This is a genomic window from Kushneria sp. AK178, assembly GCF_053903105.1.
On record NZ_CP096381.1, the window covers coordinates 1,779,113 to 1,891,566 of the forward strand.

General features: G+C 60.6%; 116 protein-coding genes, 2 tRNA genes and 1 riboswitch (2 of these 119 running past the window's edge). Of the genes, 52 read left to right on the plus strand and 66 right to left on the minus strand.

Annotated features, from left to right (window positions below):
- Both M1D97_RS07970 and eutC read left to right on the plus strand, forming a co-directional pair.
- Positions 1-22, plus strand: partial view of an ethanolamine ammonia-lyase subunit EutB gene (locus M1D97_RS07970; protein ID WP_456267215.1) — the 3' end only. It extends 1,367 nt beyond the left edge of the window; only the last 22 of its 1,389 coding nucleotides appear in the window; its start codon lies beyond the left edge, outside the window; it ends in the stop codon at positions 20-22.
- Positions 23-38: 16 nt separating this feature from the next.
- Positions 39-890 (plus strand): ethanolamine ammonia-lyase subunit EutC, encoded by an 852-nt coding sequence (gene eutC, locus M1D97_RS07975; protein WP_456267216.1) that lies wholly within the window; start codon positions 39-41, stop codon positions 888-890.
- Here the strand turns inward: eutC and M1D97_RS07980 are convergent.
- The 7 genes from M1D97_RS07980 to M1D97_RS08010 are packed head-to-tail and all read right to left on the minus strand — an operon-like array spanning position 859 to position 11,811.
- Entirely contained in the window at positions 859-2,385 is a 1,527-nt protein-coding gene (locus M1D97_RS07980; protein ID WP_456267217.1) for a cobyric acid synthase, read from the minus strand. The two genes, eutC and M1D97_RS07980, sit on opposite strands and share 32 nt — an antisense overlap.
- Positions 2,382-6,263 (minus strand): cobaltochelatase subunit CobN, encoded by a 3,882-nt coding sequence (cobN, locus tag M1D97_RS07985; RefSeq protein ID WP_456267218.1) that lies wholly within the window; start codon positions 6,261-6,263, stop codon positions 2,382-2,384. The genes M1D97_RS07980 and cobN overlap by 4 nt, the downstream gene beginning before the upstream one ends.
- A 37-nt stretch (positions 6,264-6,300) precedes the next feature.
- Positions 6,301-7,359, minus strand: coding sequence for a cobalamin biosynthesis protein CobW (gene cobW / locus M1D97_RS07990; RefSeq protein WP_456270193.1), 1,059 nt, complete (start codon positions 7,357-7,359; stop codon positions 6,301-6,303).
- Complete coding sequence (locus M1D97_RS07995; protein WP_456267219.1) at positions 7,265-7,885, minus strand: cobalamin biosynthesis protein; 621 nt, start codon at positions 7,883-7,885, stop codon at positions 7,265-7,267. The genes cobW and M1D97_RS07995 overlap by 95 nt, the downstream gene beginning before the upstream one ends.
- A complete protein-coding gene (locus tag M1D97_RS08000) occupies positions 7,857-9,206 on the minus strand; it encodes a cobyrinate a,c-diamide synthase (protein ID WP_456267220.1) in 1,350 nt (449 codons plus the stop codon). The genes M1D97_RS07995 and M1D97_RS08000 overlap by 29 nt, the downstream gene beginning before the upstream one ends.
- Entirely contained in the window at positions 9,206-9,838 is a 633-nt protein-coding gene (cobO, locus tag M1D97_RS08005) for a cob(I)yrinic acid a,c-diamide adenosyltransferase (RefSeq protein WP_456267221.1), read from the minus strand. Before cobO ends, M1D97_RS08000 begins: the two co-directional genes overlap by 1 nt.
- Positions 9,835-11,811 (minus strand): AAA family ATPase, encoded by a 1,977-nt coding sequence (locus tag M1D97_RS08010; protein WP_456267222.1) that lies wholly within the window; start codon positions 11,809-11,811, stop codon positions 9,835-9,837. Before M1D97_RS08010 ends, cobO begins: the two co-directional genes overlap by 4 nt.
- Before the next feature lie 194 nt (positions 11,812-12,005).
- A riboswitch (cobalamin riboswitch) is annotated at positions 12,006-12,216 on the minus strand.
- A 131-nt stretch (positions 12,217-12,347) separates the two neighbouring features.
- Here M1D97_RS08010 and cobT point away from each other — a divergent pair.
- From cobT to M1D97_RS08085, 15 genes are all read left to right on the plus strand, one after another.
- On the plus strand, positions 12,348-13,379 hold the full coding sequence (gene cobT, locus M1D97_RS08015; protein ID WP_456267223.1) for a nicotinate-nucleotide--dimethylbenzimidazole phosphoribosyltransferase: 1,032 nt from the start codon (positions 12,348-12,350) through the stop codon (positions 13,377-13,379).
- On the plus strand, positions 13,376-14,158 hold the full coding sequence (cobS, locus tag M1D97_RS08020) for an adenosylcobinamide-GDP ribazoletransferase (protein ID WP_456267224.1): 783 nt from the start codon (positions 13,376-13,378) through the stop codon (positions 14,156-14,158). Before cobT ends, cobS begins: the two co-directional genes overlap by 4 nt.
- Positions 14,151-14,672, plus strand: a complete 522-nt coding sequence (gene cobU / locus M1D97_RS08025) for a bifunctional adenosylcobinamide kinase/adenosylcobinamide-phosphate guanylyltransferase (protein ID WP_456267225.1) — start codon at positions 14,151-14,153, stop codon at positions 14,670-14,672. The genes cobS and cobU overlap by 8 nt, the downstream gene beginning before the upstream one ends.
- Positions 14,669-15,322 carry a histidine phosphatase family protein gene (locus M1D97_RS08030; protein ID WP_456267226.1) on the plus strand — a complete coding sequence of 218 codons (654 nt, stop codon included), beginning with the start codon at positions 14,669-14,671 and terminating at the stop codon, positions 15,320-15,322. Before cobU ends, M1D97_RS08030 begins: the two co-directional genes overlap by 4 nt.
- Before the next feature lie 51 nt (positions 15,323-15,373).
- A complete protein-coding gene (gene cbiB / locus M1D97_RS08035) occupies positions 15,374-16,315 on the plus strand; it encodes an adenosylcobinamide-phosphate synthase CbiB (RefSeq protein ID WP_456267227.1) in 942 nt (313 codons plus the stop codon).
- Entirely contained in the window at positions 16,312-17,418 is a 1,107-nt protein-coding gene (locus M1D97_RS08040) for an aminotransferase class I/II-fold pyridoxal phosphate-dependent enzyme (protein WP_456267228.1), read from the plus strand. Before cbiB ends, M1D97_RS08040 begins: the two co-directional genes overlap by 4 nt.
- On the plus strand, positions 17,415-18,059 hold the full coding sequence (bluB, locus tag M1D97_RS08045; protein ID WP_456267229.1) for a 5,6-dimethylbenzimidazole synthase: 645 nt from the start codon (positions 17,415-17,417) through the stop codon (positions 18,057-18,059). Before M1D97_RS08040 ends, bluB begins: the two co-directional genes overlap by 4 nt.
- A 251-nt stretch (positions 18,060-18,310) precedes the next feature.
- A complete protein-coding gene (locus M1D97_RS08050) occupies positions 18,311-18,835 on the plus strand; it encodes a hypothetical protein (protein WP_456267230.1) in 525 nt (174 codons plus the stop codon).
- 51 nt (positions 18,836-18,886) lie between these two features.
- Positions 18,887-19,042 carry a YqaE/Pmp3 family membrane protein gene (locus M1D97_RS08055; RefSeq protein ID WP_456267231.1) on the plus strand — a complete coding sequence of 52 codons (156 nt, stop codon included), beginning with the start codon at positions 18,887-18,889 and terminating at the stop codon, positions 19,040-19,042.
- Between the two features lie 73 nt (positions 19,043-19,115).
- Positions 19,116-19,778, plus strand: a complete 663-nt coding sequence (locus M1D97_RS08060) for a metallophosphoesterase (protein ID WP_456267232.1) — start codon at positions 19,116-19,118, stop codon at positions 19,776-19,778.
- 80 nt (positions 19,779-19,858) lie between these two features.
- A tRNA-Pro gene (locus M1D97_RS08065) sits at positions 19,859-19,935 on the plus strand.
- A 154-nt stretch (positions 19,936-20,089) separates the two neighbouring features.
- On the plus strand, positions 20,090-20,227 hold the full coding sequence (locus tag M1D97_RS08070; protein WP_456267233.1) for a hypothetical protein: 138 nt from the start codon (positions 20,090-20,092) through the stop codon (positions 20,225-20,227).
- Between the two features lie 188 nt (positions 20,228-20,415).
- Positions 20,416-20,730, plus strand: coding sequence for a hypothetical protein (locus M1D97_RS08075; protein WP_456267234.1), 315 nt, complete (start codon positions 20,416-20,418; stop codon positions 20,728-20,730).
- Positions 20,731-21,210: 480 nt separating this feature from the next.
- Complete coding sequence (locus M1D97_RS08080; protein ID WP_456267235.1) at positions 21,211-22,050, plus strand: alpha/beta fold hydrolase; 840 nt, start codon at positions 21,211-21,213, stop codon at positions 22,048-22,050.
- Between the two features lie 305 nt (positions 22,051-22,355).
- Positions 22,356-23,138 carry an amidohydrolase gene (locus tag M1D97_RS08085; protein WP_456267236.1) on the plus strand — a complete coding sequence of 261 codons (783 nt, stop codon included), beginning with the start codon at positions 22,356-22,358 and terminating at the stop codon, positions 23,136-23,138.
- A 98-nt stretch (positions 23,139-23,236) separates the two neighbouring features.
- Here M1D97_RS08085 and M1D97_RS08090 read toward each other — a convergent pair whose 3' ends face one another.
- From M1D97_RS08090 to gloB, 5 genes are read right to left on the minus strand one after another with little or no spacing between them, the layout of a single operon-like run.
- Positions 23,237-24,835, minus strand: coding sequence for an ABC transporter ATP-binding protein (locus M1D97_RS08090; RefSeq protein ID WP_456267237.1), 1,599 nt, complete (start codon positions 24,833-24,835; stop codon positions 23,237-23,239).
- Positions 24,832-25,860: an ABC transporter permease gene (locus M1D97_RS08095; protein WP_456270194.1), complete on the minus strand. Its 1,029-nt coding sequence runs from the start codon at positions 25,858-25,860 to the stop codon at positions 24,832-24,834. Before M1D97_RS08095 ends, M1D97_RS08090 begins: the two co-directional genes overlap by 4 nt.
- 50 nt (positions 25,861-25,910) lie before the next feature.
- A complete protein-coding gene (locus M1D97_RS08100; RefSeq protein WP_456267238.1) occupies positions 25,911-26,981 on the minus strand; it encodes a microcin C ABC transporter permease YejB in 1,071 nt (356 codons plus the stop codon).
- A 5-nt stretch (positions 26,982-26,986) separates the two neighbouring features.
- The gene (locus M1D97_RS08105; RefSeq protein ID WP_456267239.1) at positions 26,987-28,825 is read right to left on the minus strand and encodes an extracellular solute-binding protein; all 1,839 of its coding nucleotides are present in this window, start codon (positions 28,823-28,825) and stop codon (positions 26,987-26,989) included.
- 24 nt (positions 28,826-28,849) lie between these two features.
- On the minus strand, positions 28,850-29,617 hold the full coding sequence (gene gloB, locus M1D97_RS08110; RefSeq protein ID WP_456267240.1) for a hydroxyacylglutathione hydrolase: 768 nt from the start codon (positions 29,615-29,617) through the stop codon (positions 28,850-28,852).
- 130 nt (positions 29,618-29,747) lie between these two features.
- Between gloB and M1D97_RS08115 the strand changes: the two genes are divergently transcribed.
- The 4 genes from M1D97_RS08115 to nudC are packed head-to-tail and all read left to right on the plus strand — an operon-like array spanning position 29,748 to position 32,631.
- Positions 29,748-30,611: a methyltransferase domain-containing protein gene (locus M1D97_RS08115; RefSeq protein WP_456267241.1), complete on the plus strand. Its 864-nt coding sequence runs from the start codon at positions 29,748-29,750 to the stop codon at positions 30,609-30,611.
- Positions 30,612-30,645: 34 nt separating this feature from the next.
- Entirely contained in the window at positions 30,646-31,113 is a 468-nt protein-coding gene (gene rnhA, locus M1D97_RS08120) for a ribonuclease HI (RefSeq protein WP_456267242.1), read from the plus strand.
- Positions 31,110-31,853 carry a DNA polymerase III subunit epsilon gene (gene dnaQ, locus M1D97_RS08125; RefSeq protein ID WP_456267243.1) on the plus strand — a complete coding sequence of 248 codons (744 nt, stop codon included), beginning with the start codon at positions 31,110-31,112 and terminating at the stop codon, positions 31,851-31,853. The genes rnhA and dnaQ overlap by 4 nt, the downstream gene beginning before the upstream one ends.
- 1 nt (position 31,854) lies before the next feature.
- A complete protein-coding gene (gene nudC, locus M1D97_RS08130; protein ID WP_456267244.1) occupies positions 31,855-32,631 on the plus strand; it encodes an NAD(+) diphosphatase in 777 nt (258 codons plus the stop codon).
- Between the two features lie 28 nt (positions 32,632-32,659).
- On the opposite strand, the gene M1D97_RS08135 is transcribed toward nudC, so the two are convergent.
- The gene (locus M1D97_RS08135) at positions 32,660-32,986 is read right to left on the minus strand and encodes an SCP2 sterol-binding domain-containing protein (RefSeq protein WP_456267245.1); all 327 of its coding nucleotides are present in this window, start codon (positions 32,984-32,986) and stop codon (positions 32,660-32,662) included.
- 134 nt (positions 32,987-33,120) lie between these two features.
- On the opposite strand from M1D97_RS08135, the gene sohB reads away from it, so the two are divergent.
- Positions 33,121-34,170 carry a protease SohB gene (gene sohB, locus M1D97_RS08140; RefSeq protein WP_456267246.1) on the plus strand — a complete coding sequence of 350 codons (1,050 nt, stop codon included), beginning with the start codon at positions 33,121-33,123 and terminating at the stop codon, positions 34,168-34,170.
- A 70-nt stretch (positions 34,171-34,240) separates the two neighbouring features.
- Here the strand turns inward: sohB and M1D97_RS08145 are convergent, their stop codons facing one another.
- Positions 34,241-34,513, minus strand: a complete 273-nt coding sequence (locus M1D97_RS08145) for an ArsR/SmtB family transcription factor (RefSeq protein WP_456270195.1) — start codon at positions 34,511-34,513, stop codon at positions 34,241-34,243.
- Between the two features lie 251 nt (positions 34,514-34,764).
- On the opposite strand from M1D97_RS08145, the gene M1D97_RS08150 reads away from it, so the two are divergent.
- Complete coding sequence (locus tag M1D97_RS08150) at positions 34,765-35,445, plus strand: 7-cyano-7-deazaguanine/7-aminomethyl-7-deazaguanine transporter (protein ID WP_456267247.1); 681 nt, start codon at positions 34,765-34,767, stop codon at positions 35,443-35,445.
- Between the two features lie 62 nt (positions 35,446-35,507).
- A complete protein-coding gene (locus M1D97_RS08155; protein WP_456267248.1) occupies positions 35,508-36,296 on the plus strand; it encodes an alpha/beta fold hydrolase in 789 nt (262 codons plus the stop codon).
- A 38-nt stretch (positions 36,297-36,334) separates the two neighbouring features.
- On the opposite strand, the gene M1D97_RS08160 is transcribed toward M1D97_RS08155, so the two are convergent.
- From M1D97_RS08160 to M1D97_RS08180, 5 genes are all read right to left on the minus strand, one after another.
- On the minus strand, positions 36,335-37,753 hold the full coding sequence (locus tag M1D97_RS08160) for an exonuclease domain-containing protein (protein WP_456267249.1): 1,419 nt from the start codon (positions 37,751-37,753) through the stop codon (positions 36,335-36,337).
- 138 nt (positions 37,754-37,891) lie between these two features.
- Complete coding sequence (gene mntR / locus M1D97_RS08165) at positions 37,892-38,344, minus strand: manganese-binding transcriptional regulator MntR (protein ID WP_456267250.1); 453 nt, start codon at positions 38,342-38,344, stop codon at positions 37,892-37,894.
- Between the two features lie 205 nt (positions 38,345-38,549).
- Entirely contained in the window at positions 38,550-39,563 is a 1,014-nt protein-coding gene (locus M1D97_RS08170) for an ABC transporter substrate-binding protein (protein WP_456267251.1), read from the minus strand.
- On the minus strand, positions 39,560-40,351 hold the full coding sequence (locus tag M1D97_RS08175) for an ABC transporter permease (RefSeq protein ID WP_456267252.1): 792 nt from the start codon (positions 40,349-40,351) through the stop codon (positions 39,560-39,562). Before M1D97_RS08175 ends, M1D97_RS08170 begins: the two co-directional genes overlap by 4 nt.
- The gene (locus tag M1D97_RS08180) at positions 40,348-41,112 is read right to left on the minus strand and encodes an ABC transporter ATP-binding protein (protein ID WP_456267253.1); all 765 of its coding nucleotides are present in this window, start codon (positions 41,110-41,112) and stop codon (positions 40,348-40,350) included. The genes M1D97_RS08175 and M1D97_RS08180 overlap by 4 nt, the downstream gene beginning before the upstream one ends.
- 326 nt (positions 41,113-41,438) lie before the next feature.
- Between M1D97_RS08180 and M1D97_RS08185 the strand changes: the two genes are divergently transcribed.
- Positions 41,439-42,287, plus strand: a complete 849-nt coding sequence (locus tag M1D97_RS08185) for a hypothetical protein (RefSeq protein WP_456267254.1) — start codon at positions 41,439-41,441, stop codon at positions 42,285-42,287.
- Between the two features lie 113 nt (positions 42,288-42,400).
- Positions 42,401-44,110, plus strand: a complete 1,710-nt coding sequence (locus tag M1D97_RS08190; protein ID WP_456267255.1) for a potassium/proton antiporter — start codon at positions 42,401-42,403, stop codon at positions 44,108-44,110.
- A gap of 63 nt (positions 44,111-44,173) precedes the next feature.
- Here the strand turns inward: M1D97_RS08190 and M1D97_RS08195 are convergent, their stop codons facing one another.
- From M1D97_RS08195 to M1D97_RS08205, 3 genes are all read right to left on the minus strand, one after another.
- Complete coding sequence (locus M1D97_RS08195; protein WP_456267256.1) at positions 44,174-44,413, minus strand: hypothetical protein; 240 nt, start codon at positions 44,411-44,413, stop codon at positions 44,174-44,176.
- A 110-nt stretch (positions 44,414-44,523) separates the two neighbouring features.
- Positions 44,524-44,784 carry a hypothetical protein gene (locus tag M1D97_RS08200; RefSeq protein ID WP_456267257.1) on the minus strand — a complete coding sequence of 87 codons (261 nt, stop codon included), beginning with the start codon at positions 44,782-44,784 and terminating at the stop codon, positions 44,524-44,526.
- 231 nt (positions 44,785-45,015) lie between these two features.
- Positions 45,016-45,106: transfer RNA gene (locus M1D97_RS08205), tRNA-Ser, on the minus strand.
- A 147-nt stretch (positions 45,107-45,253) separates the two neighbouring features.
- On the opposite strand from M1D97_RS08205, the gene M1D97_RS08210 reads away from it, so the two are divergent.
- The 6 genes from M1D97_RS08210 to M1D97_RS08235 all read left to right on the plus strand — a co-directional run bounded on the left by M1D97_RS08210 (position 45,254) and on the right by M1D97_RS08235 (position 48,118).
- Entirely contained in the window at positions 45,254-45,919 is a 666-nt protein-coding gene (locus M1D97_RS08210) for a Bax inhibitor-1/YccA family protein (RefSeq protein WP_456267258.1), read from the plus strand.
- Between the two features lie 106 nt (positions 45,920-46,025).
- Positions 46,026-46,418: a sulfurtransferase complex subunit TusD gene (gene tusD, locus M1D97_RS08215; protein ID WP_456270196.1), complete on the plus strand. Its 393-nt coding sequence runs from the start codon at positions 46,026-46,028 to the stop codon at positions 46,416-46,418.
- A 30-nt stretch (positions 46,419-46,448) separates the two neighbouring features.
- Positions 46,449-46,802 carry a DsrE family protein gene (locus tag M1D97_RS08220; RefSeq protein WP_456267259.1) on the plus strand — a complete coding sequence of 118 codons (354 nt, stop codon included), beginning with the start codon at positions 46,449-46,451 and terminating at the stop codon, positions 46,800-46,802.
- A gap of 31 nt (positions 46,803-46,833) precedes the next feature.
- Positions 46,834-47,118, plus strand: coding sequence for a sulfurtransferase complex subunit TusB (gene tusB / locus M1D97_RS08225; protein ID WP_456267260.1), 285 nt, complete (start codon positions 46,834-46,836; stop codon positions 47,116-47,118).
- A gap of 62 nt (positions 47,119-47,180) precedes the next feature.
- On the plus strand, positions 47,181-47,531 hold the full coding sequence (locus M1D97_RS08230) for a TusE/DsrC/DsvC family sulfur relay protein (RefSeq protein WP_456267261.1): 351 nt from the start codon (positions 47,181-47,183) through the stop codon (positions 47,529-47,531).
- A gap of 8 nt (positions 47,532-47,539) precedes the next feature.
- Positions 47,540-48,118 (plus strand): acyl carrier protein phosphodiesterase, encoded by a 579-nt coding sequence (locus M1D97_RS08235; protein WP_456267262.1) that lies wholly within the window; start codon positions 47,540-47,542, stop codon positions 48,116-48,118.
- Here M1D97_RS08235 and M1D97_RS08240 read toward each other — a convergent pair.
- From M1D97_RS08240 to wrbA, 7 genes are all read right to left on the minus strand, one after another.
- Positions 48,104-49,303: a molybdopterin molybdotransferase MoeA gene (locus tag M1D97_RS08240; RefSeq protein WP_456267263.1), complete on the minus strand. Its 1,200-nt coding sequence runs from the start codon at positions 49,301-49,303 to the stop codon at positions 48,104-48,106. The genes M1D97_RS08235 and M1D97_RS08240 overlap by 15 nt on opposite strands.
- Positions 49,296-49,817 (minus strand): molybdenum cofactor biosynthesis protein B, encoded by a 522-nt coding sequence (gene moaB / locus M1D97_RS08245; RefSeq protein ID WP_456267264.1) that lies wholly within the window; start codon positions 49,815-49,817, stop codon positions 49,296-49,298. Before moaB ends, M1D97_RS08240 begins: the two co-directional genes overlap by 8 nt.
- Positions 49,814-50,134, minus strand: a complete 321-nt coding sequence (locus M1D97_RS08250) for a DUF1244 domain-containing protein (protein WP_456267265.1) — start codon at positions 50,132-50,134, stop codon at positions 49,814-49,816. Before M1D97_RS08250 ends, moaB begins: the two co-directional genes overlap by 4 nt.
- Before the next feature lie 117 nt (positions 50,135-50,251).
- The gene (locus M1D97_RS08255) at positions 50,252-50,887 is read right to left on the minus strand and encodes a helix-turn-helix domain-containing protein (RefSeq protein WP_456267266.1); all 636 of its coding nucleotides are present in this window, start codon (positions 50,885-50,887) and stop codon (positions 50,252-50,254) included.
- A 108-nt stretch (positions 50,888-50,995) separates the two neighbouring features.
- The gene (gene pdxH / locus M1D97_RS08260; protein ID WP_456267267.1) at positions 50,996-51,640 is read right to left on the minus strand and encodes a pyridoxamine 5'-phosphate oxidase; all 645 of its coding nucleotides are present in this window, start codon (positions 51,638-51,640) and stop codon (positions 50,996-50,998) included.
- Between the two features lie 87 nt (positions 51,641-51,727).
- On the minus strand, positions 51,728-52,138 hold the full coding sequence (locus M1D97_RS08265) for a DUF2069 domain-containing protein (RefSeq protein ID WP_456267268.1): 411 nt from the start codon (positions 52,136-52,138) through the stop codon (positions 51,728-51,730).
- 2 nt (positions 52,139-52,140) lie between these two features.
- On the minus strand, positions 52,141-52,752 hold the full coding sequence (gene wrbA, locus M1D97_RS08270) for an NAD(P)H:quinone oxidoreductase (RefSeq protein WP_456267269.1): 612 nt from the start codon (positions 52,750-52,752) through the stop codon (positions 52,141-52,143).
- Positions 52,753-52,924: 172 nt separating this feature from the next.
- On the opposite strand from wrbA, the gene M1D97_RS08275 reads away from it, so the two are divergent.
- A complete protein-coding gene (locus M1D97_RS08275; RefSeq protein WP_456267270.1) occupies positions 52,925-54,169 on the plus strand; it encodes a YihY family inner membrane protein in 1,245 nt (414 codons plus the stop codon).
- Between the two features lie 138 nt (positions 54,170-54,307).
- Complete coding sequence (gene smrA / locus M1D97_RS08280; protein WP_456267271.1) at positions 54,308-54,907, plus strand: DNA endonuclease SmrA; 600 nt, start codon at positions 54,308-54,310, stop codon at positions 54,905-54,907.
- A gap of 97 nt (positions 54,908-55,004) precedes the next feature.
- Here smrA and metH read toward each other — a convergent pair whose 3' ends face one another.
- On the minus strand, positions 55,005-58,712 hold the full coding sequence (metH, locus tag M1D97_RS08285) for a methionine synthase (RefSeq protein WP_456267272.1): 3,708 nt from the start codon (positions 58,710-58,712) through the stop codon (positions 55,005-55,007).
- Between the two features lie 261 nt (positions 58,713-58,973).
- On the opposite strand from metH, the gene nfuA reads away from it, so the two are divergent.
- Complete coding sequence (gene nfuA, locus M1D97_RS08290) at positions 58,974-59,561, plus strand: Fe-S biogenesis protein NfuA (RefSeq protein WP_456267273.1); 588 nt, start codon at positions 58,974-58,976, stop codon at positions 59,559-59,561.
- 89 nt (positions 59,562-59,650) lie between these two features.
- Here the strand turns inward: nfuA and M1D97_RS08295 are convergent, their stop codons facing one another.
- Entirely contained in the window at positions 59,651-60,616 is a 966-nt protein-coding gene (locus M1D97_RS08295; protein ID WP_456267274.1) for a DNA-binding protein, read from the minus strand.
- A 235-nt stretch (positions 60,617-60,851) separates the two neighbouring features.
- Here M1D97_RS08295 and M1D97_RS08300 point away from each other — a divergent pair, with 235 nt between their 5' ends.
- The 3 genes from M1D97_RS08300 to M1D97_RS08310 are packed head-to-tail and all read left to right on the plus strand — an operon-like array spanning position 60,852 to position 62,931.
- A complete protein-coding gene (locus M1D97_RS08300) occupies positions 60,852-62,027 on the plus strand; it encodes a tyrosine-type recombinase/integrase (protein WP_456267275.1) in 1,176 nt (391 codons plus the stop codon).
- Positions 62,028-62,063: 36 nt separating this feature from the next.
- The gene (locus M1D97_RS08305) at positions 62,064-62,474 is read left to right on the plus strand and encodes a SufE family protein (RefSeq protein ID WP_456267276.1); all 411 of its coding nucleotides are present in this window, start codon (positions 62,064-62,066) and stop codon (positions 62,472-62,474) included.
- 58 nt (positions 62,475-62,532) lie between these two features.
- Positions 62,533-62,931 carry a DUF2628 domain-containing protein gene (locus M1D97_RS08310; protein ID WP_456267277.1) on the plus strand — a complete coding sequence of 133 codons (399 nt, stop codon included), beginning with the start codon at positions 62,533-62,535 and terminating at the stop codon, positions 62,929-62,931.
- On the opposite strand, the gene yidD is transcribed toward M1D97_RS08310, so the two are convergent.
- The 4 genes from yidD to M1D97_RS08330 are packed head-to-tail and all read right to left on the minus strand — an operon-like array spanning position 62,922 to position 65,548.
- Complete coding sequence (yidD, locus tag M1D97_RS08315; protein ID WP_456267278.1) at positions 62,922-63,257, minus strand: membrane protein insertion efficiency factor YidD; 336 nt, start codon at positions 63,255-63,257, stop codon at positions 62,922-62,924. The two genes, M1D97_RS08310 and yidD, sit on opposite strands and share 10 nt — an antisense overlap.
- A complete protein-coding gene (hisI, locus tag M1D97_RS08320) occupies positions 63,244-63,693 on the minus strand; it encodes a phosphoribosyl-AMP cyclohydrolase (RefSeq protein ID WP_456267279.1) in 450 nt (149 codons plus the stop codon). The genes yidD and hisI overlap by 14 nt, the downstream gene beginning before the upstream one ends.
- Positions 63,694-63,710: 17 nt before the next feature.
- A complete protein-coding gene (locus M1D97_RS08325) occupies positions 63,711-65,045 on the minus strand; it encodes a dihydroorotase (RefSeq protein ID WP_456267280.1) in 1,335 nt (444 codons plus the stop codon).
- Positions 65,046-65,104: 59 nt separating this feature from the next.
- On the minus strand, positions 65,105-65,548 hold the full coding sequence (locus tag M1D97_RS08330) for a Fur family transcriptional regulator (protein ID WP_456267281.1): 444 nt from the start codon (positions 65,546-65,548) through the stop codon (positions 65,105-65,107).
- Positions 65,549-66,282: 734 nt separating this feature from the next.
- Between M1D97_RS08330 and M1D97_RS08335 the strand changes: the two genes are divergently transcribed.
- Positions 66,283-67,341 (plus strand): acyltransferase family protein, encoded by a 1,059-nt coding sequence (locus tag M1D97_RS08335; RefSeq protein WP_456267282.1) that lies wholly within the window; start codon positions 66,283-66,285, stop codon positions 67,339-67,341.
- A 351-nt stretch (positions 67,342-67,692) separates the two neighbouring features.
- Positions 67,693-68,169: a DUF1161 domain-containing protein gene (locus M1D97_RS08340; RefSeq protein WP_456267283.1), complete on the plus strand. Its 477-nt coding sequence runs from the start codon at positions 67,693-67,695 to the stop codon at positions 68,167-68,169.
- Positions 68,170-68,261: 92 nt separating this feature from the next.
- Here M1D97_RS08340 and M1D97_RS08345 read toward each other — a convergent pair whose 3' ends face one another.
- From M1D97_RS08345 to gorA, 4 genes are all read right to left on the minus strand, one after another.
- Complete coding sequence (locus tag M1D97_RS08345; protein ID WP_456267284.1) at positions 68,262-68,657, minus strand: ectoine synthase; 396 nt, start codon at positions 68,655-68,657, stop codon at positions 68,262-68,264.
- 84 nt (positions 68,658-68,741) lie between these two features.
- On the minus strand, positions 68,742-70,004 hold the full coding sequence (ectB, locus tag M1D97_RS08350) for a diaminobutyrate--2-oxoglutarate transaminase (protein ID WP_456267285.1): 1,263 nt from the start codon (positions 70,002-70,004) through the stop codon (positions 68,742-68,744).
- A 54-nt stretch (positions 70,005-70,058) separates the two neighbouring features.
- A complete protein-coding gene (ectA, locus tag M1D97_RS08355; protein WP_456270197.1) occupies positions 70,059-70,580 on the minus strand; it encodes a diaminobutyrate acetyltransferase in 522 nt (173 codons plus the stop codon).
- A gap of 283 nt (positions 70,581-70,863) precedes the next feature.
- Positions 70,864-72,225 carry a glutathione-disulfide reductase gene (gorA, locus tag M1D97_RS08360; RefSeq protein WP_456267286.1) on the minus strand — a complete coding sequence of 454 codons (1,362 nt, stop codon included), beginning with the start codon at positions 72,223-72,225 and terminating at the stop codon, positions 70,864-70,866.
- A gap of 161 nt (positions 72,226-72,386) precedes the next feature.
- Here gorA and can point away from each other — a divergent pair, with 161 nt between their 5' ends.
- Complete coding sequence (gene can, locus M1D97_RS08365) at positions 72,387-73,031, plus strand: carbonate dehydratase (RefSeq protein ID WP_456267287.1); 645 nt, start codon at positions 72,387-72,389, stop codon at positions 73,029-73,031.
- 123 nt (positions 73,032-73,154) lie between these two features.
- Positions 73,155-74,192, plus strand: coding sequence for a hydrolase (locus M1D97_RS08370; protein ID WP_456267288.1), 1,038 nt, complete (start codon positions 73,155-73,157; stop codon positions 74,190-74,192).
- Positions 74,193-74,214: 22 nt separating this feature from the next.
- Here the strand turns inward: M1D97_RS08370 and msrA are convergent, their stop codons facing one another.
- From msrA to M1D97_RS08390, 4 genes are all read right to left on the minus strand, one after another.
- Positions 74,215-74,823, minus strand: a complete 609-nt coding sequence (gene msrA / locus M1D97_RS08375) for a peptide-methionine (S)-S-oxide reductase MsrA (protein WP_456270198.1) — start codon at positions 74,821-74,823, stop codon at positions 74,215-74,217.
- Between the two features lie 135 nt (positions 74,824-74,958).
- Entirely contained in the window at positions 74,959-79,053 is a 4,095-nt protein-coding gene (gene tamB, locus M1D97_RS08380) for an autotransporter assembly complex protein TamB (RefSeq protein ID WP_456267289.1), read from the minus strand.
- Positions 79,053-80,933 carry an autotransporter assembly complex protein TamA gene (gene tamA, locus M1D97_RS08385; RefSeq protein WP_456267290.1) on the minus strand — a complete coding sequence of 627 codons (1,881 nt, stop codon included), beginning with the start codon at positions 80,931-80,933 and terminating at the stop codon, positions 79,053-79,055. Before tamA ends, tamB begins: the two co-directional genes overlap by 1 nt.
- 49 nt (positions 80,934-80,982) lie before the next feature.
- The gene (locus M1D97_RS08390; protein WP_456267291.1) at positions 80,983-81,507 is read right to left on the minus strand and encodes a hypothetical protein; all 525 of its coding nucleotides are present in this window, start codon (positions 81,505-81,507) and stop codon (positions 80,983-80,985) included.
- 381 nt (positions 81,508-81,888) lie between these two features.
- Between M1D97_RS08390 and M1D97_RS08395 the strand changes: the two genes are divergently transcribed.
- Complete coding sequence (locus tag M1D97_RS08395; RefSeq protein ID WP_456267292.1) at positions 81,889-82,509, plus strand: superoxide dismutase; 621 nt, start codon at positions 81,889-81,891, stop codon at positions 82,507-82,509.
- Positions 82,510-82,587: 78 nt separating this feature from the next.
- Here M1D97_RS08395 and M1D97_RS08400 read toward each other — a convergent pair whose 3' ends face one another.
- Entirely contained in the window at positions 82,588-83,898 is a 1,311-nt protein-coding gene (locus M1D97_RS08400) for a nucleotide sugar dehydrogenase (protein ID WP_456267293.1), read from the minus strand.
- A 2-nt stretch (positions 83,899-83,900) separates the two neighbouring features.
- On the minus strand, positions 83,901-84,791 hold the full coding sequence (gene galU / locus M1D97_RS08405) for a UTP--glucose-1-phosphate uridylyltransferase GalU (protein ID WP_456267294.1): 891 nt from the start codon (positions 84,789-84,791) through the stop codon (positions 83,901-83,903).
- 568 nt (positions 84,792-85,359) lie between these two features.
- On the opposite strand from galU, the gene ubiG reads away from it, so the two are divergent.
- Positions 85,360-86,079: a bifunctional 2-polyprenyl-6-hydroxyphenol methylase/3-demethylubiquinol 3-O-methyltransferase UbiG gene (gene ubiG, locus M1D97_RS08410; protein WP_456267295.1), complete on the plus strand. Its 720-nt coding sequence runs from the start codon at positions 85,360-85,362 to the stop codon at positions 86,077-86,079.
- On the plus strand, positions 86,076-86,771 hold the full coding sequence (locus M1D97_RS08415; RefSeq protein ID WP_456267296.1) for an HAD-IA family hydrolase: 696 nt from the start codon (positions 86,076-86,078) through the stop codon (positions 86,769-86,771). The genes ubiG and M1D97_RS08415 overlap by 4 nt, the downstream gene beginning before the upstream one ends.
- A 74-nt stretch (positions 86,772-86,845) precedes the next feature.
- Here the strand turns inward: M1D97_RS08415 and ybgF are convergent, their stop codons facing one another.
- The 13 genes from ybgF to M1D97_RS08480 all read right to left on the minus strand — a co-directional run bounded on the left by ybgF (position 86,846) and on the right by M1D97_RS08480 (position 97,606).
- Positions 86,846-87,613 carry a tol-pal system protein YbgF gene (gene ybgF / locus M1D97_RS08420; RefSeq protein WP_456267297.1) on the minus strand — a complete coding sequence of 256 codons (768 nt, stop codon included), beginning with the start codon at positions 87,611-87,613 and terminating at the stop codon, positions 86,846-86,848.
- A 14-nt stretch (positions 87,614-87,627) separates the two neighbouring features.
- Positions 87,628-88,146: a peptidoglycan-associated lipoprotein Pal gene (pal, locus tag M1D97_RS08425; protein WP_456267298.1), complete on the minus strand. Its 519-nt coding sequence runs from the start codon at positions 88,144-88,146 to the stop codon at positions 87,628-87,630.
- Between the two features lie 48 nt (positions 88,147-88,194).
- Entirely contained in the window at positions 88,195-89,490 is a 1,296-nt protein-coding gene (tolB, locus tag M1D97_RS08430) for a Tol-Pal system beta propeller repeat protein TolB (RefSeq protein ID WP_456267299.1), read from the minus strand.
- A 108-nt stretch (positions 89,491-89,598) separates the two neighbouring features.
- Positions 89,599-90,696 (minus strand): cell envelope integrity protein TolA, encoded by a 1,098-nt coding sequence (gene tolA / locus M1D97_RS08435; RefSeq protein WP_456267300.1) that lies wholly within the window; start codon positions 90,694-90,696, stop codon positions 89,599-89,601.
- Positions 90,697-90,705: 9 nt separating this feature from the next.
- The gene (gene tolR, locus M1D97_RS08440) at positions 90,706-91,143 is read right to left on the minus strand and encodes a protein TolR (protein ID WP_456267301.1); all 438 of its coding nucleotides are present in this window, start codon (positions 91,141-91,143) and stop codon (positions 90,706-90,708) included.
- Between the two features lie 10 nt (positions 91,144-91,153).
- Entirely contained in the window at positions 91,154-91,843 is a 690-nt protein-coding gene (tolQ, locus tag M1D97_RS08445) for a protein TolQ (RefSeq protein ID WP_456267302.1), read from the minus strand.
- Between the two features lie 11 nt (positions 91,844-91,854).
- Entirely contained in the window at positions 91,855-92,259 is a 405-nt protein-coding gene (gene ybgC, locus M1D97_RS08450; protein WP_456267303.1) for a tol-pal system-associated acyl-CoA thioesterase, read from the minus strand.
- A gap of 5 nt (positions 92,260-92,264) precedes the next feature.
- On the minus strand, positions 92,265-93,311 hold the full coding sequence (gene ruvB, locus M1D97_RS08455; RefSeq protein ID WP_456267304.1) for a Holliday junction branch migration DNA helicase RuvB: 1,047 nt from the start codon (positions 93,309-93,311) through the stop codon (positions 92,265-92,267).
- The gene (gene ruvA / locus M1D97_RS08460; protein ID WP_456267305.1) at positions 93,308-93,949 is read right to left on the minus strand and encodes a Holliday junction branch migration protein RuvA; all 642 of its coding nucleotides are present in this window, start codon (positions 93,947-93,949) and stop codon (positions 93,308-93,310) included. Before ruvA ends, ruvB begins: the two co-directional genes overlap by 4 nt.
- A 76-nt stretch (positions 93,950-94,025) precedes the next feature.
- Positions 94,026-94,562: a crossover junction endodeoxyribonuclease RuvC gene (ruvC, locus tag M1D97_RS08465; protein WP_456267306.1), complete on the minus strand. Its 537-nt coding sequence runs from the start codon at positions 94,560-94,562 to the stop codon at positions 94,026-94,028.
- A 25-nt stretch (positions 94,563-94,587) separates the two neighbouring features.
- Entirely contained in the window at positions 94,588-95,346 is a 759-nt protein-coding gene (locus M1D97_RS08470; protein ID WP_456267307.1) for a YebC/PmpR family DNA-binding transcriptional regulator, read from the minus strand.
- Positions 95,347-95,485: 139 nt separating this feature from the next.
- Entirely contained in the window at positions 95,486-97,264 is a 1,779-nt protein-coding gene (aspS, locus tag M1D97_RS08475; RefSeq protein ID WP_456267308.1) for an aspartate--tRNA ligase, read from the minus strand.
- A gap of 99 nt (positions 97,265-97,363) precedes the next feature.
- On the minus strand, positions 97,364-97,606 hold the full coding sequence (locus M1D97_RS08480) for an FmdB family zinc ribbon protein (RefSeq protein ID WP_456267309.1): 243 nt from the start codon (positions 97,604-97,606) through the stop codon (positions 97,364-97,366).
- 200 nt (positions 97,607-97,806) lie between these two features.
- Here M1D97_RS08480 and M1D97_RS08485 point away from each other — a divergent pair, with 200 nt between their 5' ends.
- The 5 genes from M1D97_RS08485 (at position 97,807) to M1D97_RS08505 (ending at position 102,905) form a co-directional block, all read left to right on the plus strand.
- The gene (locus tag M1D97_RS08485; protein ID WP_456267310.1) at positions 97,807-98,742 is read left to right on the plus strand and encodes a D-2-hydroxyacid dehydrogenase; all 936 of its coding nucleotides are present in this window, start codon (positions 97,807-97,809) and stop codon (positions 98,740-98,742) included.
- Between the two features lie 189 nt (positions 98,743-98,931).
- Entirely contained in the window at positions 98,932-99,531 is a 600-nt protein-coding gene (locus M1D97_RS08490) for an undecaprenyl-diphosphatase (RefSeq protein WP_456267311.1), read from the plus strand.
- Positions 99,532-99,721: 190 nt separating this feature from the next.
- Positions 99,722-100,678 carry a nucleoside hydrolase gene (locus M1D97_RS08495; protein WP_456267312.1) on the plus strand — a complete coding sequence of 319 codons (957 nt, stop codon included), beginning with the start codon at positions 99,722-99,724 and terminating at the stop codon, positions 100,676-100,678.
- 27 nt (positions 100,679-100,705) lie between these two features.
- Complete coding sequence (gene otsB / locus M1D97_RS08500; protein ID WP_456267313.1) at positions 100,706-101,473, plus strand: trehalose-phosphatase; 768 nt, start codon at positions 100,706-100,708, stop codon at positions 101,471-101,473.
- A gap of 28 nt (positions 101,474-101,501) precedes the next feature.
- Positions 101,502-102,905, plus strand: a complete 1,404-nt coding sequence (locus tag M1D97_RS08505) for an alpha,alpha-trehalose-phosphate synthase (UDP-forming) (RefSeq protein ID WP_456267314.1) — start codon at positions 101,502-101,504, stop codon at positions 102,903-102,905.
- 77 nt (positions 102,906-102,982) lie between these two features.
- On the opposite strand, the gene yccX is transcribed toward M1D97_RS08505, so the two are convergent.
- On the minus strand, positions 102,983-103,249 hold the full coding sequence (yccX, locus tag M1D97_RS08510; protein ID WP_456267315.1) for an acylphosphatase: 267 nt from the start codon (positions 103,247-103,249) through the stop codon (positions 102,983-102,985).
- 97 nt (positions 103,250-103,346) lie between these two features.
- Positions 103,347-104,264, minus strand: a complete 918-nt coding sequence (locus tag M1D97_RS08515) for a LysR substrate-binding domain-containing protein (protein ID WP_456267316.1) — start codon at positions 104,262-104,264, stop codon at positions 103,347-103,349.
- 137 nt (positions 104,265-104,401) lie between these two features.
- Here M1D97_RS08515 and M1D97_RS08520 point away from each other — a divergent pair, with 137 nt between their 5' ends.
- Positions 104,402-105,634: a dicarboxylate/amino acid:cation symporter gene (locus tag M1D97_RS08520; protein WP_456267317.1), complete on the plus strand. Its 1,233-nt coding sequence runs from the start codon at positions 104,402-104,404 to the stop codon at positions 105,632-105,634.
- Between the two features lie 53 nt (positions 105,635-105,687).
- Here M1D97_RS08520 and cls read toward each other — a convergent pair whose 3' ends face one another.
- The 5 genes from cls to M1D97_RS08545 all read right to left on the minus strand — a co-directional run bounded on the left by cls (position 105,688) and on the right by M1D97_RS08545 (position 111,108).
- Positions 105,688-107,109, minus strand: a complete 1,422-nt coding sequence (gene cls, locus M1D97_RS08525) for a cardiolipin synthase (protein ID WP_456267318.1) — start codon at positions 107,107-107,109, stop codon at positions 105,688-105,690.
- Positions 107,110-107,206: 97 nt separating this feature from the next.
- Positions 107,207-108,031 (minus strand): endonuclease VIII, encoded by an 825-nt coding sequence (gene nei / locus M1D97_RS08530; RefSeq protein WP_456267319.1) that lies wholly within the window; start codon positions 108,029-108,031, stop codon positions 107,207-107,209.
- Positions 108,032-108,113: 82 nt separating this feature from the next.
- Positions 108,114-110,144 carry an excinuclease ABC subunit UvrB gene (uvrB, locus tag M1D97_RS08535; RefSeq protein ID WP_456267320.1) on the minus strand — a complete coding sequence of 677 codons (2,031 nt, stop codon included), beginning with the start codon at positions 110,142-110,144 and terminating at the stop codon, positions 108,114-108,116.
- 290 nt (positions 110,145-110,434) lie between these two features.
- The gene (locus tag M1D97_RS08540; protein ID WP_456267321.1) at positions 110,435-110,848 is read right to left on the minus strand and encodes an OsmC family protein; all 414 of its coding nucleotides are present in this window, start codon (positions 110,846-110,848) and stop codon (positions 110,435-110,437) included.
- 68 nt (positions 110,849-110,916) lie between these two features.
- The gene (locus tag M1D97_RS08545) at positions 110,917-111,108 is read right to left on the minus strand and encodes a heavy-metal-associated domain-containing protein (RefSeq protein WP_115853187.1); all 192 of its coding nucleotides are present in this window, start codon (positions 111,106-111,108) and stop codon (positions 110,917-110,919) included.
- 150 nt (positions 111,109-111,258) lie between these two features.
- Here M1D97_RS08545 and ygfZ point away from each other — a divergent pair, with 150 nt between their 5' ends.
- Positions 111,259-112,299, plus strand: coding sequence for a CAF17-like 4Fe-4S cluster assembly/insertion protein YgfZ (ygfZ, locus tag M1D97_RS08550; protein ID WP_456267322.1), 1,041 nt, complete (start codon positions 111,259-111,261; stop codon positions 112,297-112,299).
- 107 nt (positions 112,300-112,406) lie between these two features.
- Here ygfZ and mscL read toward each other — a convergent pair whose 3' ends face one another.
- Positions 112,407-112,454 carry the end of a large conductance mechanosensitive channel protein MscL gene (gene mscL / locus M1D97_RS08555; RefSeq protein ID WP_456267323.1) on the minus strand. Its footprint extends 459 nt past the window's final position, so the window shows 48 of its 507 coding nt (coding positions 460-507); its start codon lies beyond the right edge, outside the window; the stop codon is at positions 112,407-112,409.

Below are 112,454 nucleotides of genomic sequence, written 5' to 3' on the forward strand. Positions count from 1 at the left end.
CCACGCCCTGACGCGGGCCTGATGAGCGGAGCACGGCCATGACAGACAAGCCAGAGAACCTGACAAAAGCAGACACCCCCAGTGCGGTCACGGACAACCCGTGGCGGCAGTTGCGCGAGCACACCGATGCGCGAATCGGGCTGGGACGCGCCGGCGGCAGCCTCCCCACGGCGCCGCATCTGGCCTTTCAGCTGGCTCACGCCCGGGCGCGTGACGCCGTGCATCTGCCGCTCGACACCGAGCAGATGATGGGCGCACTCGAGTCGCGCTTCGAGCAGGTCGTTCGCCTGCACAGCCGGGCCGGTGACCGCGGTGAGTATCTGCGCCGCCCGGACCTGGGGCGACAGCTTGATGACGACAGTCTCGAGCAGCTGAGTGCCATGAACGTCGAGCAGTGCGATGTGTCGATCGCGGTCGTCGACGGTCTGTCGGCGCGGGCCATTCACGAACACGCTGCCCCGCTACTGGATCAGCTGATTCCTGCGTTTGATGAGCGCGGCTGGTCGGTGGGGCCGGTGGCGCTGGTCGAGCAGGGGCGGGTGGCGATCGGTGACCCGATTGGCGAGGCGCTGGGGGCTCGCATGGGGCTGGTGCTGATCGGCGAGCGCCCGGGGCTCAGCTCGCCGGACAGCCTGGGCGTCTACTTTACCTGGGGGCCACGGGCCGGCCGACGCGACAGCGAGCGCAACTGTATCTCCAATATCCGCCCGCGCGGCCAGTCGTTTGAAAGTGCCGCGACGCTGATTGTATACCTGCTCGATGAAGCCAGCCGCCGCGAGGTTTCCGGGGTCGAGCTCAAGGATGACTCCGAGGTCGCCTCCGAGCTCGGCGACGGCAGTGAGGGCAACTTTCTGCTGCCTAAAATGCCTGGCGAGCCGTGGTCGAACTGACCGGCATGGGGACATCCTCCGACATCGGCCAGCGCGACCAGTCGATGGCCGCCTCGACGTGGTCGGCCAGCCGGTCGATCTCGGCCATGCGGTGGGCGTCGTAATCAAAGGGTACCGGGGCGGCCAGCCCCGCCCATTCCAGCAGCACGTTCAGCGTGGCCGGGTGGTCGAATACGCCGTGCAGGTAGGTACCCAGAATCCGGCCATCCCCGGAGCGCGCGCCGTCCAGCCGGCCGTCATCAAGGGCAAACACGCCCTGCCTGAGCCCCTCACCGAGGCTTTCTCCCACGTGAATTTCATAGCCCGTGACGGGGGCGCGTGTATCCCCCAGCAGGCAGTGGCCGGTGACCCGGTGCAGCTGCTTGGTGTCCCTGAGCGTGGTGGCAAGGTCCAGCCAGCCCAGTCCCGCGCTGACACCGGCCGGCCCTTCCACGCCATCCGGGTCTTCAACCCGGGTGCCCAGCATCTGATAGCCGCCGCAGATGCCGATCACCCGACCGCCGTAGCGCAGGTGGCGTTCCAGTGCCGTTGACCAGCCGCGTTCATGCAACCAGTCCAGATCGGCGCGCACGTGCTTGCTGCCGGGCAGGATGATCAGATCCGCCGCACCGAGTGCCTCCGGGTCGCGTACAAAGCGCACGTTGACCTGCGGATGCAGGCGCAGGGCGTCAAAGTCGGTGTGGTTGCTGATGCGCGGCAGCAGGATGACCGCAATGTTGAGCCCGTCCACCGCGCCGGTGCTGTCGCCGGCACGAGACAGCCCGTCTTCGGCTTCCAGGTGAAGATCCTCGAGCCAGGGCACCACGGCCAGCACCGGTTTGCCGGTACGCGCCTCGAGCCATTCAAGTCCGGGCCTGAGCAGGTTGATATCGCCGCGGAAGCGATTGATGACCAGCCCCACGACCCGCTCGCGCTCCGAGGCGCTGATGATGTCCAGCGTGCCCACCAGATGGGCAAAGACACCGCCGCGGTCGATATCGGCCACCAGAAGGACCGGGCAGTCCACGGCCTCGGCAAAGCCCATGTTGGCCAGATCATGCTCGCGCAGGTTGATCTCGGCAGCGCTGCCGGCGCCTTCGACCACGACCTGGTCGTAGTCATTACAGAGTCGGTCATGGGCGGCCACCACCTGTTCCAGCAGCCGGGGCTTGTAGGCGTAGTACTCGGCCGCCTTCATGTGGCCGATGGCATGCCCCGCGACGATCACCTGAGAGCCCTGGTCGCAGGTGGGTTTCAGCAGCACCGGGTTGAAATCGACATGGGCGTCCACCTCCGCGGCCATCGCCTGCACGGCCTGGGCGCGGCCGATCTCGCCGCCATCCACGGTGACGGCGCTGTTGAGTGCCATGTTCTGCGGCTTGAAGGGGGCGACCCGGCGCCCGCGACGCGTCAGGATGCGGCAGAGGGCGGTCACCAGCGCGCTCTTGCCGGCATCCGACGTCGTGCCCTGAACCATTAACGTGCGGGACGCCCGGAAACGATCTGTACGGCTCATGAGGCGCGCTCCTCCTGTTCGTCGATGCCCAGCAGCAGATCGCGCAGTCGCGCCTGGTAATCCGCCGGGGACTGCCACAGCCCACGGGCGATGGCCTCCATCAACGTCTCGCCCATCTCCCTGAGCGCCTGCGGATTGTGATCGTTCAAAAAGCGCTGGTTGTCATCATCCAGCACCAGCGCATCGGTGATCTGCTCGTACTGATAGTCGCTGACCAGTGCGGTGGTGGCATCCCAGGCAAAGAGATAGTCGACGCTGGCCGCCATCTCGAAGGCACCCTTGTAGCCGTGACGCTGCATGGCGCTGATCCATTTGGGGTTGGTCACGCGCGAGCGCATGACCCGGTTAAGCTCTTCCTTCAGCGTGCGCATGCGCGGGCTGGCGGGGTTGGCATGGTCGCCGAAGTAGAGCGCCGGCGTGGCGCCCTGCTGGCGGGCGGCGGCACTCATGCCGCCCTGAAACTGGCTGTAGTCGCCGGAATCGAGCAGGTCGTGCTCGCGGTTGTCCTGGTTCTGGACGATGCCCTCCAGCGTCGAGAGCCGCTTTTCAAAGGCCGCCATGGCAGGCTCCCCCTCAACGCCCTTGCCGTAGGCGTAGCCGCCCCAGTTGACATAGGCCCGTGCCAGATCCGCTTCCTCCTGCCAGTGGCCGTTGTCCAGCAGCTTCTGCACGCCGGCGCCAAACGTACCCGGACGGGCGCCGAAGATGCGAAAGCCGGCCTGACGGCGAGCGGTGGCCTCATCGACACCTTCAACCAGCAGCGCTTCGCGCCGGGCCTCGACGTTGGCCGCGATGGTATTGCCGTTGCCGGGCTCGTTGAGGTCCACAAGCTTTTGCACCGCGCTGTCATAGAGCGCGATCAGCCCCGGGAAGGCGTCGCGGAAAAAACCCGATACCCGCAGAGTGACATCCACTCGGGGGCGCCCGAGCAGAAAGCCGGGAATGACTTCAAAATCGATCACCCGCTGGGACCCGGCGGCCCAGATCGGGCGTACGCCCATCAGCGCGAAGGCCTGGGCGATGTCATCGCCGCCGGTGCGCATGGTGGCCGTGCCCCACACCGACAGCCCCAGACTGGTCGGATAGTCACCGTGCTCCTGCAGGTGGCGCATGATCAGCGCCTCGGCCGATTTCTGCCCCAGCGTCCAGGCGGTTTTTGTCGGCATGGCGCGGCTGTCGACGCTGTAGAAATTGCGCCCGGTGGGCAGCGTATCCAGCCGGCCGCGGCTGGGTGCACCGCTGGCCCCCGGCGGCACGAATTGACCCGACAGGCCGTCCATCAGCGCCGAGAGCTCGTTGTCCACGCTCTGGTGCAGTACCGGCAGCAGGGTGTCACGCATGAAACCGATCACGGCGTGCGTCTGCGGCCACGCCTGATCGCAGAGCCGAGCAGCATCGGATGTCAAAACGTACTGCTCGATCAACTGCGCGCCGAGCAGTTCCAGGCGCTCCCGGGTATGGGCCGAGCTGCGCCAGGTGCCTGCCTCCAGGCTGGCCAGCCTGTCGGGCCACGGGCCCTGCCAGGGCCAGGCCTCGAGCGCGAGCGGGTCAAACGCGTCATGCACCTCAAAAAGCCCCAGATCCATGGCCATCGCGTTTAGCAGGCTCTGCTCATGGGGCTGGCTGCCCCGCGACAACCGCACCAGCGCCATCAGGGTATCGCGCAGCGAGGCGTGCTCCGGCAGTTCGCCCAGTACGTGCAGGCCGTCACGAATCTGGGCTTCCTTGATGTCACAGAGGTAATTGTCCAGCGCGTCCAGCAGCGTCTGGTCATCCTCGAGCACTTCCTCGATGGACGGGCGCGTGCTGCTGCTGGCCGAAGGCGACAGGCTGAGCTCTTCGAGCACATGGGTGTTGCGCACCCGCTCGATGATCGCCTCGCGCAGAAACCGCTCGCGGCGCTGATCAAGCCCAAGCGCCTGGTAGTACTCATCGGTGAGTCGCTCGAGCTCGGCAAGATCGTCATGAATACCGGCGCGCGTCATGGGTGGCATCAGGTGATCGATGATCACGGCCTGGGTGCGGCGCTTGGCCTGAGCGCCTTCGCCGGGATCGTTGACGATAAACGGGTAGAGATGCGGCATGGGGCCGAGCACGATATCCGGCCAGCAGGTGTCGGACAGCGCCGTGCCCTTGCCGGGCAGCCACTCCAGATTGCCGTGCTTGCCGACATGCACGAAGGCATCGACGCCATAGACATGGCGCAGCCAGAAATAGAACGCCAGATAGCCGTGGGTGGGCGGCAGGTCCGGGTCGTGGTAGGCCGCATTCTGGTCGATATCGAACCCGCGCGCCGGCTGCACGCCGACAAAGGTCTCGCCCAGGCGCATGCCGGCAATCATCAGCCGCCCCTGACGATGAAGCGGGTCGTCGGTCGGCGCGCCCCAGCGCTCGATGACGGCCTGACGACAGCTCTCCGGCAGCTGCGCGAAGTGCTGCTCATACTCGGCCAGCGCCAGGCTCTGTGCGGCAGGTCGGGTGTCGAGAGGCTCGGCATCGTTGGTGACGGTCTGCGTCAGCCACTCGATCAGCGCCGTGGGGTCATGGGGCAGGGCATCCGTGACCGGATAGCCCGCCTTGCGCAGTTGAAGCAGGATATTGAGCGTCGAGGTCGGCGTGTCCAGCCCCACGCCGTTGCCGATGCGCGCATCGCTGGAGGGGTAGTTGGCCAGTACCAGCGCCACGCGCTTGTCGCGGTTGGGCTTTTCGGCAAGCCGCACCCAGCGCCGGGCCAGTTCGGTCACAAAGCGGGCGCGCTCCTCATGCAGCGCGTGAATCACGATATCGTGCTGGCAGCGCGTGGAGTGATAGTGCGCTGACTTGAAGGCAATCGGTCGGGTGATGATGCGTCCGTCCAGCTCCGGCAGGGCCACCTGCATGGCAATGTCGCGCGGTCGAAGCCCCATGGGCTGGGCCTGCCAGTCCTCCCGCGTGGTGCCCACCATGATCAGCTGCAGAATCGGGATATGGCGCATCCAGGGATGCTGATAGCCCGTCTGGGTGGCCTCGGCGCTGCCGGCCAGGGCAAAGCCGGTAGTGTTGAGCATGATGGCGGCGTTGCTCTGCTCGATCAGCTCATCCAGCGTGTCCAGGCACAAGCGCTCCTTGAGCGAGGCCACGGCCACCGGCAGCACGTTGAAGCCTCCGGCTTCAAGAATGCCGATCAGGCCATCGAAGACGCTGGTATTGCCCTGCTGCAGGTGGCTTCGATAGAACACCAGCGCCGCCACCGGCCGCTCAGGCTGCCAGCGCGCCTGCCAGTCGGCGAGCGTGACCCGTGAGGATGACGCCTCCGCCTCCTTCGGCGGCGCATGCAAAACGACCCGGGGCAGGGGGCAGGGCTCGCGCCAGGCGCGGGGGCGATTCAGAAAGCGATCATCGAGCCAGTCGAGCAGGGCGCGGGTATTGTCCGGGCCGCCTTCGCGCAGATAGCGCCACACCCGATGGGCGTTTTGATAGCTCACCGTGCCGGCACCCAGCAGGCTTTCATCCTCGACGTCCTCACCCGGCACCACGATCAGCGTACGGCCCTCGCGCTGCGCCCACGCCTTCAGCTGTTCGAGGCCGTAGTCCCAGTAGGAGGCGCCGCCCAGCAGGGAGAGCACCACCACGCGGGCCCCGTCGGGCGCTTCATCGCCGCGGCTGTCCAGTACCCGGTCGCGATAGAGATCGAACGCGGCCGGCTTTAACAGGTTCATCCAGTTGGCCAGACGAATGCTGGTGTCGCGCTCGGCCTCGTCGGCCTCGATCACGGTGGCCATCAGGGCCAGCACGCTGTCGGCGGCGGACAGGATCACCAGCTCGGCGGGCGACTGGCCGAGATCGACAATGCCGTTGTCATCGCTGAACCCACCGGGCTGGGCGGCGAAAAGGTGCATGCGTCACACTCCGCGGTAAGGCTTTCGGGTTCGGAACTCAGCTGATCCGTTCGTGCTGCTCGGCCTCGGACAGCACACGCTGCAGGCGTTCGCGATCGAGCCCCTTGCCGATGACCACCAGCCGGGTCTGGCGCGTCTCGTCGCTGCGCCACGGGCGGTCAAAGTGATGGGTCAGGCGGTTGCCCACGGCGTGCAGCACCTGGCGCATGGGCTTGCCGACATCGACAAAGCCCTTGATCCGATAGATGGTCTGCTCGGCCAGTTCCTGCTCCAGCGCCGGAATCAGCGTGGCGCTGTCCACGCTGCCCAGCGTGATCACGCAGGAGTCGAAGTCGTCATGGGCATGATGGTGCTCGCGCCCGTGGGCATGATGGTCATCGTGATGGGTATGGATGTCGTCGGCCCGCCCTTCGGAGGCCAGCTGCATGCCCATGACCGCGGCGACGTCGACTTCCCCATGCGTGGCCCAGAGTGTCTTGACCCGTTCGGGCAGTTCCCCACGCAGCTGCTGCTCCAGGACCCGGCGCGCCTCGTCGTCCAGCGCATCGCCCTTGCTGATGATGACCAGATCCGCCGAGGCAAGCTGGTCGTCGAGCAGCTCCTGCAGGCTGGGGTCGTGGTCCAGGCTCTCGTCGGCCTGACGCTGCGCCTCGATGCGCTCGTGATCGTGAGCCACCCGGCCGGCGGCCAGGGCGGGGCCGTCGACCACCGTAATGACGCTGTCGACGGTGCAGAACTGCTTGATATCGGGCCAGTTGAACGCCTGAACCAGCGGCTTGGGCAGGGCCAGGCCCGAGGTTTCGATCAGGATATGATCGATCTGGTCGCGCCGCTCGACCAGTTTCTGCATTACCGGCAGAAACTCCTCTTCCACCGTGCAGCAGATGCAGCCGTTGGCAAGCTCGAACACGCCTTCTTCCTGCTCGACGGCTTCGTTCTCCTCGCAGGCCTCGAGCTGGCAGCTGCGCACCAGCTCGGCGTCGACATCCAGCTCGCCGAATTCATTGACGATCACGGCGATGCGCTTGCCGCCGGCGTTGCGCAGCAGGTGCGACAGCAGGGTGGTCTTGCCGCTGCCCAGAAAACCGGTCACCACAGTGGCGGGAATCTTGTGAAGCTCGGGGCGGGAAGTCTCGATGGATGTCATGATGCTCTCCTGACAATGGGAATGATTCGGTAAGGGCCATCATTGATGCCGGCACGGCCAGCGCGCAGGTGGCGCAGGCGCACTGCTGGCGGGTGACGCGCAGCCGGGCCGGCGCACCGGTATGCCGGCGGATGGCGGCCAGCGCGGCGGCTTCGGCCACGCCCGGCACACCATGAACGCGACGGGCGGCGTCGCTGACATGGCTCATGTCGGGTTCGCTCTCTTGTAACGCCTCTGCCGGCAGCGCCATCAACGGGCAGTGCCACCCTGTCGCCAGTGACGCGATGGCAGCCTCACTCTGGCGACCCTCCAGTGTCGCCATCAGCGTGATCTGGTCCGGGCGCAGCCCGGCCAGTGCCAGGGTGGTCATGGCAAGCTGTCTGAGCGCCTCCGGCGGACAGTCCCGTCGACAGCCTACGCCGAGGGCAACCGGGATGGGGGCCGTCTCATCCGGCATGCTGGGGTTGCTCGACATGGGCGGCGTCCCCGCCCAGCAGCATGGCCACGGCGGCAGGGTTGGAGGGGAAGAACAGATGCAGATAGCTGGCGGTCAGCCGACCCCGGCGAAAGATCGCCTCACCCGGCGCCGGATGGCTGGCGCGTCGGCCGTGGGCAATCGGCGTCAGCGTGTCGTGGCTGCGCGAGTGATGATGGGCATGACCGCGAATCTCGCCTTCCGCCAGGGGCGCGCTCTGCATGCCCTGACAGCCGCGTTTGGTGCGCATTTCGCCGTGGCCGGGCAGCACGTCGGCCATGGGGTGGCAGATGCCGGCCTGGTCGGTCAGGGTCTGCTGCAGATAGAGCATGCCGCCACACTCGGCCAGAATCGGCAGGCCGCGGGCATCGCACTGTCGAATGGCCTCATTCATGGCGTGATTGGCGCCCAGCGCCGCGGCGTGCAGCTCCGGATAGCCACCCGGCAGCCACAGGGCGTCAAGATCGTCCGGCAGCGCCGTGTCCGTCAGCGGTGAGAACCAGCACAGCTCGGCGCCCATCGCTTCCAGCAGTCGGGTGTTGGCGGCGTAGATAAAGCTGAAGGCGGCATCCCGGGCGACCCCGATGCGCCTGCCGAGCAGCGCGCGCGGCGGCGTGTCGATATTCTGCGGTTCGAACGCCACCGCCGGGGGCAGCTCGGTCAGGGCCTGGCCGTCGAGCAGTTCGGCGGCGGCATCGAGTCGCGCCTCGAGCGACAGATTGTCCGGGTCCTCCTGCTCGCCGGGCTGAACCAGGCCCAGATGGCGCGAGGGCAGAGCCAGGCGCTCTTCTCTGGGCATGGCGGCCAGCAGTCGAACGTCTTCCGGCAGGCTCTCCTCGATCAGCTGGCGGTGTCGCTCGCTGCCCAGAGCATTGGCCACCAGCCCGTGAAAGCGCATCTCCGGGCGGTAGCGGGCCAGCCCCAGACCAATGGCGGCCACGGTCTGGGCCATGCCGCGGGCGTTGATGACACAGGCCACCGGGATATCGAAGGCCACCGCCAGATCGGCACTCGATGGCGTGCCGTCGTGAAGTCCCATGGCCCCCTCGATCAGGATCAGATCCGCCTCGCGAGCAGCGCGATGGAGCTGCTCGCGACAGAAAGCCTCACCGGCCATCCACAGATCCAGCGGTTCCACCGATGCGTTTGATGCCTGCGCCAGAATCTGCGGGTCCAGGTAGTCGGGGCCGGTCTTGAAGACCACTACTCTGCGACCCTGGCGACGATGGTAGCGGGCCAGGGCGGCGGTCACGGTGGTCTTGCCCTGGCCGGAGGCCATGGCGGAGAGAAAGAGCGCCGGGCAGTACGCGGTATCCGACATCAGTATTCGATCCCTGCCTGTGCCTTGACGCCAAGACGGAAGGCGTGGCGTTCGTCGTGGATGACGCTGATGGTGTCGGCGATCTCCTGAATCTCGCGGGCCATGGTGCGCCCGGTGATCATCACGTTCTGATGTGCCGGGCGCACCTCGAGGGCCCGAGCGACCCGTTCGGCGTCGAGATAGCCGTACTTGATCATGTAGGAGAGCTCGTCAAAGAGCAGGAAGTGGTACTGCGGATCACGAAGCAGTCTTTCTGCCAGCGCCCAGGCCTCCTGGGCGGCCTGACGCTCGCGCTCCGGGTCGCGCACTTCCCAGCTGAAGCCGTGGCCCATGACGTGGAAATCAACGCGAGGGTGGTCGTTGAAAAACAGATACTCGCCGGTGGCCCGCCGGCCCTTGATGAACTGAATCACCGCACAGCGCTGCCCGTGGCCCAGAGCGCGCGCCATGGTGCCAAAGGCCGAGCTGCTCTTGCCCTTGCCATTGCCCTTGAGCACGATCAGCACGCCGCGTTCCTGGTCGGCATTGGCAATACGCTCATCCACGATGCGTTTTTTGGTGGCCATGCGCTGCTGGTAGCGAGTGGCGTCCTGCGTGGTATCCCCGGTGTCATCATCACGGTGCTGGCTCATGGGGTCCTCCCGGCCGGTGTCGTCGTCAGGGGGCGAGTGCGCGGCGCGACCGATGTGCGCCCGGTCAGGTCGTCAAGGTCATGGCGGGTGGCGCCAAGCGCTGCGGCCAGTTCCGGCGCACGACCCAGCGCGCCCCCCGATGGCTCGCAGTCCACGACGTGCGTCTCACAGGCAAAGGGGGCAATCGCCAGGTCATCACGGCTGCGAGCGTCGGTCAGAATCCAGAGCCGTGTGGTCACGCCGGGCTTCTGGCGCTGGAGCTGCGTCAGGCGCTGGCGGGTGTCATCAAGCCCGCGCCGCAGGGGAGTGCCGCCGCCCGGGGAAAGTTTTTCCAGCAGGGGGGCGATCGTGCGCGGCGCGCGCCGGGGCGCCATGACCTCGGCAAGGCCGTCGCCCCCCAGCGTCAGCAGCATCAGCTGCTCGCGGGCGAGATAGGCCTGCGCGGCGAGGCGCTCGACCAGCGCCAGGGCCTTTTCAAGCTGGCGCTGGTCAGTGCATTGACGGCTCAGGCTGGAGCCGGAAATATCCAGCACGATGCAGGTGAGTCTCTCAAAACGGCGTCGTTCGCGCTGGTGGACCAGTGACCGGGGCGAATCAGGCACCGGGTGGCCCTGGCGGGTCGCCGCCCGGCGCAGGCTTCCGGGCCAGTCGATGCGCTGGCGGCCAAGGGCATGACGCCCCTTCAGCGACGCCTTTGCCTGTCGATGCCGCACGTCCGGTCCGGCAGGCGGCAGCGGGGCGGAACTGTCGGCCACGCACTCCGGGTCAAGCGACATCGACCGAGCAGGGAGGCGGCCCCAGTCACCGCTCTCCCTGTCACGACGGTCATCACTATCCTCGTCAGACGTCCGAGGGGCTTCGCTGCTTTCGGAGTGCGGCGGCGGTGGCGCCGCATCGGCTCGCTCGCCCGGGGTATCATGGCCTGACGCGAGATCAGGTCGGTTCGGCGCGTCGGGGGGCGTCCGGCGGCCCGGATAGCGTCCTGACCGGTCGGGCGCTTCGGTCTCCTCCGGCGACCCGCTTTCTCCATCGGCGGTGTCATTCCGGGGGCTGCCGTTGTCATCATCATTGCCGGCGTTGCCGTTGTCAGACGTGTTGGTCGTCTCTTCCCACCCGGGGGCCCGATGAGCCAGCACCAGCGGCGCCAGCGCCTCGATATCTTCCAGCGTGACGCTGTCCCGACCCTGCCAGGCCGCGTGTGCCAGGGCGCCCCGGCGCCAGGCCAGGTCGGCGCGCACGCCTTCCACGCCGGCCTCGACACAGCGCCTGGCAATAATGCGAGCCAGCTCGGGAGGCAGGGTGACCGTCGGCAGGCGTTCGCGGGCACTGCACAGCCGCTCGCTCAGCCGCGTCTGCTCATCCTGCCAGGCATCCAGGAAGGCCTCCGGGTCATGATCGAAGGCGAGACGGCGTTCGACAATCTGCAGACGCTGCTCGATATTCGGGGCGGGGTGATCCAGCACGGCCAGACCGAAACGGTCCAGCAGCTGAGGGCGCAGCTCGCCCTCATCGGGATTCATGGTGCCGACCAGCAGAAACTCCGCCGGGTGTTGATGGCTGATGCCGTCGCGCTCGACATGGTTGATGCCGCTGGCGGCCACATCGAGCAGCAGATCCACCAGCGCATCGGGCAGCAGGTTGACCTCGTCGATATAGAGTACGCCGTCATGGGCGCGGGCGAGCAGCCCGGGCTGAAAGGCGACGTCGCGATCATTCAGCGCTCGCCCCAGATCCAGCGTACCGGTCAGCTGCGCTTCATCGGCGCCCAGCGGCAGCGTCACCAGCGACGAACGGGAGAAGGGCGCCAGCTCGGCCAGACTGCGCGCCAGCGTGGATTTGGCGGTGCCTCGCGGGCCGCTGACGAGTACGCCACCCAGACGGGTGTCCAGCGCGGCCAGAATCAGGGCCAGCTTCAGGCGTTCGTGGCCGGTCACGGCCGCAAAGGGGAAAAGGGGACGGGGGGTGCGGGTCATGTCATCTCCACACAGGCGAGGTGTGACGGCGTGACACGACCATGCACGGTCCCTTGATGGGCCGTGGCGGCGTCAGCAGGCGCAGCGGCTGTCGTCAGGGACAGCCACCCGGGAAGAAAATGTGTCAATCGTGTGCTCCTGCGTATCGACCCGTACGCGTGGCAATGGTTACTGATGATGCCGTGAGCATCACCACCCTGTATTATCGCCGGGCCGGTCTCCGGGCTGACGAGCTGGCAGAGTATACTCCTGCCGGGCCGAAGCACCTTCCCGACCATAAGGGTCAGTGGTGATATGCCTGCTTCAGGCCACTCGATTACCGTTGCGGGGACAGCAGTGAACTTGCATCACTTTCCCGATTATCCCGTGCAGAGGGCACGGGCACCCGAGCGCTGCTCATCGTGGGCCGGGGCAATGATGGAGTCAAGTCCGACGCGGTGGGGCGACCGGGCCCGCCTGCCGGGTGGTGTCACTTTATTGTTGTTCCGGTGCCGGGGGCCTGGTAGCGTCTGCGCATGCTTACCCGAGTCAATGACATGACCTTTCACATTTCCCCCCCTGACGGGGCGAGCGATGCCAGTATTCAGTCCCATATCGATAGCCGGCTGAAGCCGCCGGGGTCGCTGGGCACGCTGGAAACCACTGCCGCATCGCTGGTGCGCATTCTGGGGCCATCCCGTACCACCATCGACGACCCGGTCATGCTGCTGTTTGCCGGCGATCACGGCGTGGCTGCCGAGGGCGTCTCCATTGTTGATCCCTCGACCACCCATTTAATGGTGCACCACTTTCTGGCGGGAACGGCCTCCATCAACGTGTTCTGTCGCCAGGCCGATCTGGCGCTACGGGTGATCGATTGCGGGACACTTACGGCGCACGACCCGCACCCGCAGCTGGTCAACCACCGGCTGGGCGAGATGACGGCGCCCTTTCATCGCGAGCCCGCCATGACATCCGAGCAGCTCGAGACAGCGTTTGCCAATAGTCGCCGACTGGTCGATGAGCTTTATGCCGACGGCTGCAATCTGATCGCGCTGGGTGAGATGGGTATCGGCAATACAACCAGTGCCAGCGCGCTGATGGCGGCGCTGACCCATCTGCCGTTTGACATGTGCATCGGGGCCGGCAGCGGCGTGACGCCGACCGTCATGAAGCGCAAGCAGGAGATCGTGCAGCTGGGACTGCAGCGCCACGCTCAGACGCTGCATGATCCGAAATCAACGCTGGCGGCGCTGGGCGGATTTGAAATCGCCAGCATGGTGGGAGCGATTCTGGCGGCAGCCGAGAAGGGCATGGTGGTTCTGGTGGATGGTTTCATCACCACCGTGGCAGCGCTGTGCGCCTGCCGTATCGAGCCGGCAGCGCGGGACTATCTGATCTTTTCGCACTGCGGCAACGAGCGCGGTCACAAGCCACTGCTGAACCAGCTTGAGGCGGTGCCGCTGCTGCACATGGGGCTGCGGCTGGGAGAAGGGTCCGGTGCGGCGCTGGCGCTGCCGCTGCTGCGATCGGCGCTGGCCTTTTATCACGAGATGGCCTCGCTGGATGATGCCGGTCTGACGCTATGAGTCATGAGGGCCTGAGGCGTCAGTGGCAATGGTTCTGCCTGTCGGTGAGTTTTCTGACCCGTCTGCCGGTGCGCATTCGTGGCGAGGTGACACCGCAGTCGCTGGGTCGCTGCCATCGCTGGTTCTCGCTGACAGGGGCCCTGATCGGGTTGGCCTTGGCCCTGGTGTACGCCAGCCTCGAGGCCTTCCTGCCGGCGTCGATTACGGTGTTTTTGATTCTGGGCCTGTCGCTCTGGCTCACCGGTGCATTGCACGAGGATGGGCTGGCGGACTGCATGGATGGCCTCGGCGGCGGGCAGAGCGTGGCGCAGCGGCTGGCCATCATGAAGGACAGCCGGGTAGGCAGCTACGGCGTACTGGCACTTATCGTGAGCCTGGTCGGACGGTGGCTGCTGTTGAGCGCGCTGGCGCAGCAGGATGCCGCGCTGGTGATGACGGCCCTGATCGTTTCTCACGGTCTGAGCCGCGGTCTGGCGGCCGTCATGATGGGAATACTGCCCTATCTGCGATACGACGCCGACAGCAAGGTGCAGGCGCTGACCGGGCAGCAGCGTCACAGCGATCGTGGCTGGTTGATCGGCGTGGCCACCATTGTGGCCCTGCTCGCTGCCGGTGTGGCGTCGGGCGTGATGCTGCTGCTGATCACGGCGCTTTTGGGACTGATTCTTTATCGCTGGCTGAACAGACAGCTTGGCGGCGTCACCGGTGATGCGCTGGGCGCCGTGCAGCAGATGACCGAAATGCTTTTATATCTGGTTCTGGTGGTAATGCATGCATGAGCTGATTCTGGGAGGCGCGCGCAGCGGCAAGAGCGCTCATGGCGAGTGGCTGGCCGCGCAAAGTGGCTGCCAGGTGACCTATATCGCCACGGCGCAGATATTTGATGACAGCGAAATGCGCTCGCGCATTGAGGCCCATCAGGCGCAAAGACCGGCCCACTGGGCGCTGGTGGAGGCGCCCCTGGCGCTCGGCGATGCCATTGACGGCCATGCCCGTATCGACCATCTGCTGTTGGTGGACTGCCTGACGCTGTGGCTGACCAATATCCTGCTGGAGGGCGAAGCGCGGTTGGTGCAGGAACGCGGCCGACTGCTGGAGGCGCTTGGCGCTGCGCCCGGCCGTGTAGTGATGGTCAGCAATGAAGTGGGCCAGGGGATTGTCCCCATGGATGCCCTGTCGCGACGCTTTGTGGATGAGGCCGGCCGACTTCATCAGACGCTGGCTCAGCACTGTCAGCGCGTCTGGTGGGTGGTCGCCGGGCTGCCCCAGTGTCTCAAGGGGGAGAGGGCATGACGTTTCAGACCCTGATGATCGATTGCCTGCGCCATGGTGCCTGTGAAGGGCCACAGCAGTGTCTGCGCGGCCATACCGATGTGGCACTGAGTGCCCGGGGGCGAGCCGACATGCTGGCGGCAGCAGAGCGACTGCCACGACCGCATCTGATCATCAGCTCGCCGCTGAGACGCTGCGCCAGCGCAGGGGAGACGCTGGCGCATGACTGGGACGTGCCGCTGCATACCATCGCCGAGACCATGGAGATGAATTTCGGAAACTGGGATGGCGTCCCCACGGAAGAGCTGTTACAGCATTCCCGGTCGGCGCTGGAGAATTTCTGGGCGGATCCTCAGGCGTTTCCGCCACCGGGCGGCGAGACACTCGATGACTTTTTGATTCGCATCGAGCAGGGCTGGCAGCACATTATTGGAAAGGGCATGGCACTGGCGGACAGTCAGAGAGCGCCAGGGGCACCGATACGTCTGCTGGTGTGCGGTCATGCCGGTGTGATCAAGAGCTGGCTGGCAATGAGGCTGGGCATGTCGACCCGGCAGGCAAGCCATCTTCATCGTCTGCATTTGCCCTATGCCGGCGTGGCACGGTTGCGCCTCGATATTGATCGACAAAGTGATGAGCGGTTTGAGCAACTTTGCTCTCTGGGAGAATAGAGTGACGGTAATCAACAATCATGACCCATTCAAATTATACCGTTATCTCTTATGTGGTTAATTATAATAGCTTCAATTTTGGTTGATTACCTCTGGGGGGAGCCTCGTCGATTTCATCCACTCATCGGGTTGGGGTGGTGGGTAATCCACGTTGAAACACGTCTTTACCCGGTCAGAGCAGGGAAAGCCTCATCCCTGATCGCCGGGTGTGCGGGATGGCTTTTGGTCCTTACGCCGCTGATACTGGTGGCGATAGGACTCGATCATATTGTTGAAGGGATCTGGCACAGCCTGCTGGCTGTTTTCATTCTCTATCTGGCCATCGGTCGACGGAGCCTGATGGAACACGCTCGAGGTGTCTATAGGCCGCTTGCCGGTGGTGATATCATGACAGCACGCCAACAAGTGGCCATGCTGGTCAGCCGGGATACCGATCAGCTTGATGCCTCCGATATATCGCGCGCGACCTGTGAATCGGTACTCGAAAACGGCAGCGACGCAATCTTTGCGGCGCTGTTCTGGTTTGCCGTCGCCGGCATACCGGGCGTTGTTCTTTACCGCAGCGTCAACACGCTCGATGCCATGTGGGGCTATCGCAGTGAGCGCTATCTTCATTTCGGCCGTGTCGCTGCGCGGGCCGATGATGTCATGAACTGGATACCGGCACGATTGACGGCACTATCCTATGCACTGGCCGGCTGGCACTGGCAGGCTTCCAGAAGCACCTGTCGAGCGGCACTTCGATGCTGGCGGGAACAGGGCAGAAACTGGAAAAGTCCCAACGCCGGACCGGTCATGGCCGCCGGCGCCGGCGCGCTGGGCATACAACTCGGCGGGGGTGGCAGCTATCACGGCAGGCACATTGAAAGTCCGGTGCTGGGAGGTGGGCGCCCCGCCGAGAGCCGTGATATTCAGCGCGCCTGTAAGCTTGTATGGCATGCACTATTGATATGGCTGGCCGCACTGCTTGTCATTACGTGGATATGGCCATGAAGGATGCCCCAGACTCCCTGTATGCGCACGGTGGCAGACTCTCGGAAGTCAGTCGCCGGTATAACCTTGAACGCCACGATTGGCTGGACCTTTCCACCGGCATCAATCCCTGGCCCTATCCGATTACGCCCATTGATGCGCGCGCCTGTCAGGCGCTGCCGGATCACGATCAGGGATTACATGATGCAGCGGTTCGGTACTATCTGGGCAACGCGGTCGACACCGGCGCTCGGCCAACGCTCACACTCTTGAATATTCCCGGCTCGCAGTGGGCCGTCGAAGCACTGCCGCACTGTTTTGTTTCGGGGAGCGTTGCTTTACCTGATATCGGCTATCGGGAGCATGAGGGGCGCTGGCACCAAGCTGGTCATCAAACCCTGTTTTACGATGCCGATACGCCCGGCACGATAATGACGCGCGTCGCTGATACGGCTGACCTGCGCGCCGTGGTCGTCATCAATCCCAACAATCCCGGCGGGCAGCATGTGGCCCCCCATGTCCTGCGTACGCTGGCCGCTGAGCTGCAGCAAAAGGGCGCCTTGCTGATCGTCGATGAAGCCTTTGCCGATGCCACGCCCGAGCAAAGCCTCCTGCCGGATATCGTCGATAACATTATTGTGCTGCGCTCGCTGGGCAAGTTTTTCGGCCTGGCCGGGCTGCGTCTGGGCGCTGTCGTCGGGGCGGAGTCGTCAGCAACCCTGCAGCAGCTGTCATCGATGCAGGGCCCCTGGCGGGTAACATCACCGGCTCAGCTGGCCGGCATGGAGGCTCTGACAGACCGGCGCTGGCAGTACACCATGCGGACAACGCTGAAACATGCCAGCCAACAGCAGGGGCAGTGGCTTGAAAAACGGCTCAACGTTTATGGTGATGTCAGCCGCTGGCGTCAAAGTGCCCTGTTCAACGGTTTCGACATGTCGCTGGCCTGCGCCCGGCAGTGGCATGAAGCGCTTCTGCATCAGGCTGTCCTGACACGTTTGTGGGTAGTTGATGCGCAGCGCGCCATACTGCGCTTCGGCCTGCACGATGAGAATTCGCGGACCACACATCAACTCGAGCAGGCGATGATCGCGGCCGGCAACGCCATGGAAAAGTCTTCATGAATCACCATGCCTACAGCGAGGCAGACAGAGAAGCGATCTATCGGGCCATCCGTGAGCGCCGGGATATGCGCCACTTTCTGCCGGACCCGGTCGACCCGGACGTGATGCAGCGCATGCTGGAAGCGGCACATGACGCCCCCAGCGTGGGCTACATGCAGCCGTGGCGGTTTGTCTGTATTCGCGACCCGGCACTGCGGGAAGCCATGGCGCAACTCGTGGATGACGAGCGTCATGCCACGGCACAGGCGCTCGACGAGCGAGGGCAGGCGTTTCTGGAGCTCAAGGTCGAGGGCATTCGGGAGTGTCCGGAGCTGTGGGTGGTAGCACTTTGCGAGTCACGCGAGCAGTATGTGTTTGGCCGTCGGACCATGAACGAGATGGATCTCGCCTCGGCCAGCTGCGCGATCCAGAACCTCTGGCTGGCAGGTCGAGCGGAAGGTATTGGCGTGGGATGGGTGTCACTGTTTGATCCGGAGGCGCTTGGATCACTGATCGGTGCGCCCGCAGACGCCCGGCCCATCGCTATCCTCTGCATGGGGCATGTCGAAGAATTTTATAGCGCCCCCATGCTGGCGCAGAAGGAGTGGGATCAACGTCGCTCCCTGACCGCCCTGATGGGTATCGATGGCTGGCCCGAATAGCGCAACGATCGACTCCCACCTCATGCACACATCCCGATAATGCTGCTGCAAGCCTTGCGTTGATGTCTTGTATCACCACATCGCCAGAAGATTAATACCTTTGAACGGGGGCATGAATACGATGACGTCACAACAGGGATCCTGCTCTAACCATCCTGGCTGACGGTTCAAATATCATTAGAACATTTGTTAAATCATGATATGGACTATATTGATTTGTGCCGTACTTATCGACTCAAGGAGGATGCTGGATGTCATTCATTAAAAAAGGGGCCACCACGCTGGCCATCGCAGGCGCCATGTTTGCCGTGGCGGGTTGTTCAGGTTCCGAGCAGCGACAGCAGGATCCCGACATTGACAGCGTGATTCAGCAGTCCAATCAGGGCTATCAGAACACGACCGTCGGCTATACCTTTAGCTATCCTGAAAGCTGGCAGGACAGCGTGGTCCAGCGCGATACGTTCGAGTGGAACGATCAGCGTATCGATGCCCGGAACATGTCAGTGTTCTACTACAAGAACTTCGAGCTCGACAACACACCGGCCCCCCTGCTGGCCCTGGTGACCTATCCGCAGCAGGAGTGGGAGCAGATGCAGGACCAGGCAAGGGATCGCAGCGGCTCGACACCGGCGCATGTCATCGATACCAGGGATGATCAGGTACTGGTGGCCTACATCAATACGCAGAATCCGTATGATGCCTCCTCCAGGCAGGGGCAGGAGTTTGCCCGTCATGTCCTGAGCCCCGAGCAGATCAAAAACGCCATCAGCTGGTAAGCTGATATGCCGGCAGGGCTTCTTCGGGGCGCTGCCGGCGGGACTGCTTCAATGGACCCCGTCTCCCTGATCGTTCTTTCCTTTCTGTTGCCACCTCTGGCGGTCTATCTGGCGGTGGGAGCAGGTGATGCGCTCTGGCTTAACCTGTTGCTTACCCTGATGGGCTATATACCCGGTATCATTCACGCCCTGATCGTTGTGACCTGAGGTCATGAGGTCAAAACCATTGCCCGCATCGGTTATGATGCACGCCCTGCTCAATAACTTCTGGAGTCCATGAATGCTCAAGCGATTCGAACGCAATGTCAGTGGTCATGACTATGTGGTGGGCGATTTGCACGGGCATTACGCATTACTCGAGCGCGAGCTGGCCCGGGTCGACTTTGATCCCGACAGGGATCGTCTCTTTAGCGTGGGAGATCTGATCGATCGCGGTCCGGACTCCCTGCAGTGTCTGGAGCTGGTGCATCAGCCCGGATGTTTTGCCATTACCGGCAACCATGAAATGATGGCTCGCAATGCGCTGTTCGATAATCACTGGGGGCAGTGGTTGAGTAACGGAGGAGAGTGGTCCCAGCAGTATGACAAGGTCACGCTGAGAAACCGTCTTGCCGAGGCCATGATGAAAATGCCACTGGCTTTTGAAGTAGAGACCGATCATGGCGTAGTGGGGATCGTTCATGCCGAACCCCCGCGGGACTGGGCCGATATCCGCAAGACTTCGCGTGACACGCTGCTCTGGTCACGACAGCGTATCGAATCCGGGGATCAGCACATCGTCACTGGCATCGATGCCGTGGTGGTTGGTCATACCCCGGTGCCCGAGCCCCGAACGCTTGGCAACGTGCGCTACATCGATCTGGGATCGTTTTTCAGCGGCCGGATCTGGCTGGAGCGACTCGAGGATGTCGCTGCCATGATGAAAGGCCGCAGGAATTCCTGAAAGTTCGCGAACAACCTCTTTCCTTTTGCAGAACAGTGATGTAGGATACGCCCCGTTCTCGGCAATATCGAGAGCAGCGTCGGGGCGTAGCGCAGCTTGGTAGCGCGCCACAATGGGGTTGTGGAGGTCGCAGGTTCGAATCCTGTCGCCCCGACCAACGAATCGATAAAGGGCCGCTTTCGGTAAACAGCCGAAGCGGCCTTTTTGTGTTTATTGCTCGAGTGTCTTTTTCTCGTCATGCTTATCCTCGTGCCCCGAGCGGCCGCTTTTGTTTGAATAAGGCCTGATTTTACTGGTCAGGAGAGCGCACGATGAAAAATCTTCCCGGCATGCTGGTCGGTACAGTGGTGGGACTGGTGGCCTGGCTCCCCAGTCAGAGTATGGCGCTGTGCATCATGCTTGGCATTGCCTGCGGCGTAGCATGGGATATCTGGCGCAAACGGACCTGATGGCGGCTGTCCATGCGCGCGGCATCGAGTGCAAAAAGGGTCGGGACAAGGTCATATGGTCGCGGTTATGCTGATGCGCGCGTCCAATCCCCTTGTTTGGCGCTCAAAAAACCTTTCAATCTGGATCATTGCAGGCTCGGGAGAACGGTGTGGCTCGTCAATTGAAAAGCGCTACACGATGGCTGGGTATGACACTGGCCATCGGTACACTATCAGGGTGTTCCCTTTTTTCTTCGAATCAACCGGACACCGCCGCGGTAGCGCCGCCACCGCCGGCGCTGGTCGGCTACAACGGGATGAAGGTATGCCAGCCCTACAGTGATGCCACCTGGGGCAATTTCCTGATGATCGGGGAAGTGGTCTCCGTGGATTCACCGGAGAACATGCATGTCAACATTCTGCGCGCCGAGGCCATGAAGCAGCCCTCCATTCAGATGACCGGTTATCCGCGGGAGATCATCGATCAGCGCAACAAGTGGTACCCCTGCGAGGGTCAGGGGTAGCCGCAATGTTGTCTCTGTTAATGGGGTTTATTGTCAGATTTGCGTTAAACCCGCCTCTGATGTGCGGTACACTTGTTGCAAGAAGTTACTGCTTGATGAGGAGCAGTGACAGCCGGCTTACCCTGACTAAACGGCTGGCTGTCCAAACCTCACACCGCCTCACCGAGGCGGTTTTTTTTGGCCGTTCGAAACGAATGGAAAAGTGTGTCAAATAAAAATTATTCTCTTTTGCATTGATTTCCTTTTCAGGATCGTCCAGAGTGTTTTTCGAACGCCACGGCGTTCGGTTCATTTCAGTATGTCAGGTGCTGAGATGGATTCTCTCCTCATCATCAGGTCCTTTCGCCGCCTTTCCAGTGGGAAGGCGGTTTTTTATGCGTTATCCCATGGATGCGTCGCCCATGCCATGCAGTCATCACGCTGCTGAGCTACCTTGCAGACTGTACTTTATGCTAACCATCGGACAAGGGAGGCAGATTCATGGCGTACGCCAATATCGTCGACAGCAACAACAATGCCATCGACCTTTATTATCAGGATTGCGGTCAGGGGCCCACCGTGGTGCTGATTCACGGCTGGCCTCTGAGCCATCGCATGTGGGAATACCAGATCAACGCCCTGACCGAGGCCGGCTATCGCTGCATCGCTTATGATCGCCGCGGCTTTGGTGACTCGGAGAAGCCCTGGCACGGCTACGACTACGACACGCTTGCCGACGATCTGGCCGGGCTTCTGGAGCATTTGGATATCAACGATGCCACGCTGGTCGGTTTCTCGATGGGCGGCGGCGAGGTTGCCCGATATCTGGGCCGTCATGGCAGCAAGCGTGTTCGGGGTGCCGTACTGGTAGGCGCGGTAACGCCTTACATGCTCAAGACCGATGACAATCCGGAAGGCGTGGATCAGTCCATTTTTGATGACATGCTGGCCAACGTGAAGCAGGATCGTCCCGGTTTTCTGGGCGGCTTTGGCAAGCTGTTCGTTAACCATGACGGCCAGGCGCCCACGCTGTCCGATGAGCTGCTGGCCTATAACCAGAACATCGCCAATTTTGCCTCTCCCAGAGCTACCCGAGAGTGCATCAGGGCGTTCGGATTCACGGACTTTCGTCAGGATCTGGAAACCATCGACGTGCCGACACTGGTCATCCATGGCGACGATGACCAGATTGTCCCTCTGGCGGCCAGCGGTCAGCGCTCGGCCGACATGATCAAGAATGCTCGTCTCGAGATCGTGAAGGATGGTCCGCATGGCCTGAATTTCACCCACGCTCAGGAACTCAACCGGCTTCTGATCGACTTCCTCGAGCAGGGACGCTGATGAAAAAGGGGAAGGCCCATGTGGGCCTTCCCCCTGAATAATTCGACCAGCAGATTCGCTGGCCGCCAGGCATGACACGTGCCATCGTTACCGGAAGTCGTGCTGAGCCCAGTCAACCTCCTGTTGCCGTTGGACTTCCTGTCCATGTGCTTCCCTGCACGATCTTCTTTTCTTTCCCGGCGTGGCCACCATGGCCGATCAAGATGACAGGAATGTGATAGGGCCGCTTTCTTCGACCAAAGGAGAAACCGGTCAGGCGCCCATTCGGGTCTCGTTTAAACTGCTTGCAAGCATGGATTATCATCATGAATGAACTGAGAACCACCCTGGTACAGGCCGATCTGCGCTGGGAAGATATCGATACCAACTGTCAGTTGCTGGATGAATGGCTGCAGAATGTCACCACCAGCGATTTGATCGTTCTGCCGGAAATGTTTTCCACCGGGTTCAGCATGGCCCCGGATCGCATCGCCGAGCCCATGGGGCAAAGCAGGGCCGTCGCCTGGATGCAGCGGACCGCACAGTCACACAATGCCGTGGTCACGGGAAGCGTCGCGATTGCCGAAGGGGATGATTATTTCAATCGCATGATCTGGGCCCGCCCGGACGGCACCATGGTGACCTACGACAAGCGGCATCTGTTTCAAATGGCGGATGAGCATGAACACTATGCCATGGGCACTGAACGACCCATTGTCGAGATCAATGGCTTCAGGGTTCTGCTGACGATCTGTTACGACCTGCGCTTTCCCGTCTGGCTGCGTAACGTGGACTGTGAATATGACGTCATGATCTGCGTTGCCAACTGGCCCTCGCCAAGACGCATGCAGTGGCGAACGCTGCTACAGGCGCGCGCCATCGAGAATCTTTGCTACGTCATCGGGGTCAATCGGGTAGGCAACGACGGCAACGATCTGAACTACAGCGGCGATTCACTGCTGGTCGACTACCGTGGCGATGCGCTGATCGATGAAGCGCCGGATCGCGCCTTTGTCCGTACCGGTGTCATCGGCAAACAGAGTCTGGAAGACTTCCGCGAACAATTTCCAACGCATCGCGATGCCGATCGTTTTACGCTGCACATCTAGCCGGTCGGCTGTTTCTGATTCACCAGGCCCCGAGCGGTGATGCCCGGGGCCTTTTGGGTGCCGGCGGCCGCCACAACGTCAGGCCAACAGGATCCGGATCACACCGACCGATAAAACGCCGACTCGATGAGCTGGCGCGTATAGGCATGACGCGGCTGCTCGATGACCTCCCGGGCATCGCCATGTTCGATCAGCTCGCCATCCTTGAGCACCATCAGACGATGGGCCATTGCCTGAACCACTGACAGATCATGACTGATAAACAGATAGCTGAGCTGTCGCTCGCGCTGGAGTGTACGCAACAGCTCGATCAGCTGCTTTTGAACGGTGCGATCCAGTGAGGAAGTCGGCTCATCCAGTACCAGGATGCGGGGCTGCAAAATCAGTGCTCGCGCCAGCGCGATCCGCGCTCGCTGCCCGCCGGAAAATTCGTGCGGGTAGCGCGCCAGCGTCTCCGTGGCAAGCCCGACCGATGACAATGTCTGCACTACCTGCTCGCGCAGCGCGCTGCGATCGAGCTCGGGAAAGTGAAAGCGCAGCCCTTCACTGACGATAGCCTCGATGGTCATGCGCGGTGACAGGGCACCAAAGGGGTCCTGAAACACGATCTGCATGTGCCGACGTTCGAGACGCAGCGCGCGACTGCCCAGCCGATCGAGCCGGGTATCATTCAGCCATATCTCGCCGGTCGAGCCCACCAGACGCAGCAGCGCCTGCGCCAGCGTACTCTTGCCGGAACCGGACTCCCCGACGATTCCGAGGGTTTCTCCCTGCCTCAGTGTCAGTGATATGGGGTTCAGGGCGACGAAGGGCGCCGGGCGCGGTTTCAACAGCGGTCGCGGCCTTTGAAAGGCCACTGACAGGTCTCGCGCCGACAATACCTCGGACGCATGAGCGGGTATCGGCGCGGGCTGCCCCTCCGGTTCGGCCTCGATCAGGGATTGGGTATAAATGCTGGTTGGATGTGACAGTACCTCCCCGGTGACGCCGGTTTCCTGCACGCGCCCGCGATGCAGTACGCATATCCGATCGGCCCAGCGCCGGACCAGATTGAGATCGTGCGTAATCAGGAGCATCGCCATGCCCATCGAATCGGCCAGCTCCCGCAGCAGCAACAGGATCTCGCGCGCCACGGTGACATCGAGCGCGGTCGTGGGCTCATCGGCCACCAGAAGCTCGGGTTGATTGGCGATCGCCATGGCAATGACCACACGCTGGCGCTGCCCGCCGGAGAGCTCATGGGGCCAGGCATCGATCAGCTGTTCGGGGCGGGGCAGGCGTACCTGCTGCATCAGCTCGAGCACTCTGGCACGCAGGGCATTGCCACGCAGCGGCCGGTGCAGGGTGATGGCTTCGGCGATCTGACGGCCGATGCGGTGCAGCGGATTGAGCGCACTCATCGGCTCCTGAAACACTACGCCAACCCGGTCCCCATGGAGACGTTCCCACTCATGGCGGGATAACTTCTCAAGGCGAGTCTCTCCCAGCGACCGGCCGCCCTCGACCCGGATACCCGGGGGCACAAGATCCAGCGCAGCCATCGCGGTCATGGTCTTGCCGGAGCCGGACTCGCCGACCAGCGCCAGCGTCTCGCCGGGGGCAATGGTGAGGCTGACGCCATGCACCAGGGGCGTGTCGTCTGCGAAGACACGCAGTTTTTCCAGCGAGAAAACGGTCCTTTGGGAGGCGGTCGTCATGCGGCACTCCCGGCCACGGGCTGCACGGCGTGGCGCGGGTCAAAGGCATCCCGCAGGCCTTCCCCGATAAACACCAGCAGCGACAGTAGAATGGCCAGTGTCATGAAGGCCGTTATCCCCAGCCAGGGGGCCTGCAGGTTGTTCTTGCCCTGTGCCACCAGCTCGCCCAGCGACGGCGACCCGGGCGGCAGACCGAAGCCCAGAAAATCCAGCGCCGTCAGCGTGGTGATGGCACCGGTAAAGATAAAGGGCAGAAAGGTCAGGGTGGATACCATGGCGTTGGGCAGGACGTGACGCCACATGATCAGCCGGGCCGGCAGCCCCATGGCGCGGGCGGCGCGAACGTAATCAAGGTTGCGGGCACGCAGGAACTCGGCCCGCACGATGTCAACCAGCCCCAGCCACGAAAAGGCGATCATGATCAGCGCCAGCCACCAGACGCTGGGCACCACCAGACTGGAGAGAATGATCAGGATAAACAGCATCGGCAGGCCGGCCCACAGCTCGATCACGCGCTGCCCGACCAGGTCCACCCGACCGCCGAAATAGCCCTGCACCGCACCCACGATAACGCCAATCAGGACCGACCCCAGCGTGACCAGACCGGCAAACAGCACCGACAGTCGAAAACCGTAGATCACGCGCGCCAGCACATCGCGACCCTGGTCATCGGTCCCCAGCCAGTGCGTCATGCTCGGCGGCGCCGGTGCCGGGGTATCGAGCGTCATGTCGATACTCTGCCAGGAAAAGGGGATGGGCGGCTGGATCAGCCACCCCTGTTCGCGAATCAGCGCCAGCACGGCCGGGTCACTGTAAAGCGCCGTGGTGGGCAGAAAACCGCCGAAGACGGTTTCGGGGTAGTCCATCAGCAGCGGCCAGTACCACTGGCCGTCAAAACGCACCACCAGCGGCGTATCGTTGGCAATCAGCTCGGCTGGCAGCGTGATGACCAGCAGCGCCAGAAACACGACGCTTGCCACCATGGCGCGCCGATTGGCGCGAAAGGTCGCCAGCCGGCGACGCATGATGGGCGAAAGCCGTGACCCGGCAGAAGACGAGGCGTGAATCGGCAAGGCTAGCTCTCCCGTCGTTCAAAATCGATACGCGGATCGATGGCCACATAGGTCAGATCGGAGATCAGCTTCAACACCAGACCGATCAGCGTGAAGAGAAAGAGCGTGCCAAAGATGACCGGATAATCGCGCTGCAATACGGCTTCATAGCCGAGCATGCCAAGGCCATCGAGGGAGAAGAGCACCTCGATCAAAAGCGCCCCGGTAAAGAAGATCCCTACCAGCGCCGAGGGTAGACCGGCAATCACGATCAGCATCGCATTGCGAAACACGTGGCCATACAGCTGGCGCCGCTCGGAGGCCCCCTTGGCGCGCGCGGTCATCACGTATTGCCGGTGAATCTCTTCGAGAAAACTGTTGCGGGTCAGAAAGGTCAGGGTGGCAAAGCTGCCGATGGTCAGGGCGATCACCGGCAGGGTGATATGCCAGAAATAGTCGATGATCTTCCCCCACCAGGAGAGCTGGTCGACATCGGGGGAGGTCAGGCCGCGCAGCGGAAACCACTGCAGGTAGCTGCCGCCGGCAAAGACCACGATCAACAGCAGAGCGAACAGAAAGCCGGGAATGGCATAGCCCACGATCACCAGCGCCGAACTCCACAGATCGAAGCGGCTGCCCTGGCGCACCGCCTTGAGAATCCCCAGCGGGACGGAGATGAGATAGACCAGCAGCGTGCTCCAGAGCCCCAGCGAAATGGAGACCGGCAAGCGATCGACGATCAGATCCGTCACCGATCGGCCGCGAAAGAAGCTCTCGCCCAGATCCAGTCGCGCGTAGTCACCCACCATGATGGCGAAACGCTTCCACAGGGGCCTGTCGAACCCGAACTGCTCGTTGAGCTCCTCGATGAAGACCGGGTCGATACCGCGCGTGCCGCGGCTGGCGTCACCGCTGGCCACGACCCCGTCGCTGCCGCCCCCCAGGGCAGCGCCCGAGCTCATCCCCTCGATGCGCGACAGCATTTGCTCGACCGGCCCGCCGGGAGCGGCCTGCACGATGAGGAAATTGAGCAGCAGCACGGCCAGCAGGGTCGGTACCATCAGCAGTAGACGCATCACGATATAACGTGCCATGGGCGCTACTCCTGACGGGCATCAATCGCGCGGGCACCCTGCGGGTCGACCCACCAGCTGTCGAGGTCCAGACCAAATTCGGGGCTTTGATCGGGCATGGCAAATTTCTTCCAGTAGGCCAGTCGGGTCACCGGCGAATGATACTGGGGGATGACATAAAAGCCCCAGCGCAGCACACGGTCCAGCGCCGAGGCGGCCGAATCCAGCGCCTCGCGGGAGTCCGCCCGGATGATATGCTCGATGAGATCATCGACCACCGGGCTTTCGATGCCCATGAGATTGCGGCTTTGCGGCTGATCGGCGTAGTCGCTGCCCCAGTACTCGCGCTGCTCATTACCGGGATTGTTGCTCTGGGCGATGACGGTGGTGGTCATGTCGAAATCAAACTGGCGCAGCCGGACCAGATACTGGCTCGGGTCCACGGTGCGAAGATTGACCTCGATTCCCAGACGCGCAAGGTTACGCACCATCGGCAGCGCCATGCGCTCAAGGCTTGCATCGCGCAGCAGCAATTCGAAACGCAGCGGCTGCCCGGTGTCCTTATTCACCATGCGGTCATCGCGCACCTCGTAGCCGGCCTCACGGAGCAGGCCGAGCGCCTTTTTTAACCGAGGGCGCAGCGCCCGGGGCGCCTCGATGGGCAGGGGAGACTCGAAGACCGCGTCGGGCAGCTGATCGCGCCAGGGGGCGAGAAGGGCGCGTTCGCCGGCACTCGGCACCCCTTCGGCTTCCATGGAGGAGTGGTCAAAAAAGCCCCGGGTACGGGCGTAGAGCCCGTAAAAGAGATTGCGGTTAAGCCACTCGAAGTCAAACGCCAGCCCCAGCGCCTGTCGAACGCGCCGGTCCTTGAAGATATCCCGGCGCAGATTCATTACGAACCCCTGCATGGGCGCCGGATTGTGATCCTCGATTTCAACGCGCTTGATCAGCCCCTGGCGCGCCGCAGGGAAGTCATAGCCGGTGACCCAGTTACGTGCGATGTTTTCGACACGCAGGTCGACTCGCCCGGCACGAAAGGCCGTCAGGGCAACGCCGGGGTCGCGATAGTAGTCAAAGATCAGGCGGTCGATGTTGTAGCGACCGCGGTTGACCGGCAGGTCGCGGGCCCAATAATTTTCGTCACGCTGATAGACAATGCGCTGGCCGGGCTGAACGGAGGCGATACGGTAGGGGCCGGAGCCCATCAGGGGCTCGAGCGTGGGGCGTGTCATGTCACGGCCGCGAATCTCCTCGGCCGAAAGCACCGGTAGCTGCCCCAGAATCAACGGCAGCTCGCGCGAGTTATCGGCACTGAATTCGAAGCGCACGGTAAACGGCGACAGCATCTCCACGTCGGTCACATCAGCGTAGTAGGCCCGATACATGGGCGAGCCCTGCGTGGTCAGGGTCTCGAAGGTGGCCACGACATCCTCGGCCGTCACCGGGCTGCCATCATGAAAGTGCGCGCGCGAGTCGAGATCGATCTCCATCCAGCGCCGGTCCGGGTCCAGACGAATGCCTGCCGCCAGCAGCCCGTACAGGGTGAAGGGCTCATCGGGACTTTCCACCATCAGCGTATCAAAGGGCAGCCCGCCAAAGGCGCTCAGGCCACTGGCCGGGTCGCCCCGCACGATAAAGGGATTGAGGGAATCGAAGCTGCCCTGGGCGGCGCGCACCATATCGCCGCCCTTGGGCGCCTGCACATTGACCCAGGGAAAGTGTTCAAAATCCGCCGGCAGCTCGGGGGCATCATAGAGCGAGATACCGTGCACGGTCGGTACCTCACTGACGGGAGCCCCCTGCGCCCCGTGAACGACCAGCCCCATCAGAAGGCCCGCGCCCAGCAGGGCATGCCACCGTTTCATGCCTTTCATGTCAGGCATCTGCCCTCAAAACCGATCCTTCCAGGCACGCAGGGTGGCGAAGGTGGACTGCGCATCCTGCGTATCTCCCTGTTCGGCGGCGCCGCGCTGTACACTCTCCAGATGCGCGCGCATGAAGGGATTGATGATGCGCTCACGGCCGATGGTGCTGGGCAGGGTGGGGCGGTCGAGCTCGCGCGCCTTTTGACACTCTTCCAGCAGGGCATCGCGGGTGCTGTTGTCCGGCTCGGCCGCCTGCGCGAACTTCAGGTTGGCAAGCGTATATTCATGTGCGCCAAAGACCAGCGTGTCATCATCAAGCTCGGCAAAGCGTGTCAGAGCCTGATACATCTGTTCGGGCGTGCCTTCAAAAAGACGCCCGCAACCGCCGCAAAAGAGCGTATCGGCGCAAAAGAGCAGCGACGGCGTTCCGCTGGAGAGGTAGGAGATATGATCCAGGGTGTGGCCGGGCGTGGCCATGACCTCGAAGTGGCGCCCCATCAGTCGGAAGCGGTCGCCTTCCCCGACGGTTTCATCAATTCCGGCGATGGACGGGTTGTCCGGACCGATCACGCGCGCGGAGTAACGTGTTTTCAGCTCGTCGAGACCACCGGTATGGTCCTGGTGATGGTGCGTGATCAGGATGGCTTCAAGGCGTGCACCGGTACGCTCCAGATAGTCGATGACCGGCTGGGCTTCGCCCGGATCGACCACGACAACGCTGCCTGTGTTGTCCTGTTCCATCACCCAGATGTAATTATCCTGGAACGCCGGCAGTGGTTTGACGGTCAACATGACAATCCTCGATAAAGTGGGTTGCAAAAAAGGCGCAATGTGCCCGATGTAACGAATGTTTCGGGTAACCGCCAGCCTCGAAAACCGGGGTGGTCATTAAACGCGATAACCATGCGATCAGGGGCCCTGCATGTCAAATCACCACGCAGACCAGGCAACGTTCAGCGAACAGTTCCTGGCCGGGCAGCACTACTGGCAGACCGCCCACGGCAGGCGACAGTGGCAGGCAGAGCAACAGTGCCTGCATCAGGAGGTGCTGGCCCGATCCGGCGTGCAGCATGCCCTTGAGCTCGGCGTTGCCCCGACACTGCTGGCCCATGACGGCATTCGCCACCGCATCCGGTGGGCGCCGCAGCGTGATCTGGCCGAACACCCCTCGACCCTGGTCTGCCGTCCGGAAGCCCTGCCGCTGGCCGATGAGGCGCTGGAGCTGGTGCTGGTCCACCATCTACTGGAAGTGGCGCCCCAGCCCGGCCGCCTGCTGCGTGAAGCCGCGCGTGTCACCAGCGACAGCGGCCGTCTGATCCTGATCGGCTGGCACCCGCTGGGCATTGCCGGACCGGCGAGACTCAAGCGGTGTCACGATCGTTTCTATCAGCGTAGCCAATGGCTGACACCCGGGCGGCTGCGTGACTGGCTGAGCTTTATCGACTTCAACATCGAGCGGATCGATTACTGCGGCTTTGTGCCCTTCGAAAATACGCCGGACTGGCTTCTCATGGAGACCTGGGGACGCCGCCACAATCTGCCGCTGGGGCGGGCATGGGTGATCAGCGCCAAACGCCAGATGTGTCGCATGATTCCGCTCAAAAAGCGCTTTGACCCTGGTGCCATGCTCGGCAACAGGGCCTCCACCCTGGCCTGCGTGGCCCATGAGATACCTCCCGATGCTACCTTCGAACCCGTCGCCCCCCGGGAGAAACGGCCATATCCGGCTGACCGTCCCCGGTGCGCACCATACCATCCGACAGCGCCCCCGGCTGTCGTGGCATAATGAGCATCTGATACCGCAAACCACGAGGCGCGCAGTGAACGATGACGTACGTCCCCATGTCACTATCCACACGGACGGCGGATGTCGGGGCAACCCGGGGCCGGGCGGATGGGGCGCGGTCCTGCGCAGCGGGACGCATGAAAAGTGTCTGAAGGGCAGTGAAGCACATACCACCAACAACCGCATGGAGCTGATGGCTGCCATCTCCGCACTGCGGGCCCTGACCCGCCCGTGTCGCATCGACCTCTGGACCGACTCGCAGTACGTTCGCCAGGGCATTACCCAGTGGATTCACAACTGGGTCAAAAAGGACTGGAAAACCGCCTCGAAGGCACCGGTCAAGAATGCCGAGCTCTGGAAAATGCTGCTGGAAGAGTCTCGCAGACACGATATCGAATGGCACTGGCTCAAGGGCCATGCCGGCCATGAAGGCAATGAACTGGCCGACCAGCTGGCCAATGACGCCATGGATGAATTCAGGACAAGCGAGAAAACGCCATGAGACAGATCGTTCTTGATACGGAAACCACCGGCATCGAAATCAGGGACGGGCATCGCCTGATCGAAATCGGCGGCGTCGAGGTCATCAACCGTCGTCTGACCGGTCGCCACTATCACCAGTACATCAACCCCGAACGCGCCATCGACCCGGAAGCCATCGAGGTGCATGGCATCACCGACGAGCGCGTGGCCAATGAGCCGGTGTTTGCCGATATCGCCCATGAGTTCTGGGAATTCGTGCAGGGAGCGGAGCTGGTCATTCACAACGCGCCCTTTGACGTGGGCTTTCTCGATCACGAGTTCGCCATGGTCAATCGGGCACGCGGTAACGATGCGCTGGGGCCGCTGGCTTCGAAATGCGGCATTCTTGATACGCTGAAAATGGCACGCGATCGCCATCCAGGGCAGCGCAACAACCTGGACGCCCTGTGCAAGCGCTACGATATCGATAACGGCCGCCGCGAGCTCCACGGCGCTCTGCTGGATGCCGAAATCCTCGCTGATGTCTATCTGGCCATGACCGGCGGTCAGACCGCTCTGACGCTTGGGGCCGAGCAGTACGGCGACAGCAGCGACACCGGCAACAGCGGCACAACCGGCTTTGCCATTCGACGTCTGGCTGCCGACCGGGCGCCGCTGCGCGTGATTGCTGCCAGCGATGAAGAGGCGCAGGCCCATCAGCAAAAGCTGGCCGGTCTGAGAGAGAAGGGCGGCTGTCTCTGGGATCAACTGGGAGGTTGAAGTGCTGACACGCGATATTCGCACGCTTGTCGACCGCCATGAAGGCTATCTGATCCGCATTGGCGAACACGGTATCGCCGACAACGGCCAGGGCGGCATTCTACAGCCGCGCGCACGCTGGCCCGACGGGGCCATCGCCATCGGCTACTGGAACGAGGTGCCGGTTGCCGTGTTATCGGAACAGGGAGAAGAACAGTGGCTGCCGGCACGCCACTGGCTGGGTACGCTGCCCGAACAATCCTTCGGGCTGATCTCCACGGCACTGCAGATCGTACGCTGGTCGCAGGATCATCGCTTCTGTGGCCGCTGCGGTACACGCATGCGCCGTCGCCCCGGCGAGTTCATGATGGCGTGCCCGGCCTGCAGCTTTCGAAGCTATCCCAGAATTTCACCCTGCATCATTACGCTGGTGACCTGGCGTGATCAGCTGCTGCTGGCACGCAGCCCGCGCTTTCCCACCGGACGCTTCAGTACACTGGCCGGCTTTATCGAGCCCGGCGAATCGGCAGAAGAAGCGGTTCGGCGTGAGGTCTTCGAAGAAGTGGGCGTACAGGTCGGGCGCGTCAGCTATTTCAAGAGCCAGTCATGGCCGATGCCCCATTCTTTCATGATGGGATTCTACGCCGAGGCGGCCAGCCGTGATATCCATATCGACGGCATCGAGATCGAGGCCGCCGACTGGTTTACCGCCGATCAATTGCCGGGGCTGCCGCCTTTCTATTCCATCTCGAGCGCCCTGATCGAGAACTTCCTGCGGGGCAGCGCTCCCCGGGAGTAGACGCTCGAGCCGGGGTGGCGCCAGGGGGTCAGGTGTCGCCGCGGCGACGAAACAGACGGGTCAGGCGAGACGCCAGCATGATATCGCCACGGGCGCGCACCTTGCCCGACATGACCGCCTGCATACCGCTGAGCTCCTTGTTGATCAGTCGCTCGAAGGTGCGGGTGTCCGTCATCAGCGTCACGGAAGGGGCGTGATGATCTCCTTCCTGAATATCCAGCGTGCCATCATCGATCGCGACGAAATAGCGTGGCCCTTCAGCCAGTTCGAGCTGCAGGGTCTCATGGACACCCGCTGCCGCTTGCGCATCAAAGCGTTCGTGAAGTTTTGCAATCAGGGGCGCGGTATCGACCATCGTTATGTCCGGTTGATGAGTAAAGGGTACATGATAGCCATTTCACGACGGGCAGGCCGTGTTGCCCAGCACGTCGGGGTGTCATGTGCGATGATGGCGCGCATTCTATCCGTTATGACCGGGAGGTTGAAAACGTGGGCGAATGGTTATCCAGCTACGCGCTGTTTCTGGCACAGAGTGTCACGGTGGTCGTGGCCATTGCCGTGGTCCTGATGCTCATGGTCCGGGCACGCAGCCAGCGCCAGGGGCGCAGTGCCAGGCTTCATGTGCGCAATCGTGGAGAATATTTTCGGCGCCATCGCGAAACACTTGAGGATGCCACCCTCGGGGAAGGGGCGCGCGAGCGCCATATCAAGGACCGCCTGAAGGCGCGCAAGGCAGAACAAAAGCGTGCGAAAAAGCACAAGCAGGCCGATGAAGGCCATCACACGCTCTGGGTGCTCGATTTCGACGGTGACCTGCGCGCCTCTCGCGTGCCCGCCTTCACGGAAGAGATCACCAGTGTGATCGCGGCCGCCCGTCCCGGCGATGAGGTGCTGGTGCGCCTGCAGTCGGGCGGGGGACTGGTACACGCCTACGGGTTGGCCAGTGCCCAGCTCGACCGCCTGCGCGAGGCAGGGCTCAAGCTGACGGTCAGCGTCGACAGGGTGGCCGCCAGCGGCGGTTACATGATGGCCTGCTGTGCCGATCATCTGATCGCGGCCCCCTTTGCGGTCATCGGCTCGATCGGTGTGGTCGCTCAGGTGCCCAATCTGCACCGCCTGCTCAAGAAAAACGATGTCGATGTCGAGATCCTGACCGCCGGGCGCCACAAGCGAACGCTCACCGTGCTGGGTGAAAATACCGAGGAGGGCCGGCAAAAGTTTCTGGACGACCTTGAAAGAACGCATGATCTGTTCAAGTCATGGGTGGCGTCCCGCCGCCCGAGGCTGGATATCGAGCAGGTCAGCGAAGGGGATATCTGGTACGGCCAGCAGGCCATCGATTCGGGACTGGTCGATGAGGTCAATACCAGCGAGGCCTGGCTGCAGGCGCGCAGCGAGCAATGGCGAATTCTGGAAGTCGGTCTCAAACCGCAGCGCTCGATGCTGGAGCGTCTTGGCAAAGGTAGCGAAAGTGCCCTTGAGCGTGGCATCGATCGCGCCATCGATCGCGTAGTGCGGCTGCGCTGGGAAAAACAGTAACGCTTGGGCAAACGACAAGCGGCCTGCCCCCTGTCAGGGGCAGGCCGCTTATTGAGACCACGCACTCGGATCAGGACCGGTCGAGTCCTGCCAGCGTATCGATGACTGCCTCGGCGTGTTTGCCACGCAGGGAGTAATAGATCGTCTGGGACGCACGACGCGTACTGACGAGCTCTTCGCGACGCAGCACAGCCAGATGCTGGGACAGCGCCGATTGGCTCAGGTCAAGTTTACTGTTCAGCTCCGACACGGACATTTCTCCCTCCCTGAGAAGACAGAGAATGCGTAGCCGATTTTCGTTGGCCATGGCCTTGAGCAGCGGTGCAGAATCGAGAATGACCATTTCGCACCCCGCTGTCGCGATCGGTGCAGTGGCACATACACTCATTTTTAACTCCTTGTGAAAAAAGACGCTCTGCCTGTTGACGCGCTGTTGTCCAATGGCGGTTCCGGCAAACAGCGGCGTCTGAACAGGGCAGTACCGTGTGCCATGGCCATGATGAACCCTCTCATCAAAGGGCCTCTGGATTAGCGCTCACGGTTAGATGATTTTATACCTTTCTGGTTCACGGAAATCGATTAAAAAACCTGATCATGCTCATATTTGACTATGCCAGAATGCGTATCGCGCTTTCCGTGCTCTGTATCTTTCATATTCTGGTCATTGCCGCGAGCAATTACCTGGTTCAACTGCCCATTACGCTGCTGGGATTTCACACCACCTGGGGCGCCTTCAGCTTTCCCTTTCTCTTTCTGGCCACCGACCTGACCGTTCGTCTCATGGGGCGCCATGCCGCAAGGCGGTTGATCGCTCGCGTCATGCTGCCGGCCCTGGTGGTTTCCTACCTGGTCTCCGTGGTGTTTCAGCAGGGGCAGTGGCGCGGTATGGAAGCGCTTTTGTCCTTCAATCCTTTTGTCGGTCGTATCGCACTGGCAAGCTTCATGGCGTATGCCCTGGGCCAGGCGCTGGATATCATGGTATTCGACCGTCTGCGCCGCCAGCGCCCCTGGTGGCTGGCGCCGGTCGGCTCCACGGTGCTGGGCAATCTGCTGGATACCTTTATTTTCTTTTTCGTGGCGTTCTGGCACAGCCCCGACCCCTTCATGGCAGCGCACTGGATTGAAATAGCGCTGGTCGACTATGGTGTGAAACTCATCATCAGCCTGATGCTGTTCCTGCCCCTTTACGCCATGCTGCTGATCTGGCTGCAGCGATGTCTGCTGCGGCTATCCGGCGTGGAATCAGCAGGAGCGGGTGGCATGAAACACCGGTGAGAGGCACACCCGATAGGGGTCGAGGCATCAGGGCGTCACTATGGACAGGGTACGGAGACTTCATGAGTATTGAGCTTCACCATGCGGATTCAGGCATGCCGGAACAGGCAGACGCGCCACCGCTTGTCGTGTTGCATGGTCTTTTTGGCAGTGCCGACAACTGGCGCTCCCACGTCAAACACTGGCGCCGGACGCGACGCGTGGTGGCCGTGGATCTGCGCAATCATGGCCGCTCCCCCCACGCCCCCGGCATGGGATATGACGCGATGGCAGCAGATGTGCTGGAGGTACTGGACAGGCTGGATATTCGGCAGTGCGACCTGCTGGGACACTCGATGGGCGGCAAGGTCGCCATGACGCTGGCCCGGCACCACCCGCAGCGGGTGAAGCGCCTGATCGTGGCCGATATCGCCCCGGTGGTCTACGAGCACGGCCATGACGATATCTTTCGTGCCCATCGGCTGGTCGAGGATGCGCTGCCGGAATCCCGCAAGGAAGCCGATGATGCCATGGCCGGGGCCATCGACAGCCAGACCACAAGGCAGTTTCTGGCCACCAATCTGGCGCGCGATGATCAGGGCATTCTGGGCTGGCGTGTCGGGCTTGATTTCATCGAGGAAGGGTACGGTGACATCGTGGCGCCGCCGGGGGGAGACACCCCCTTTGAGGGGCCAACGCTGGTGCTGCGCGGCGAACATTCCGACTACATCACGGACGAGACGCTACCGATCATTGCCGAGGTCATGCCGGCATCAAGGGTTGAAACCATCAAGGGGGCCGGTCACTGGCTGCATGCCGAGCAGCCCGAGGCCTTTCTACAGTCCATCGATGATTTTCTGAACGTACGCTAGGCCGGGGCACAGCCCCGCCTGTTATCCCGCTTGAGAGATCAGTTTTCGAGCGGGATAACGGTGATCCCTTCATGCTCGTCGGCCAGAAAGCGCGTCAGGATCTTGTAGGTATCGGCATCAAAGGCGATATCGGTCGCTGCCGGCGCCTGATCCAGCTGCTCGACGCTGCCGAGATAGCACCAGTGATCCACCAGGTGATAGACCACCTCCTGTTCGCTGGCTGCTTCCCGAAAGGCCACGCGTCCGGACCAGGGCCAGTGCTGAATGCGCAGGCGCTCGAGCGCCTCCTGCGCGCGCCGGGTATGGGTTTCCAGACTCTCCTGACCACAGCAGGCCCCGGCACAGCGTCCGATCTGATAGGCAAAGCAGCGCCCCTTGCCGCGCTCGAGCCCCATCACCCGCGGGCACAGGCGCTGCTGCTCGACAATACCGCTTAGCGCCTGAGTCGCCTCGCGACGTGATCGAAACATGCCATAGCGCGTTCCCGAAACATCCTCCTGCAGCGCCTGCTGCCCGGCCAGCTGCGGGGCCTGTGCCTGTGTCGGCCAGTACCAGGTGTGCAGACCAGCGTTGCGCCGCAGCCGACGGTTGTAGATGGGAGAGAGCTGCTTGATCAGGCGCGCCTCGAGCAGCTGCGCGCCCAGATCGCCCGCGGTTTCATGCCACTCCAGATGACGGGTCTGCTGACAGATCTTCATTTCGCGATCGTTGCGGTGATCGCTGTTGAAATGACTCAGCACCCGGGAGCGCAGATTAACACTCTTGCCCACGTAAAGCGGCAGGCGGTTGTGCCCGTAAAAGAGATAGACGCCGGGCCGGGCGGGCAGCTCGTCCAGCAGCCCGGGGTCAAGCTGGGCGGGCAGGCTGCGACGGCGCTCCTGCTCGAGGACATGCTGTTCGATCTGCTCAACGCAGTGGTGCCGTGACCAGTACTGCCAGACAGAAAACAGCGTCAGGGCATCCCCCAGTGCCCGATGGCGCGGGGGGTGCGGCTCGATTTGATAGCGCGCCAGAAGGGCATCCAGACCATGATGGTGCGAGCCTCTATCCAGCGCCCGAGACAGCTTGAGCGTGCAGACCACGCGGCGGCGAAATTCCCGCCCCAGCCGGCGAAACTCGTTGCGCAGAAAGCTGTAATCAAAGCGGGCGTTGTGAGCGACCAGCCAGCCATCTCCCAGCCACTGTTCGAATCTGTCGGCAATCGCCTCAAAGTCCGGCGCACCGCTGACCAGGGCATTGTCGATGCCGGTCAGTGTGGCAATGCGCTCGGGAATATCGATACCGGGGTCCACCAGGGTTTCAAAACGATCAACGATCCGGCCGTCAAGTACGCGCAGGGCCGCAATCTCGGTAATACGATCCCGTGTGGCGCGTGTGCCCGTGGTTTCAAGATCGATAAAGACCAGCGGGGTGTCTGCCAGCGGCGGATGCGCCTGCATCCCGGGATGAGATGACATGACCGGAGTCTCCCGACGCCTGTGGCGCCCTGCTAAAACACGAAAAGGAAATCCGCCTGCAGACTGAGCATCATGGCCGCAGGCGACGCACTGGATTCAGGATAGCTATCGAAACGTCAGGACGGGTAACGGGAGATGTTAACGGCTGGTCATGCGGGAGATGGAATCCGGCACCAGATGCGGATTATCGGCCAGAAAACGGTGCATGGCGGCCACGGTTTCATCGCTGCAGTGATGCTCGATGCCCTCGGAATCCGCCCGCGCGATGCTTTCGGGAACGCCAAGGGCCAGCAGCGCCTGCAGTACGACCCGATGGCGCGCCGCTACCTTGTGCGCCAGCTCTTCCCCCAGATCGGTCAGAAAGATGCCGCGATAGGGACGAGCATTGACCAGACCATCACGCTTGAGACGCGTTACCACCTTGGACACCGCAGCCGGGCTGACCCCGAATCGATCAGCCAGATCACTGGCACGAGCCTCACCCAGATGACGATGCAGGTGCGCAATTTCCTCGACATAGTCCTCTACCAGTTCACGCTGGTGATCCTGGCGCACACGCTCAAAATGTTCGTGGTGGGACGTTGATGGCATGACTCTCTCTTGATCGATCGCCGAAACGGGAATAAAAGTAACACATAAAAGTTGACTATTATAATAAGGATTGTAAACCGGCCCCGCCCCGGACGGGGCCTGTCACAACGGGCATTCTGGCATGTCTTTCGGGTGCCGTGCCCGCGGTTTTTTGTCGTGACCAGGGGCAGGCGTCATGCCCCCGGACCATCCGTAACAGGGTCTGTCAGTGGCCGGCGGCATTGACGTCTTCAGCCAGACGCCCGACAGGCGCACGTTTCTGGATCACGCCACGGTCGAGCAAAAAGTTCTCGAAATCCCGGTAGCGGGCAGTATCAAGGGCAGCAGGGCGCAGTGCAAAGCGGGCGATGCTGGCCTCCCAGGCCTGATGGTTGACGTCGTTGTCCAGCGAGTCGTCATAGGCCTTGAACAGTTCCCAGCCTTCATCGGGGTGGTTGACGATCCACATCGTCGCCTTCTCGATGGCCTTCATGAAGCGCGCTATCAGCGGGCGTTTCTCATCCAGCGTCTCGGTGCCGGCCAGAAAGATCAGCTCGTCGTAAATGGGAACGCCCTGCTCCTCGATAAAGAAGGCGCGGCCCTCGACCCCTTCCTGAGCCAGCTGCGCCGGCTCGAAATTACGAAAGGCGCCTGTCACGCCATCGACTCGTTGGCTCAACAAAGCCGGGGTGAGGGCAAAGTTGACGTTAACGGGTTCGATATCGTCCATATCAAGCCCCGAGTGGTTGAGCATCGCCGCCAGCAGGACCTCTTCGACACCGCCGACCGAGTAGCCCACGCGCTTGCCCTTGAGATCGCCAAGCTGATGAATGTCGCTGTCGGCCCGCACCATCAGCACGTTCAGCGGTGTGCCGATCAGGGTGCCGACCCGCTTGACCGGCAGCCCTTCATCGACCTGCAGGTGAAGCTGGGGCTGATAGCCCAGCGCCAGATCCTCGCGGCCGGCGGCCACCAGCTTGGGCGGGGCGGTGGGATCGGCCGGCGTGTCGATGGTGACCTTCAACCCCAAATCCCGAAAGAACCCCTTTTGCTGCGCGATGATGATCGGGGCGTGGCTGGGATTAACGTACCAGTCCAGCATCAGGCGCAGAGAGGCCTCGGGCGGTGAGGATAAAGGCGCCGGCGCACCCTCGCCGGCGCGTTCATCAGCCCTGGCAGCGCCGGTCATGACAACGGCCACGATGGCCACAAGACAGAATCGATCCAACAGTTTTTTCATGTCGTTTCTCCATTGATCAACGCCTGTGAGCCGGTACGGTCCGGCTGCCAGGGCATGGCCAGACGGCACAGGCGATCGACGGTAAAATAAAGCGTGATGGTCATGATCAGCAGCACGATCAGGGCGGCGAACATCAGATCGGTCTGCATGCGGCCATTGGCCTGCAGCATGAGATAGCCAAGACCGGCACTGGAACCAACCCATTCGCCGATGATGGCACCGATGGGCGCCGCGGTAGCCGCCATGCGAAGGCCCGATGCCAGTGAGGGCAGGGCCGCCGGCAAGCGTATATAAAACAGCCGGCGATTGGCGCTGGCTCCCATGGTGGTCGCCAGATCAAGCCAGCCGGTCCGGGTCTGACGCAGCCCGTCATAGCAGGTCGAGGCGATCGGAAAGTAGATGATCAGTGTCGCCATGACGATCTTCGACCCCGGTCCGTAGCCGAACCAGAGCACCAGCAGCGGGGCGATGGCAAAGACCGGTATGGCCTGGGTCAGCAGCAAAAGCGGCAGCACGGTCGAGCGCAGAAAGGCCCAGCGCGACAGCGTCAGGGCAGTCACCGTGCCCAGCAGCGTGCCGCAGGCGAAGCCGGCCAGGATTTCACCCAGCGTGACCAGGCCGTGATGCCACAGTAGCTCTGGCTGTGCGACCAGGGTGTGCATGACGCTTGACGGCGCCGGCAGCATGTAGCGCGGCGCGCCAAGCGCCACCACCAGCTGCCAGACCCCCACCAGCAGGGCGGTGGCCAGCAGCAGTCGTAGCAGGGGACGGATCAGGGTGTATCTCATGCCGCCCGCTCCGTCAGCGTCTTTAAAAGCTCGCCATGATGATGGCTCATCGATGCCGAGGCCGGATCACGCGGCGGCTGGCTTTCGGGTGGCAGAACGCATTCGATATGGGCGGGGGTGCCGCGCATGATCAACAGCTGATCGCCCAGGCGCAGCGCTTCAAGAGGATCATGCGTCACCATGACCACAGTGCAGTCCGACAACAGCTCACAGGCCCGGGCATGTATATCGAGCCGGGTAATGGCATCCAGGGCAGCAAAGGGTTCATCCATCAGCACCAGCGGTGCCTGTTCATAGAGCGTGCGGGCCAGCGCCACCCGGGCCCGCTCGCCACCGGACAGGGTCTGTGGATAGCAGCGTGCAGCCCAGCCCAGTCCGGTCTTCTCGAGAAGCGCCATGGCACGATCGCCATCCCCGCGCTCGCCGCGCATGACCGCACCCAGCTGCACGTTATCGATGACACGCCGCCAGGGCAGCAGCAGATCCTGCTGCCCCATCCAGGCGATACGTTGGTCAAAGGGGCGCTGCCGGTCATCCACCAGCGTCAGACGAGCGTCGCTTGAAACGTTCAGGCCTGCCATCAGGCGCAGCAGCGAGCTCTTGCCGCAGCCGCTTCGGCCCAGCAGACAGCTCCAGCTGGCAGGGGGGAGCGACAGCGAGACATCGTCAAACAGCACACGTTCGCCAAAGGCCAGGCGTGCCGCGTGCACCCGGAGTCCGCCAAAGGGATGAGCGTCAAGGGATGAAGGTGTCTGTGACATGAAAGCCCTTTTAAAGGGCGAAGGGCACGGCTGGCGTGATTCGAAATCCCTCCGCCGGCATGAACCGGATCAGGTAATGGGTGCCGTGGTGACACCTTGCGGGTTGTGGCCGGACCACTCTCAGCATCGATTCCTGTCGATACACCCCGTTCGAACACCGCAGAGTCTAGCGCCTCGCAACGGCATCCACCATGGTTTCCTGTCTGCCGACAGGTGCCATCGCCCTTGATGACAACATAAAGCACTTTTTTAACGAAGCGTTATTTGCATACTAAAGGGCAGGTCGGCCATTGCCGGTGCCTTTCATCAACCAGGGCGGTCTCTGCATGACACCATCGTGCGAACTTACCGAGCGACTCTCCTTCTTTCTGGGGCGCCCCCTCATTGCCCAGCCGCTGGACTGGGAAGATGCATCCAACTGGCGCTGGAAAAGCGATGCCCTGTCGCCGGAAATGATCCGCATGGCGCGAACCAGCATCAATGATCCCTTCTGGCACGGGCTGTGGGCGCTGTTCGGCTTTGATCGCTGGGCACACGCCGAGCATCTGACGCGTCTGGCCGGTAACCTGCCGGCGCACCTGCCCATGCTGCCGCTGCCCATGACCTGGCTGGGCTCCCTTCAGGGCGCTCCGATCTGGAGCCAGCCCTGGCGCGCAGGCCGTACCGCCACCATGGACACGACGTTTACCTCGCGGCTGGGCGAGCAGGTCGGGCGTCTTCATGCTGTCCCTGTCTCGGGCTGGGGCCACCCGCTGGCCGAGGTATGGCCGCTGTCACAATGGCCGGGGCGAGTAAAACGGTATCTCGAGCAGTACATGCCACCGACCGTCCTTCGGGACCTGCCGGCCGAGGTGCCCGTGCCGAACAGTGCTGTCTGGTGCCTGCCGGATCTGCGCAATGACCAGTTCATGCAGGGGGCGACGGACTGGTGCTGGAGCGACTGGGAGGCGCTGGTATGGGCGCCGCGGGAGTTTGACTGGGCATTGATCGAAATGCTGATCACCGATGCCGATCAGCAGCGCTGTTTCCTGGATCGCTACTGGCCGTTTTGTGATGTCATTGATATCGGGGCACACCGACGGATCTGTCGGGCCATCCTGTGGCGGTTCAACTGCTTTGGCCCGTGCCTCTGGCCACAGGTGCGGGATGCGCCGTGCTGGCTCGATCAGCATTGAACACGGTGCTGGCTGAAAGCCTGTTGGATCATGGTCATCGGGACGCAAGGGTGATATGAGAGGGCGATCATGGCACACTACCCCTTATTACAAGAGGTTATTAAAGAAACGCCGTGACCGACTTTAACAGCATATTTTTGATTGGCGGGTTACTGGTGGCCCTGAGCATTCTGGCCAGCCGGGTGTCTGCACGTATCGGCCTGCCGCTGCTGCCGCTGTTTCTGGGCATCGGCATGTTCGCCGGTGTCGACGGTCTGGGGCTGATCGATTTCGGGGATTACAATCTGGCCTACCTGATCGGCCAGCTGGCCCTTGCCATGATCCTGCTGGACGGCGGCCTTCGAACCCGCCTGAAGACCTTCAGGGTAGGGCTGCGACCGGCGCTGTCGCTGGCCACGCTGGGCGTCTTTCTGACCAGCGGCCTGACCGGGCTGTTCGCCATGTGGGTATTCGACCTCAGCCTGTTTCAGGGGCTTCTGGTCGGCGCCATCGTGGGCTCCACGGATGCTGCGGCCGTTTTTTCCATGCTCAGCGGGCAGGGCATCCGTCTCAACGAGCGCGTCGGCGCCACACTCGAGATCGAATCGGGCACCAATGACCCGATGGCGATCTTTCTGACACTGATTTTGTCGCAGACCCTTGCCGGTTCGATCAACAGTGTCTCCGGTACGCTTTTGATGTTTGTCGAACAGTTCGGTATCGGGGCGGTGGCCGGCGTCGCCAGCGGCTGGCTGGTGGGGCGCTTGCTGCGCTGGCTGGACCTGGCGCCGGGGCTTTATTCGCTGCTGGCCGCGGCCCTGGGCTTCAGCGTTTTCGCCCTGACCAACATGCTGGGCGGCAGCGGCTTTCTGGCCATCTATCTCGCCGGTGTCATGATCGGCAATATTCGCGGCAAGCATCTCGAGTTCATCCTGCCTGTCCATGACGGCCTGGCCTGGTTGAGCCAGATCGGGCTCTTCTTGACGCTGGGGCTTCTGGTCACGCCCAGTGAGATGGTCGACTACGCCTGGTCCAGCGTCATGGTCGCCGTGGTACTGATCTTTCTGGCCCGCCCCCTGGCGGTACTACTGAGCCTCAAGCCCTTTTTCGGCTTTCGCTGGCGAGAGCTTGCCTTCATCTCGTGGGTGGGCCTGCGCGGGGCCGTGCCCATCGTGCTGGCCATCTTCCCGGTCATCGCCGGCGTTGAAAATGCGTCGCTCTATTTCAACGTGGCCTTTTTCGTGGTGCTGATCTCCCTGATACTGCAGGGCACCACGATCGGCCACATGGCGCGCTGGCTCAGGGTCGAAGTGCCGGCGGAAACCGCGCCGGCCCGACGTCGATTGCTGGGTGTCCTGCCTGAAGACGACTACGAAATGTTCGTCTACAGGGTCGACAGCAAGCGCGTCGAGAACATGCAGCTGAGGATGCTTCGTTTTCCTTCCGGGGCACTTGTAGCCGCCATCTTTCGCGAACACGCCATGATTCACCCTACCGGAAGCACACGGCTGCAGGCGGGGGATATCGCCTGCGTCATTGCCCGGACCCACGATCTCAACGCCATCAACCATCTTTTCAATGGCGATGCCGAACTCAAGCGGGAACGTGATTTCTTCGGCGCCTTTGCCCTGTCGGGCGAGGCACTTATGGGCGACGTGGCCGACGCCTATGGTCTGACCCTGTCACGCTGGGAGCGCGAGGAAACGCTTGGCGCCTTCATCGCGCGTCGCGTTGGAGGCTATCCGGTCGTGGGGGATGACATCGACTGGCACGGCATTCACTGGATCGTACAGGACGTGGAGGGCAACAACGTCACGCGTGTCGGTATTCGACTGCACGGCTAGCCTGAGTACCGGACACAACAACGCCCGCTGATCAGCGGGCGTTGTATCATCAACAGGCGCGTCTCAGTTCATCATGCGCCACTTGTTGTTTTTCTGCGATGTCGCCGGCAGTGGCTCATCGTCATGATCCAGCTGGATGCGTGTCGATTCATCCAGCAGATCGCCCTGGGGCGTACACTCCTGAAACTCTCCCGCATGCCCCGGACGGTCACCGACATCGTAAACGGCAGGCGGGTTGTTGCCCTCATGCTCGTTCTCTCGTTCCATGTTGCCTTTGGTGAAACCGCGTCCGCTGTTGGCCATTTGAACCTCTCCATGTCATCGAGTCATCCTGAAATGAGCCTAGGCAAGGCGGCATCACTCTGCAACCAGAGTCGGAGAGAGCACGACACTGACAGGGCAGGCACGCCCTGTCAGCGGCCGGACCCTTCGATATCGCTCAACTGTTGAAAGGCGCGCACGGCACTGTCAGTCATGCCCTGTTGGCGATAGCTGGCTTCGAGGTTGATAAAAAGTTCCATCATCTCGTCACTGAGGTAGAGGCTTTCCACTCTGCAACCATCCTTCCAGAGCTCCAGACAGGGCTCGCCCGACTCACACGGCTGCTGAATGACCTCGCACGAGGTCCGATCACGGGCAGCATCGGCGGTCTGCTGCAAACGAACGGATGTCACAACGGTTGCCTCGGTAAGTGAATCGAAGCGTCAACAGTAAGTGCAAGTGTCCCGGTTGTAAATTTTCCGGGCATAAAAGTGATCAGCCATGCGATGGGCTGTCTGCCACGGCGGATCGACGCCGTCGGCCGGAAAGGGGCGTTATCTGCCTTTTTGGCTGTACACGCTGCTCGGGGTGGCGAAAAATAGAAAAAGCCTGTCGATCCATGATCGACAGGCTTTTTGAAATAGTGGCGGAGGGACAGGGATTCGAACCCTGGAAGGGCTACAAACCCTTGGCGGTTTTCAAGACCGCTGCAATCGACCACTCTGCCATCCCTCCGACTTACGGCGATGCATCTTAACAACCTGTCAGCAGACGTCAAGGAGCTTAATTCAATCAAAAGGGGCACGGCTTGCAGAGACAGCATTTGAAGCTCATTCTTGGTTAAAATTCCACCATAATCAGACACAAGGCAGGGAGTGTTCCATGGTCGATAGAACCTATGGGGTCTCGCAAACCGGGACCAAAAGCGTCGAATCACACAAGGTATTGCGCAATACCTACATGCTGCTTGCCATGACACTGCTCTTCTCGGCCGTTACTGCCGGGATCGCGATGTCGATGGGCATCCAGCGCATGAACATTTTTGTATTCTTCATTGGCGCCTACGGGCTGATGTTTCTGGTCCACAAGACCGCCAACTCGGCAGCAGGTCTGCTGTCTACCTTTGCGTTTACGGGATTCATGGGCTTTACTCTCGGGCCGATCCTCAGTGCCTATCTGACGCTGTCCAACGGTCCGCAGCTGATCATGACGGCGCTGGGCATGACGGCGGCCACCTTTGTGGGGCTGTCAGCGGTGGCGCTGATTACCCGCAAGGATTTCAGCTTTCTGGGCAACTTCATCATGGCCGGCGCGATCGTGCTGATTCTGGCCATGGTGGTGGCGATGATCTTCAACATCTCGGGGCTGGCGCTGGCCGTCTCGGCAGGCTTTGTCCTGTTTGCCTCGGCCGTGATCCTGTTTGAAACCAGCCAGATCATCCATGGCGGGCAGACCAACTACATTCTGGCCACCATCAGCCTTTATGTGGCCATCTATAACCTGTTCATCAGTCTGCTGTCGCTTCTGGGGATGTCCTCCAGCGACTGATCCATCGACACATCATGATCTGTTAGTATGAAACCCCTGCCTTCGGGCAGGGGTTTCTTTGTTTCGAGAGGCTTGCTTCAGGAGAGATATCTTGGCCTCACAAGGATTGACCTATGCCCTGATGGTTCAGGGGGCACCCTACAGCCAGCAGGCGTCTCACAGCGCGCTGCGCTTTGCCGAGGCCCTGCCGGCACAGGGACACCGTGTGGCAACGGTCTTTTTCTATCATGACGGCGTCTACAATGCCGCCAGCATGATGTCACCGCCGCCGGATGAACCGCATCTTCTCGAGCGCTGGCGAGCGCTGCACCAGGTGCAGCAGTGTGAGCTGCTGGTCTGCGTGGCGTCGGCCATCCGGCGCGGCCTGCTGGATGACGGTGAGGCGCGGCGCCACGGACATGAACATGCCACGCTTGAGGCTCCGTTCGAGCTGACGGGGCTGGGCCAGCTCATGCAGGCGGCGCTCACTCATGATCGATTGATTACCTTTGCCCCTTGAGGCAAGCATCACAAACAGGGCAGTGACACCATGAGTTCCAGAAGCATACTGGTGATCGTGCGTCACCCACCGCACGGCTCAAGCTGGGTACGCGAAGGGCTTGAAACGGCGCTGGTCGGTGCCGCACTGGGGCAGCCACCAACCATTTTGTTCAGCGGCGATGGCGTGTTGGCGCTGCTTGCCGATCAGCAGCGTGGCGCGCTGGGACAAAAGGGCAGTGCGGCCATGCTGGAAGGTCTGTTTTTGTATGACATCGAGCCGCTCTGGTATGACCGTCAATCGCTTGACGCGCGCGGTGTTGACATCGAGGGGTTGATGCCGGGATGTCAGCAGGCGTGTATTGCCGACATGATCGCCCGGCACGATGTGGTCATGAGCTTTTGATATCCCGTTTTCCCTACCGACTAGAGTCACCATGAACACGCTTCACCTGGTCAATCGCTCTCCTTTCAGCACCCGCATCCTGGACGAGCTTGCTGCTGCCGTCTCGGAGGGCGATCATGTGCTGCTGATCGAGGATGGTGTCTACGCCGCCGCCACAGCGACCTCCCGTGTCCTGCCACAGGGCATTAACCTCTGGGCGCTCGCGGAGGACTGTACGTCAAGAGGCGTGATCCCGATGCCTGAAACAGGCACGCTCGACATGGCAGGCTTTGTGGCCCTGACAGCCAGCACCGAGCGGACGGTCAGCTGGTTTTGAACCGTTGGCCATCCTGACATGTCGTCGATACGACTTTCTCACTGCTTACAACGCCAGACGCCATGACTTCGAACACAACCCCCCTGACGCTTGCAGATGGCACCAGCATCGCACTGGACAGCGACGGCCATCTGCAGAACATCGAAAGCTGGTCCCCCGAAGTAGCCCGCAAAATGGCCGAGCGCGAAGGGCGCGAGTTGACGCCCGCCCACTGGGAAATCATCGAGCTGCTGCGTGATTTTTATGCACGCTTCGAGATGGCCCCTGCCATGCGCGCCCTGGTCAAAACGACCCGCCAGCTGCTGGGAGAAGAGAAGGGCACGTCGATTTATCTGATGTCGCTGTTCCCCGAGAGCCCGGCGCGCGTGGCCGCACGCCTGGCCGGTCTGCCACGCCCCACGAACTGTTTGTAGGTCAAGACTTGAACTTCCTTGCTCATGCCTGGCTTGCGCGCCACGGCAGCGATATCTTCCTGCTGGGCAATCTGGTGGCCGATGGCATCAAGGGGCCGGTGCCGACCACGGCCGAGGCGGAATTCGCCCGGGGCGTGCGGTTTCACCGTCGAATGGATGCCCTGATCGACCAGCATGAGACCACGCTGGCACTCAAGCGGCAGGCGCCCGAAGCGCAGCGGCGTGTCTGCGGCATTGCGCTGGACATCGTCTGGGATCACTTTCTCGCCAGGTGCTATCCCGATGCCGCCCTGAATCGACGCATTCATCGGGTACTGGCCCATCATGACGCCATGATTCCGCCACGGCAGACGCGACTCTTTGAGCATCTGCGGCGCGAGAACTGGCTGGAAGCCTATGGCGATTTCGATTTCACCTGCCGGGCCATCGCCGGCGTGGGCACACGCCTGTCCGGCCCCAATCGACTGGCCGAACTGACGCCCTGGCTTGAGCGGGAATATTCACTGCTGGAAGAGAGCTTTCATGCGATCTGGCCCTGGATGCAGCGCGCGGCATGCGACCATGCCGCCACCCTAGCTGACCAGTAGCAGACACCGGATGCTGTCGCCCGGCGCGACTCGGGAGTGGGCCTTGATGACCGCCAGCGCATTGGCACTGACGCACGATCGCAGAATGGAAGAGTCCTGATCCTCGAAGGCCTCAGCGTGGTAACCACCGTCCTGCCAGTGCAGGGTCACGCGCATGTAGTGATCGCGACCGGCCGTTTCGGTCGTAAACGCCGCTCGAGCGGTCACCTCCGGCAGCGCCTGCATCGCCTCACATCCCTGCAGGCCGCCCATGAGCGGGCGCAGGAAAAGCCATGCGCCGACAAAGCTCGACACCGGATTGCCCGCCAGCCCCACGAAACGGCACTGATCGATATGCCCCAGCGCCAGCGGCTTGCCGGGGCGAATCGACAGGCGCCAGAGATCCAGCTCTCCCAGCGATTCCAGCGCGCGCCGGACGTAGTCGGCATCGCCCACCGAGACGCCGCCGGTTGTCACGATGACATCTACCTGCCTGGAGGCGCGCTCGAGGGCCTGCGTCATGGCCTCGAGCGTGTCCGGCACCTGTTCCACCAGCGATAGTTCGGCGCCAAAGCGCGGCAAAAGATCCATCAGCATGAAACGGTTGCCATTATAGATCTGCCCGGGGGCCAGCGGCTCGCCCGGCAGCTTCAGCTCATCGCCGGTAAAGAGCAGGGCAACCCGGGGTTTGCGGTAGACCGGCAGCCGGTCGAACCCCTGGCCTGCCAGAAACCCGAGCGCTGCACTGTTGAGTCGCGTGCCCCGGTGTACCAGCACCTCATCGGTCGTGATCTCGCGGCCCTTCAGGCGAACGCTGTTACCCGCTTCAAGCCCGGCGGGGATGAAAACGCCCTCGTCACGGACTTCCACCTGCTCCTGCATGATGACGCTGTCCGCGCCGTCGGGCAGGGGCGCACCGGTAAAGATGCGTGCACAGGTGCCTTCTTCCAGTGGCACCGATGATTGACCGGCCATGATGCGCTGGCTGACAGGCAGCACGCCGCCGCTGTCCCGGGCGCGCAGGGCGTAACCATCCATCGAGCTGTTATCAAAGGGGGGCGTGTCATGCCGGGCGTGCAGCGTCTGCGCCAGCACGCGATCACCGGCTGCCTCGAGCGCGACCCATTCATAAGGCAGCGGTTCGAGGCCGTTCGCGAGCGAGTCCAGTGCCTGTTGCGGCGTATGCAGACGACCGCTGTCAGCCATGCTGCCTCCGCCCGGGAATGACTAGATTGGCGAAGTTGCAGGGCTTGTGCCGGCTATCGAGCTGCTCGGCCAGAATGCCCTCCCAGCCGGTGCGACAGGCGCCGGTCGAGCCGGGCAGACAAAACACCACCGTATGGTTGGCAAAACCTGCCAGCGCCCGGCTCTGAATGGTCGAGCTGCCGACATCGTCCTGCGAGAGCCGGCGGAACATCTCGCCAAAGCCTTCGATATGACTGTCAAACAACACGCCAACGGCCTCGGGCGTGGAATCCCGACCGGTAAACCCGGTCCCGCCCGTCGTGATAACAATCTGTACTCGTGGGTCGGCAATCAGGCGCGCCACTTCCGCACGAATCTGATAGAGCTCATCGCGGATGATCTGTCGCGCCACGCAGCGATGCCCGGCGCTTTCGAGCGACTCGATCAGCAGGGCACCGGAGCGGTCGCTGCTCTCATCGCGGGTGTCGGAAATGGTTAAAACGGCAATATCGAGCGGTATGAAATCGTCACTCACGAGGATGCGCTCTCCTTTGCCTTCTGACGCGCTTCAAGTGCCTTGAGCTGTTCCTCGGTGGCCGGCGGCTGATGATGGGCTTTCCACTCACTGTAGGGCATGCCATAGACATGCTCGCGGGCGCTTTCCAGATCGAGCTCGATGTGGCGCTCTTCGGCCGCCGTCACCAGCCACTTGGACAGACAGTTGCGGCAGAAATCGGCCAGAATCATCAGATCGATGTTTTGTACATCGCGATTGTCATCGAGGTGTCTGAGCAGGCGGCGAAAGGCGGCGGCCTCGAGCTCGGTCTGCGTCTGCTTGTCCAGCTGTTCCATGTTCAGACTCCTTGTCAACGTGCTGTATGCCGCAAAAGGTGAGCAAACAGGATAGAGGGATATTGTAGGCGCTCATCAGGGTGGCGAGTAGTCCTTCGACAGCACGGTATACACCGGTCAGACCCGGTCGCCCGGAGCGCACACCGACAGCACCAGCGCATCCGCCTCACTGATGGAGACCTTGGCGTGGCCCATGTCGCTGTCAAAATAGAGGCTATCGCCGGTATCCAGCTGAAGGGGCTCATAGAATTCGCTGTACATCAGAATCGAGCCCTCCAGAACCAGCAGAAACTCCTCGCCGCCATGGCGTACCCAGTCCGGAAACGTCTGAATGCTGCGGGCGCGAACGATGGTCTTGAAAGGTGTCATGAGCTTGGGCGACAGCTGGGTCGATAACAGCTCATGCTCATAGGTGGGGGTCGGGTGCTGTTCACCCTCGCCACTGCGCGTCAGATCCCGTCGCCCGGCATTGCAGGGGGCCCTGCGCGGACTCTTGAGAAGCTGCGGCATGTCCAGCTCGAGCCCGATCATGAGCTTTTGAACGACCACGAAGCTTGGTGACACCAGATCGTTTTCGATCTTGGACAGAGTCGAGCGCGCCACGCCGGTACGACGGCTGACCTCTTCCAGCGTCAGCTGCTGGGCCCGGCGGATTTCACGCAGACGCTCGCCCAGGCGCAGGGGCTCAACGAAAGGCTTCTGCCCGCGGGCAAGGTTCATGCCACCCCCGGTTCTTGTGTCACGATCCGTCATCCTTTCACGAGCATCCTTCAGGTGGCTTCAGCGCGATACAGCTGCCGTGGGTGCCACCATTGCCCGCCCTTGCGTGCGGCTTTGAAGCAATGCCGGCCACGCCTGCCATCAGGGCGCCAGCCGGCTTTTCAACCAGTGGCCGTCGGTGGCGCGCCAGCGATAGCGAATCCGGTCATGCAGTCGGCTGGGCTGGCCCTGCCAGAACTCGATCATGATCGGTACTACCCGGTAGCCACCCCAGTGCGGCGGCCGGTCCACATCATTGTCCTGATAGGCGCTTTCAAAGCGGCGAGTGCGCTCCTCCAGCCACTGACGATTGGGAATTTCCACGCTCTGCTGGGAGATCCAGGCGCCCAGCTGGCTGGCCCTGGGGCGCGAGTGGAAATAGGCATCGGAGACCTCGTCGGAGACCTGCTCGACATGCCCTTCAATGCGCACCTGACGCTGCAGGGTCGGCCACCAGAACACCAGCGCCGCATGCGGGCAGGTGCCCAGTTCGCTGCCCTTGTGGCTCTGATAGCTGGTGTAGAACACCATGCCATTCTCATCGAACCCCTTGAGCAGCACGATACGGGCATGGGGCATGCCTTCGTTGTCGGCCGTGGCCAGTGTCATGACATTGGCATCGTCGCGCTCGCTTTCCAGCGCTGCATTGAGCCACTCCGAGAACAGGGGCCATGGCGTTTCGGGCGTATTGTCGCCGTCGAGAAAGTCTCCGGCATAATCACGACGCAGATCAGAAATGGTGCTCATGAGCGGTTTCCTTGAAGCTTCGCAGAGGCATTACGGACACTGCCTCGTTATATTGTCATGGACATGATCCATGCCCCGGGGGCCGTTTCATTGCAGGTTCGAGGCCTCATCGGCCCGCTGCCAGCGGCGGATGTAAAAGGCATAGCTCCCGGCGCTGAGCAACAGGGTCAGAGCGGAGAGTGCCTCGATCAGGCCCAGCCACCATAGCCCCGGTAACTGAAGCATGGCAGCCCCCTGAATGATATAAAGCACGCTGACAAACGCCAGCCAGCCATAGCCGCGCCGGCGTTCGGTGCGCAGCACAATGCCCAGTAACAGCAGCGGTACGATGCGCACCAGCACGGGCAGCAGTGTTTCCGTGCCACCATACCGGGCCAGCATCAGCCCCGTGATCAGGGTAACCGTCAGAAGCACGGCCCAGCTGATGGCCACGACCCGCCGCGCCCGCTGCCTGGCACCAGAGGCGCCATAGCGCTGTTCGAAGGTACGAAACAGCACGGCTACTGTCCTCTGGTAGTTTCAAGCGCCAGCGCCAGCCGCGCCAGGCGCCTGCCCTGAGCTGTCGCCAGCGCCTGCTCTTCATCATCGATACTGCGATCATTGTCCGGCCCGGCGAAATGACTGGCACCGTAGGGCGTGCCGCCGGTACGCGTGGTGAACATCTCATCCACGCTATAGGGGATGCCTGCAATCACCATGCCGTGGTGCAAAAGAGGGTTCATCATCGTCAGCAAAGTGCTTTCCTGTCCGCCATGGATGCTGGAGGTCGAGGTAAAGACCGTGGCGGGCTTGTCAACCAGCACACCGTTGAGCCAGAGCGTGCTGGTGCCATCCAGGAAGTGTTTGAGGGCAGCCGCCATGTTGCCAAAGCGGGTGGGACTGCCCAGGGCAAGGCCTGCGCAGTCACGCAGATCGTCATGACTGGCATAGACCGGCCCCTCATCGGGGATGTCGCCGGCCACCGCCTCGCACTCGCTGGATACCGATGGCACCGTGCGCAGACGGGCATCGATGCCTCCCACCGATTCGATGCCTGCGGCAATGTGGCGGGCAATATCGCGTGTTGCGCCCTGACGGGAGTAGTAGAGCACCAGTACGTAGGGTCGAGTCATGACATATCCTTGTGGAGGCGATAGAGGCCAATTCTGGCAGGTATGCCACTATTGTGCCCATCGGGACCATGGTTGTCAGGCGCCATCGCCGCTGGCATCGAGACGGCAAAGCGCCTGGCGATCGCCATGTTTGCGACTACAATCAAGTGGTTATCGTCAGGAGCAGGACACGGTGAGACGTTTTTCCCTACCCCGATTTCCATGGTGGTTGCTGACGCCGTTCAGGGCGCTGCTGGCACTTTTCAAGCGCTTCAACGCGCATGATGGCCTGCAGACCGCCGCGTCGCTGACCTACACCACCCTGTTCGCCGTGGTCCCGCTGACCACCGTAGCGTATTCCCTGTTCGCCGCCATACCGGAATTCCAGGAGGCCGGCGACCGTATCCAGCAGTTCGTGTTTCAACAGTTCGTGCCCGAGACGGGGCAGACCATTCTGGACACGCTGCGAGGCTTTACCCAGCAGGCTCGTGGATTGACCATGGTGGGGGTGGTCTTTTTGCTGGTGACCTCGATTCTGATGATGATGACCGTGGAAAATGCGCTCAACCGCATCTGGGGCGTTCGCCACAATCGCCACGGCTTGATGGGGTTTCTGGTGTACTGGGCCGTTTTGACGCTGGGGCCCATCCTCATCGGCAGCGGTTTTTTGCTGTCCTCCTATCTGGCCTCCATCAGCGTGTTGAACTCGGCCGCCTCCTGGCTGGGCGGCAGCGATTTCATACTGCATTTTCTGCCGCCGATTCTGAGCTTTCTGGCCTTTCTGTTCATCTATATCACTGTGCCCAACGCCCGGGTGCGCTTCAGGCATGCCGCCGCCGGGGCGCTGCTGGTCTCGGTATCGCTGGAGCTGGCCAAGTGGGGCTTTTCCATCTTTGTGACCAATTTCCCCTCCTATCAGATCCTGTATGGCGCCTTTGCAGCGGTGCCGCTGTTTCTGATCTGGATATTTCTGAGCTGGTTCATCATCCTGATGGGGGCCGAACTGGCGGCCTGGCTGGGAGAAATCCAGCGCGCCGACTGGCGTCGCTGGCCACTGTTCTGGCAGGCCGTGGGCATGCTGACCCTGCTGCACCGGACACACGCCCGCGGTGAAGGCGCCCTGACGGCCTCAAGCGTGCGCAAGCGGCTGGGCGGGCACTATCACAAACTGTTAAGCGTACTGTCCGAGCAGGGCTGGATTGTCATCGGCGAGGAGGACGAGTGGGTGCTGGCCAGACCGCTCGACACCCTGACGCTCAGCGAGGTGGTCGCCGGCCTGCCCTGGGCGATGCCCGAGCAATATCGCCCGCCGGAAGGCTATAGTAAGGTGGCCGACATGATGCGTACCGCGCAGCAGCGCTATCATGACGCTCTGGATGTTCCAATGGCTTCAGCCCTTGCGGACGACTCCGACAGCAACAGGCCCATCACCCCATGACGGCACTGGCCGGGAGGTTCGGCACTTCATACCTTATTCCCGACGCGACGCTCTGACACTGATGCTGTCTGACCGGCAGCACCCCCTGTTTGAACGATAAGCCTATTGGTGCACTGCCAATACGCGAGGAGTAGCCCGATGAATGCCAATCAACGCGATGAGCAGCTTTTTTTTCGTGAAATGGCTGACGTCATTCCGCTCAACAAGGGACGCAACCGCGCCGATGCCGGTAATCACGGCGCGCGCACGCCCAGCGATGCGCAGCTGGCCAGACGGGCCAGCGCCCAGGATGGCGAGCGGGAAAGCAATTTCCTGTCCGATGAATTTGTCGACCTGCTGCCCGTCAACGACCCGGTCGAGTTTCGCCGTGATGGCATCCAGACCGGGGTCATCGAGAAGTTGCGACACGGCGGCTATCAAATCGATTCACAGCTCAATCTGCTCAAGCGCCCGGTGGCAGAGTGCCGGCGCGAGCTGTTCAACTTCATTCGCCAGGCCCACGAGCATGAGCTGAGGTGCGTGATGATCATCCACGGTCGCGGCAAAAGCGATGAGAGTCATGCCAACGTGGTGCGCTCCTATGTCGGCAAATGGCTGGCGCAGTTCGACGAGGTTCAGGCCTATGTTACGGCGCAACCGCGCCACGGGGGGCTGGGCGCGACCTATGTGATGCTGAGAAAGTCTCATCGCGCCCGCCAGCGCAATCGTGAACTGCACCAGCGCCGTGGCGCGCCCTGAGGGCAGGCATCGTTTTTGTTGGCAGCAGAAGAAGGGCCTCTCGATCGAGAGGCCCTTCTTTCATGCCGTCATGCGCCGACAGGCTCATGCCGCAACACTATTCGTCGGGGTTATAGGAAAGAATCGGCGACAGCCAGCGCTCCATGGTGTCGCGCGACATCGCCTTGCGCGTCGCCAGCGCATCGATCTGATCGCGACTGATGCGGCCGGTCGAGAAATAGCGCGACTGCGGGTGCGAAAAGTACCAGCCCGATACGGCCGCCGCCGGCCACATGGCGAAACTTTCGGTCAGGGTCATGCCGGTGTTATCGGGTGCATCAAGCAGCTCGAACAGGGCGGTCTTTTCGGTGTGATCGGGGCAGGCCGGATAGCCCGGTGCCGGGCGAATGCCGCGGTATTTCTCGTTGATCAGGGCATCGTTGTCCAGCGTCTCGTCCGGCGCATAGCCCCAGTATTCACGACGCACCCGCTCGTGCATGCGCTCGGCCAGCGCCTCGGCCAGACGATCCGCCAGCGCCTTGACCATGATCGCGTTGTAGTCGTCGCCGGCCTGCTCGTAACGACGGGCCAGCTCATCGGCGCCATGACCGGCAGTGACGGCAAAGCCGCCGATCCAGTCCGCGCGGCCGCTATCCTTCGGCGCAATGAAATCCGCCAGGCTATAGCAGAGGCCGTCACGGTTTTTGGTGGTCTGCTGCCGGATGTGATGAAGGTGCTTGATCACCGTCCGGCGCGACTCATCGGCATACACCTCGATCACGTCATGATCGACGCTGTTGGCCGGCCAGAAGCCGATGACCCCGCGCGCCTGAATGTGGCGCTCGTCGATGAGCCTGTCGAGCATGGCGGTCGCATCCTGATACAGGTTGCGCGCGGCGTCACCCACCACATCATCCTCAAGGATCTTCGGGTATTTGCCCACCAGCTGCCAGCTCATGAAAAAGGGCGTCCAGTCGATGTAGTCGACCAGTTCGCGCAGGTTTATATCGTCAAACACACGCAGTCCGGTAAAACCGGGGGCCGGGGGCTCGTAGTCATCCCAGCCGCCATCGAAGTGGCGCTCGCAGGCCTGTGCGTAGTTGAGATCGGCCGATTTGGGGCGTCGCTTGCTGTTACGTTCACGGACCTTTTCATATTCGGCGCGGATTTCGCCGGCATAGGCTTCTTTCAGCCCGGGCGAGAGCAGTCGGCTGGCCACTCCCACTGCGCGGGAGGCATCGGTGACATACACCACCGGATGGCTGTAGGCAGGCTCGATCTTGACCGCCGTGTGCGCCTTGGAGGTGGTGGCACCGCCGATCAGCAGGGGGATATCAAAGCCCTGGCGCTCCATCTCCTTTGCCACGTGCACCATCTCGTCCAGCGAGGGGGTGATCAAACCCGATAGACCGATGATATCGGCGTTGTGCTCGCGGGCGGCGGCGAAAATCTTCTCCGCCGGCACCATGACGCCCAGGTCGATCACCTCGTAATTGTTGCACTGCAGCACCACGCCCACGATGTTCTTGCCGATATCATGGACATCCCCCTTGACCGTAGCCATGACGATACGACCCTTGCTGTAATCGTCGTCACTCTTTTCCGCTTCGATGTGGGGGATCAGATAGGCCACGGCCTGTTTCATGACGCGTGCCGACTTGACCACCTGGGGCAAAAACATCTTGCCGGCGCCGAACAGATCGCCCACCACGTTCATGCCATCCATGAGCGGGCCTTCAATCACCTCAATGGGGCGATCGGCCCGCTGGCGCGCCAGCTCGGTATCCTCCTCGATATAGCTGGTAATGCCCTTGACCAGCGCATGCTCGATGCGCTTTTCAACCTCCCAGCTGCGCCATTCGAGATCCTCCTTTTTCTGGGGGCCGCCACCGTCATCCTTGTAGCGTTCGGCGATTTCCAGAAGCCGCTCGGTGGCGTCCTCGCGGCGGTTGAGCACCACGTCCTCCACGGCATTGCGCAGCTCGTCGGGCAGGTCGTCATACACCGCCAGCTGGCCGGCATTGACGATACCCATCGTCAGGCCGGCGCGGATGGCGTGATAGAGAAAGACCGAATGGATGGCCTCGCGGACCGTGTTGTTGCCGCGAAAGGAGAAGGAGACGTTGGAGACGCCGCCGGAAATCATGGCGTGCGGCAGGTGCTGTTTGATCCAGCGCGTGGCTTCGATGAAATCGACCGCGTAGTTGTTGTGCTCCTCGATGCCGGTCGCGATGGCAAAGATGTTGGGGTCAAAAATGATGTCTTCGGCCGGAAAATCGATTTCGTCGACCAGAATGCGATAGGCGCGCTCGCAGATCTCGGTCTTGCGCGCCATGGTGTCGGCCTGACCCTGCTCGTCAAAGGCCATGACCACGATGGCCGCGCCGAATCGACGGCACTGCGCGGCCTGATAGCGAAAGTTGTCCTCACCTTCCTTCATCGAGATCGAGTTGACGACCGCCTTGCCCTGGATGCACTTGAGACCGGCCTCGACGATCTCCCATTTGGAGGAGTCGATCATGATGGGCACACGCGAGATGTCCGGCTCGGAGGCGACGAGCTTGAGGAAGTGCTCCATCGCGCCCTTCGAGTCGAGCATCCCCTCATCCATGTTGATGTCGATGACCTGAGCGCCGTTGTCGACCTGCTCGAGCGCCACTTCCAGCGCGGTGGTGAAATCCTCTTCCTTGATCAATCGCTTGAAGCGGGCGGAACCGGTCACATTGGTGCGCTCGCCGACGTTCACGAACAGCGACCTCGCATTGATATTGAAGGGCTCGAGCCCGGAGAGGCGACAGGCGGGCGCGATATCCGGCACCATCCGGGGCGGCAGGTCGGTCATGACGCGCTTGATCGCGGCAATATGCTCCGGTGTGGTACCGCAGCAACCGCCCATGATGTTGACCAGCTGCTGCTCGCCGAAGGTACGTACGATCGCCGCCATCTCGTCGGCTTCCTGATCGTATTCACCGAATTCGTTGGGCAACCCGGCGTTGGGGTGAACCGACACATGCGTGTCGGCCCGGCGCGACAGCTCTTCAAGGTAGGGGCGCAGATCTTCCGCGCCGAGTGCACAGTTGAGACCCACGCTGAGCGGCCGGGCATGGCGCACGGAGTTCCAGAACGCCTCGGTGGTCTGTCCCGACAGCGTACGCCCGGACGCATCGGTAATGGTGCCCGAGATCATGATGGGCACGCGGTAACCGAGCTCTTCAAACAGGACATCGAGGGCGTAGATGGCCGCCTTGGCGTTGAGCGTATCGAAGATAGTCTCGATCAGGATCAGGTCGCTGCCGCCCTCGATCAGGGCGCGGGCGGCTTCAATATAGTTGTCGACCAGCGCTTCGAAGGTGACGTTGCGCATGGCGGGGTCGTTGACATCGGGCGAGATCGAGGCCGTGCGGCTCGTGGGCCCCAGCACCCCCGCCACGAAACGGGGCAGGCCGGTCTCATCGGCAACCTCGTTACACACCTCGCGGGCCAGCCGGGCCGCTTCGCGGTTAAGCTCCACCACCAGTTCTTCGGCATGATAGTCGGCCTGGGAGAGGCGGGTACTGTTGAAGGTGTTGGTCTCGATGATGTCAGCGCCGGCCTCGAGATAGTCGCGATGCAATCGCTTGATAACCTCGGGCTGGCTGAGCACCAGCAGATCGTTGTTGCCCTGGAGATCACTTTCCCAGCCTGCAAAGCGATCACCGCGGAAGTCCTGTTCGGTCAACCGCTCGTTCTGGATCATGGTGCCCATGCCACCATCAAGGATCAGTATGCGATCCGACATCAGGCGGGTCAGCGTCTCCAGAACCGGTGAATCGGCAACGGTAGGCATGGAAGAAGGTCTCCGGAGGGTGGTCGGGCGTACGTGAAAGAGGGCGTATTTTAGCAAACCCCTGTCAGGCGGATAGGCTTGCGGCCTGAAAGACATTCACGCCGACCATGAGTCGGGATCATTCATGCCGCAAGGGCCGCGGCGCGCGGCCCATATCGCCGAATTCATTTACCCGAGTGTTGCACTCGGATTTGTCGCGAGCTGCTGGCTGACATAAAATACAGACAGACTTCTTTACTGCGATTGCGCACGAGGCCGCCAATGAGTCAGACCATCGAAATTACCGAAAGCGCGCAGGATTATCTCGCCGATCTGCTCTCGCGTCAGGACGTTGAAGGCATCGGCGTGCGTGTCTTCATTACTCAGCCCGGTACGCCCTATGCCGAGACCTGCCTGGCCTATTGCCGACCGGGCGAGGAAGAGGAGAGCGACGAGCGCATCGAGCTCGAGAAATTCAATCTCTTCCTTGAAAAGCACAGCGTTACTTTCCTTGAAGACGCCGTGGTCGATTTCAATGCCGACCGCATGGGCGGACAGCTCACCATCAAGGCGCCCAATGCCAAGATGCCCCAGGTCAGCGAGGACAGCCCGCTGGAAGATCGGGTCAACTACATCCTGTACAGCGAGATCAACCCGGGGCTTGCTGCCCACGGCGGCGAAATTCGTCTGATTCAGCTGACCGAGGACAACGTGGCCGTACTACAGTTCGGCGGCGGCTGTCAGGGCTGTGCGGCTGTGGATATCACGCTCAAGCAGGGCGTCGAAAAAACGCTGACAGAGCGTATCCCCGAGCTGACCTCCATTCGCGATGTGACCGACCACAGCGATACGACCAACGCCTATTACTGATCGCCGCTGGCGATTGCTGGCGCTCGTCAATGCACGTCCCCCCAAAACCCCGGCCTGCCGGGGTTTTTTAATGCGGTAGCGTCGTCGATCTAGTATACGAACGGTGGCATGGGGGCGTTGGAAAGGCGCTCCTGCAGCACCCTGAGCTCGGTTCGCAGGCGAACCAGCTCTTCGTCGCGCTCGGCCAGCAGCCCCGAGAGATGATCCTCACGTCCGCGACTTTCCTGAAGCTGCTGCTCGTTGTGGCGATTCTGCTGACCCAGATCACGCATCTTGCGCTCCTCTTCCTGCAGGGTGCGCCGCTGCTGCTCCAGCTGGGTATTGATCTTCTCGATGCGCTCCTCGAGCTGCTCCTGGCGACGGCGTGCCTGTTTTTCTACCTCCTGTTTTTCATGCCGCGCGCTATCCAGAAGCTGCATCAAGCGATTTTCCGCGCTTTCATGACGTGACTCCTCCTGAGCCAGACGCCGCTTGTACGTCTGATCCTGCTGCTCGAGCGCTTCGTGATGCTCGCGCTCCATGCGATCGCGCTCCTCGCTGAGCGCATCGATCTGTCGGTCGCGCATGGCCAGGCGCTGGTCGCGCTCCTCGAGCTGGCCGCGCAGGTGCGCTGCCTCGCTTTCGAGTCGCGCCAGGCTGGAAGCCTTCTCCTCGAGCCGGGCCGCGGTGCTGTCGAGTCGCTCTCCCAGGGCCTCCAGCCGCTGCTCGGTATCCTCGACGCGTCGCTGAGCCTGGCGGGCTTCCTCACGCGCCTGTTCGACCTGCTCATCCGACTGCTGACGATAAAAGGCAAGAGCATCGCCGGCTTCCTCCTGAGCCTGTTGCCAGAGCCCGGCCAGCGCATCGTGCAGCCGCTCCGGAATGGCCTGCGGCAGGGGGACATTGCGGTTTTCCTCGCGCCTGGCCCGCCACTCCCGCAGATGATCACTGATGGTGGTGAAACTGCCGGTCCCCAGCACCTCGCGGATGCGCTGAACACTCGGCGCATCGCCACGCTGTATCAGGGTTTCGATCGCTCCTTGTACATCTTCGAACTGCACGCCATTTCGTGCCATGACGGCCTCCTGAGTCCCCTGTGATGGCCCTTTGAGTGCTGTTGTTCGGGACGGGCCTCGCTCATCCTCACTATAGCGGGTTATGGTGACAAAAGCATTATTACATAATACATATAACGTAATTTTATTTACGATAAAATCAAAAAAATCATGATTACGCGTCTTATCATGATTTTAGTCGGCATTATGGGTATCATGGCGCTTGGGAAATACCGGACATTCCGGGGAGCATGCGATGAAAAGGGCGTTAAGTGTCGAGCCGGCGGCCGACAGGGATCGTGAGACGCTACTGGTAGCGCGCGACGCAGGCGTCGGGCACGGTCAACTGATTGAGGCGGACAATGACCGGGAGATCGTGGCGGCATGGCTCATGGAGTATCACGCCAGTGCGCAGACCTTCCGGCAGTACCGCAAGGAAGCCGAGCGGCTGCTGTTATGGCTCGAAGGGCAGGGCAGGCGGCTTGCGGACATTGATCGCCGCACACTGGATGACTTCGAGCAATTTCTTGCTGACCCGAGACCCGCCAGTGAATGGATCGGCCCGCCCAGTCCCCGGCACAGCGAACACTGGCGCCCGTTTCGCCGCGGGCTGTCTGCCGCCAGTCGACGCCAGAGTCTGGTGATTTTGCAGACGCTTTTTGGCTGGCTGATCGAGGCGGGCTGGCTGCAGCACAATCCCTTCAGACTGATGCGCGACAAGCGCCGGCGCCTCGATAATACCTCAACAGGCGTCGAGCGCTATCTGGAGCGCCCCCTGTGGCAGTGGTGCTGGCAGACACTCGATACGCCGCCGCCGGCGGATGCAACACCGCGCAGACACTATGAGTTCGAGCGACAACGTTTCATCCTGGCCTTTGCCTATCTACTGGCGCCCAGGGTGAGCGAGATGAGCCATGCCCGCATGAACGATTTTCTCCAGCGTGAGGGGCAGTGGTGGTGGCAGGTGACGGGCAAGGGCAGTCGGCGGGCCCGCATCCCCGTACCGGATGCCATGATGCAGGCATTGTCGCGCTGGCGTCAGGTGCTTGAGCTGACGCCCGTGCCGACGCCGGAAGAAGACACGCCGGTGATCCGGGCGCTGGATGGTCAGCGCGGTGTGGGCGACAATCAGCTCTATCGCATGATCAAAAAGACCTTTGAATCCCTGGCGCTGAAAAGGGAGCAGGCGGGTGGCACTGCAGTGCACGAGGCGCAGCGCCTTCGGCGCGTCACGCCACACTGGCTGCGTCATACGGCCATTACCCATCAGGCACAGCAGGGCGTCGAGCTGCGCTATCTGGCACGCACGGCGCGCCATTCAAGACTTGAGACCACGGCGCGCTATCTCCACGCTGAAACCCGGGAATGGCACGGTCAGATCAATCGACACGGGCTTGATCCATCGGACGACACCCCCGATGACACGCTATAATGCGACCCTTTTTCTACACCAGCACATGGAGCCGGCATGAGTCCGCAAGAGGCCCAGCAGGAACTGATCGACGAATTCGACATGTTTGATAACTGGATGGACCGTTATCAGTACATCATCGATCTGGGGAAGCAGCTTCCCGCCTTTCCCGACGAGTGGAAAAACGATGACACCCGCCTTGATGGCTGTCAGTCCAATGTATGGGTTCATGGTGAGCGCCAGGGCGAGCAGCTGCACTTTGACGCCATCTCGGATGCCGCCATCGTTTCGGGGCTGATCGCCATTTTGCTGCGCATCTACAATGACCGAACGCCACAGGAGATCATCGACACGCCGCCCGACTTCCTGACGGCGCTGGATCTCGACAAGCATCTCTCTCCGACCCGCAGCAATGGGTTGCATGCCATGCTGGAGCGCATCAAGGCCACGGCACACGCACACGCCTGATGCATTTTGCGTCAGACATACGTAAGCTATTCCTTGATTAAGCGAGGAATAAGCCTTTGTGAAGCAGTTCGATATCTACCAGCATGCTGATGGCCGCCTTGAGGCCATCAAGCAGGGCTGGAACTGGCCGGCCTTTTTTCTTGGGACATTCTGGGCGCTGTACTGCCGGCTGTGGCGGATAGCTGCATTGACACTGGCAGGCATCCTGACCATCTCGGTGGCAGGCGCCATGGAGGAGAGCGGGCTGCTCGACATGGTAGTCAATGTCATCTGTCTCGGCGTTTACACTGTCTTTGGCCTTTACGGCAATCGCTGGAAACGCCGCTTGTTGATCGCCAGCGGAGGCCGGTTCAGGGCAACAGTCAGGGCTGCAGGACGCCGGGAGGCCATCGAGCGTCATGCAGGAGACGCGCCATCCGGCGCCCCCGATTCAAACGAGCACACCTTTCAGGCCTGATCGTCGCGCGCCCGGTCAGGATTATCGCCCTGATCATGTGTCAGGCAGTGCCGGCAGGAAGCCTTTTCGGGCACCGGGTCGACGCCGCCGGCACAGAAGGGATGACAGCGCAGCAGCCGCCTGAGGGCGAGCCAGCCACCACGGACGGCGCCGTGGCGCTGAATGGCTTCAATGGCATAGTTGGAGCAGGTAGGCCAGAAGCGACAGCGCGGGCCGATCAGAGGACTGATGCCATACTGATAGACGCGCACCAGGGCGATCAGCACCATGGCGAGCGCCTTTTTCAGCCCCCGCAACAGCTGACGCAGCGCTTCAGCTATTGCCATACAGTGCCTCGGATGACATTAGCGGCGCCGTATCCACCCGAGCGCTCTTTTCATCAAGCGCCAGATAAAAGCAGGTGCGCCGGCCGGTATGGCAGGCAGGTCCGCTCTGGTCCACCTTGAGCAACAGCGTATCGCCGTCGCAGTCCAGAAAGGCCTGATGCAGCATCTGTACCTGGCCCGACGATTCACCCTTGCGCCAGGGCTTATGACGGGAACGCGACCAGTAGCAGACCCGACCGGTACGGAGCGTTTCTTCGAGCGTTTGTCGATTCATCCAGGCCATCATCAGTACTTCACCGCTGTCGAACTGCTGGGCAATGGCCGGCATCAGACCGTCATCGTTCCAGCCGGCAGACGCCAGAAGGTCTTCGAGGTCGGCTTCGACGCCGGGCTCGGCCTGCTCGAGCACCCTGTAGGCAGGGGAGGATGCACTCATGTTACGCACTCCATGGGTTATCGGCGACGATAGGTGACGCGCTCACCGGCCGGGGCGCTGGCGAGATTCTCGCCGTCCCAGGCCACGACGCCGTTGACGATGGTGGCATCGATGCTGCCGCGCAGCGCCGTGTCTTCGAAAGGGCTCCAGCCACACTTGTAAAGCAGCGCATCACGCGTGACGGTAAAGCGTTTCTCCAGATCCACCAGCACCAGATCTGCCATATAGCCTTCGCGGATAAAGCCCCGATCGGCCAGCTCAAAGCGACGCGCCACATTGTGGCTGGTCTTTTCGACAATAGTGGTTAGCTCGAAGTGACCGGCATTGACCTGATCGAGCAGCGAGGAGAGGGCGTGTTGCACCAGCGGCATGCCGGACGGCGCTCCGAAATAGCTGTTGTCCTTCTCTGCCAGCGTATGGGGCGCATGGTCGGTAGCCACAATGTCGATGCGACCATCATTGACCGCATCGCGGATGGCCTGACGATCGGCGGCGGTCTTGATCGCCGGGTTGCACTTGATCCATGACCCCAGACGCTCATAATCCTCATCGCAGAACCACAGATGATGCACGCAGGCCTCGGCCGTGATCAGCTTGCCGTCCACGGGACCGGGCTCGAACAGGGCCATTTCATCAGCGGTCGTGAGATGCAGCACATGCAGGCGCGTGCCGTACCTGCGCGCCAGATCGATCGCCATGCTGGAGCTCTTGTAGCAGGCCTCGCGCGATCGAATATCGCCGTGGAGCGAGAAGGGTACCTGCTCGCCGAAACGCTCGCGGGCCCGGCGCTCGCCTTCCTGAACCATGGGCGTATCTTCACAGTGCGTGATAACCGGGATTTTTGCGTTGGCAAAAATGTCCTCGAGCGTCTGCGGCGCGTCCACCAGCATGTTGCCGGTCGAGGCGCCCATGAAGATCTTGATGCCGCAGGTGGTCGCCGGATCAAGCGCCTTGATGGCTTCCAGATTGTCGTTGCTCGCGCCGTGATAAAAGGCGTAATTGGCATGCGACCGGCCGCGTGCCAGCGCGTACTTGGCCTCAAGCGCCTCGCTATCCAGCGTCGGCGGCTTGACGTTGGGCATTTCCATATAGGTGGTAATGCCACCGGCCACCGCTGCTGCCGATTCCGTGGCCATATCGGCCTTGTGGGTCAGCCCCGGCTCACGAAAATGCACCTGATCATCGATCATGCCGGGAAGCAGATAACGCCCGCGTGCATCAATGATCCTTGCGGCATCACGCGACAGGGAAGGGCTCATGGCATTGATGCGCCCATCCTGCACGCCGATATCCAGTTCGCGAATGGTGCCTTCATTGACGACACGTGCATTGACGATCAGCAGATCGAACATGGCAAAAGACCTGTATTATTGGAAAAACGTACTGTTGGAAAAAAGGACATCATTGTCGATCAGCTTGACTGCTGACATTGCTGACAGACCCCGGACAGTTCGATGGTCTGCCGTTCGATTCGAAATCCGTGGCCGGCCGCCGTCTCTTCCAGACGGTGCATGGTGTCATGGTCGTGCATCTCTTCGACCAGGCCGCAGTGTCGACAGATCATGAGCTGGAAACCACGCGAATGGTCGGGGCACGGGCAGGCAACATAGGCATTCAGCGACTCGATGCGATGCACCAACCCCTGTTCGAGCAGAAAGTCCAGCGCCCGATACACCGTGGGCGGTCGCGCTGACGCATGCTCGCTGGAGAGGATATCCAGCAGCTCGTAGGCCTTGAGGCCGCTGGCGTGAGCGCTGATGATTTCAAAGACCCGGCGGCGAATGGGAGTAAATCGCACGTCGTTGTCATGACAGCGTGTTTCGGCCATGCGCAGCAGGCTGGATACATCAGGCATCGAATGTTCTCATCGTTGAAAGCGCAGAACAGCGTAGGGGATATGTGCTCATGGTAACGTCATCGGGCAGGGCCCGCACCTCACGAACTGACGATAACTGTTCGATCACCAGCTTCAAAACCGATCCAATCTCCCGCTGTTATATTTAACATAACCCAAGATTTTTTATGCAGATTTGCGACAGTCACCGATCAATAGTCCGACAAAGACAATTTTGGGCCAAAACGGAGCAGAAAAAGCGTTCTACTGATAAGCGTATGGTTTTGGCGGGTCATGTGACTGTGCCTTTCGGAGCAACGCCGGTATCCACCCATTATGCTGATTTCTACCTCGAGGCATCTCGTTGCAGATTTGCCTAACGAGATGGGTCAAAGCCTCGTGAGGGTAATGTCCCATGATGTTGCCATCGATAAAGCGGTTGACGAACTGCACAAAAGGGCATCTGGATAGCCCAAGGTTGATAAGCTCTCCGCCATCCATTAACAACGACACTTGAAGCGCCCTTCGGAAGATTACCGCGTTACGCTCATTTGGCAGTCATCTGTGCAAAAACTAATGCTCATATCCAGAGAGAACCATATATATCTCCTCGTAAAATCGGTTGTCACTAATTCTTTACTACCTTTATTAACGATTTATCTAACTCTTGTTTAAAACGGCACAGGATTTTTTTAAATTCCTTTTAAGATAGGTCGCCCTTGGTTAACCACATTATGGTCAAAGGAAGGGTAGTGATGTCTTCGGGGCAGGGGGAGCGTATCCCATGGATCGATGTTGCGAAGGGGTTTTGCATATTCGCGGTGGTCATGTACCACTTCAATATGTATGTTTTTCATGCTATGCCCACAGGAACTGAAACGATTCCCCAACTCTGGCAAATGATAATATCGGCATTGAAGCCGTTGCGTATGCCTTTGTTCTTCCTCATTTCGGGCTATCTGGCCAATGGTGCATTATTTTGTCGCGACTGGCCCAGAGTACGTACGCCCAAGGTGGCCATGCTGCTATGGGTATTTGCAATATGGACAGCCATTTACTGGAGTATGAATTTCCTTCTCCCGTCGTTGAATCCATGGTATTCGATGAACGAGCCGGGTGATAAACACCCCACGACGCTTTTAATTAACATCCTTACCGGCCGGTCCTCACTCTGGTATCTATATGCGTTGGCGTTGTATTTTTTGATGACTCGCGCGATGCGCAAGTCGGCGCTATTAACATTTACTGTGGCCGTATTTTTCGCTCAAGCTTTCATCTATGTGCCTGAAGAATGGTGGAACTACGCCAGCATGGCACGCTATTTCATATTCTTTGTTCTGGGTGCTTATTTCAAGCCCTTGATTACTCAATATTACAGGCACTGCCATATCGGAAGAATGTTTTTCATGCTCGCGCTAATGCTGTCCGGGATGGTGACAGCGAAAGTCTTCTATGAGCAATATGTTGGCATCTGGCGTGCTGTCATGGGTATCGTCACGGTATTAGTAGCAATCGACATATTCGCTTTTTTAAGCGAGCGCTTTTGCCTTCACTGGTTAAAGATACTGGGGCAGAGAACACTTCCGATATACGTATTACACATGTTTTTTATCTATTTTTGTGCAGCATTTATGCCAGTACCACGACATGTCTTATTGCAAGTGGTGGAACCTGTTGCCATGCCGATATTTGTGGTGATCGGCTCCCTTTTCGTATATCACATGATTCTTGCTATCGGTGGGCGCACCATGTTCGCGATGCCTCATACGGTACGCCGCGCGGCCTATAAGACCGGCCTGATCCAGCCAAGCTAGTGACAGTGACCTCTAGCCCGTGACTAAATGATGTACACTCTATGGCATACCTGTCAGACCCAACCAATGCTGATGCAAAAAGCCATCATTTTCTATCCGGGTCACTTCGCTGACATGAGTACGCCTTTTGCCTTTTTCATACCAGGACACAAAGTACTTGAATAGTCCTGGTTGGCATCAACGTTACAAATGTTTGAATTCGCTGGATTCCGATTACTATTTTATATTTAACATAATATATATTATGCGAAGTATCGCTGCATGGTCAGTACGACCTAACGTTGCAGGCACCGTAATGGGTTATATTCATTGCACCGCATGATGATATGTCGTTTTTCAGGAGAACCGTTCATGAAGCACTCACGCGCATCCACGGGTTCAACCCTTGCGCTTGCATTGGCAACCCTGTGCCTGCCGTCCATTGCGTTTGGCGCCTGCCAGGAAGTACGCGACCGGATTGCGCAGAATATTGAATCCAATGGTGTCGAGCCCATGGGCTACTCACTCGAAGTGATCCCGACCGCTGACGCCGATCAGGCTGAAGGCCAGATCGTGGGTCACTGCAACAACAATCAATACCAGATTGTCTATCAACGCTACTACCGGACCAGCAGCGCCGAAACCATGGAGGATGCCGCTGACGAGGATGACATCAATGACGCCTCGCCGGATACGCGGGAAAATGACGCGTCCGGCATGTCAGAGCGATCTTCGAGCGAGTCGAACGTCTCCGAGCCTTCCGCACCGGGTCAAACCGACGGGGCTACCGGGTCGGACGGTCGGCGCATCGAGACAACCGATATGCCGGTGGGTGCCGCATCATCCTGAGGATTATCCGGATCCGATGTTGCCTGACCATTAGTACCAAAAAAGCCTGCTCATGCGAGCAGGCTTTTTGATGTGAGCGGTCATGCAGTGCTTCAGTCTTCCGCCGGTGCGTAGGAGCCATCCTCGCGATGGACTTCCCGTCCGGTCAGCGGCGGATTGAAGACGCAGGCCACGGTCATGCCCTGTTCCTTGCCGCGCAGCCAGTGCTCGTCGTGCTGGTCCAGCAGATACATGTCGCCGGCCCTGATGGTGTGCTTCTTGCCATCGGCAATGGTTTCCACTTCTCCCTCGCCTTCGTAGCAAAAGACGGCTTCGATGTGATTCGTGTAGTGAATATGGGTCTCCGTACCCGGACGAATGCGGGTGATGTTGAAGGAAAACCCGCAGTTGTCCTCGGCCAGCATCAGGCGCGTGCTGTCCCAGTTGCCGTTTTCGGCTTCCACGAAACGGTCGGTCTTGCGGCACTCTTCAAGGTTACGAACGATCATCGATCTGGCTGCCTTCTCTGGTCATGATGAACAAGGGGTACTATCGATGCAGGCGCCATGCGCCCGCACCGCAACGTTACAGAGTTATTCAATGAGGCTTCGAATGCTTCTTTCAAGAAGGGTCAGACCCTGCTCGAGCTCGTCATCCGTGATGGTCAGCGGGCAGAGACACTTGACGACCTCGCCTGCCTGCCCGCTGGTTTCGATGATGAGCCCACGCTCAAAGGCGCCGTGCGTAATGTCATCAGCCAGCTCACCGCTGCCGACATCGATGCCGCGCATCATGCCGCGACCACGCTCTTTGGCGGGATGTCCGGCATCGCTGAGAAGTCCGGCCAGCATCTCGAAGCGTTGGCGAATGACTTCACCCTTGCGCTGAACTTCCTTTTCGAAGGTATCGTCCGCCCAGTAATGACGCAGTGTCTCGGCGGCTGTCACCATGGCCAGGGTATGGCCGCGGAAGGTGCCGTTGTACTGTCCCGGTGTCCATTTATCGAGATCGCGGTGCATCATCAGCATGGCAAACGGCAGCCCGTAGCCGGACAGTGACTTGGAGTTGGTCACCATGTCGGGCTTGATATCAGCGTGCTCGAAACTGAAGAACTTGCCCGTGCGGCCACAGCCGGCCTGAATATCATCCACGATCAGCAGGATATCGCGCTTTTTGCAGATCTCGGCCAGTCGCTTGATCCAGTCGATGGAGGCTGCATTGATACCGCCCTCGCCCTGCACCAGTTCAACAATGGCGGCTGCCGGGCGGTCAAGACCGCTGGATCTGTCGTCCAGCGCCTTCTCGACATAGTCGAGCGTATCCACGCCCTCGCCCATGTAGCCGTCATAGGGCATGAACTGGGCACCGGTGGCCGGCACTCCCAGTGCCTCGCGAAACTTGGCATTACCGGTAGTGGCCAGCGCGCCCATGGTGACGCCATGAAAACCGTTGGTGAAGGTCAGGATGTTGTGGCGCCCGGTAATCCGGCGTGCCAGACGGATGGCTGCTTCAACGGCATTGGTCCCGGTGGGTCCGGGCAGCTGAATCTTGTAATCCAGACCGCGCGGCTTGAGGATCAGCTCTTCAAGGGTCTGATAGAAATCCTGCTTGCCATGAGTCCAGAAATCGAGCCCGTGGACGATGCCGTCGCGCTCGATATAGTCCATCAGTGCCTTTTTCAGTACCGGATTGTTGTGCCCGTAGTTGAGCGTTCCGGCACCGGCGAGAAAATCGATGTACTGCTTGCCTTCGGTGCTCCAGAGATGGGCGCCGGCGGCGCGATCAAACACGATGGGAAAAGAGCGGGAATACGTGCGGACTTCGGATTCCATTCGTTCGAAATACTGTGTATCCATCTACAACACTCTCCCTTTGGCTGGTGATTCGGTCGGAAATTCAGACTGTCGTGATCAGATCTGCTGCGGATCGAAAGGCCCTATCCGTACCAGATTTTCTGGATCGTGTTCTCCACCAAGCTGTTCTTCGGAAAAATATTCACGGCTGTTGAGCGGTGCCTGCCAGCGCTGCGCCAGCCGCCTGAAAAGCCCCCATGACGCCTCGTTATCCGGTGTGATAGTGGTTTCCAGATGGCGCACGCCTGCCTGATGCTCACGCTTGAGGACGGTTTCGACCAGTTTGCGGGCCAGCCCCGTGCCTCTGGCCTTCTCGCCCACAGCGACCTGCCACAGAAAGAAGGTGTCCGGTGCGTTGGTCTTGACGTAGCCCGACATGAAACCAACGATTTCGCCATCGGCCAGCGTGGCCACGGCACAACGGTCACGAAACTGGGTTGCCAGAAGCAGGTAGGCGTAAGCGGAATTGACGTCCAGCGGCGGGCAGGCCTTGATAAGCTCATAGATGCCCCATCCATCATCGGTACCGGGTGGCCGAACCAGAATGGGTGTCTCTCCTTCGATAATCATCTCGGCCATATCAGGATGAGAGATATCGGATGAAGCCGTTGTCGTCTGATTGTTTGGTGTCATGGATATTTCGCAGTTGGCGAATTAGAGGGAGAGAATAACAACAACTTATAAGGCCATCAAATTTTTAAATTATGGTGCCACCCCTTTTTCATAACTCTTCATTATCACACTTGAAGCGATCTGCCTTTTGTATCAACACTACCGGCATCATTCCTTCGGATACCATTAACTATAGACAATAAAAAGCCGCCTGCCGGCGGCTTTCCAATTCATCATATGCATCAATACGTTACGTTCTCGTGACGCTGCGCAGCGTGACGAACTCCTCGGCGCTGGTGGGATGCACCCCGATGGTGGCATCAAAGTCGCGCTTGGTCAGCCGGGCACGCACGGCGATGGCCAGGCCCTGAATGAGCTCACCGGCCTCTTCGCCGACCATGTGAGCCCCCAGAACGCGGTCGGTACTGTCATCGACCACCAGCTTCATCAGGCAACGCTCGTCGCTGCCGGACAACGTGTGGCGCATGGGCTTGAAGTCCGTGGTATAGACACGAATGCTGTCACACTGCTCTCTGGCCTGCTCTTCGGTCAGCCCGACCGTGCCCATGTTGGGATGGCAGAAAACGGCGGTCGCCACGCTGTCGTAATCGATGGGCTCGGCGCTACCGCTGCCGTAATGAAGCTCAACCAGGCGCATGGCCTCCTCGAGCGCAACAGGGGTCAGTTCCGGCCCCTCAATGATATCGCCCAGCGCCAGAATTGATGGTACGGAGGTCTGGTACTGGTCATCGATTTTCAGCTTGCCATCGATCTCGCGCTCGACGTCGACATTTTCAAGCCCCAGCCCCTCAAAGCGCGGGCGTCGCCCGGTCGCGCCAAGAATGGCATCGACTTCCAGCGTTTCGCCGTTGCTGAGCTCCACGTCATAGACATCATCACGTTTTTCGATCCGGGTGATCGTGGCTTCGAAATGCAGGTTGACGCCCTTTTTGAGCATTTCATCACGGATGAAATCGCGTAGCTCATGGTCGAAGCCGCGCAGGAAAAGCGGACCCCGATAGGCCAGATGGGTCTGCGCCCCCAGACCGTTGAAGATACTGGCAAACTCGACGGCGATATAGCCGCCGCCCATGACCAGAAATCGCTCCGGGAAGGTCGGCAGATCAAAAATCTGATCCGAGGTCAGCACGTGCTCGCGCCCTTCAAATTCCGGCATCCAGGGCGTGCCGCCGGTGGCAATCAGAATTTTTTCGGCGCTGACGTGGCGACCGTTGACGGTGACCGTATGCGCATCAACGATCTCGGCACGGCCCTGAATCAGCTCAACGCCCGAATTGGACAAAAGCCTTTCGTAAATGCCGTTGAGACGCGAAATTTCCGCCTTCTTGTTGTCCCTGAGCACCGGCCATTCAAATCGCGGTGCACTGTCAAAGTGCCATCCAAAGCCCTGACTGTCTTCAAAGGCATCATGGAAATGGGCAGCATAGGAGTAGAGTTTCTTGGGCACGCAGCCCACGTTGACGCAGGTGCCTCCCAGGTATCGATCCTCGGCGATGGCTACCCTGATACCCTTGCCGGCTGCGGTGCGTGCAGCCCTGACGCCACCTGATCCTGCACCGATAACAAAAAGATCGACATCGTATTGCGACACGAGTGTTGCTCCAGCTAAAAAATATTTGAAACAGCGGCGCTTCCGTTGGAATCCTGCCCCGGGAATAATGGGTCATGATGCTATCACATGAGCGTGCGCCATGATCGTTCAGGCGTATTTACCATTCTCTATGTTGTTCATTGAAAAGGTCGTAAACAACGATGTGTGATCACAAAAGTCATCAGGACATATCACAGCTGCTCGAGCAGAATCGGCTCTGGGCCGATCAGATGGTAGAAAACGATCCCGACTTTTTCAGGCGTTTGTCCGATCAGCAAAATCCCGATTTCCTGTGGATCGGCTGTTCCGACAGTCGCGTGCCGGCCAATCAGATCGTCAACCTCCCCCCGGGCGAGGTGTTCGTACATCGCAATGTCGCCAATGTGCTGCATCACAATGACATGAATGCCCTGTCCGTGATCCAGTTCGCCGTGGACGTGCTCAAGGTCAAGCACATCATGATTGTGGGACACTATGGTTGCGGCGGTATCAAGGCAGCCGTTACCGGTGGTGATAACGGCATCGTCGATTACTGGCTCAACACCGTTCGCAATCTGTATCACCAGCACCAGGAGAGCCTGTCGCATCTGTCGCTGGACGAACAGGTCAACCGCATGTGCGAGCTCAACGTCAAAACGCAGGTGTCCAACCTGTGCCAGACCAAGATTCTGCAGCGTGCGTGGGAGCGGGAGCAGCCCGTCAGCGTCCACGGCTGGTGCTACAGCCTTGAAAACGGTCTGGTCAAGGATCTGGGCTGCACCGTCAAAACGCATGAAGAAGCCGAAGCCTTTCGGCTTGCCCGCTGACCCCATCACAACATCCGGACACCGGCCCGACAGACATCACATCAATAAACACAACAGAACTTGACCTGTCGTCAGCTCTCGGTGATAACAAGACCTCATCGTTTGCTGGCGTAAAGAGTCACCATGTCGGGCATGATCTACAAGGCCGGCTTTCGCGCCCCGCGCGGGCTGGCCAACCCACATCTTCAGACCCTGCTGCCGCTGCTGCTGCCCCGCGACAGGATTCGTCTTGAAACAGAGCTTCTGACACTGCCCGATGGTGACATCGTCGAGCTCAGCTGGGCGCACCCCTCGCCCGGCGATGCCCGGGCGCCGATCATGGTGCTGTTCCACGGGCTGGAAGGCTCCATCGATTCCCCCTACGCACGCATGCTCATGCGCACGGCCACCGATATGGGATGGCGTGCAGTATTGATGCATTTTCGAGGCTGCGGACGCGTTCCCAATCGCCATCTGCGCAGCTATCACGCTGGCGAGACGGCGGACGCCTACTGGATGCTGTCCCGGTTGACCCGACGCTACCCCAATGCCCTGAAAGTGGCTGTCGGCGTGTCACTGGGGGCCAATGTGCTGCTCAAGCTGGCAGCGGAACAGGGCGGGGACGGGCTCGATCTGGCCGGCGCCATCGCCATCAGCCCGCCGCTGGATCTGGCGGCCTCGTCGGATGCCATCAATATCGGTTTTGCCCGCTGCTATCAGCGCCACATTCTGAAATCGATGAAGCGCAAGGTGATGCGTCGGATGGAAGATGGCAGCCTGAGCCGGATCAATCGTCAAAAACTCAAGGAGCTGGATACCTTCTGGGCCTTTGATAATGAAATCACGGCGCCGCTGCACGGCTTTGCCTCAGCCACGGACTATTATCAGCGCGCTTCTTCGGGGTTCATGCTTCACCGTATCGAGCTCCCTACCCTGATACTGCATGCCGCCGACGACCCATTAATGCCCAGAAACCTGCTGGACCGACTGCCGATACCGTCAAGAAGTGTACGTATCGAGATGGCCGAGCATGGTGGCCATGTCGGCTTTATCGAACATCGTCAGGGGTTGCTGCGGCCATGGCTTGCCAGACGGGTCGCACAGCAACTCGAGAGCTGGCAGTGCGTACCCGGTAGACAGCATCACCATCAGCCGCTGGGTCGCAATCAGCCACTTGATTGACCCCCTGCCGGCCTGTCGGCGATCAGATCGGGCAGCTGACGCCCGTGCCCTTGAGGCCGCAGTAGCCCATCGGATTCTTGCTCAGATACTGTTGGTGGTACTCTTCGGCATAGTAGAAGGCCTCAAGCGAGGCGATCTCGGTGGTGATCTCTCCCTTGCCGCTCTCCTGCAGCGCCTGCTGATACTCTGCAAGGCTCTGCCGGGCAATGTCGCGCTGCTGCTCATCGCGCACCAGGATAATGGAGCGGTATTCATTGCCGATATCATTGCCCTGACGCATGCCCTGGGTGGGGTCGTGCGCCTCCCAGAACGTCTTGAGCAGCGCTGTCAGACTGACCTGCGATGGATCAAAGACCACGCGCACGACTTCGGCATGACCGGTCTTGCCGGTACAGACCTCATCGTAGGTCGGATTGGGCGTGTAGCCGCCGGCATAGCCGACCGCGGTCACCCAGACCCCCGGCAACTGCCAGAAAAGGCGTTCCGCACCCCAGAAACAGCCCAGCCCCAGCACGATCTCATCAAGGCCTTCGGGCGGCGGTGATGTAATGTCGCGGTCGTTGATGTGATGGACGCCGCTGATGTTAATGGGCGTATCACGCCCTGCCAGTGCTTCTTCCGCACCGGGCATACGCATTCTGTCGTATCCGAACATGATGCCTCCCATTCAATAATCGAAACGTCATAACCGTTAACAGGCTACAGGTTATCGGGGCTGACGGGGGAAAACACAAGCCCCCTCACTTCGAGAAACGGTCTTTTTCCATCAATACGGCCTGTCCGGCGTCCGGCCCAGGCTGAAGGTATAGATCAGATCAACCGCCTGATTGGCGCCTGATACGGCCTGGAGATACAGGTTCTGAATCAGTCGATAGCGCAGGGTCAGCTCGGCAATCGAGGAAAAAAGCCCCACGCCATAACTGACCTGGAAGTCGTCAAAGAGATAGCCGCTGACCACCACCTGGCTGTCATCACCGCTGCCGGAGGTGTCCAGCGACAGATCCTCGATGCCAAAACTCTCACCCAGCTGACCGATGGCCTTGCCGCTTCTGGACAGCGACAGTCCGATCAGGGCCGAGGTCAGCATGCCGTCGCTGTCGCCGTCGGCATCCGGTGCCCGTCCGCGCAGCAGATAAGAGAGCGCTCGCGACTCGTTCATGCCCGGCTCCGAGAAGACGTCCAGTTCAGGCTGATCCGCCGGACCGGATACTCGCAGTCCGGCAATGACGTTATCGGCCGTGCTATCCGGGTTTCGGATGGCATCAATGTTGAGATAGGGCTGGCCGGGTGGACCACTGAACAGCACCTGCCCGCGACGAATCAACAGATCCTGACCAAAGGCCTGGAAGCGGCCGTCCTCGAGGGATACGTCCCCGAAAAGCTGGAGCTGGCTGGCGCTCTGACGAACATTGAGCCTGCCCTCCACGTTGGCGTTCAGGCCGTAGGCTTCCAGCTGGACGTCATCCCCCACGATAATGTTGACGCCAACGTTGACTTCCATGCCGGCTGCCTCGAGATCCTGGGTATTGGCCCAGGCCAGCTGGCGATCGATCTCGCTGGTCGCCTCGACCGCACCCGGCTTCTGCTGGCGTGCCTCGTACTCCTCGCGGGTGACGATGACCTCATCGGAAGAGGGCTTGACGGCCGAGGCCGGAATCTGCCCGATCTCGAGACGTGCCCAGGGGATCCGTACGTCGCCATTGATGTCCAGACGCTGCGGATTGGCAGCCACCCTGATATCAGGCGCCACCCGCAGTCGCCCGAATTCCGGCATGCGGATTTCAAGCGGCGCGTTGCGACCGTTGAGCGCCATGCCGGCCTGCCAGTTTTCGGTCGTCGGCCAGTTGGCAGTGCCATCAAGATTCCAGCGGGCGTTGCCGACCTGCAGATAGCCTTCCAGAGTGCCGCGATCCCCCTGAAAGTTCATGGCCATGCGGGCATCATCCAGCCCCACCGGCAGCTGACTGCCGCGGGCGCGAACATCAGCGAGCACCATGCTGCCATTGAGACGCGGTTCGATCAGGGTACCGGAGAGCCCGACGTCGCCGTTGAGCTGGCCGTTCAATTCATTCAGGGCGGCGACCAGTGGCGTATAGGGAGACAGTGTCACCCCGTCGACCTGTAACCTGCCAGCCAGCGTTCGACTGCCCAGCGGGTCGCCGATATCGGCATTCAGACGGAGGCTGCCGGCATCGCGCAGGTTCAGGTCCAGCCGGGCCTGCGCCCGCTCGGGGGTGGCCTCGGCAGTGACGCGAATGCCCAGCTGCGGCAGGGAAAAGGGCTGGCCCTGCGCATTCCGGCCGCGGACATCCACCTGGCTGCTCAGATCGGTATCGACGTTCCAGCGATTTCCCGCCTGTGACCATTGCGCATTGACATCACCTTCGAGGCCACCGGCTAGCCGCCATTCGTCTGGTAGATAGTCGTTGGTCAGCGCCAGATCGATATCGGAAAGGCGCAGCGCTGCCCGGCCGCTGTCGGCCCCGGCCTGAAGGGTGTCGACCGAACACAGTCGCCCTCCCTGCTGCCTGACCAGGCAAAACGGTGACGCGGTGACACTGGATTGATCCAGCAGTGCCGTGAATTTCAGCGGCCCATCGAGGGCGATATCGCCGCCCTGCGGCGCGCTGACATTCAGTGACGATATCGCTCCGGCGTAGCGCTGTCCGGCCTGGTCCAGACTGCCATCCAATGCCATGCGCACCCGTCTGACGGGCAGACCATCGCCGCCGTCCACATCCAGCGTCAGACGATGCTGTTGCAGGGTGCCGTTGAGCGCCGTGCTCACCTGACGAATCCGTTGCTCGGCGGCGCTGATATCGCTGGCATCAAGATCGACCTCGAAGCTCGTGTTATCCAGTCCCTGCGCCCTGGCAACCAGGCGCAGCGCGCCGATGCGATTGTCCTGATAGCGAAGCCCCTGACCGCGCAGATCGATGTTGCCATTGGGATTATCCAGTGTGCCCCTGAGCCTGATCTGCCCATTGGCACTTCCTCCCAGATCCGGCAGGACCGTGCCCAGCGCCGGTGCCGTGATATCGGCATCCAGTGACAGCCGATCACCGACATCACCGCTGGCCGACAACCGGTTGTTGCCCTGGCGCAGATCCAGCTGTGCGATGTGCCACTGCATGTCGCTATTGCCGTTCAAGCGGCCTTTCAGCGAAAGCGCTCGCTCCTGCAGCGTGCCATCAATGGCAAGCTCGGGCACCTCGACACGCCAATCATCGCCCTGCTGCTGGAAACCGGCGCGCAGTTTGCCGTTGAGACGGCCGGTGACCGCATCGGTAAAGTTCTCCAATCGCAGATTGTGGAAATCAAGCGATGACGCCACATTCAGCGACGGTGACCATGTCGCCGTACCACGGGCTTCCACCCTGCCGTCACCGGTGGTCACCGTGAGTGGCACCCAGCTGAAGTGGGCAATATCCCCCTCGCCTTCCAGACGAATATCCAGTGGTGAGAGGTTCGAGCCTTCTACATGAGCGGCTGTCGCGAGCTGATAGCCATCAAGCGAGCCCTCGGCATTGATGTCGATATCCCGGGCACGCCATGTCGCCACGCCGGGCTCATCCTCGAGCGGCCAGCGCACCTGTGGGCTCGACATCTGCAGCCTGAACGGCAGCTCGGGGGCCAGCAGATCGGCATGGGCGCTCAGGGCTGCCTCGACGGGCCCACCGGCATCGAGGGACACATTCAGATCCGAGAGCGCGCCATGCACGTCAACTTCGACATGTTCCCCTTCAACGGGGGCCTGCATTACATCGGCCACCATCGACAGTGTCAGCGGGTAATCATCCCTGAGCGAGGCCCGAGCGCTCATGGACAGTTGTGCAATGGAGGAATCCAGCGTGAGCTGGGGCAGCTCGATATCGGAGCCGCTGGTCCGGACAGCCAGCGCCAGCCGATGGACCACCACAGGGGTTTCCCCATCGAGTCGCAGTCGGTTAATGGCCACATCCTCTGCATCGATATCCAGCGGCAGCGTGATTTCGGGCATGACAATGCGCCCTTGATCATCCGTTTCACCGATGACGTCGGCCAGCGGATTGGCCAGCGGCCCTTGACCGAGTTTGGCCAATGTTTCCAGAACGGTGGGCGGCTCGGGATTGGCAACCCTGATGGCACCGTCGATGGCGCTGGAAGCAAGTGCAAAATCAACATCATCGGTCAACAGTAGTGCTGGTGCGGCTGCCACCACCGATTCGGCGGCGGCCATGGCCTGTGCGGTAATCATGTCGGGGCGCACAACACGCCGGGCCGTACGTACATCCACGCTCGAATCGAGAAGGTCGGGCTGATCCAGCCCTGCTGTCGAGGCAGGGACAACCCGAGTGTCTTCCAGCCGTGTTTCCCCGAGCGTGAGATGGCTGCCTTCAAACACGGCGCTGCTGTGAAAGTGGCCCAGTTCGACGCGGGTGCCGTCGGCCAGACGCAGACGGACATCGTCCAGGCGCAGGTCACGCAGTTCGATGGGCAATGGCGTACTGATTCGCGCCATGGTCGAATCGTCGTCCGCGGTATCGGGCGCTGTGCTGTCGCCACCGCGCAGAACAACGTCAACGCCACTGACCTGCAGCCGATCCAGGCACAGCCGACCTCGCAGCAGGCAGTCACTGCTCCAGTGCAGTGCAAATTGCTCGACATCCAGCCGAAGCGCGGGCAGTTCCAGATGCAGGCCCTGCAGGGTAAAATCATCCAGTAGCGCGCCTTCGGCGTGCTCATAGGTCATGATACCGCGTGACTGCGCCTGCTCGAGCAGTTTGGAAGTCCCCCACGGCGAGAGGACAACGCCTGCCACGATAAGGATCATCGCCAGTAGCGTCACCGCGATCCAGAGGATAGCGCGTGGCAGTAACATCAAAACTCGGGACCGATGCCGAAGTGCAGGCGCCAAGAGTCCTCCTCACTGTCAAAGGGATGGGCGATATCCAGACGAACCGGCCCAACGGGTGAAATCCATCGCACGCCGACGCCGGCGCTGGTCTTGAGCTCGTCCGGCCACCAGTCATTGAAGGCGTTGCCGGTATCCACAAAGGTCGCGCCCCACCAGTTGTTGACCACCTGGCGCTGGTATTCCAGAGAGCCGACCAGCAGGTGCTTGCCGCCCAGAAGATCCCCATCGCTGTTTTCAGGCGAAATGGTTTCGTACTCATAACCCCGCACGCTGCTGTCACCGCCGGTGAAAAAGCGCAGCGAAGGCGGTACCTGACTGAAATTATCCGTGCTTGTTGCCCCTACCGTGGCACGGCCTACAAAGCGATTGTCCTCACCGAGGCTGCGGATCCACTGGCTGTTGAGACGGGTCCGCAGGAAGTTGGCGTCCGAACCCCAGGCATCGCTTGAGCCTTCAATGAGAATGTCCTGGCGGTCTCCCCACATGGGAAAGCGAGTGTTATCGGCACGCGTACGCGTCCAGCTCATGCCCGGGATGAAAAGCACAACCTTGTCCTCTTCATCTCCCTGGGTGAAATCCTCATAGGTAGTCCGCAGGTAGGCATTTTGTACCCAGTCGTTTTCGAACCGCCATTCCCGGCCGAAAGACACCGAGCTTTCGAAACTGCGGGTATCACTTTCGCTGCGGTCGGTATTCTGGAAACCGTAACGCATATAGTAGTTGTCACGCGCCGGATTCCTGAGCGGTACATTGTACTCCCCGACCAGCGTCTGCTCGGGGCCGGAAAGGCTCAGATCGTTATTGAGGCTATGCCCCTGATCATTGAGCCAGGGCATGTTCCAGCCAAAATTGACTCGAGGTCCTACGTCGGTGGAGTAACCAATACCGGTTTCGAATTTGTGGCGATCTTCCGGTGTCACACTGACATCGATGGGCACGGTCGCGCGCTGTGGCCTTTCCTGCGTGTTGAGCGCGTCGCGAAAGTTGCTGCTTTCGCTGTCGTCACCCTCTCCTTCAACACGCGCATCAGGTGACGATGTCACCATGGGTGAGCGCGTCTGGCGAGCGCTTTCATCAAGGCGGGGGCGAACGCTGATGCTTCGAAACCAGCCCGACTCGCCCAGGCGCTGGCTATAACGCGCCACTTCCGTGGCCAGATACCGGTCATTGAGGTCAAAGGGTGCCATCCTGCGCAGGCGCTCATCACGAATCTGGCTGCCGGTGACAAAAATATCGCCGAATCGATAGCGCTCGCCGCTTTCAAACACCAGCGTGATATAAGCGGCATGCTCCCAAGGGTGAACCTCGATACGGCTTTGGCGATAGCGGGCATCGAAATAGCCACGCTCCAGCGCCAGCGCCGTCAGGCGCGACTTGAGCGTATCGTAGGGCGTATGTAGAAGGCGTTTGCCCTCCATGTCTCCCAGCGCGCTGGCCTCGAGCGCCTGCTGAAAGGGCTCGTCATTATCGGCCTCCCCCTCGATGCGAACTACTACCGAACGCACGCGAACGGCCCGGCCACGATCGACATTAACCGTGACCTCTTCGCGATCCTGAAAGCTGACCGAAATGTCGGGCTCATAATAGCCATAGGGTTTCAGGGCATCCCTGACCCTTTGCGTGACCTCGGCACTGTAGCCCTGCACGTCGGCATTTTCGGGAATCTCCAGGGATTGCAGGTAGTTGCTGATATTGGTGGCCAGCTCTCCCCGTACCCCTGTGACGTTGGCATCGATGGCCAGTACGGCAGGGGCCTGACCGAGGCCGGTGCCCATCAGCGTCAGTAGCAGCAACTTTCGGGTGAGCGTACCGGCGATCGGACGGTTACGAAAAAAGGATCGCATAACGTTCAGGAGGTTCCTCAATGATATGAATCACACCACATGTCATACGTCAGGGATCGAGAACATCCCGAAGCGACTCTTGGGTGGCATGCAGGCGTGTCTGGCTCTTCTGAAGCCGTTCGGTCTGCTCACCCAGCTCATCAATCCGCGCTTCAAGCGACGCCAGCATCTGTTGTTGATCCGCCACGCTGGCGGTCAGCGTTTCCAGCTGCTGACGGTTTTTCTCCATTTCCTTCAGCTGATTCGACAGCTCGGCGTCAGTATTATCCAGATCTTCAAAGCGCGCATCATAGGTACCTTTAAGACCTTCGATAACTGCATCCAGCGACTCTAATGATCGCTGCAATGACCCGAGCGTTTGTTGACGTAACGCATCGGCCCTTTCCAGCTGCTCCAGCCGGGAGTCCTGATCATCATTGCCGGCCTGCTGCTCGAGCTGCTGTTGCAGGGTCTCGAGCTGTGTGCGCTGGGCCTGCTGCTCGCTTCGGATGCCTTCAAGCACGTGTTCGAGATTGTCCGACATTTCCCGGCGATCCGCGGCCACCTGCTGCGCCCTGTCCGTCAGTGTTGACATCCTGTCCATCCAGTGCTGACGATCCTGATAATACTGCACCCCCATGGCAACGATGGCGGCAGCAAGCAACAGCAGGAGGACATACAGCGGCCACAGGGGCGCTCTGCGGGCACCACGGCCAGGGCCGGCAGCGCGTGGTTCCGTACGGGTCGAATACGCAGCGTGGCGATCAGCGCCTATGACGGGCTCTTCATGATCTTTTTGCGGCATGAAAATCTCGAGAAATGTGACAGCCAGAGAGACGACCTGCCCTTTTCAGCCAGGTCAGGAAACTGCATGCATGCTACGATGCATGGCCTGTGAAAAGCCAGTACAGGCTACCCGGCAGACAGGTTTGAACGGCAATACCAGGGGCTCCCTGGTCAGAATGGAACGTTGATCATGCCCCTTGAACTTCCCTCCCTGCCCTATGCTACCGATGCATTGGCGCCCGTTATCTCCACACACGCTCTGCGCATGCATCATGAGGGCATCCACGCAGGCTATCTGAAGCGTTTGAACACACTGCTTGACGGTGATGGGCATACGGACCACTCGCTTGAAGACATCATGCGTACCGGCCGCGGCGAGGCACAGGCCTGCGCCTGCCAGGCGTGGAACCATACCTTTTTCTGGCAGTGCCTGACGCCCTGGTATCAGCCCCCGGGGAAGGAACTGGAAAGCGCACTGGCGGCCCGCTGGGGAAGTCTCGAGGCGTTCCAGCAGGCGTTCATGGCCAGCGCCATGGCGCACTTCATGGGGGGCTGGACATGGCTTGTGTACTCCCCGCAAGGACGGCTGGACATTCATAATGCCGTGGATGCCGGGTCCCCGCTGCTTCGGGGCCTTATACCGCTGCTGGCCATCGATATGTGGGAGCACGCCTGGTATGTCGATTTTGGCAACGATCGACGCAAATATCTTCAAAGGCTCTGGGATGTGATCAACTGGCCGTTTGTCGAGCAGTGTCTCGAGGATGCCACTGCAACGGCCGAGGGCAGGCGCAATCTGCTTCACGTCTAAAAGGCAGGGATTGCTATAAAAGGCGGCGCTGGCCCGACAGGCCCGAGAGCCTGTCGATACCAGCCCGCCTGTCGATCATCAGCGGTCGTCGTTTGCCGTGCTCTCTTCGGGATCGGCACTGCGTCCGATTCCCCGATAATAAAAGCCGTGCTGTGCCACGAATGACGGATCGTAGATATTACGGCCATCCAGGATCAGCGGGATGGTCATCAGGGTCGACAGACGTCGCCAGTCGGGATTCCAGTACTCCTTCCACTCCGTCACCAGCAACAGGGCATCGACATTTTCACAGGCCGATTGCGCGGTACCTGACAGCGTCAGCAGCGGATGCTGACCATAGTAGTGCTCGATGGCGGGAAGCGCTGCGGGGTCGTGCAGTTTGACATGCACCCCCTGGGCCCAGAGGGCATCCAGCAGACGGAGTACCGGCGCATGGGCAATCCGCGCGGTGCCCGGCTTGAAGGCCGCGCCCCATACGGCAACCGTGCGCCCTTCAAGGTCGCCATCATAGTACTGCCAGAGCTTGCGAAAGAGCTCTTCCTGCTTTTGCTCGTTGACCTGAACGACCTGCTCGAGCAACCCGTTGTGCTGCCCTTCACGGGCACGGATGCTCGACAGGCGATGCAGATTGCGCGCAAAGCTGGGACCGCCAAAGCCACACCCCGGATAGAGATACTCGCGGCCGATACGGCGATCGGATCCCATCGCCTGGCGCACCAGTTCGATATCCACGTCCAAACTGTCGGCCAGGCTGGCCAGTTCATTCATGTAGCTGACGCGCGTGGCCAGCATGCCGATAACGGCAAGCTTGGTCAGTTCGGCCGCCCGCCTTGGCATCAAGCGAACATTGTTTTCGCGCCGATTGAAGGCTCTGAGCAGTTCGCTGATCTGACGGGAGGCCCAGTCATCTTCGCTGCCCATGATCCAGCTGTCGGGACGCGTAAAGGTGGCCATGGCACGGCCCTCTTCGAGCATGTCCGGCAGTGCGACGGCAATCTGGCGCTCCTTGCGGAGCAGCGATTCAAGGACTTCCGTATGGCCGATCGGGAAAGTGCTGTTGTTGACCAGCACAAACTCGTGAGGCTCACGGCCCAGCGTCTGCTCGACCCACTGATCGGCATCATTACGCTGATCTGCCGATACGGCCAGCCAGTACACATTGGCACTGGGCAGGGATTTCGAGCTCTCGCACAGGGTCAGTGACCCGTTGGCGATACTCTGCGACAACTGGTGATAAAGCCCCGGCTCGTTTCTGATCCAGTCCGTTTCGGCCAGAACGTTCCATGGCTGAGCCGGATGCGGCCACCAGTACACCTGGTGGCCAACCATTGAGAGTGCAGCGGCTGCCGTTGCCGCACTCAATTCGCTTCCATGCACTACCACCTGCATGATTATGCCTCGTCTTGATAGCGCTTCAGCAGCTCGCGGAATCCTTCGCCATACTTGGGATGACGGCGCGCAAACGACAGTGTCGCTTCCAGATAACCAAGCTGATGACCGCAGTCGAAAGTTTCACCTTCCATACGATAGGCAGCAACATCCTGCTTGCCACGCAAGGTATCGATGGCGTCGGTCAGCTGGATTTCGTTACCTGCGCCGGGACGCGTCTCGGCAAGTACCGGGAAAATGCTGCCCGGGAGCAGATAACGACCGATAACGGCCAGTGTAGAAGGCTCGGTACCGGCTTCGGGCTTTTCTACCATGCCCGTAATCTTTTCGCTCTTGCCGGCTTCAGGAGTGTCCCCTTCAAGGGCCACGATGCCGTACTTGTAAGCGACTTCAGCCGGGACATCCTCCACCATGATCTGGGCGGCACCCGTTTGATCATGGGCTTCAATCATGCCACCCAGATCGTTGCGCGTCATGCCTTCATCATCGACCAGAACGTCCGGCAGCAGCACGGCAAACGGCTCGTCATCACCGATTACCGGCCGAGCACAAAGAATGGCATGGCCCAGACCCAGTGCTTCAGGCTGGCGAACGCTGATGATGGATACATCATCCGGGATGATATTGCGCAGCTCATCCAGAAGCTCCTGCTTGCCCTTCGCTTCCAGCTGACTCTCGAGCTCGAAATGCTTGTCGAAATGATTTTCGATCGCAGACTTCGAAGAGTGCGTGACCAGTACGATCTCCTTGATGCCGGCCTTGACTGCTTCCTGTACGACATACTGGATAACAGGCTTGTCGACAATCGTGATCATTTCCTTCGGGATCGCTTTTGAAGCGGGGAGACAGCGAGTCCCGAAACCAGCGACAGGCAATACTGCTTTACGAATCATTCCTTTTCCCTTTGCTATCAAATACAAGAAATACATGAGTGTATGGCATGTTGACATTTGCCATGACAGCATCGTGGGCCATAAACGGCTCAAAATCTTGCTTGAACCGGCGGATCAGACCACAGCGCCCGGTAAACAGGTTATAACCACATAAAATACCGGACCTTGAATCTTATATCCTTCGTGAAATGTTTCATTTTGTATAACTAAATATGGCATCAGTTTTTTAAGCATAATGATAACGGTATAAAACAGGAGGAGCATGCTATTCATGCCGGGGGCCTTCAAGACATGTCACCACATCCTGATCTGCATCATGATTCGCGATTCTTCATATCCCGATACCCAGCAGTCAGAATACCAGAAACCCTTGAAAAAACCGGCTTCGGCCTGCCGGGAGTCCGACAGGCTACTGCCCTGTTCTTCCCTTTTCTGAACGCTTCGAAAGCCTGCTTGCTGACAGCGCGTGATGCTGAAACCGTATGGGTTCATGAGCCACGCAGACCCTATACAATACAAACCGATATACTGGCAGCCCATGCCGCCCCACTCTCACAGGAGCTCCTCGATGAGCGAAAAACATCATTCCAACGTTGACCCGGGTGAAATTGCCAAATTTGACGATCTGGCCAGTCGCTGGTGGGATCGCGAAGGCGAATGCAAGCCGCTTCATGACATCAATCCCCTGCGCCTGGATTATATCGATCAGCGTGCAGGCCTGACCGGCCATCGCGTTATCGATGTTGGCTGTGGCGGCGGCATTCTCAGTGAAGCAATGGCGCATCGTGGCGCCGAGGTAACCGGTATCGATCTGGGAGAAGCACCGCTTTCCGTGGCCCGCCTTCATCAGCAGCAAAGCGGTGTCGAGGTTGACTATCAGTGCATCAGTGCCGAAGACATGGCAGAGCAGCAACCGGGCAGCTTTGATGTCGTGGTCTGTTTTGAAATGCTTGAACATGTTCCGGACCCGGAAAGCGTCATCAAGGCCTGCGCTCGCATGGCCAGACCCGGTGGCCATGTCTTTTTTTCGACAATCAACCGCAACCCGAAATCATGGGCGATGGCCATTGTGGGCGCCGAATACATTCTGAACCTTCTGCCCCGCGGGACGCACAGTTATCAGCGGTTTATACGACCTTCCGAGCTGGCTCGCTGGGCGCGCCAGGCCAATCTTGATACGCGGGACATTACGGGCATGATCTATAACCCCGTGACGCGTCGCTATCGCCTCTCCAGCAGCGATCTGGACGTCAACTATTTCATGCACACTCGTGTGGCCCAATCATGAATCGACAGGCCGATGATATTCCAGAGGCCGTGTTGTTCGATCTGGATGGCACGCTGGTGGATACAGCCCCGGATCTGGCTCGTGCAACCAATGCCCTTCGCAGGGAACACGGCCTCAAGCCGTTGCCCCATGACGAGATTCGACGTGAAGTCTCTCACGGCGGCAGTGCTCTGGTGACGCTGGCACTGGGGTTGGAAAGGCAGGCACCGGGACACGATGATGCCCGGGCAATGCTGCTCGAGCACTACGGCAAAAACGTCGCCGAGGAAAGCTGCCTTTTTGAAGGATTTTCAGAAGTACTTGATCACTATCGCAGCCTGCGACGGCCCTGGGGGATCATTACCAACAAACCACGACAATATGCAGTGCCACTGCTCGAAGCACTGAGCATGGCACCGGATGTGCTGTTGTGTGCTGATGATCTACCGGTTAAAAAACCGGATCCCGCCCCATTGCTGGAAGCCGCCAGACGTTTGAACGTTGCGCCGCAGCACTGCTGGTATATCGGCGACCATCTACGCGATATCGAGGCAGCCAACAATGCCGGCATGACCGCTATCGCAGTGACATATGGCTATCTACGTCAGGAAGACGATCCTGATACCTGGCCTGCAAGCCGGTTTTTTGAAACACCGGCAGCGCTTTGCAGGGTACTGCTACAGCATGATGTGCCTGACACGACCCGCGTTTGAATAACGCCGGCTCGACAATAATCAGCGGGCATTTCGCTTGTCACGAACTGCCCGCGAATTCCCGACCGGCCATATCAACCGCTGGTTTTTTGCATGAATTCGCGTGCCAGACCGGCGGCATCGCTCTCGGAATGCTCGCTAATAACCTTTTTCAGCATGTCCTGACTTTCGCTGCTTTTGCCCTGACGAGCGTAGACAAGCCCCAGCTTGTACATTGCATCAGGGACCTTATTGCTTTGGGGGTAGTCACTGATGACCCTGTCGAATGCCGATGCCGACTGCTCCAGCCGGGATTTGGCAGAATAAAGCTCGCCCAGCCAGTACCAGGCATTTCCATTCAGGCCCGACTGCGGATAATCACGATTGAAGGCTTCGAAGGCGGCAATGGCCTGATCAAATTCGCGTTCTTGTACGTGCGAGAAGGCTGCCTGATACGCCCCCTGCGCGTCATTGGCCGTGCCGCCACTACCTGCTGAAGATGACTGGCGGCCTCCTGAAGCGGCCTGATTGATGGGATCACTGCCGGCCGAAGAGGCATCATTATCGCCGGATGATGCACCCGTGCTGTCCTGTGACGCGCTCAGACGTTCTTCCAGATCCAGATAGCGCTGCTGGGACAGTTGTGTCTGTTGTTCCAGCTGATGACGCAGCTCTTCAATCTGCCCACGAAGCTGATTGATATCCTGCTCCTGGCTCTGCAAACGATTGAATATCTGCAGGTTGCCGGAACCGGAATTCGTGGAAGCCTGGTTATAAAAGGAGCCTGTTTGTGCGGATGCCCAAACGGACAGCGGGAGCACAAGGGCTCCCGCGCCGCACAGTCGAATAAGACCGTGTTTCATTGCTTACTCCGGGATCAGTAGTCGATGACGACGCGACGATCCTGAGAATAGGCCTGTTCAGAATTGCCGGAAGCAGCGCGACGCTCTTCACCGTAGCTGACCACTTCGATCTGTGAGGCAGGCACGCCCTGAATGGTCAGATACTGGCGTACGGCGTTGGCACGACGCTCGCCCAGCCCCAGGTTGTATTCACGGGTACCACGCGGATCGGTGTGGCCTTCCAGAACGATGTTGTTGCCGGAATTACGCTGCAGGTACTGAGCATGCTGGTTCAGCATGGACTCGTACTGCGGGCGGATGCTGTCGCTGTCGAAATCGAAGTAGACGCGATTTTCGCTCGGCATTTGTGCCTGCTGGCCGGTGTTTTGACCGGTAGCACCAGAGCTGCTGCTCATGCCCTGAGTGGAAGAACCGCTGGTCATGCCGGCATTCTGCTGGTCGCCATCCTGTGTACCGCCGCCGCTGGAACAACCAGCAACCACAGCCAGAGAAAGTGCGGCCGCCAGAGTCTTGGCGTAGGAAGAAAACTGCATGATGATCTCCTTGCTTTTATAAAGAATGACAAAATTCATTCTAGTCGTTTAATTCAAAAACGGCGACCAGGAAGGTTCACGGACCTCACCATTGGGTGAGGGTATTACGAATGAAGCCCTGCCATCTGCCGAAACAGCACCGAGCACGCCGCGTGCTCCCTGCTGAGTGGCATATACCACCATTGTACCGTTGGGCGCAACTGCCGGTGCTTCATCCTGATAAGTATTGGTTAATATTGTTACGCGCCCCGATGACAGATCCTGCCTTGCCACCTGAAAACCGCGGTCGGTCCGGGTGGTCATGAAAATGAAATTATTGTCGGGACCATACATGCCACCGGCATTGTAATTGCCGGTAAACGTCATGCGTTTGGCATTTCCGCCGGAAGCATCCATCTGATAAAGCTGCGGCTGGCCGCTACGATCAGAAGTAAATAAAAGCGAGCGACCGTTAGGGCTCCAGTCCGGTTCGGTATCGATGGCACTGGAATTTGTCAGGCGTGTCAGCGAGCGAGACGCGACATCCATGACATAGATTTCGGGATTACCGTCCTTTGAAAGCGACATGGCAAGCTTGCGACCATCCGGCGACCAGGCCGGAGCACCATTGATCCCCTTGAAGGACGTCAGCTGAACACGACGGCCGCTGGAGAGCTGCTGCACATAAATGGCGGGCCGCCCTGACTCGAACGAAACGTAGGCCAGTTTTTGTCCGTCCGGTGACCAGGCAGGCGACAAAATGGGCTGATCGGAAGACAGGATCTGCTGCGGGCGATGGCCATCCTGATCGGCCACATACAGGGCGTAATTGATATTCGGGTCAACGCCATTGGCGGTGACATAGGCGATACGTGTCTGAAAGGCGCCCCGAATGCCGGTAATTTCCTCGAAGATCTGATCGGCAATGTAGTGCGAGCGAGAACGCAGCTGATCCTCGCTCGAGGTGACTACTTCTCCCAGCTCACGACGCTGCCCGGCCACATCGTGCAGCTCATAGCTGATTTTGTAGCCGTTACCGGAAGATTCGACGCGTCCAACGACCAGATAATTGGCCCTGACCCGGCGCCAGTCACCATAATTGATATCGTCTCCACTGGCAGGCCGGGAAATCAGATCCTGGGGTGCCAGTGGCGCAAACTGACCACTGTGTTCCAGATCATCGGCAATGATTTTGCCGACATCCTCGGAAGGGCTGACCCCCTCGCCACGAAAGGGCACGACCGCGATTGGAATTGCATTATCGTTGCCTCGCGTGATCTCAATGGTGAGATCACCCGCTGCCTGTGCCATCAGGCTGGTCATCATGAGCATCATGACGCCGGCCAATGCCATTAGTTTTTTCATCAGCACACACCCTCGGGGTTTAACAAACCTTGATATTGACCACCTGTCAGAGAGACAGGTGCAGTATCGATCATGTTTTTGCACCACATTGACAGAAATGTCTTGTCCCTAGCGTACATCCTCGGGATTAAAACGCAGATTAAAGCTTCTGAACTGCTGTCGTGCATCAGACGGCAACCGGCTCATTTCAGTAAATGGTGCTGCCCGTTCGACAGCCTGCACGGCAGACCGATCAAATCCCGGATCACCGCTGCTGCTGGAGACATTGGCAGACAGAAGCTCTCCTGTTGGCAGAAGCTGCACCCTGACCACGGTCACCAGCCCGGACGCTGCATTGGGCGGACGTGACCAGCTCTGCTCGACGGCCCGACGCACCAGGTTCATGAACCCGTTGGAAGCCTCCTGAGCCTGACGCGCATTGGCAATGGATTCCGCCTCGCTGGTAATTTCATCGCCAAGGGCATCCTGACTGGCCGCCGCTGCAGCTTCCGCGGCGCGCCTGCGATCGGCTTCGGCTTTCCTTTTGGCTGCCGCTTCAGCTTCTGCCTTCTTTTTGGCCGCTGCTTCGGCCTCCGCCTTCTTTTTCGCCTCGGCCTCTGCCTGCCTCTTCGCCTCGGCCTCCGCCTTCTTTTTCGCCTCGGCCTCTGCCTGCTTCTTCGCCTCGGCCTCTGCCTGCCTCTTCGCCTCGGCCTCCGCCTGCTTCTTCGCCTCGGCCTCTGCCTGCTTCTTCGCCTCGGCCTCTGCCTGTCTCTTCGCTTCGGCTTCTGCCTGCCTCTTCGCCTCGGCTGCTTCTCGGGCCTGCTGCTCGCGCGCCTGCTGGGCGGCCACCTCTTCCGCCTGCTCGGCGCGACGCTGTGCAGCCTCCTGCGCCTCCTGTGCTGCCTGCTCTCGGGCCTGACGCGCCTGTTCAGCTGCTTCGGCCTGCTGGCGTGCCGTCTCTTCGGCGGCATCGTCCCGAGTGGCTTCCGGTTCGGGCTGCTCGCGATCCGGCCCCTGCTGGGCACGTGGCTGTGCCTCGGTCGCCTGCTGCGCCTGATCGGTTGCAGTCTCCATCGAAATCAGCTCGGCCTGCACAACAGCGTTGGACGTTTCGACGGGATCACTCTGCGGCCAGCGAAAGGCCACCAGTCCGATAACCCCGACGTGCAGCAGCACCGCAAGCACGGTGGGCAATGTATAGCCTACACGGCGATCGTGTCTGGCCATTGTCTCTCCCTACTGCTGGTCGCCAGGCGGTGGATCAGAAATCAATCCCACATTGGGGACGCCCGCATTCTGCAGCGTCCCCATCAGCGTCACGACCTGACCATAGGAAACATTGCGATCGCCGCGCACCATGACAGGCGTGCCGGGATTACGGTTGAGCACTGCCATGACCTGATCACTGATCTCGTCAAGCGATTTGCTCTGCTGCTCATCGCCCAGGCTAATGTAATATTCGCCCTCGCGGTTGACCGTCACGACCAGTGGCTCATTGTCACTCTGCACCGGCTCGGAGCTGATCTGCGGCAGATCGACATCGATCCCCTGGTTGATGGTGGGGGCGGCAATGATAAAAATGACCAGCAGCACGAGCATGACATCGATAAACGGCACGACGTTCATGTCGCTGGAGAGCTTCTTGCGCCGATTGCGTCGGTAGGATCCCTGCATGACGTGCTCCTCAGGCGTTCTCGCCGGCGCTGCGGTTTTGCAGATTGCGATGCAAAAAGGCGTGGAACTCTTCGGCGAAGTTTTCCATGCGAACCATCAGCTTGTCGGCCTTGTGGGTCAGGCGGTTATAGCCGATGTTGGCCGGAATGGCGGCAAAGAGGCCCAGGGCCGTAGCGATCAGCGCCTCGGCAATGGCCGGCGCAATGGTGCCCAGCGACACCTGTTGGGCACCACCCAGCGCCTGAAAGGTACCCAGTATTCCCCATACCGTGCCAAAAAGACCGATATAGACCGCGGACGAGCTGATGATGGCAAGCACTGCCAGATGCGCCGTCAGACGCTCCTCTTCACGTGAGACAGATACCCGCATGGAGCGCTCGACACCTTCAAGTACGGCATTGTGGCTGCGCGATTTGGGAAGTAGTCGATTGAACTCGCGAAACCCCGAACGAAAGATATGGGCGGCCCCCTGCGGATTATCGGCCGGCACTTCCCGGTATAACTCGTTGAGATCCACGCCCGACCAGAAGTGAGACTCGAACTCATCCAGCTCCCGCTCGTCACGTTTGAGAGCAAAGGCGCGCTGAAAGATCAGCACCCACGACACGACGGAAGCGGCCAGCAGTATCAGCATGATCAGCTGAACCACCAGACCAGCGTGGAAAAACAGCGAAATGACCGACATGGAAGAATCGTTCACGAAAAACCCCTTCAGGCGTTCTGGGAATCAAGCGTCATGGCCGAAAGCAGATCTTCGGGCCAACGAGCCGGTTTGTAACCTGTTGCATCGATACAGGCAATATCGACCATACCGCGAAAAAGAAGTTTTCCATTTCGCATGATCCGTTGCTCGAACGCGACGGTGCACTGGCGCGGCGCCCCGGCCCGGGTGTCGACCGTCAAAAGATCATCCAGCGTCGCCGGCAGTCGATACTGGCACTCCAGACGTCGAACGACCAGTGCAATATTGCGCCCGAGAAGCGAGTGCTGATCGAAGCCCCTGTCGCGCAGCCATTCGGTACGACCGCGTTCGAGATAGTTGAGATAGTTGGCGTGATAGACGATGCCGCCGGCATCGGTATCCTCGATATAGACGCGTAGATCCAGTGATGCCATGGCGTTCAGGACTCCGCCGTTGCCGTGCCATCACCGCCATCCGGAATATCATCCGTGGGGGACAGATCAAAATGCAGGTAGGCCAGCCGTGTCACCATACGACCGCGCGCCGTACGCAGCATGAACCCCTGCTGAATCAGGTAGGGCTCAAGAACATCCTCGATAGTGTCACGCTCTTCGCTGATGGCCGCAGCCAGACTCTCGACACCTACGGGGCCACCGCCGAACTTTTCGATCATGGTCAAAAGCAGCCGCCGGTCCATGTGATCCAGTCCATGGCGGTCGACGTGCAGCATGTTGAGGGCCTTGTCGGCCACCTCGGCGGTCAGACGCCCATCACCACGTACCTGAGCAAAATCGCGCACCCGGCGCAGCAATCGGTTGGCAATACGCGGCGTGCCGCGGGAGCGACGCGCCACTTCGATGGCACCGTCCTCATCGGCCTCGAAATCCATGAGCCGGGCGCTGCGATTCACGATGTGTGTCAGATCCGTGATGTTGTAGAACTCAAGGCGCTGCACGATGCCGAAGCGATCGCGCAAAGGCGCTGTCAAAAGGCCCGCCCGGGTCGTGGCGCCGACCAGGGTAAACCTGGGCAGATCGAGCTTGATGGAGCGCGCCGCCGGCCCCTCGCCAATCATGATATCGAGCTGAAAATCCTCCATCGCCGGATAGAGTACCTCCTCCACGGCAGAGGAGAGCCGGTGAATCTCGTCGATAAAGAGGACATCCCCCGGCTGCAGGTTGGTCAGCATGGCGGCAAGATCACCGGCCTTTTCGAGCACGGGCCCGGAGGTGGACTTGATGTCCACGCCCATTTCGCTGGCGATGATATGGGCCAGCGTGGTCTTGCCAAGACCGGGCGGGCCAAAGATCAAGGTATGATCAAGGCTGTCCTCACGCTGACGCGCTGCCGTAATGAAGATGTCAAGCTGCTCTCGAACCGGTGCCTGGCCGATATAGTCATCGAGCATGCGCGGGCGAATGGCGTGATCCACCCGCTCTTCTTCAGGGCGTTCGGCGCCGGCGATGAGCCGATCGGTTTCAATCATGATGCCCTGCCTTTCCCGCTACGTGTGTCGCTGCCGGCCAAACGGTCGGAAAGCGCCATCTTGATCAATGCCTCGGTAGAAAGCGTGGTATCCAGCCCTGACAGCATCCGGGTCGCTTCGGTCGGCTTGTACCCCAGTGCGATCAGTGCCGCCTCGGCGTCGGCATGGTTGTCGCTTTCAAGCGGCAGCTCGGCGTCTTCAGCAGTGCCCTGCTCCAGCTGCTCGAATTCGGGCCAGTGTTTGAAACGATCCCGCATTTCGATAATCAGGCGCTCAGCGGTCTTCTTGCCCACGCCCGGCAGTCTGGTCAGCGTTTTGGTGTCATCATCCATGACACTTTTCATGAACTGCTGTCGCTCCATGCCGGACAAAATGGCCAGTGCCAGTCGCGGCCCTACCCCCGAAATCCGGATCAACTCACGAAAGAGGCGACGCTCGGGCTCATCAATGAACCCATAGAGCAGATGCGCGTCCTCGCGAACACTTAAATGCGTATGGAGGCGGACTGTTTCGCCCGGCGCCGGCAGCGCCAGCAGCGTGTTCATGGAGGCTTCAAGTTCATAGCCGACACCATGAACATCGACCACGATCAGGGGCGGTTTCTTTTCAAGCAGTTGACCGTGCAGGCGACCTATCATGCGTTGTATATCCAGATAGAAACAATGAACGAAAAAGGGGCATGGCGTTTAAATGCACCAGGATTTAAACACCGTGTCAGGGTCGATAATGGCGCCAGCTTGACGACCGCTGTCTTGCCGGACGTGCTTGCGCCGGCAGGTTCTGCGCGCCGCGACAGGCAAAGAAATGGGTCAACGCAATGGCCAGAGCGTCAGCAGCGTCTTCCTGAGGCAGCCCTGATAATTTAAGCGTCGACTGTACCATATGCTGCACCTGCGTCTTGTCGGCCCCACCGTTGCCCGTGACCACCTGCTTGATGCGTCGGGCAGCGTATTCATGAACGTCGAGGCCATGATTGGCCGCGCAGACGATGGCTGTACCGCGTGCCTGCCCCAGTTTCAGGGCAGAGTCGGCATTTCGGGATAGAAATACCTGCTCGATGGCCATCTCGCCCGGAGCATGCTGAGCAATGACTTCGGCCACGCCGGCATACACCTGCGCCAGTTTCTGGGCAAGCGTCGGGGCCTCGATTTTGATGCAGCCACTGGCAACGTAGCGCGGCGTCAGGCTCGAGACATCAATGACGCCAAACCCGGTGCGGCGTGACCCCGGGTCGATCCCCAGAAGCATCATGGCCACAGTCCTGCTTCAAAATCGATCATGACGCTTCCTCGAGGGCGTCGAGCACATGCGCCTCGAAATCGACGTTGGAGTAGACATTCTGGACATCGTCCAGATCTTCCAGTCGGTCGAAAAGCGCCACGACCCGACGCGCCGTCTCGACATCATCAATGCTTGAATAGCTGTCGGGGAACATGCCCACTTCGCTGCGCACGACCTCGATGTCGGCCCGATCCAGGGCATCGCGTACCGGGCCGAAATCCTCGGGCGTGGTCACGATTTCAAGCGTGCCATCCTCCCGGGTCTGAACATCCTCGGCGCCTGCTTCCATGGTGGCCTCGATTACACGCTCTTCCGAGGTGCCGACCGGCAGCACGATCCGGCCCTGCTTGTGAAAGAGAAAGGCCACGGAGCCGCTGGTGCCCAGATTACCGCCCTGCTTGTTGAAAGCGGTGCGCACGTCCGAGACGGTTCGATTACGGTTATCGCTCATGCACTCCACCAGAATCGCCACGCCATCGGGGCCGTAGCCCTCGTATACCAGCTCTTCCATGGCATCGCTGTCGCTGTTGCCGGCCCCGCGGGTGATGGCGCGCTCGACGGTGTCGCGTGTCATGTTGTTGGACAGCGCCTTGTCGATCGCGGCCCTGAGACGCGGGTTATCCTCGGGCGCGCTGCCGCCCTGACGCGCCGCCACGGTCAGCTCGCGAATCAGGCGTGTGAAGATCTTGCCCTTTTTCGCGTCCTGAGCGGCCTTTCGATGCCTGATGTTGGCCCATTTACTGTGTCCGGCCATGGCACTTCTCCTTCACCCACTTGCCATTACTGAGGCAATGACGTCATACAAAAATACGGGTGTGCAAGGCACACCCGTATTAACTCTAACACTCCCGACACGCTGCGACAGAAACGGTTCGTTTCAAATCGCCTGCAGATCAGGGCGTTGTGTTGTCGGACGCTTTCTGGCGCAGACGAATATGCAGTTCCTTGAGCTGCTCATTGCTGACCGCCCCCGGGGCTTCGGTCATCAGACAGGCAGCACTTTGTGTCTTGGGAAAGGCAATCACGTCACGAATGGTGCGCCCGCCGGTCATGAGCATGACCAGACGGTCCAGGCCGAAGGCCAGGCCACCATGCGGCGGCGCGCCGTGCGCCAGACCGTCCAGCAAAAAGCCGAACTTCTCGCGTGCTTCCTCATCGCTGATGCCGAGGGCTTCGAATACCTGATGCTGCATCTGCTGATCGTGGATACGAATCGAACCGCCGCCCAGCTCGGTACCGTTGAGCACCATGTCATAGGCCCGGGACAGCGCGTTTTCCGGATCCTGCTTGAGGGTTTCCGGGTCGCAGGCCGGCGCCGTGAACGGGTGATGCAGCGCTGCCAGCCGGCCGCTCTCGTCCCGCTCGAACATGGGAAAATCCACTACCCACAGCGGCGCCCAGGACTGCGTATAAAGATCAAGGTCGCTACCCAGCTTTACTCGCAGCGCACCGAGCGCTTCGTTGACGACCTTCGCCCGGTCGGCGCCAAAGAAGAGAATATCGCCGTCTTCGGCACCTGCCCGGTCCAGAAGCGTTTCGATCACGCCGTCCATGAACTTGACGATGGGTGACTGGAGGCCTTCGATGCCCTTCGAACGGTCGTTGACCTTGATCCAGGCCAGCCCGCGCGCGCCATAGATCCCGACAAAGCTGGTGTACTCGTCGATCTCCTTGCGAGTGAGCTTCGCGCCACCCGGGACCCGGAGTACGGCAACACGACCATCATCGGCATTGGCCGGGCCCGAAAAGACCTTGAAGTCGACATCCTTCATCAGATCGTCAACGTCGACAAACTCCAGCGGAATACGCAGGTCCGGCTTGTCGGACCCGTAGCGACGCATGGCGTCATGCCAGGTCATGCGCGGGAACTGCGGCAGCGACACCTCAAGGACTTGTGAAAAGAGACGACGAATCATCTCTTCAGTGATGCCCATGACATCGTCTTCTTCCACGAAAGAAGCCTCGATATCGATCTGGGTGAACTCCGGCTGACGATCGGCGCGAAGATCCTCATCGCGGAAGCACTTGGCGATCTGATAATAGCGATCAAATCCGGCCACCATCAGCAGCTGCTTGAACAGCTGCGGGGACTGCGGCAGCGCGAAAAACTCGCCGGTATGAGTACGGCTGGGCACGAGATAGTCGCGCGCCCCTTCGGGCGTGGCACGGGTCAGGATGGGGGTCTCGATATCCAGAAAACCGTTGTCTTCCAGATAGGCACGAACGCTGTGCGTGATGCGCGAGCGCAGACGCAGGCGTTCGATCATCTCCGGACGACGCAGGTCGATATAGCGATGCTTGAGGCGGACATCCTCACCGACCCTGCCATGCTCGTCGAGCTGGAAGGGCGGCGTTACCGCCGTGTTGAGCACCTCGACCTGCGTGGCCAGCACCTCGATCAGCCCGGTAGGCATGTTGGCATTCTGGGTGCCTTCCGGACGCATGCGAATACGGCCGGTAATACGCAGTACATACTCGCTGCGGGCACGATCGGCATTGGCAAAGGCATCCGGAGTGTCCGGATCAACCACCACCTGTGCAACGCCATCACGATCACGCATGTCGAGGAAAATCACCCCACCATGATCGCGGCGGCGGTGAACCCAACCGCAGAGTGTGACTTCCTGATCGACAAGGCTTTCGTTGAGCTGGCCGCAATAATGACTGCGCATCTTTAATCCTGTGTTGTAACGCTTGATGTAATACCTGAGCTGTTTTAATGCCGGAGGTCCAAAGTAACCTCCGGCACGGGGCCATCCCCCGGGGCCACGTCAACTGTCGGACGCGCCGCCCTTGTCTGACTTGCTGTCACCGGCAAGGTTACGACGACCGGAGCTCTTGAAATCGGTCTCGTACCAGCCGCCTCCCGAAAGCCTGAACCCTGCTGCCGAAATCAGACGCTCGAGGGCGCCTTCGTGACAGGAAGGGCATTCAACCAGAGGAGCAGCCTCAATTTTCTGAATCTTTTCGAGACGCGTACCGCAGGCGCGGCACTGATATTCATAAATCGGCATGGCCTTTCATACCCGATATTTAATGTTACCGCAGGTGCCGCCGGGCGACCTGCTCCTGCCGGAACACAACACCCATTCACTAACGGATATCAGCCCCGAAGTTTCGTTGACGCATCAGACGCCTGACACGACGATAGAGTCTTTCACAAGGCGCGCATTATAGCGCGGCAGGCATCATGATGGGCAAGGAGTGCACAACCATGAAGGCAGTAATTCTCGACGGCGATACACTGGGCAGCGACATTGACCTGTCTCCCGTTTCCAGCCTGATCGATCAGCTCGACTGCTGGGGCATCACCCGACCTGACGAGGTGGCAACACGTCTTGATGGCGCCACCATTGCCATTACCAACAAGGTCGTCATTGACGACGCCATCATGGCGGCGCTGCCCGATCTGAAAATGATCGCTGTCACGGCCACCGGCACCAATAACATCGACATGCAAAGCGCCCGCGAACGCGGTATCAGCGTGGCCAATGTCGCCGGTTATGGTACGCGAAGTGTGGCACAGCACACCCTCATGATGATGCTGGCCCTGGCCAATCGCCTTCCCCTGTATCAGCGCGACGTCGCCGACCACCAGTGGGAAGCAGCGCCCTTTTTTTGCCTGCAGGGCCACGCCACGATGCAGTTGGCCGGCAAGCATCTGGTCATCGCCGGCAGCGGTGAGCTGGGCAACGCCGTCGCCGAGCTGGCCCGCGCATTCGGCATGCAGGTGAGCTTCTGTGCTCGCCCGGGCGCCGACAATGATGATCGTCCGGCGCTGACTTCGCTGCTGCCACAGGCGGATGTGGTCTCGCTGCACTGCCCCCTGACACCCGACACACATCACCTTATCGGCCGTGACAATCTGACGCTCATGAAACCGCAGGCGCTTTTGATCAACTGCGGCCGTGGCGGCCTGATCGATGAGCAGGCAGCGCTTGAAGCCCTGCAGCATGATCAACTGGGAGGACTTGGAGTCGATGTTCTGCCGGTTGAGCCCCCTCGTGAAGGGCATGCACTGATCGATGTCCTGACGCAGACACCTCTCAACCTGATCGTAACACCACACAATGCCTGGATATCGCCGGAAGCGCGACAGAACATCATCAATCTAACGGCCGATAATATTCGCAGCTTCCTCAAAACCTGAGGATCATGCCACTTTCCTGAAAGGCTTTATTCAAGGTAACGGTATAAAAACGACTTACGTTTACTTACCTGATGACTGCGAAAATAAGTGTTGATGCCATGCAGCACTCGGCATAATCCTTTGGTCTAAAAAGGGGTCTGATACTCATGAACACAGGCCCCCTTGATACCGCAGGTATGTGACGACAGCATGGAAGCACTCAATCAACATCTCTTTCTGGTCATGAATGCCCAGCCTCAGAGCCATTCTCTGATCGTCTGGTTTGCCATCGTCATGGCGCAATACGCTATTTTCAGTATCCCCCTGATCATGATCGCGGGCTGGCTCAGGAGGGATGAGCATCATCACAAGGTAATGCTGACAGCTCTGCTGGCAACCGTTGGTGCCCTGCTGATCAATCATCTGATCGGCTCTCTGCTCTGGTATCACCCTCGCCCCTTTGTGATGCCGCTGGGCCAGACGCTGATCCCGCACGCCCCCACGCCGTCCTTTCCCAGCAATCACATGACGATCATCTCCACGGTGGCCTTCAGCTTTATCCTGCGCCCCTCACTGCGCCGGATGGGTCTGGCACTGACCATACTGGCCTGCCCCATTGCCTGGTCACGCATTTATCTGGGGGTCCATTTTCCGCTGGACATGCTGGGCGCCGTCATCGTGGCAGGCCTTGCCTCCGTCATGATGCTCTGGCTACAGCCGCTGTACATCGAAAGACTTTATGCGCTGACGCGCGGACTCCATCGCCTTGTTTTTGCACCGTTGATTGCTCGCGGCCTGCTCCACCGGTAATGCCATGCCGGCCTCATGACAGCCCGCCTGGAGCGGGCCTTTTTACGGCATTTCCTTTTCTACGGAAGCCGGTTACGCAGGAACATGACACTTATGTCAGACTTGCATTACAGTATTTTCAGCGACTTAAAGAAGTGCCGCCGCCATTGGCGCGCTCATTTTCTTTCAGGTACAGACGTGGAGCCCCTGCATGACACACACCATCATCTTTGACACTGACCCGGGCGTTGACGATGCGCAGGCCATCGCGTTGATCATGGCCCATCCGGATATCGAGGTGCTGGGTCTTACCACCACCTTCGGCAATGTCCGCGTCGAGACGGCAACCCGCAATGCGCTGCTGCTGACCGAGCTGGCCGGCCAGTCGATCCCTGTCGCTCAGGGGGCGGACTACCCGCTGGTCAAGACGCCCTATCCGGTACCGGCGCACATTCACGGTGCCGACGGACTGGGCAACCAGACGCTCGACACGCCTTCCGGCAAGCCTCATGAGCTCAGCGCGGCGCAGTTCATTGTCGAAAAGACCCGTGAACGACCGGGCGAAATCACGCTGATGGCCGTGGGGCCGCTGGGCAATCTGGCCATGGCCATCGCGCTTGATCCCGATGTCGTCAACCGCGTCAAGCAGGTGATCATCATGGGCGGGTCGGCAGCCCGGGGCGGTAACGTAACGCCTTTGGCCGAAGCCAATATCTTTTCGGACCCGCATGCCGCCAAACGCGTTTTGACCGCTGACTGGCCGCTGGTCATGGTCGGCCTTGATGTCACGCTGGATACGGTCATCACCCCGGATCGCATGGCGCGAATCGCAGAAGGTCAGGGCGCGCTGGGCAGGGTGCTGTCGCAGAGCTATGACTTCTATGCGGATTTCTATCGCAGTGCCATCGGCCTGGACGGCTGCTGCCCGCACGACAGCTGCGCCGTGGCGTGGCTGGTGCATCCGGAGTTTTTCGAAACCGTCAGCGGTCATCTGGATGTCGTGACAGAAGGCGCAGCGGAAGGCCAGACCATTTTTGCCCCCGCCCAGCGTCAGTACGTCAGCGACCGCTGGTCGCAAACGCCGGCCGTTCAGGTCTGCATGAACGTGGACGGTGACGCCGTCTCCAGCTGGATCGAGCAGACCCTGACCGCATCATCCAACGCATGATCGTCACGTCATGACAGGGAGGTAGCAGTGAGCACGACAGCCGATGAAGACACGCCGACACTGCCGGACAGCAGCCGGGCGTGGGCGCTCTTTCTGGATCTGGATGGCACGCTGGTCGAGCTGGTGGATCACCCTGATGATATTGCCGTGGATGATGCACTCACAACGCGGCTCAAGACCCTGACCACTCTCCTTGACGGGGCAGTCGCGGTGATCAGCGGTCGCGCCATCGATGATCTGGACAGGCATCTGAGCCTGCCCGGACTGGCCATGTCGGGTCAACACGGCGCTGAATGGCGCGACAGTCAGGGAGAGCGTCACATTGCCGGGCATCACCAAAAAGCGCTTGAAGCGGTCCGCCAGCGCGTCAGAAAGCAGGTGGAACGTGATGAGGCGCTCTATCTTGAAGACAAGGGCGCCAGCCTTGCCCTGCATTATCGCCACCGCCCCGAGGCGGGTGACATACTCAAGCGAGAGCTGACCGCCCTGGTCGATGATCATTCGGACGTTCTGGAACTGCATCAGGGCAAGCTGGTTTTCGAGATCAAGGGCCATGGCTACGACAAGGGCACGGCCCTTGAACGCTTTCTGTCAGTGCCCCCTTTCTCGGAGCGCTGCCCGGTCTTCATCGGCGATGACCGCACCGATGAAGACGGCTTTCGCACCGTCAACGCCCACCAGGGCATGGCGATCAAGGTCGGTACGGGTGACACCATTGCCGGCAGCCGATTGAAGGATCCTGAAGCCGTCCATGAGTGGCTTGATCAATGGATTACCCTGTTACAACGCTCATGAAGGCATCACAGATTTCACGGAGGAAACCTTGAAGCAACTCATCGTGGTATCCAATCGCGTCCCCTCGCCCGACAAGGACAGCGGCAGTCAGGGAGGACTGGCGGTCGGCGTCATGAACGCCCTGAGCCGTACTCGCGGGCTCTGGATGGGCTGGAACGGCCAGCTGGTGGAAGACGCAGAACAGCATACCCCCCAGAGCTATGACAACGAGGGGGTCCAGTTTGCCACCTTCCCGCTGACCGAACAGGAGCATGAGCTGTTCTACGTCGGCTACTCCAATGAGGTGCTCTGGCCCCTCTTTCACTATCGCTCTGACATGGTCGAGTATTCGCGGGAAAAGGACGCCGGCTATCAGCATGTCAACGAGCGATTCGCTCGTCAGGTCGCCGGTCAGGTGCCGGATGACGGCGATGCCTCCATCTGGGTGCACGATTACCAGCTGCTGTCGACCGGCCACTATCTGCGCACGATGGGCGTGGAGAGCCCGATCGGCTTTTTCCTCCATATTCCGGTGCCGCCTTGGGAGGTATTTCGCATCCTTCCGCATCATGAGCGCATGATCGAGCATCTATGCGCCTATGACACCATCGGTTTTCAGACCGCTACCGACCTCGGGCACTTCCTCGACAACGTCGAACGCAGCGGCGTGGCGCGCGTTGAAGGCAACACCGTGATCTTCGATCACCGGCGTATCAATACCGGCGTCTTCCCCATCTCGATCGATGTGGATACCGCTCGGGAAATGGCAGAGAAGGGAGAGCAGTCCTCGCGCAGCCACCGCCTGAAGGAATCCCTGCAGGGCGGCCCGCTGATCATCGGTGTCGACCGGCTTGACTACAGCAAGGGGCTCTACAAGCGCTTTCAGGCCTTCGAGCAGCTACTGGAAAACACCCATACGCGCTATGGCAACGTGACCTATCTGCAGATCGCCCCGCTTTCAAGGACCGGTGTGGAGCGCTATGCCAGCCTGCGCCGCGAGCTGGAGCGCATCGCCGGCCATGTCAACGGCCGTTTCTCGACCTATGACTGGATGCCCCTGCGCTATCTCAACACCGGCTATGACCGGGAAACCCTGATGGGCTTCATGCGCCAGAGCCGTGTCGGACTGGTCACGCCCCTGCGTGATGGCATGAACCTGGTCGCCAAGGAGTATGTCGCGGCTCAGGACCCCGAGGATCCGGGTGTTCTGCTGCTGTCCAACATGGCCGGCGCCGCCGAGGAACTGGACGGCGCCATGCTGTGCAACCCCTTCGATGTCGAGGAGATGGCCGATATGCTCGACGCGGCGCTTTCCATGTCGCTGGAAGAGCGCAAGGAGCGCTGGCAGCGTCTCCACAGGGTCATCAGCACCAATGACATCCACCGCTGGGGAGAACGCTTCATCACGGCGCTGGATCAATCCGCAGCCGCCAGGCACGCTGACAGCGAGTAGTCACGCCGCCACGCCCCATCAAAAACGCCATGCCTTGCCGGCATGGCGTTTTTAATACTTCCGGACACAGCGCCGTATCAGCGGGTCTGGAAATCCGACCACTGCTGCGGCGCGATCTCCTCGCTTGTGACCTGATCCACCCGACTGGCAGATGGCCCTGTCTCGAGCCATTCGATCAGGGCCGTTACCTGCTCATCATTGCCCGCAACGCCAACCTCCACGCTGCCGTCATCGCAGTTTCGGGCATACCCTGCGACACCCAGTTCATGAGCACGCTGTACCGTAGCCTGACGAAACCCCACACCCTGTACGTGGCCGGCGACTCGAACCTGCATGTATCGCATGACCTTTCTCCCTGCTGCGAATGTTGTTATAGAGCCTGGCACAGCAACACGGAGATGCGACACGTCATCTCCCGGGCACCTCATTCCACTCCGGAAGCTACATTTTCAGAAAATCACGCGGCAGTTTCTGCAGCTGATGCCACAACCGTTCGACATCGGGCTTGTGTACCAGCGAGCAGCGATAGAGTCGAATATCCAGCGGGATGTTCCATTTCTCGTCACCGGCACGCACCAGCCGCCCGGAGGCCAGCTCTTCATGAATGCAGAAATCCGGAATCCACGCCATGCCCACTCCCTGCAGCGCCATGCCCTTGAGACCCTCCGCCATGGCGGTTTCATAAATGGTGCGCAGGCGCAGGCGCAGCGGATCGTTTTTCAACAGCATGCGAACGCTGCGCCCCAGGAAAGCGCCCTGGGTATAGGCCAGATGCGGAATGTTCTCGCCGGCCTCGAGATCGAACAGGGGATTACCATGCTCATCCGGTACGCAGACCGGCAGCATGCAGACCTGCCCGATCGAGAAAGAGGGAAAGACTTCACTGTCGAGCTGCATGGTGGCATAGGGGTCATGATAGGCCAGCATCAGATCGCAGTTGCCGTCGCGCAGAACATGGATGGCGTCGCCGACGTTCATGGCAATCAGCCGCGTCGGCAGCTCGCCGACGCCCTTTTGCAACCGGGAGATCCAGCGCGGGAAAAAGGCCAGCGCCAACGAGTGCGCCGCCGCGATGTCCAGCGCTTCATCGGCAATGTTCAGACCGCGCAGATGACTGATGCTCTCGTTGAGCTGCTCCACCAGGCTGCGGGCCGTCACCAGAAAGAGCTGGCCTTCCGAGGTCAGACTGACGGGCGTGGTGGAGCGGTCGACCAGCATGACCCCGGTGGCCTGCTCAAGCGCCCGGATGCGGCGGCTGAAGGCAGGCTGGGTGACATGCCGGCGGCGAGCGGCGGCGGAAAAGCTGCGTGTGGCATTGAGTGCCACGAAGTCTTCCAGCCATTTGGTTTCCAGATTCAACGCGTCGTCCCTGCCTTGTTTATCCGCCTGATCCCATGGAGCGTGAGGGCGGGATTTTAACCGTCCCGGGCCGGCAAGTGATAGGCTGCCTGTTCTGGATATGACACACCCCACCACAACACAAAAGAGTCGATCTCATGTCCTCGAACACGCATACCCGCGCCGGCATCCCCCTCTGGCAGAAAATCATGGCAGGTCTGGTACTGGGGGTTATCGTCGGCTGGCTGCTTGGCGATCACGCTCAGTGGCTTTCCCCCATTGGCGAACTGTTTATCAACGCCATCCGGATGCTGATCGTCCCGCTGGTCTTCACCTCCCTGATCAGCGGCATCGTCTCCATGGGGGATCCGGCCAAGATGGGTCGAATCGGCGGCAAGGCCGTCGCACTCTATCTGGTGACCACGGCCTTCGCCATTTCGCTGGGCCTGCTGGCAGCCCTGATATTTCAGCCCGGCATCGGGGTCGAGATGCAGATGGACAACAGTGTCTCCCCCAATGATGCCCCGACCCTGACCGAGATTCTGGTGGGACTGGTACCGACCAATCCGATCAGCGCCATGGTGGATGGCAATATCCTGCAGATCATCGTCTTTGCCATTGCCCTTGGCATCTCGCTGGTACTGATCGGCGAACGTGGCCAGCCGCTGATTCGGGTCATCAATTCGACTGCCGAAGCCCTCTACAAGCTGACCGCCCTGATCATGGCCTGCGCCCCGGTTGGCGTGTTTGCCCTGATTGCCGTGGTGGCCGGTCAGTATGGACTTTCCGTACTGATTCCGCTGATCAAGGTCATCGGGGTCGTCTATCTCGCCTGTATCCTGCACGTGCTGGTGATTTACAGCGGCCTGCTGTCGCTTCTGGCCCGACTCAACCCGGTGCGCTATCTGACCGGCAGTCTGGATGCCATCGTGGTGGCCTTTTCTTCGGCCTCCAGCGCCGGAACACTGCCCGTCTCCATTCGCTGCGCGCGTGAAAGGCTGGGCATTTCACAGGGGGTGGCAGGCTTTGTGCTGCCGGTGGGGGCCACCATCAACATGGACGGCACCGCGCTCTACATGGGGGTCGTGGCCCTGTTCGTGGCGCAGTTGACCGGCACCGACCTGAGCATGGTCGACTATGCCATGATCGTGTTGACCGGCACCCTGGCGTCGATCGGCACCGCCGGCGTCCCTGGCGCCGGTCTGATCATGCTGTCGATCGTGTTTGCCCAGACCAGCCTGCCGCTGGAAGCGCTGGGCCTGATTGCCGGGATTGATCGCATTCTGGACATGGCGAGAACCGCGGTGAACGTGTCGGGCGACATGATGGTGACCACGTTGATCGGCAAGAGCGAGCGCGAGATCGATCTGGACACCTACAACGCCCGATAACCCCCGCCGGATCGGCATGTCGACGCCTTGCCCCCCGCTCCCGGCCTCACCGATTACTGAATCGGTGAGGCCAGATACGCCGCCCGCGCCGCCAGCTTGTGCCACAGCGGGCGCCTCTGGATCTCCTCGAGCGTTACCTGTCGACAGCTGGCAAAGTCGGCTTCGAGCATCTGCGCCACGTCGGCGGCAAACGCCCGATCGGCCACATAGGCCGTCACCTCGAAATTGAGTCGAAACGAACGGTTGTCCAGATTCACCGTCCCCACCGCACTGGTATGGTCATCGATCAGAAAGGTTTTCTGGTGCAGGAAGCCGGGTTGATAACGGTATATTTTAACGCCGGCGCGAATCATTTCGCCCAGAAACGAAAACGCCGACAGGAACACCAGCAGGTGATCGGGCCGTTCCGGCATCATGACCCGTACATCGACACCGCGCAAAGCCGCCAGCTTGAGCGAGTCCTGCACGCCCTGATCCGGCACGAAATACGGACTGGTGACCCAGAATCGCTCGTTGGCCTGGTTGATGGCGTGCTGAATCAACAGACTGGCCGTTTCCAGCGGATCCGAAGGTCCGGAAGGCACGATCACCACATGCTGGCGCGCCTCGCCCGGCGCCTTGCGCGGATGCCAGGCCAGCGACAGGATATCGCCGGTGGCCCAGTGCCAGTCCTCCCAGAAGGATTCCTGCAGACCCAGCACCGCCGGCCCGACCAGCTTCAGGTGGGTATCGCGCCAGTGGCCGTGCCTTTTGCTCTCGCCACGATACTCGACCCCGACGTTGAGACCGCCCACCCAGCCCTGACAGCCATCCACCACCATGATCTTGCGGTGATTGCGAAAATTGACCTGAAAGCGGTGCCGCCAGCCCTTTGAGGAACCGAAGGGGCTTACGGCGACCCCTGCTGCACGCAGCTCTTCAAAATAACGATCCGGCATGGCGTGCGAGCCGATCTCGTCATACAGGAAAAACACATGCACGCCGCGTTCGGCGCACTCGATCAACCGATGCTTGAGCGCCTGCCCCAGCGCATCGTTGCGCACGATGAAAAACTGGATCAGAACGTAATCCTCGGCCTGATCAATGCCCTGAAACAGGCTGTCAAAGGTGTCATGCCCGTTGACGAGCAGCTGACAATGGTTGTCACCGGTCATCGGCAGCATGGCAAGTCGTTCCACGGCACGAAGCCGGGCATCCTCGGGGTGAGCAAAGGCCGGCTCCACCAGCGTTCGAAACTGATCCAGCACGCGACGCAGTGACGTGTCGCGCTGCTCGCGCGCCGAGACATAGCCATAAAAACGCGGCCGCCCCAGAAACCAGTAGGCAGGGATGGCCAGATAGGGAAAGGTGATCAGGGAGATGATCCAGGCGATGGCCCCCTGGGAGGTGCGACTCGACATCAGTGCCATGAGGCCCGACAGCGCCCCCAGCAGATGCAGACAGATAATGAACAGACCGCCCAGCAAGGCTGTCATGTTGGGGTTCCACCCTTGTCGTTGAAGCAGAGGGCGGAGCATAACCCACTATGACATATGGGTCATTTCCCCTGATGGACCAGCGCCTTCAAAAGGATCACGGCCCGTGCTGACAGCGCGGACAGTCATAGAGCCGACGCGAGGCCACCATGCGCTTCTCGATGGGGGTGCCGCAGGCGTGGCAGGGTTCGCCGGCGCGGTTGAATACCGCATGGCGCCAGCGCCCTCTTGGCTCGCCGGCCTCGATCATGGGCTCACGCCATGCCCCGAGACTGGTCACACCGGCATGACGCCAGGCACGCGCCGTGACGTCCAGAATCTGCTCGGCCAGACGACGACACTGCGAGGCGTCGAGATCCATGGGCCGATAGCGCTCGTGCAGGCCGGCAAAAAAGAGGATTTCCGAGCGCAGATAATTGCCGATACCGGCATAAAAATGCTGATCCAGCAGCAGCGCGCCCAATCGACGCCGCATGAAGCGCGCGTCCTGAAGACGAGCCACAACATCCTCAACGCTGACATGATGGGTGAGCAGATCAGGCCCCAGCTTCGATAAAAACGGGTGCTGATCAAGCTCTTCACGACGCCAGAGCGAAATATCGGAGGCGCTCATCAGCCACGCCGAGTGGGTCGCAGTGCTCAGGCGAAGACGCGGCGAGCGTTTGCCGGCAGGCTCACTGTCGCGGCGCATGATACGCCAGACACCGTAGAGCTGGTTGTGCGAGTAGATGACATGATCATCTTCAAAGCAGGTCAAAAGCGCCTTGCCCCAGCTGTCGACGCTTGTGACCTTCTGCCCTTTGAGACGTGCCTCGAACGGCCTGAGTCGATCAAAGGCGAACCAGATATCCTCAATGGTGCGTCCCGCCAGCACCCTGCCGAGCCGGTCGGCAACACGTCTGATTTCGGGTCCTTCCGGCATGGTTTGACGTCCACTGTCCTGGTAATAACGAATTTTCAACGACCCACTGCCCCGTCTCCTCCCTGACACGGGGCATCGAGCGTTATTTCAGCTCGATCAGACGCGCATTGAGCGTCTGCATCTGATCGCGCAGCGATGCGGCGGTTTCGAACTCGAGGTTCTGCGCGGCCTCATGCATACGATCCTCGAGCTTTTTGATCTCGCGATTGACATCATCAAGGCTCATTTTGCCGATGGCTTCAGGCGTATACTGCCCCTCGGACTCGGCGACCCGGCGATCGTCCTGGCGCTTGCCGCGTTTGGTGCCCGGGGCCTGCGCTGCTTCCATGATGTCCGCCACGTTCTTGGTGATGGTGCGCGGCGTGATGTTGTGCTGCTCGTTGAAGGCAAGCTGCTTCTCGCGACGTCGCCCGGTTTCGTCCATGGCCCGCTGCATTGAGCCGGTCACGCGATCGCCGTACAGAATGGCCTTGCCGTGGGCGTTACGAGCCGCACGCCCGATGGTCTGGATCAGCGAGCGTTCGGCGCGCAAAAAGCCTTCCTTGTCGGCATCCAGAATGGCCACCAGCGAGACCTCCGGAATGTCCAGCCCCTCGCGCAGCAGGTTGATGCCCACCAGCACATCAAACTTGCCCAGCCGCAGATCACGGATGATCTCGACACGCTCGACGGTATCGATGTCCGAGTGCAGATAGCGCACCCGAATGTCATGTTCATCAAGATAGTCGGTCAGGTCTTCAGCCATCCGCTTGGTCAGGGTCGTGACCAGCACCCGCTCACCCACCTCGACGCGGGCCTTCACTTCGGAAAGCAGATCATCCACCTGGGTACTGGCCGGCCGCACTTCGATTTCCGGGTCAACCAGTCCGGTCGGGCGTACCACCTGCTCGACCACCTGACCGGCATGCGCTTCTTCATACGGCCCGGGCGTGGCAGAGACAAAAATGGTCTGTGGCAGGATGCCCTCCCACTCCTCGAACTTCATGGGGCGGTTGTCCAGCGCCGAGGGCAGTCGAAAGCCATACTCGACCAGCGTCTCCTTGCGCGAGCGGTCGCCCTTGTACATACCGCCCACCTGCGGGACGCTGACGTGGGATTCGTCAATGAACACCAGCGCATCGTCGGGCAGATAGTCAAAAAAGGTGGGTGGCGCCTGGCCCGGGTCACGACCGGAGAGATAGCGGGAGTAGTTTTCGATCCCGTTGCAGTAGCCAAGCTCCAGCATCATCTCGATGTCATAGAGCGTGCGCTGCTCGAGACGCTGGGCCTCGACCAGCCGGTCATGATCGCGCAGGTACTTGAGCCGGTCGGCCAGCTCCGCCTTGATCGACTCGATCGCCTCGAGAATCGTTTCACGCGGGGTGACGTAGTGTGTCTTGGGATAGATCGTCATGCGCGGCACCTTGCCCCGTACCTCACCGGTCAGCGGATCGAACAGGCTGATGGTATCGATCTCGTCGTCGAAGAGTTCCACGCGCACCGCTTCATCCTCGGCGTCGGCCGGGAAGATATCGATAACGTCGCCCCGCACGCGGTAGGTGCCGCGGCGGAAATCGGTGTCGTTGCGGGTGTACTGAAGCTCCGCCAGCCGACGCAGAAAGTCACGCTGGTTGATCAGCTCGCCGCGATTGAAGTGTAAACGCATCTTCAGATACTGATCCGGGTCACCCAGACCATAAATGGCCGATACAGAGACCACGATCAAGGCATCGCGACGCTCCAGCAGCGCCTTGGTGGCCGACAGGCGCATCTGCTCGATATGATCGTTGACCGAGGCATCCTTCTCGATGAAGGTGTCCGACGAGGGCACGTAGGCCTCGGGCTGATAGTAGTCGTAGTAGGAGACAAAATACTCGACGGCGTTGTCGGGAAAGAACGCCTTGAACTCACCATAGAGCTGCGCCGCCAGCGTCTTGTTGGGCGCCATGACAATGGTCGGACGCTGCAGGCGCTCGACCACATTGGCCATGGTGAAGGTCTTGCCCGACCCGGTGACCCCCAGCAGGGTCTGATGCGCCAGGCCGGCATCCAGCCCCTTGATCAGCCCGTCGATGGCCGCCGGCTGGTCACCTGCCGGCTTGTAGTCGGAGGCGATGCGAAACTCACGATTCATGAGCACTCCGTGCAGGTAGCGAAAAGGTTGGGTATTACGGGGCCACCGCACATACGCTGGCCGATAAACGGCGTTATCGCCGAAAGCGTAGTCGATAGAAGGCACAGCGGGGCGACGGATACGCGTCAGAGCTGACGCTTGTTGCCCATATGATGACAGACGCGGGGATTTGCAAGGCATGCCGCCTCGAAACGGCGGCATGTCTTACGGCAGGGTCAAAACACTGCGAAGGATTATCCAGCCTGTTCGGGCACGAATGCCTCGTCAGGGGCCGGCAGTCTCCCGGCGGCTCAGGCCCCCCCCAGATGGGCGCGCGTGTCGATCTCGATCTGCCCGGACGTCATCAGCTTCTGGATCGGGCACTGCTGCGACGCCTCCAGAAGACAGTCGCGGGCCTGGGCACTCAGATCACCGATCAGACCGATATCGACCTGCAATCGATAATGCCCGTCACGCTCGTCACTGCTGTCGCGGGTGACGCGAACGCTGACGCCGTCCAGCGGCATCTCCTTTTTGCGGGCATACATCAGCACGGTCATCGCCTTGCAGGTCGCCAGCGAAACATCGAAATAGTCATGCGGATCCGGCGCACTCTCCTCGCCGCCGGCACTGGCCGGGGCATCGGCGTAAAGCGCATCATGATCGTTGAATACGATGCGCTGCCGCAGCGTTCCCTCACGCTCTGTTTCAACAAGAATACTCATCGTCGCTTGCTCCCCCGGACCGTAATGCAGGGCAGATATCGCTTATCCGGCGCCCTGACTCAAACGCTTTAACGTTTTGACGAAAAACCCAGCTTCTCGATGACCTCGACCACGCGCCCCGGCTGAACCCGCCCTTCGACTTCGAGCCATTCACGAGCGACCTGAACGGTATCCACGCCATCGAGTTCCATCAGGGCCGTGGTCAGCCGATTGACGTCATCGGAATCCTTGAGGCCGCTGAGGGTAAATGTTAACGCCATGACGTCCTTATCTCCTGGTAGTAATGCAATGGTTGCCGCTGCTTGTAAAGTGGGCCCCTCGCCCAGATATGCCCTTCATATGGAAACGGCAATCGGGCAGGTCAACCCTGCGTCATTGGCACCGTTTGCGCAAATTTTTCTGGAGTCACCATGAGCCATCCGCACCGGCAGACCTTTCTGCAAGAGTTATCCGCCGAGCAGTCGTTGCCGCCGCAGACAGGCCCCGACCCTGATCTGCAGCACGATACGGCCCTTGTCCCGCTCGATGACCGGGTCATTCTGGAAGTTCGCGGCCCCGACAGTGACAAGTTCCTGCAGGGCCAGGCGAGTGCTTCCACCGCGCACGCCACCGCAACCATCGCCCCGCCGGCGGTCTTTTGTACCCCCAAGGGTCGAGCCATCGCCAATGTCCAGATCATCAGGGTGACGCCGGAGTGCTTCTGGATGCTGCTGGAGCGCAGCATTGCCGAGGCCCTGCACCAGCATCTGGCCAAATTCGCGGCGTTTTACAAGACCGAGCTGACCCTGCGCGATGATCTGGGCATCGCCGGTCTGGCCGGTCATCAGGTCAGTGATCTCCTCGGCGATGCAACGGTCGACCTGCCACAGACCATGTGGGGGGCGCGCGTCAACGCCGATGAGCAGCTGGCCGTTACCCGACATCCGCACGATACGATGCGGGTGGTGGTGATCGCCCCGCACGACAGACTTGCCACGCTGCTCGGGACAGCGCCGATCAGACCGACGCTTTCATCCGCCGAACTGTGGCAGCGGCTGGATATCGAGGCCGGGCTGTTATGGCTTGACGAGTCTCAGCGCGAGAAGTGGCTGCCACAGATGTTCAACTGGGAAGCGCTGGCGGGCATCAGCTTCAAGAAGGGCTGTTATACCGGTCAGGAAGTCGTGGCCCGGGCGCACTACCGCGGTCAGGTCAAAAAGCGCCTGATGCGGCTGTCCATACCGGGAGAGACGCCACTGGCGTCAGGCACTGACGTCATGGATGCCAGCCGGGAAAAGTCTCTGGGCGAGGTCGTGCTCAGTGCACCGACGGCCGGCGATCAGGTGGCACTGCTGGCGATCATGACCATCAAGGACGACATGCCGCCTCTGAGTGTCAACGGCCAGACGGCGCACCTGATGCCGCTACCCTACGCGCTGGAGCGGCTTGACCCGGAAACCCTGTCCGACTGAGGCCGAAGGCTGCGCCGAGCCATGCGCCGGCGCAGCATCTCCCCGGCCTTTCCCGCCTCATTTCACTTCTGACACGCCAAGGGTCTGCTTTCTGACTGCCGATGCGGCTATGTCGTGGTGGGCGTTGCTGCTTCGGCGGTTTCCAGCACGGAGGT

What these genes read in the sequence shown, in the direction of transcription:
- eutC (WP_456267216.1), top strand. Translation starts at nt 39, where the DNA reads ATGACAGACAAGCCAGAGAACCTGACAAAAGCAGACACCCCCAGTGCG.
- M1D97_RS07980 (WP_456267217.1), bottom strand. Translation starts at nt 2,385, where the DNA reads ATGAGCCGTACAGATCGTTTCCGGGCGTCCCGCACGTTAATGGTTCAG.
- cobN (WP_456267218.1), bottom strand. Translation starts at nt 6,263, where the DNA reads ATGCACCTTTTCGCCGCCCAGCCCGGTGGGTTCAGCGATGACAACGGC.
- M1D97_RS07995 (WP_456267219.1), bottom strand. Translation starts at nt 7,885, where the DNA reads ATGTCGAGCAACCCCAGCATGCCGGATGAGACGGCCCCCATCCCGGTT.
- M1D97_RS08000 (WP_456267220.1), bottom strand. Translation starts at nt 9,206, where the DNA reads ATGTCGGATACCGCGTACTGCCCGGCGCTCTTTCTCTCCGCCATGGCC.
- cobO (WP_456267221.1), bottom strand. Translation starts at nt 9,838, where the DNA reads ATGAGCCAGCACCGTGATGATGACACCGGGGATACCACGCAGGACGCC.
- M1D97_RS08010 (WP_456267222.1), bottom strand. Translation starts at nt 11,811, where the DNA reads ATGACCCGCACCCCCCGTCCCCTTTTCCCCTTTGCGGCCGTGACCGGC.
- cobT (WP_456267223.1), top strand. Translation starts at nt 12,348, where the DNA reads ATGACCTTTCACATTTCCCCCCCTGACGGGGCGAGCGATGCCAGTATT.
- cobS (WP_456267224.1), top strand. Translation starts at nt 13,376, where the DNA reads ATGAGTCATGAGGGCCTGAGGCGTCAGTGGCAATGGTTCTGCCTGTCG.
- cobU (WP_456267225.1), top strand. Translation starts at nt 14,151, where the DNA reads ATGCATGAGCTGATTCTGGGAGGCGCGCGCAGCGGCAAGAGCGCTCAT.
- M1D97_RS08030 (WP_456267226.1), top strand. Translation starts at nt 14,669, where the DNA reads ATGACGTTTCAGACCCTGATGATCGATTGCCTGCGCCATGGTGCCTGT.
- cbiB (WP_456267227.1), top strand. Translation starts at nt 15,374, where the DNA reads ATGTGGTTAATTATAATAGCTTCAATTTTGGTTGATTACCTCTGGGGG.
- M1D97_RS08040 (WP_456267228.1), top strand. Translation starts at nt 16,312, where the DNA reads ATGAAGGATGCCCCAGACTCCCTGTATGCGCACGGTGGCAGACTCTCG.
- bluB (WP_456267229.1), top strand. Translation starts at nt 17,415, where the DNA reads ATGAATCACCATGCCTACAGCGAGGCAGACAGAGAAGCGATCTATCGG.
- M1D97_RS08050 (WP_456267230.1), top strand. Translation starts at nt 18,311, where the DNA reads ATGTCATTCATTAAAAAAGGGGCCACCACGCTGGCCATCGCAGGCGCC.
- M1D97_RS08055 (WP_456267231.1), top strand. Translation starts at nt 18,887, where the DNA reads ATGGACCCCGTCTCCCTGATCGTTCTTTCCTTTCTGTTGCCACCTCTG.
- M1D97_RS08060 (WP_456267232.1), top strand. Translation starts at nt 19,116, where the DNA reads ATGCTCAAGCGATTCGAACGCAATGTCAGTGGTCATGACTATGTGGTG.
- M1D97_RS08070 (WP_456267233.1), top strand. Translation starts at nt 20,090, where the DNA reads ATGAAAAATCTTCCCGGCATGCTGGTCGGTACAGTGGTGGGACTGGTG.
- M1D97_RS08075 (WP_456267234.1), top strand. Translation starts at nt 20,416, where the DNA reads ATGACACTGGCCATCGGTACACTATCAGGGTGTTCCCTTTTTTCTTCG.
- M1D97_RS08080 (WP_456267235.1), top strand. Translation starts at nt 21,211, where the DNA reads ATGGCGTACGCCAATATCGTCGACAGCAACAACAATGCCATCGACCTT.
- M1D97_RS08085 (WP_456267236.1), top strand. Translation starts at nt 22,356, where the DNA reads ATGAATGAACTGAGAACCACCCTGGTACAGGCCGATCTGCGCTGGGAA.
- M1D97_RS08090 (WP_456267237.1), bottom strand. Translation starts at nt 24,835, where the DNA reads ATGACGACCGCCTCCCAAAGGACCGTTTTCTCGCTGGAAAAACTGCGT.
- M1D97_RS08095 (WP_456270194.1), bottom strand. Translation starts at nt 25,860, where the DNA reads ATGCGTCGCCGGCTGGCGACCTTTCGCGCCAATCGGCGCGCCATGGTG.
- M1D97_RS08100 (WP_456267238.1), bottom strand. Translation starts at nt 26,981, where the DNA reads ATGGCACGTTATATCGTGATGCGTCTACTGCTGATGGTACCGACCCTG.
- M1D97_RS08105 (WP_456267239.1), bottom strand. Translation starts at nt 28,825, where the DNA reads ATGAAACGGTGGCATGCCCTGCTGGGCGCGGGCCTTCTGATGGGGCTG.
- gloB (WP_456267240.1), bottom strand. Translation starts at nt 29,617, where the DNA reads ATGTTGACCGTCAAACCACTGCCGGCGTTCCAGGATAATTACATCTGG.
- M1D97_RS08115 (WP_456267241.1), top strand. Translation starts at nt 29,748, where the DNA reads ATGTCAAATCACCACGCAGACCAGGCAACGTTCAGCGAACAGTTCCTG.
- dnaQ (WP_456267243.1), top strand. Translation starts at nt 31,110, where the DNA reads ATGAGACAGATCGTTCTTGATACGGAAACCACCGGCATCGAAATCAGG.
- M1D97_RS08135 (WP_456267245.1), bottom strand. Translation starts at nt 32,986, where the DNA reads ATGGTCGATACCGCGCCCCTGATTGCAAAACTTCACGAACGCTTTGAT.
- M1D97_RS08145 (WP_456270195.1), bottom strand. Translation starts at nt 34,513, where the DNA reads ATGGTCATTCTCGATTCTGCACCGCTGCTCAAGGCCATGGCCAACGAA.
- M1D97_RS08150 (WP_456267247.1), top strand. Translation starts at nt 34,765, where the DNA reads ATGCTCATATTTGACTATGCCAGAATGCGTATCGCGCTTTCCGTGCTC.
- M1D97_RS08155 (WP_456267248.1), top strand. Translation starts at nt 35,508, where the DNA reads ATGAGTATTGAGCTTCACCATGCGGATTCAGGCATGCCGGAACAGGCA.
- M1D97_RS08160 (WP_456267249.1), bottom strand. Translation starts at nt 37,753, where the DNA reads ATGTCATCTCATCCCGGGATGCAGGCGCATCCGCCGCTGGCAGACACC.
- mntR (WP_456267250.1), bottom strand. Translation starts at nt 38,344, where the DNA reads ATGCCATCAACGTCCCACCACGAACATTTTGAGCGTGTGCGCCAGGAT.
- M1D97_RS08170 (WP_456267251.1), bottom strand. Translation starts at nt 39,563, where the DNA reads ATGAAAAAACTGTTGGATCGATTCTGTCTTGTGGCCATCGTGGCCGTT.
- M1D97_RS08175 (WP_456267252.1), bottom strand. Translation starts at nt 40,351, where the DNA reads ATGAGATACACCCTGATCCGTCCCCTGCTACGACTGCTGCTGGCCACC.
- M1D97_RS08180 (WP_456267253.1), bottom strand. Translation starts at nt 41,112, where the DNA reads ATGTCACAGACACCTTCATCCCTTGACGCTCATCCCTTTGGCGGACTC.
- M1D97_RS08185 (WP_456267254.1), top strand. Translation starts at nt 41,439, where the DNA reads ATGACACCATCGTGCGAACTTACCGAGCGACTCTCCTTCTTTCTGGGG.
- M1D97_RS08195 (WP_456267256.1), bottom strand. Translation starts at nt 44,413, where the DNA reads ATGGCCAACAGCGGACGCGGTTTCACCAAAGGCAACATGGAACGAGAG.
- M1D97_RS08210 (WP_456267258.1), top strand. Translation starts at nt 45,254, where the DNA reads ATGGTCGATAGAACCTATGGGGTCTCGCAAACCGGGACCAAAAGCGTC.
- M1D97_RS08220 (WP_456267259.1), top strand. Translation starts at nt 46,449, where the DNA reads ATGAGTTCCAGAAGCATACTGGTGATCGTGCGTCACCCACCGCACGGC.
- tusB (WP_456267260.1), top strand. Translation starts at nt 46,834, where the DNA reads ATGAACACGCTTCACCTGGTCAATCGCTCTCCTTTCAGCACCCGCATC.
- M1D97_RS08230 (WP_456267261.1), top strand. Translation starts at nt 47,181, where the DNA reads ATGACTTCGAACACAACCCCCCTGACGCTTGCAGATGGCACCAGCATC.
- M1D97_RS08240 (WP_456267263.1), bottom strand. Translation starts at nt 49,303, where the DNA reads ATGGCTGACAGCGGTCGTCTGCATACGCCGCAACAGGCACTGGACTCG.
- M1D97_RS08250 (WP_456267265.1), bottom strand. Translation starts at nt 50,134, where the DNA reads ATGGAACAGCTGGACAAGCAGACGCAGACCGAGCTCGAGGCCGCCGCC.
- M1D97_RS08255 (WP_456267266.1), bottom strand. Translation starts at nt 50,887, where the DNA reads ATGACGGATCGTGACACAAGAACCGGGGGTGGCATGAACCTTGCCCGC.
- pdxH (WP_456267267.1), bottom strand. Translation starts at nt 51,640, where the DNA reads ATGAGCACCATTTCTGATCTGCGTCGTGATTATGCCGGAGACTTTCTC.
- wrbA (WP_456267269.1), bottom strand. Translation starts at nt 52,752, where the DNA reads ATGACTCGACCCTACGTACTGGTGCTCTACTACTCCCGTCAGGGCGCA.
- smrA (WP_456267271.1), top strand. Translation starts at nt 54,308, where the DNA reads ATGAATGCCAATCAACGCGATGAGCAGCTTTTTTTTCGTGAAATGGCT.
- metH (WP_456267272.1), bottom strand. Translation starts at nt 58,712, where the DNA reads ATGCCTACCGTTGCCGATTCACCGGTTCTGGAGACGCTGACCCGCCTG.
- nfuA (WP_456267273.1), top strand. Translation starts at nt 58,974, where the DNA reads ATGAGTCAGACCATCGAAATTACCGAAAGCGCGCAGGATTATCTCGCC.
- M1D97_RS08295 (WP_456267274.1), bottom strand. Translation starts at nt 60,616, where the DNA reads ATGGCACGAAATGGCGTGCAGTTCGAAGATGTACAAGGAGCGATCGAA.
- M1D97_RS08300 (WP_456267275.1), top strand. Translation starts at nt 60,852, where the DNA reads ATGAAAAGGGCGTTAAGTGTCGAGCCGGCGGCCGACAGGGATCGTGAG.
- M1D97_RS08305 (WP_456267276.1), top strand. Translation starts at nt 62,064, where the DNA reads ATGAGTCCGCAAGAGGCCCAGCAGGAACTGATCGACGAATTCGACATG.
- yidD (WP_456267278.1), bottom strand. Translation starts at nt 63,257, where the DNA reads ATGGCAATAGCTGAAGCGCTGCGTCAGCTGTTGCGGGGGCTGAAAAAG.
- hisI (WP_456267279.1), bottom strand. Translation starts at nt 63,693, where the DNA reads ATGAGTGCATCCTCCCCTGCCTACAGGGTGCTCGAGCAGGCCGAGCCC.
- M1D97_RS08325 (WP_456267280.1), bottom strand. Translation starts at nt 65,045, where the DNA reads ATGTTCGATCTGCTGATCGTCAATGCACGTGTCGTCAATGAAGGCACC.
- M1D97_RS08330 (WP_456267281.1), bottom strand. Translation starts at nt 65,548, where the DNA reads ATGCCTGATGTATCCAGCCTGCTGCGCATGGCCGAAACACGCTGTCAT.
- M1D97_RS08335 (WP_456267282.1), top strand. Translation starts at nt 66,283, where the DNA reads ATGTCTTCGGGGCAGGGGGAGCGTATCCCATGGATCGATGTTGCGAAG.
- M1D97_RS08340 (WP_456267283.1), top strand. Translation starts at nt 67,693, where the DNA reads ATGAAGCACTCACGCGCATCCACGGGTTCAACCCTTGCGCTTGCATTG.
- M1D97_RS08345 (WP_456267284.1), bottom strand. Translation starts at nt 68,657, where the DNA reads ATGATCGTTCGTAACCTTGAAGAGTGCCGCAAGACCGACCGTTTCGTG.
- ectB (WP_456267285.1), bottom strand. Translation starts at nt 70,004, where the DNA reads ATGGATACACAGTATTTCGAACGAATGGAATCCGAAGTCCGCACGTAT.
- ectA (WP_456270197.1), bottom strand. Translation starts at nt 70,580, where the DNA reads ATGGCCGAGATGATTATCGAAGGAGAGACACCCATTCTGGTTCGGCCA.
- can (WP_456267287.1), top strand. Translation starts at nt 72,387, where the DNA reads ATGTGTGATCACAAAAGTCATCAGGACATATCACAGCTGCTCGAGCAG.
- M1D97_RS08370 (WP_456267288.1), top strand. Translation starts at nt 73,155, where the DNA reads ATGTCGGGCATGATCTACAAGGCCGGCTTTCGCGCCCCGCGCGGGCTG.
- msrA (WP_456270198.1), bottom strand. Translation starts at nt 74,823, where the DNA reads ATGCCCGGTGCGGAAGAAGCACTGGCAGGGCGTGATACGCCCATTAAC.
- tamB (WP_456267289.1), bottom strand. Translation starts at nt 79,053, where the DNA reads ATGTTACTGCCACGCGCTATCCTCTGGATCGCGGTGACGCTACTGGCG.
- tamA (WP_456267290.1), bottom strand. Translation starts at nt 80,933, where the DNA reads ATGCGATCCTTTTTTCGTAACCGTCCGATCGCCGGTACGCTCACCCGA.
- M1D97_RS08390 (WP_456267291.1), bottom strand. Translation starts at nt 81,507, where the DNA reads ATGTCAACACTGACGGACAGGGCGCAGCAGGTGGCCGCGGATCGCCGG.
- M1D97_RS08395 (WP_456267292.1), top strand. Translation starts at nt 81,889, where the DNA reads ATGCCCCTTGAACTTCCCTCCCTGCCCTATGCTACCGATGCATTGGCG.
- M1D97_RS08400 (WP_456267293.1), bottom strand. Translation starts at nt 83,898, where the DNA reads ATGCAGGTGGTAGTGCATGGAAGCGAATTGAGTGCGGCAACGGCAGCC.
- galU (WP_456267294.1), bottom strand. Translation starts at nt 84,791, where the DNA reads ATGATTCGTAAAGCAGTATTGCCTGTCGCTGGTTTCGGGACTCGCTGT.
- ubiG (WP_456267295.1), top strand. Translation starts at nt 85,360, where the DNA reads ATGAGCGAAAAACATCATTCCAACGTTGACCCGGGTGAAATTGCCAAA.
- M1D97_RS08415 (WP_456267296.1), top strand. Translation starts at nt 86,076, where the DNA reads ATGAATCGACAGGCCGATGATATTCCAGAGGCCGTGTTGTTCGATCTG.
- ybgF (WP_456267297.1), bottom strand. Translation starts at nt 87,613, where the DNA reads ATGAAACACGGTCTTATTCGACTGTGCGGCGCGGGAGCCCTTGTGCTC.
- pal (WP_456267298.1), bottom strand. Translation starts at nt 88,146, where the DNA reads ATGCAGTTTTCTTCCTACGCCAAGACTCTGGCGGCCGCACTTTCTCTG.
- tolB (WP_456267299.1), bottom strand. Translation starts at nt 89,490, where the DNA reads ATGAAAAAACTAATGGCATTGGCCGGCGTCATGATGCTCATGATGACC.
- tolA (WP_456267300.1), bottom strand. Translation starts at nt 90,696, where the DNA reads ATGGCCAGACACGATCGCCGTGTAGGCTATACATTGCCCACCGTGCTT.
- tolR (WP_456267301.1), bottom strand. Translation starts at nt 91,143, where the DNA reads ATGCAGGGATCCTACCGACGCAATCGGCGCAAGAAGCTCTCCAGCGAC.
- ybgC (WP_456267303.1), bottom strand. Translation starts at nt 92,259, where the DNA reads ATGGCATCACTGGATCTACGCGTCTATATCGAGGATACCGATGCCGGC.
- ruvB (WP_456267304.1), bottom strand. Translation starts at nt 93,311, where the DNA reads ATGATTGAAACCGATCGGCTCATCGCCGGCGCCGAACGCCCTGAAGAA.
- ruvA (WP_456267305.1), bottom strand. Translation starts at nt 93,949, where the DNA reads ATGATAGGTCGCCTGCACGGTCAACTGCTTGAAAAGAAACCGCCCCTG.
- ruvC (WP_456267306.1), bottom strand. Translation starts at nt 94,562, where the DNA reads ATGATGCTTCTGGGGATCGACCCGGGGTCACGCCGCACCGGGTTTGGC.
- M1D97_RS08470 (WP_456267307.1), bottom strand. Translation starts at nt 95,346, where the DNA reads ATGGCCGGACACAGTAAATGGGCCAACATCAGGCATCGAAAGGCCGCT.
- aspS (WP_456267308.1), bottom strand. Translation starts at nt 97,264, where the DNA reads ATGCGCAGTCATTATTGCGGCCAGCTCAACGAAAGCCTTGTCGATCAG.
- M1D97_RS08480 (WP_456267309.1), bottom strand. Translation starts at nt 97,606, where the DNA reads ATGCCGATTTATGAATATCAGTGCCGCGCCTGCGGTACGCGTCTCGAA.
- M1D97_RS08485 (WP_456267310.1), top strand. Translation starts at nt 97,807, where the DNA reads ATGAAGGCAGTAATTCTCGACGGCGATACACTGGGCAGCGACATTGAC.
- M1D97_RS08490 (WP_456267311.1), top strand. Translation starts at nt 98,932, where the DNA reads ATGGAAGCACTCAATCAACATCTCTTTCTGGTCATGAATGCCCAGCCT.
- M1D97_RS08495 (WP_456267312.1), top strand. Translation starts at nt 99,722, where the DNA reads ATGACACACACCATCATCTTTGACACTGACCCGGGCGTTGACGATGCG.
- yccX (WP_456267315.1), bottom strand. Translation starts at nt 103,249, where the DNA reads ATGCGATACATGCAGGTTCGAGTCGCCGGCCACGTACAGGGTGTGGGG.
- M1D97_RS08520 (WP_456267317.1), top strand. Translation starts at nt 104,402, where the DNA reads ATGTCCTCGAACACGCATACCCGCGCCGGCATCCCCCTCTGGCAGAAA.
- cls (WP_456267318.1), bottom strand. Translation starts at nt 107,109, where the DNA reads ATGACAGCCTTGCTGGGCGGTCTGTTCATTATCTGTCTGCATCTGCTG.
- nei (WP_456267319.1), bottom strand. Translation starts at nt 108,031, where the DNA reads ATGCCGGAAGGACCCGAAATCAGACGTGTTGCCGACCGGCTCGGCAGG.
- uvrB (WP_456267320.1), bottom strand. Translation starts at nt 110,144, where the DNA reads ATGAATCGTGAGTTTCGCATCGCCTCCGACTACAAGCCGGCAGGTGAC.
- M1D97_RS08540 (WP_456267321.1), bottom strand. Translation starts at nt 110,848, where the DNA reads ATGAGTATTCTTGTTGAAACAGAGCGTGAGGGAACGCTGCGGCAGCGC.
- M1D97_RS08545 (WP_115853187.1), bottom strand. Translation starts at nt 111,108, where the DNA reads ATGGCGTTAACATTTACCCTCAGCGGCCTCAAGGATTCCGATGACGTC.
- ygfZ (WP_456267322.1), top strand. Translation starts at nt 111,259, where the DNA reads ATGAGCCATCCGCACCGGCAGACCTTTCTGCAAGAGTTATCCGCCGAG.